Genomic DNA, 111998 nt, shown 5'->3' with positions numbered 1-111998 from the left:
CCACCTCATTCCGCTACTCCAGTGTCGAAAAGAAGATAACCCAGGCGGGCCGATTTACGCAACTGCAGTAGCGAATAAGAATCACTGCCATAACTTGTCAGTGATTGGTGGGAGCGTGGTCAAGTGCTCAGATCTCATCGGCTGCTGTTGCCGGCGGCCTTCATCACGTCTCTTGGAAACAACATTCAGTTGATCGGTGCCGCGTTGCTGCTGGTGCAGGCGCGCGGCTCGATGCTGGATGTCGGCTGGCTGTTCATCGCGGTGGCGGTGCCGCAGGCGCTGTTGTCGCCGTACTTCGGTCGGCTCGCGGACCGCTTCGACCGGCGGCGATTGTGGGTGGGGTGCGATGTGGTGAGTGCCGTCGCCGCGCTCTGCCTTCCGGTCGGGCTCGCGGTCGGCGCGCCACAGCAGACCCTGGTCTACGCCAGCAACTTCGCGCTGGCGGTCGTCGCTGCGCTGTTCGTTCCGGCGAGTGCGGCATTAGTGCGGGAGCGGGTGCCCGCACCGGAGTTGCGGCGTTTCAACGCCCACTACGAGATCTCGATGCAATGCGGCATGTTGCTCTCGGCATCGGTCGGCGGATTCGCCTTGCAGTACTTCGGTTCCACGCCGCTGTTCGTGTTCAACGCCCTCACGTTCGTTGCCTCGGCCGTGCTGGTGCTTGCGGTCGGACGCACGACCCGCAAGACCGTTCCGGTAGAGGAGTTGCGTCCGGCAAGCACGCCGAGCCGTCAGCACCTTCCTCTAGGTGCGCTCGCACTGCTCTACGGTCAAGGGCTCGTGGTGGTCACGGTGTTCAACGCCTTGTTGCCGGTGCTCATCGTCGGTGAATGGCATCGCGGTGCGGCGGTCGTCGGCATTGTCGACGCGCTGGGTGGTGCCGGGTTCCTGCTGGCCGCGGTGGTCTATCGGCGTACCGCCGTACGGTTCGGAGATTTGCGAGTGGCGCTGGTCGGGTTCGTTGCCTGCAATGCGTTGCTGATGCTGCAGCCGTTGTTCGGGGTCAGCGTGTTGATGGGGCTCGTCCTGGTCGGCGCGTTCGTCTTCGGGCAGGCACGGATCGCGACGCGGTCGTTGCTGATGACGTCGGTCGAGGAGTCTCGGGTCGGCCATGCGTTCGGGGTCGCCAACGGGTACGGGCTCGCGGCCACGGTCGTGGTGATGCTGATCGCGTCGGTCGTCACCGGTCGCACCGACACCCGCTACGGCTTCGCGACTCTCGTCGCCATCAGCATCAGCGCCGCCGTCCTGGCTGCCATCTGGATCCGCCGGTCAACCTTTCACCGCCGTACTGAGTCTCACGAGCATGAAGCGGGCACAGTCGTTCGATCATCTGGCCGAGCAGTACGACCGGCTGGGGGAGTTGACTGACGACGCGGTCGCCGACTGGCTGCCGACCGTCCTGCCGGAACGCCGGCGCCGCGCCATCGATCTCGGCTGCGGCGCCGGCCGGCATGCGGTGATCCTGGCCGACTACTTCGACCAGGTCGACGCGATCGACCTCTCCGGCCCGATGATCCGGCTGGCTCGCCGCAAACGCCCGCGCTCGAATGTCAGCTATCTCGAGTCCGACATCCTCGACGTCGCCGGGCAGTACGACTTCGTCACCAGTTCGGCGACCCTGCATCACGTCACGGACCTGCCCGCCGTACTGCGGCACATTCGTAGCCTGGTCTCCGTCGGTGGTCGCGCGGCTCTGGCCGACACGGTGTCCCCGCGGCCGGCCAATCCGCGCTGGTGGCTGTACGGCGGTGAGGTCCGCAAGCTGGCCCGGAATCTGGCCCGGCGGAGAGCCAACGCCTGGGAGATCTTCCGATTGTCGACAGGTGAGTGGCTCGACCACCGGGTCAGCGACCGCTACCTGAGCCGCGCCGGGTTCGAGCAGGTCTACGGGCCGGCCTTCCCGGGTGGGCGGTTCATCCGGGTCGGCAGCCAGCACTGCGTGCTCTGGGATCGGCCCAGTCTGACAGGACTTATATAAGTGCTGTTATGATGCGGTCATGGACGATCCGACCGAACAGAGTCAGTGGCGGGCCCTGCATCAGTTGCTGGCGCGGATGGATGCGGAGATCGCGCAGATCTACACCGAGCGTCAGGTCAAGGGGCTCAAGCCGAGCTATGTGATGGAGCTGCTCCGGCTGCATGCGAAAGGCCCGATGACGATCACCGAGCTGGCCGAGTCGGTGGGCCGGACCCATTCGGCTCTCAGCCAGAAGGTCTCGGCGATGCGCACGGCCGGGCTGGTCCGGACCGTGCCGGGGACCGATGCCCGCAGCAAGAAGGTCGCCCTGACCGCCAAGGCCAAGGGCATCGTCGAGCTGCTGGCGGCCGAGTGGCGATCCACCGAGGCGGCGATCACCGAACTCGAGGCCGAGCTCCCGTATCCGATGACCCAGGTGGTCCGCGACGTCGAGGAGGCCCTGGCCCGTAAGAGCTTCCACGACCGCATCGCCGAGAAGCTCGAACAGAAATGAGTGCCAGGCACGCGTTCATCGACCTGGAACCGTTGCGGGCTTCGCGGGTGTTCCGGCGGCTGTGGGTCGGTCAGGTGTTGTCGACGTTCGGTGGGCAGCTCGCGTTCGTCGCGGTGATGTTCCAGGTGTGGGACCAGACGTCGAGTGCGGCGTGGACCGGGGCGGTCGGGCTGTCGCAGGCGTTGCCGCTGATCCTGCTCGGCCTCTTCGCGGGTGCGGCGGTGGATCGGGTCGAGCGGCGGCGGTTCTACTTGATGACGATCAGCGGGCAGATCGTCGTCTCCGCGCTGATGGCGAGCCAGCTGGTGATCGGGCCGGTGCCGGTCGGCGTACTGCTCGGCCTCGTCGCCGCGCAGGCTGCATTCGGGGCCGCGGGTGGGCCGGTGGCGCGGACAGTTCTTCCCCAGTTGCTCCCGCGCGAGTTGCTCGCCGGCGGGATCGCGCTCAACCGGATCTCGTTCCAGGGCGCGATGCTGATCGGGCCCGCGCTCGGCGGACTGATCGTGAATGCGTGGGGCGTCGGCGTCTGCTACCTGATCGACTGCCTGAGCTTCCTTGCCGCCTTGTACGGCGTGCTCGGGCTGCCGAAGATGCGGGTCGAAGCCGTCACCCGGCCGGGGCTTCGTGGGGTGCGGGACGGGCTGGCGTTCGTGGTGTCGACGCCGGTGATCCGGGGAGCGCTGATCACGGATCTCGCGGTCACGGTGTTGTCGATGCCGGTCAGCCTGTTCCCGGTGATCAACGCCGAGCGGTTCGGCAACGATCCACGGACGCTGGGATTGTTCCTGACCGCGATCGCAGTCGGCGGAGTGGCAGCGTCGGTCCTGTCCGGTTCGTTCACCCGGTTGCCGCGACCCGGCGTCGTGATGCTGGTCGGCTCGGCCGGTTGGGGGATTGCCCTTGCCTTCTTCGCCTTCTCGCCCACACCCTGGGTCGCCTTGGCCTTCCTCGCGCTGGCCGGCGCGGCCGACACCGTTTCGGTCGTCTCCCGCAGCACGATCGTCCAGCTGCACACGCCCAACGAACTCCTCGGCCGCGTCAGCGCCGCCGAACAGATCGTCGGTCAGGCCGGCCCCGACCTCGGCAACCTCCGCGGCGGCCTCGTCGCCCAGGTCTCGTCACCCTTCATCGCACTGACCTCAGGCGCCCTCCTGTGCATCACCGCCGTCGCCGCCGTGGCCGCTACCACCCCCGGGCTCCGCACAACCACGACCCGCGTACCGACGAACGGGTAGTAGTCGGTCTGCTCGGGCATGCCCGGGGGCGTTCAGGCGGGGGCAAGTCGGATCGACCCGACCACTACCCGTTGGTCGGTACGGTCAGATTGGCGCGGGCAAGGACACGGTGCGGAAGCCGGCGTTGCCCATCGAGGACTCCGGGGTGTTCGACGAGCGGGCGGCGTTGCGGTAGCGGTTGCAGTACGAGTCGTGGCACAGGTACGAGCCGCCGCGCATCACCCGGGCCGCGCCGAGGGATGGGCCGCGCGGGTCCTCGTCCGGGGAGAACTTGTAGTACCGCGGGCCGAACCAGTCCGCGCACCACTCCCACACGTTGCCGACCGTCTGCCACAGTCCGTAGCCATTCGGCTCGAAGGTCCGCACCGGCGCCGTGGTGAGGAAGCCGTCCTCGAGGTCGTTGCGCTCCGGGAAGACGCCCTGCCAGATATTGCAGCGCCACTCGCCGTCGTCGCCGATCAACTCGTCGCCCCACGGATACCGCGCGCCCTCGAGACCACCCCGGGATGCGTACTCCCACTCGGCCTCCGTCGGCAAGCGCCGGCCGGCCCACGAGCAGTACGCGACCGCGTCGTTCCAGCTCACGTGTACGACGGGATGGTCGTCGAGCCCGTCGAGATCGGACCGCCCGCCACCCGGATGCCGCCAGTCCGCACCGCGTACGCCGGCCCACCACGGCACCCCGGACGCAGGCCCCATCAGGTCACCCGGATCCGCTTGCAGGGCCAGGTGGAAGACAGCCGAGAACCCGAAGATCTCCGCCTCGGTCCGATACCCGGTGTCGTCGACGAACCGTGCGAAGTCGCTGTTGGTCACCGACGTCGCGTCGATGCTGAACGGCTGGATCCGCACCTGGTGGATCGGCACCTCGCCATCACCAGGATTGCCGTCCCCGTAGCCGTCACCCATCGCGAACACGCCACCGTCCAGCACGATCTGCTCGACCCCGTGCGCCCCGGTCGAGGCGGCCGGAGCCGGCGGCGGCGTGGAACCGATCCCGACCACGGGCCGAGACGGCGCGCAGCAGGACGGCTGTTCGTCGTTCATGCCCTCAGCATCTCAAGCCGTCGGATCGGAAGACCGGCAGGGCTCAGATGCTGGGCGGGCCCTGTTCGATGCGGCGGAGGACGGGGTCGAGGCGGTAGAAGTCCGTGCCCCGGAGGAGCTGGCGTTCGTCCCACCAGGTCGCGCCGGCCTCGGCCAGCGGCTCGATCACGCCGCGGTAGTCGGCCGGGTCACTGATCCCGCCGACGATGACGTCGTACGGCGTGTCAGCGGCCTCGTCGCCGCGGAGTCCGCGCAGGTAGCCCATCAGCTCGCGGAGCTCCTCGACCGGCGGGGCGACGCCGTGGTTCGCGTCCAGGAACAGCGGTACGGCGCCGTCCCAGCGCGCGGCCCGTCGCATCGGGGTCTTGCGCGGCCAGTAGCCGGCGATCCAGACCGGCGGCCGCGGCCGCTGCACAGTTGCCGGCAGCAACGTCACGTCATCGACGCGGTAGTGGCGGCCGTCGTGGTTGACGGTGTCCCCGGACCAGTACTGCGCCAGGAGCTCGAGCCCCTCGTCGAGCTTCTCGGCCAGCACCTTCGGATCGGTTTCGTCGCCGAAACTGCCGAACTCGTCGTCGATCGGACCACCCAGCCCCGCACCGAAGATGACCCGGCCGCCGCTCATCGAGTCCAGCGTCGCGACCTGCCGCGCGAGCTGCTCCGGCCGCCGCCGCGCCACCGGCGTCACCAGCGGACCGAGCATGATCCGCGAGGTCGCCAGCGCGGCCGCCGTCAGCAGCATCCAGGGATCGCCGAACGGCTGACCCTGCCGCTGTTTCTTGCTGTGGACCACATGGTCCCAGATGAACAGCCCGTCCCACCCCGCCTCCTCAGCCGTCTGCGCCACCCGCGCAACGGTCCGGGCATCCGCGAAGTCACCGAAGTTGGGAATGTTGATCGAGAAGCGCACCCCCGCATCCTCCCCTCTCCCACCCCGCCCGGCAATCCGGTTATCCGGGCAGCGGCTCTAGGCGCAGCTCGATGAAGGGGATGGTGTCGCCCGGGAGTAGGTAGGTCTCGACCTCGGTGAAGCCGTGGGACTTGGCGAACTGCAGGCCGTCCTCGTTGGTCGCGAGGATGTGCGTCTCGATGCCTTCGCGGCTGAGTTCGCGACCGCGGGCGAGGCTGCGCTCGTAGATCGCCGAGCCGTAGCCCTGCCGCCGGTGTTCCGGCAGCACCCGGGCGATCACGGTCGCCGCCGTGGTCTCGTCCGATGGCGGCCGCACGGTCGAGCAGCCGACCAGGACCCCACCGGCGTACGCGACCTCGAGCACGTGGTGCTTGGCCCGCTCCCGGATCTCGTCGACGGACAACGGTGCGGTCGGGATGATCTCGTTGTGCACCCGCTGCCAGTCCAGCATGGTCGCGTCATCGCTCACCGGCACGATCCGAAGCTCATTCACGGCCGAAGTCTAGTAGCGTCCGTGGGGTGCGGATTCTGTTTGTGGGGAACAGCTTTACGGCCCGGAACAACCTGCCCGGGCTGCTCACCGGGCTGGCCGGGGCGCGCGGGATCGACCTCGAGCACAAGCTGATCCAGGCCGGCGGTGCGTCACTGCGGCAGCACCTCAACGCGGGGAAGGCGCTCGACGCGATCGCGACCGGTGCCTTCGAGGTCGTCGTACTGCAGGAGCAGAGCACGTTGCCGATCAAGAGTCCGGAGCGGTTCCGGGAGAGCGCGCGCGACTTCGACGCCGCGATCAAGGAAGCCGGTGCGCGGACCGCGCTCTACCTGACCTGGGCCCGGCGGAACGCCCCCGAGTCCCAGCAGGCATTGACTTCCGCGTACGGCGGTAGTGCTGCCGAGTTAGGTGCGACGCTCGTCCCGGTGGGCATGGTCTGGGAACAGTTCCTGCGCCTGCACGACCAGCCGGTGCTGCACGACAAGGACAACAGCCACCCGGCCTTGGCGGGCAGCTATCTGGCCGCGTGCGTGTTCCTCATCGCGCTGCTGGAGCAGGATCCGGTCGGGATCGACGTACCGGTGAAGGGCCTCGATGCGGACACCGCGGCCTTTCTCCGTCAGTCCGCCTGGGACATCTGCGAGTCGTTAGCGGCCGCCGAGTAGCCCGCCGAGGACGCCTGCGACGCCGCCTTCCTGGCCGGCCTGGTTACCGCTACCCGTACCGCTGACGAAGCCGCCCGGCGGCTCCTCGGACGGCTGCACGACGACGAACCCCTGACCGGCGAAGCTCATCGTGAACGCCTCACCCGTCGTCCGCCCGATCAGGGTGCCGAGGCCGAGCTGGTCGGCCCGCTGGTACCCGGTCTGCAGACTCGTCGACCAGCAGACGGCCGCCTGCGGGTCCGCGAACGTGGGCTGGTCCACCGACAGTACGACGGGCGTGCCCTTGCAGGTGATCGCGATCCGGCCCTGCCCGTTGAACATGCAGTTGAACAGGCCGGCGTTCGACATCATCCCGACGCCCTGCACCCGCTGGATGTCCCAGCTGAGCGTCGGCTCGAACGCGAGGACGTTGGCGCCGTTGATGCTGAGCCCGTCGTGCGGACCCTCCAGGTCGATCAGGTAGATGTCCGACGCCCTGTCGGCGAGGAACACGTCACCCTGGCCCCGCATCTTCATCAGCGGGATGCCTTCACCGGTCAGCTTGCTCTTCAGGAACTTCCCGATCCCGCCGGCACCCTGGGCCTCGAACTGCACGTTCCCCTGGTACGCGACCATCGCGCCCTGGCGCGCGAACACCTCGCCTCGCAACTCCACTTTCAGCAGCTTCGAGTTCTGCAACCGCAACCCCGGCTGCGCCGACTCCTGCTCCTGATTCGCCGACGCGAACAGTTCACTCCGCACTGATTTCCCCCTCCATAGAGAACAACCCCGAGCCTCAACTCCGACGCACCCCACGCCTGCCCGGCTCCCCCCACTATGCCCGAAATCCGCCCCCGCTGATTACTTTGCGTCGTGGAAGACGAGGCCGAGGGTGTGGCGGTGGCCGGTGCGGATGGGGGAGACGCCGTGGCGGACCGGCGAGGCGGACCAGCCTCGGGCTGACTTCACCGGGCGGTCGCGGGTGGTGAAGACCAGGCCGTGGCCGTGCGGGATCAGGGTCGCCGTGCCGCGGGACTGTGCCCTCGGACGTTGTTCGACCAGGAGGAACTCGCCGCCGGTGTGGTCCACGCCGGGCTCGTTGAGGTTGATGACGACCTGGAGTGGGAAGACCTTGTCGCCGTACAGGTCCCGATGCAGGGCGTTCCAGTCACCCGGCCCATACCGCAACAGGATCGGGGTCGGGCGGGTCTGGCCGGCGCGGTGGCAGATCTCGAGCCACTCGTCGAGCGTGTCCGGCCATTCGGCTTCGCGGCCGAGCTTCCCGTACCAATCCCGTGCTATCGGCAACAATCTCGGATAGAGCGCCTGCCGCAGCGACTCCACCGCGTCCGGGAAGGGCCGATCGAAGTACCGGTACTCGCCCTCACCGAACCGGTGCCTGGCCATGTTGACCGTCGCCCGGAACCGCTCGACGTCGTCGTACAGCCCGGCGATGCGACCGGCCTCGGCCGGCGTCAGCAGCTGCGGCAGCAACGCACACCCGAGATCGTTCACCCCGGTCGCCACCTGGTCCCAGTCCGCGTTGGCTACTCGTCGCGCAAATCTGTCCATACGTATGGAACGGTTCAGGCCGCCGACGTGTGAGTCCGGTCTTGACGGCGGGTCGGGTGCGGAGTGACGGTTGGAAGAGATGTGGGGTGGGCACCTGATGGGTATGCCGGAGAGCGGTTGGGGATCGTATCGACACGGCTGGCGAACGGCCGTGGTGATACTGGTGGCGCTTGGTCTTGTGACGGCGCTCGTGTTCGTCGGGTGGTCGACGAACGTGGTCGCGTTCCTGATGGGCGGGACGCTGGTGGCCTCGGTACATCTGAGTGTCGGGTTGGCACAGGAGAGACAGACGCCCGAGCTGATTCGGGACGTCCTGCGGTGGGCCACTCGGGCGGGCCTCTGCGTGGTGGCGATCGTCGGGTACGGCGCCGCGATCGGTGCGGGCACGATCTGGCTGCTCCTGCTCGTCGGTCTCAGCTCACCGCCCGTCGTCGGCTGGCTGTGGCCACAAGCAGCAGAAGCCGTACGGCGACCTGACGTCGCACCGGATCCTCTACCTGAGCCGAAGCCACAGGCCGAGCCGAAGACGGAACGGAAGCGCACCCGCAAGCCTCGTGCGGAGCGGAAAGCGGCGAAACATCCGACGCCCGAGCCTCCGCCCCCGGAGCCGGTCGTACCCAAGATGCCCGAGCCGCTGAACCTGACCGACCTCAGCGACGAGGACCTCTGCCTGGCCTGGCGGCGCAGCTTCACCGAACTCCAGAGCTGTACGACGGACGAGCAACGCCTCGCCGTGGTCGCCGCCCGCAACGCCTACCTCGACGAGCTCGAACGCCGCGCCCCGGACGCCTTCGGCCAGTGGCTCGACTCCGGCCCCCGCGCCGCCGGCAACCCGGCCAAGTTCTTCAGCCCGCGCACCAACCACGGCGAGCCGGACTGACGCCTACTTCACGACCTGTAGATGGAAGTTCATGCCTTCGGCGCGGAGCAGTGTGAACTCGGTCCGCTTGGCGCCCGGGCTCGCGTAGAAGGGGATGCCCTCGCCGAGCAGGATCGGCAGGATGTGCAGGACGATCTCGTCGAGCAGGCCGGCGTCGGTGCACAGGCGAGGAACGGTGCCGCCGGTGACCACGAGGTTCTTGTCGCCGGCCGCGGCCAAGGCGGTGGCGACCGCCTCGCGGATGTCGCCGGACACGTACGTCATCGAGGGGTCCGGTGCGGTGGCCGGATCCTTGTGGGTGTAGACGAAGATCGGTCCGGTCCAGGCACCGCCGTACGGCTTCATCGTCTCGAAGTCGTAGTCCTCGGTGATCAGCCGCCCGCCGCACATGAAGGCGCCGGTGGTCCGGATGACCTGGTCGGCCAGCTCGGACGGGCCGGTGTCGGCCGAATACCAGTCCAGGTCGTCGTCCGGTCCGGCGATGAAACCGTCGAGTGACATGGTCATGTGCCAGACAACTTTGCCGGTCATATCCGTGCTCCTTTCGTCACCAGCAGCCTGCCGTCCCGGTTTGTATGTGTCTAATGCCAATCCGGGCGCGAAAGCATAGATACGATCGATCCATGCTCGATCTTGTCCGGCTTCGCGTGCTCGCCGCGGTCGCCGCGCACGGGTCGGTGACCGGCGCGGCGCAGGCGTTGCACTACACCCAGCCCACGGTGAGTCATCACCTCGCGCGGTTGGAGGCGGAGACCGGTGCGCGGCTGGTTCAGAAGGTGGGCCGCGGCATCCGGCTCACCCCCGAAGGCCAGGTGCTTGCGCGCCGCGCGGCCGAGATCATCGGCCGGGTCGACGCGGCGGACGCCGAGCTGGCCTCGCTGATCGGGCTGGAGGTCGGCCGGGTCCGCCTCGGCGCGTTCACCTCGGCACTGACTGTCCTCGTTCCACCGGCCGCGGCCGAGCTCCGCCGGCAGCATCCCAACCTCGAGCTGGAGCTGACCGATGTCCACCCGATCATCGCGCAGCAGCAGCTCCGCGACGGGACTCTCGATCTGGCGATCATCTTCCGGTACGACGACGAGCCGCCGAACGATGGCATCCGGTACACGTACCTGCTCGACGACCCGGTCTACCTGCTCAGCCGCCGTACCGGAGAGACGCTCACCGACCACCGGGATTCGGCCTGGATCGCGGGCTGCGTGCACTGCCGGCAGGAGTTCGTCGACCTGTGCGCGGAGGCCGGTTTCACGCCACGGATCGCGTACACAAGTGACGACATCATGGTGAAACAGGCCTTCGTGGCGCACGGGCTCGGCGTCACCACGACGCCGGGGCTGGCCCTGCGCTCGCACCGGGCCGAGGGCATCAAGGCGACCAAGCTGGCCACCGCACGCCGCATCTACCTCGCGGCGTACGGCGAACCACCCGACCCGCCCGCTACCGCCGCCTTCGTCGAAGCACTCAAGCAGTCGGCCACGGAGAAGCCAGGTCGGAAGCGATCAGATCGATCGCGTGCCGCGCCGCGGACAGCACCGCCGGGAAGTTGAGGAACGCGTGCATGGTGTCGGCGTACTCGACCAGCCGCACCGGTACGTCGTCCTCCTCCAGCCGAGCCGCGTAGCTGCGGGCATCGTCGCGCAGCGGATCGCGCCCCGCGGCGAGGATCAGCGCCGGCGGAAGCCCCTCGAGCGTCTCGGCTCGCAGCGGTACGGCGGTCGCCGGGAGCTCGCCGGCCGGGAAGTACTGCGCCGAGGACCAACGACCGGGTGCGATGCTGAGGAACGTGCCGTCGAAGAGGCGATACGACTCGGTGTCCTGGTCCAGGTCGAGGCTGGGATAGCAGAGGATCTGGCGGTCGGGGAGCGGGCGTCCCTCGTCCCGCGCGAGCAGGCACGCGCCTGCGGCCAGCGCGGCGCCCGCGCTCTGACCGCCGACCGCGATCCAGCCGTCGCCGTTGAGCTCAGCCTGGTGATCACGGATCCACTCGAGGGCGTCGCGTACGTCATGAAGCCCTGCCGGATAAGGGTTTTCCGGCGCCAGCCGATAGTTGAGCGAGACAACGATGACGTTGCCTGCGGCAGCGATCCCGGATGTCGCGCACTCGATGTCCCGCAGATCCCCGCCGATGAACCCACCGCCGTGCAACCACAACACCACCGGTCTCGGCTCGTCGGTCGCGGGGTGGTAGATCCGTGCTTGGAGTCCGCCGATCGTCACGTCCTTGGGCCGGGTGTTCGGGTCACAGAAGCCCGCGAGCTCCGGGTCGGGGAGTTCCTCCCGGTCGAGGAGGAGCGCCTGGTAGGGATCGAGCTCCGGCCCGGCGGGCTGGGCGGCGAACCGGGCGAGCAAGGCGTCGGTCTCCGCCTTGAAGGCCGGCAGGTCGATGATGGTCATGCCGCCGGCTCCAGGTGGCGGGCCGCGTGACCGAACAGTGCGCCATCGGGCGGCGTCGCGGCGTATTCGGCCAGCGCCCCGATCCCGCCGTCGTACCCACCGCCGGTCGACGGGTCGTTCCAGGACGTCTCGTCGTACTGCTGGAGCTCTGCGACGAGTGCGTCGGCGACGCTGTGGAAGCGGTGCACGAGCAGCCCGGACGGGATGTGCCGGCCCGCCTCGACGCCGCCGACGTTGAGCGCATTGCCCGCGTTCGCTGTCTCCCAACGCGGGTCCAGGCTCCAGTGCGACCGCCCGGCGGCGGCGTCACGCAGTACGGCGAGGGTGATCTCGTCCCACATCAGGAGGTGCGCGGTCAGGTCGTGCAACGAGTCGCAGAAGTGCCCGAGCGGCCCGGAGATCACCCGGTACGGCGCTCGCAGTTCGGACTCATCCAATCCGTCGATCCGATCCAGCAGCAACTGGTGATCCGCCCGCAGAAGCTGAGCTGCCTCGGCCGGAGAAGTAGTCGGTTTACGCATGCCCCGAGCCAACCAGCGAGCGCGCTACCCCTGCCCTGAATTGACGGAACTCTTCAATCCATCGCGGTAATGACTCATCTTCGCGCGGGCACCACAGGTGTTCATCGAGCACCAGCGCCGGCGCCCGGCCCGGCTCTCGTCGACGAAGAGCAATGAGCAGTCGTCGGCCGCACAGGTGTGGATCCGGTCGCGAAGCGGACCGGCGAGCACCTCGACGGCGTCGCGTGCGAGGAGGGTCAGCAGACCGTTGGCATCGGTCTCTGGGCGCTCGAGGGTGAGCTCGGAAGTCAGTCGTGGACCGGGCAGTGGGCGGCTGCTCCACCGATTGACGAGGTCCACGTCGCGCGCCGTACCGGTGAGCAGGCGGTAGAGGGCTTCGCGCAGGTCGATGGCCTGGTTGTAGGTGCGTGGGGAGACGTCGACGAGGTCGTCGGTCAGGCCGGCGTCGCGGAACCAGCGGGACAGGTCCGCCGGCGTCGGGATGCGCTCGAAGGGGTCCTGCAGGCGCTTGCCGAGCGTCGCGGTGAAGTTCACCGACGGGCGGCCGCCGACCCAGGTAAAGCTCATCATGCGCCTAGGCTACCATCGCTGTTACCAGTTAAACCGGTAACGATGGGGTGAGGCAGATGACGACGATCGCGGTAGTCGGAGCGGGCGGGGTCGGCGGGTACTTCGGCGGGCGGCTGGCCGCGGCCGGACAGGACGTGAGCTTCGTTGCGCGCGGCAAGCACCTCGAGGCGCTGCGGGCCGACGGGCTGGCGGTGCGGAGCGTGGCCGGCGACTTCGATCTCTCGCCGGTGCGCGTGACCGGAGACGCGGCCGAGCTAGGGCCGGTCGACTACGTCCTCGTGTGTGTGAAGACCTGGCAGCTTGCCGACGCGATCACTGCGATCGAGCCGTTGGTCGGCAGCCAGACCGCGATCGTGACCGTGCAGAACGGCGTCGAGGCGCCAGACCAGGTGGCGGAGGTCTACGGCCGCGCCGCCGTGCTGCCCGGTGCGGCCGAGGTGATCGCGTACGTCGAAAGTCCGGGAACCATCCGGCACCTCGGCGGACCGGGCCGATTGACATTCGCCGAGTGGGACAACCAGTCCACGCCGCGGGCCGAGTGGTTGCGCACAGCCTTCGTCGACGCGGGTCTGCAGGCCGTGATCTCGGCCGACATCTGGGCCGGCCTCTGGACCAAGTTCCTGTCCGTCATCCCCAGTGGCGGCCTGGGTACGGCGACCGGCACCGGGTACGGCGTACTCCGCTCCCGGCCGGGCACTCGCCGACTCCTCATCGACGCGACCACCGAGATCCGCGAGGTGGCCTTGGCGCTCGGCATCCGGCTGTCGGAGAACGTCGTACCCGAGACTCTGGCCTGGATCGACAACCTGCCCGCCGACGGGACCACGTCGCTCCAACGAGACATCCTCGCCGGCCGCCCGAACGAGCTGGAGGCGTGGACCGGCGCGGTCGTCCGCTTGGGCGACCGCGCCGCTGTCCCCACCCCTGTCAACAGCTTCCTCTACGAGATCGCGGCCGCCCGCGCGGCTGACTAGTGGTCGATCCTGGCGCGCAGGCGAGCCGTGGTCTCGGCCGGTGCTTCGGTCCGCAGGGTGTAGACGGCCCAGTAGAGGATGCAGAGGCTGAGGCCGTAGATCGCGACGCCTGCCGCCAGAGCACCGGTGACGCTGATGCCGATCAAGACCAAGGACCACAGGCCGGCGCCGAGCGAGGCGTAGCGGCGCCAGCCGTACCATCCGCCTGAACGCAGTACCGAGATGCCGGCGACGATCAGCCCGACCGCGGTGAGTACGACGCCCAGGCCGAAGGCGCCGCCGACGATCTGCGGGCCGGTCTCGTCCATCCGCTGATCGGCGAACGGGATCGTGGCGAGTTCCGCCAGGAAGAAGACGAACGTCCCCGCCAAGGCGAGTGCGCTACCGACCCGTGCGCCCCGGCTGCTGACGGTGCGGGCGAACGCGACCATGCCGATGAACACCAGCAGGTGGAAGGCGGCGAACAGCACGGAGACCGGGACCAGCGCGTCGCTGCTCCACGGGTAGCTCCACATCTCGTCGGACACGTCCGACGCCGGCTGGATCACCACCGCGACGAAGGTGCCGGACAAGGCCGTCAACGCGCCCCCAACGACTCCGACCGCGGCAAGCTTGCGAATGTCGTTCATGATTCCCCACCTCTCGAAGATTTCTTCGACGGTAAGAATCGGCCGCCACCCGGCGCATCGGCGTCAACGCGGCAACGCAGTGAGCAATCCAGCGCGGCCCGGCGTAAGTACCAGCACTGTTGGCGGGACCGCTGGGCGCTGCCACGATGGTGGCGTGGGTGGGAGGAGCCGGCGGCCGGTCCCGGCCGTGCTGTTCGGAGCGACGGTGATCGCGGAGATCGCCGCGGTCGCCCTGTCCTGGCGCCTCGAACCCGTCTACGAGACCTTCGTGTACGGCGTCTTCGCCGTCGCCAGCGTCGGCGCCGGGGCACTGATCGCGTACCGGCGCCCGGAGAACCCGATCGGCTGGCTGTTCTGCGGTTTCGGCGTGCTCAACGCGTTCTCGGCCGACCTCGCCGAAGGCTGGGGACTCCGGGCCGCCGCCGAGGGGTGGCCGGGCGGCCCGATGGCCGAGTGGATCGCCTCGGTGAGCTGGTTGCCGAGCGGCTACGGCTGGGCGCTCACGTTTCTGCTCTTCCCGACCGGTCGGCTCCCTGGCCCGCGGTGGCGACCGGTGCCGTGGATCGGCGCGGCCGGCCTCGTGCTGGCGATGGTCGGTTGGTCACTGAACCCGGATCGCGGCCGGGAGTTTGCCGGTGGCCGCAACCCGGTGGCAGCTGAATCGCTGCCGACCGGCGCACTGTTCGCCACTGGGATGCCCTTGTTCCTCGGTGCACTGATTGCCGGTGCGCTGTCGCTCATCGTTCGGTTCCGCCGTTCGAGTGATCTGGAACGACAGCAGCTGAAATGGTTCGCGTTCGCGGCATCCGTCGCCGGCGTGGGTCTGCCGCTGAGCTTCGCGCTCTGGTACGTCACACCGCTCGCTGATCTCATCGCCGCCCTTGCGCTGGTGGGCCTCCCGCTCGCCGCGGCTGCGGCGATCCTGCGCTACCGGCTCTACGACATCGACCTGTTCATCAGCCGCACAGTCGCGTATGCCACGCTCACCGTGTTGCTCGGTGCGGCGTACGTCGTTCTGATCATTGCTCTCGGCACCTTGTTCGGGCAGGGTTCGGCCTGGGCCACGGCCGCGGCGACGGTGGTGTGCGCGATCCTGTTCCGCCCCTTGCGCAGCCGGGTCCAGGACGCGGTCGACCGCCGGTTCAACCGGTCGCGGTACGACGCCCTGCACCGGATGTCCGCCTTCCTCGACGACGTCCGATCCGGCCGGCGCGCACCCGAGGACGTGCAGACCGTCCTCCGCGAGATCTTCGCCGATCCCGGTCTCGAGCTACTCGTCTATCTGCCGGAGAGCCGGCGGTACGTCGACCTCGTGGGCAACACCCGGTCCGGCGACGATCGGCACCGGATCGCGATCGAACGCGGTGACCAGCCGATCGGCGTCGTACTGCACGACAGCACCGCCGAGCTCAGCCCGGAGCTGCTCCGGCGCGTGGTCGAGGACGGCGGACTGGCCGTCGAGATCGCCCGGCTGCGCGCGGAACTGCGGTTGCAGCTGAGCGAAGTGAAGGCGTCCAGGGCGCGGATCGTTGCCGCCGGCCACGCCGAGCGCCGGCGGATCGAGCGCGACCTGCACGACGGCGCCCAGCAGCGGCTGGTGTCGATCGGCCTGGCACTTCGGCACGCCCAGCACCAGTTGGGTTCCGCACCCGCGGCCGCCGGTGCGACACTCGACGGAGCGGTGGCCGAGGTGAGCGTCGCGATCGGCGAACTGCGGGAGCTGGCCCGCGGCCTCCCGCCGACCCAACTGGATGCGGGTCTCGCACCGGCCTTCCATGATCTGGCTCGCCGGGCTCCGTTGCCGGTATCGGTCGACGTCCCCGAGGAGCGATTCGACTCGGGTATCGAGGCGGCGGCGTACTTCATCTGCTGTGAAGGGCTCACCAACGCGGTCAAGCATGCGAACGCGACACGCGTCGATCTCACCGCCCGCCGTGAACATCAGAGCCTGTTGGTGACAGTGGCGGACGATGGCGTCGGCGGTGCGTCGGTCGGATACAGCACTGGCCTCACCGGTCTGGCCGATCGGGTCGCTGCGCTCGGCGGGATCTTCCGCATCGACAGCGAACCAGGTCACGGGACGACTCTCACCGCGGAGCTGCCATGCGGATCGTGATCGCGGAAGACCAGGTGCTGCTGCGCGAAGGGCTGAAGATGCTCTTCGTCGACGGTGGGCACGAGGTGGTCGCGACCTTCGGCGACGCGGACGGGCTGCTTGCGGCCGTGGCGTCGTACCAGCCGGATCTCGTGGTGGCGGACATCCGGATGCCGCCGACGTTCAGCGACGAAGGGGCGCGGGCGGCGGAGGCGGTGAAGAGTGCGCATCCGGACGTCGGCGTACTCCTGCTCTCTCAGCACATCGAGACCACACAGGTGGTGGGGCTCGTGTCGCTGGGCGGATTCGGTTACCTGCTGAAGGATCGGGTGCTCGATGTCGGCGAGTTCCTGGCGGCGGCGGAGCGGGTCGCCCGGGGTGGGTCAGCCTTGGATCCGCAGGTCGTGGCCGGGCTGGTGGCGCAGCGTGGGGACAACGATCCGTTGGCCGTACTGACCGAGCGCGAACGGCACGTGCTCGAGCTGATGGCCGAAGGACTCACGAACAGCGGGATCGCGAGGCGCCTGTTCCTCAGTGAACGTACGGTCGAAGCACACGTCAGGCACGTGTTCACCAAGCTCGCGCTCCCCGAGTCCGAAGACGGCCACCGCCGCGTCCTCGCCGTACTGACCCACCTCAGCGCAGCTCGATAGGGCTCAACTCAGACGCGAGCGCTTGCGCCGGATCTGGTCGACCACGATCAGGATGGTGCCGAGCGCGCCGAACAGGACGAATGAGCCGAGGACGGCGAAGGCCGGGCCGAGGAAGGTCGCGGCGGTGTGGCGACGGCCGGCGAAGTAGGTCGCGCTCTGGTTGGTGCAGCTCACCTCGACGGTCTGCGCGGGCACCTTCTCGACCGAGTGAGCGACCACGTAGTAGACGTCGCCGCCGTCGTCGAACTTCTCCGACCGTGACGGTTCCTTCAGTGCGATCGCCGTACCGCTCGCGTCCTTGGCCGTACAGGTCTGACCGGCGCCGCGTTCCGACGCGAAGATCGTCAGCCCGACCCCATCGAGCCGGACCGGTCCGTCGCCGATCGGTGTCGGCGCGCCGGGAATGTTTCCGGCCAGTCGGACGCCGAAGAACCCGCTCACGACGAACGCGAGGACGAAGCACCCGACGCCGATCCAACCTAGTTTCCGCATCCGCGCAGGGTAGTGGATTGAGCAGGGCATGCCCGGGGAACTGGTGGGGCGGATGAGGAGGTTGTGATGTCGAATCCGGTGACGGAGCGGCATCCGGCGCACATGCCGTCGGATGTGAAGGGCAACTTGAGTCTGTTCGACCGGTTCGCCGGGGTCGCGTCGCGGTTGTTCTCGCGCGCCGGGTTCTTCACGTTCTGTGTCCTGCTGGTGCTGCTCTGGGCGCCGTCGTACTTCCTGATCCGGTCGCTCGACACCTGGCAGCTGATCATCAACACCGCGACGACGATCATCACCTTCCTGATGGTCGCGCTGTTGCAGAACTCCGAGACCCGCGCGGACGCCGCCGTCCAGGACAAGCTGAACGCGATTGCCGCGGCGCTGGCCGAGCTGATGGAAAGCCACGACCCCGAGCTCGCCGATGCCACCCGCGAGCTTCGCGACGCCGTCGGCCTGGAGCAGCGCGAGGGCTCGGCCTAGTCGTCCTGCCGGATTCGGCCTCCCGGCCGGGAGACAATGGGTGGATGAGTAGTCCAGCCGGTGGTTCGCAGACCGATGTGGTCGTCCAGGGCATCAAGCAGATGATCGTGGACGGCGCGCTGAAGGCCGGCGACAAACTGCCGATCGAGAAGGTCCTCGGCGAGTCGCTCGGCGTCTCCCGCGGGCCGCTGCGCGAGGGCGTCCGGGCCTTGTCGATCATGGGTGTGCTGGAGCCCCGGCAGGGTGACGGAACGTATGTCACCACCCTCGATCCCTCGTTGCTGCTGGCCCCGATGGGGTTCGTCGTCGACCTGCAGAACCACAGTGGCGCTCACCATCTGCACGCCGTACGACGGATGCTCGAGACGGAGGCGGCTGCGCTGGCGGCCAGCCGGATCACCCCGGAGGCGCTGCGGGCGGCCGATGAGACGCTCGCCCGGGCCGAGGCCGAGCTGGCCGGTGACGGCGAACCGGATCACGAGGCGATCATCGACAGTGACATCGCCTTCCACCGGCTGATCGCCCAAGCGGCCGGCAACCCGGTCCTCGAGGCACTGATCGAGGCCCTCAGCGGCCGGACCATCCGCGGCCGGCTGTGGCGCTCGATCAGCCAGACCGGCGCCGACGAAGCCACCTGCGCCGAACATCGCGCGATTCTGGTCGCCCTGTCGGAGCGCGATCCCGACCGGGCCCGGGCCCGGATGGCCGCTCACCTCTTCGCCGTCGAGGACTACCTGCGCGACCGCCCGCCCACGCCGTAGCGAGGTCACGGTTTGGGATTCTGGCGGCCGAGGTCTTGCCAGTGGTTATTCCAATGGTTAGTTTAACCGCCACCCAAACCCTCAGGGTTCAACACAAATCCCCAGGGTTCAACACGCACGGAAGGTCAGCGCGATGGCGATGGACAGGGCGCAGGTTTCGCGTCGGGGTTTTCTCGGGATGGGTCTGGCCGCGGGTGTCATCACGCTCACCGCCTGCGGATCCGACAGTGACGACAAGGGTGCTACGTCGGGTAACGCCACCGCCGCCAACCTGGTGATGACGGTGTGGGGCGGGGAGAACGACAAGACGACGTACCAGAAGCGGATCGACCTGCTGGTCAAGAAGTTCCCCGAACTCAAGGTGACGCTGCAGCTGATCCCGAACGACGGGTACGCGCAGAAGGTCCAGACGATGATCGCCGGCGGCAAGGGCCCGGACATCATGCAGGTGGCCGAGAGCGTCAACGTCTACTCGAGCAAGAACCAGATCCAGCCGCTGGACGAGCTGGCCGCGAAGGCCGGGATCGACCTGGAGAAGCGGTTCGGCTCGATCGGCAAGCTGTACTCGTACCAGGACAAGGTCTACGCGATCCCGGACCGCTCCGGCGCGATGATCGTCTTCTACAACAAGGCGTTGTTCGAGGCCAAGGGCATCAAGGCGCCGTCGGCGGACTGGACCTGGGACGACGCACTCAGCGCCTTCAAGGAGCTGACCGTTCCGGGCAAGCAGTGGGGTTACGCCGGCTCCGGCTGGTGGGCCCAGTGGTGGAGCTTCGTGTACCAGAACGGCGGCAAGATCATCGACGACAGCGGCAAGCCCGCGGTCGCCAGCGACGAGGTGATCGAGGCGCTGCAGTGGGCCGGTGACCTGATCTTCAAGCACGGCGTGGTCCCGACCCAGAAGCAGTACGCCGACATGGGCGCCGACGTCGGCGGCGACGCGGCGTTCGCGAACGGCAAGGTCGCGGTCAACACCACCGGCTTCTGGGGGATCAGCGGCCTGACCAAGTCGAAGATCGAGTGGGACATCGCGCCGCTGTGGAAGGGCAAGCAGCAGGCGGTGACCGCGTTCGGCAGCGGCCTGGCGGTCTCCCGGACGGCGAAGAACCCCGAGGCGGCCCTCAAGGCGATCGACTTCCTGACCTCGCCCGAGGCGCAGCAGCAGATCATCGCCACCGGGCAGGACGTGCCGGCCAACATCGAGGTGCAGAAGAGCGAGGCGTTCCTGAAGCCGGCCTGGATGACCAAGCCGGTGAACATGAACGTGTTCGGCGAGTCCAGCGACTTCGTCTACCGGGCGCCGTTCATCCCGGCCTGGAACGAGATGCAGAAGGCGTTCGACGACGGGCTGGCCGACTTCTGGCTGGGCAAGCAGGACGCGCGCACCGCGCTGACCGCCATCCAGAAGCGCCTCGAGACCATCGTCAAGCCAAGCTGATGTCGAAGCTTCGCCGCCGCGAGGCGCTGTGGTTCTACCTGTTCGCGTCGCCGTGGATCATCGGTTTCGTCGTGTTCCTGCTCGGACCGATGATCGCCTCGATCTACTTCTCGCTGACCGACTGGGATTCGTTCACCCCGCCGAAGTTCGTCGGGCTGGAGAACTACACCCGGCTGCTGACCGAGGATCCGGTGTTCTGGAAGGCGTTGTGGAACACGTTCTACTACGCCGCGATCTCGGTCCCGCTCGGGCTCGGGATCGGCCTGTGGCTGGCGAACCTGCTGAACAAGCAGGTTCGCGCCCGCAAGGTGTTCCGGACCCTGATCTACCTGCCGACGCTGGTGCCGCTGGTCGCGACGGCGATGATCTTCAAGATGGTGCTGGCTCCGTCCGGCCCGCTCAACGACGTGCTCGGGGTGTTCAGCATCCCGGGCCCGTCGTGGCTGCTGGAAGCGATCTGGGTGAAGCCCGCACTGATCCTGCTCTCCGTCTGGGGTGCCGGCGGCGCGACCGTCTTGTTGCTGGCGGCAATGAAGGGTATCCCACGGGAGCTCTACGAGGCGGCCGAGGTGGACGGTGCGGGTCCGTTCCGGCAGTTCTGGAGCATCACCTTCCCGCAGCTGACCCCGATCATCTTCTTCAACCTGATCATGGGGCTGATCGGGGCGTTCCAGGTGTTCTCCCAGGTCTACATCCTGACCAAGGGCGGGCCGAACAACGCCAGCCAGATGATGGTCCCGATGCTGTTCGACGAGGCCTTCTCCTTCTACCACATGGGCTACGCGTCCGCGCTGTCGTGGCTGCTGTTCGCGGTCATCCTGGTGTTCACGCTGCTCGCCTTCCGCACCGCCCGGCGCTGGGTGTTCTACGAGACCGAGGTGAAGTGATGGCCACCATCATCTCCGCTGCCGCACCACCGCAGCAGGAGCCGCAGCCGGGACCGGAGCGGACCCCGAGCCGCGATCGGGTCATGGGCGTGTTCCGGGCGACCCCGTTCACCTATGCCACGTTGATCATCGTGTCGGCGGTGCTGTGCGTGCCGCTGGTGTTCGTGGTGTCGATCGCGCTGTCCAGCGACACGACGGTGAACGCGAACACCTTCACGATCCTCCCGCGCGAGTTCCACTGGGAGAACTTCACCCGGGTGTTCAGCACCGACCTGCCGATGCAGCGGTTCCTGCTGAACTCGGTCATCATCTCGACCGGTGCGGTGATCGGGCAGATGCTGTCCAGCGGGCTGGTCGGCTACGCGTTCGCGCGGTTGCGGGCGCCGGGCAAGAACACGCTGTTCATCATCGTGCTGGCCACCATGATGATCCCGGCGCAGATCACGATGATCCCGCAGTTCATCCTGTTCAAGGAGCTCGGCTGGGTGAACACGTACCTGCCGCTGATCGTGCCGAACTTCTTCTCCAACGCCTTCAACGTGTTCCTGGTCCGGCAGTTCGTGTCCCGGCTGCCGAGTGAGATCGACGAGGCCGCGATGGTGGACGGGCTCGGCTTCTTCGGCATCTACCGCCGGATCATGCTGCCGATGCTCAGCCCGGTGCTGATCGCGATCGGCATCTTCACCCTGACCGCGACCTGGGGTGACTTCATGGGCCCCTTGATCTACCTCAACGACGAGACCAAGATGCCGCTCGCGCTGGGCGTGCAGTACATCACGAGTACGTCGGCCGCACTGCAGGCGCCACCGTGGAACCTGGTGATGGTCGGGTCGATCCTGCTCACGCTGCCGATGATCCTGGTCTACTACCTGGGGCAGAAGTACCTGTACGAGATGGACATCAGCGGCGGCAGCGCGGGGGTCAAGTGAACGCAGTGACATTCGATGCCCAGGGCATCCGGATCGACGGTGAACCGCAGGTCGTGCTGTGTGCGTCGTTGTTCTACTTCCGGTTGCCCCGGGAGCAGTGGCGGGCCCGGCTCGAGCAGGTCAAGGCGTCCGGCTACACCTGTGTGGACGTGTACCTGCCGTGGAACTTCCATGAACTCGCGCCCGGCCGTTGGTCGTTCGACGGCCGGCGTGACGTCGCGGCGTTCCTGGATCTCGCGCACGAGGTGGGGCTGCACGTCATCGCCCGGCCGGGTCCGTACATCTGCTCGGAGTGGGACGGCGGAGCGCTGCCGGCCTGGCTCGGCCTCGATCCGTCGTTGCAGGTGCGCCAGAACGAGCCCCGCTTCCTTGCCTGGGTGTCGGAGTGGTTCGACCAGGTGCTGCCGATCCTCGCCGCCCGTCAGTACGGGGCCGGTGGCGCGGTCATCATGGTCCAGTTGGAGAACGAGCTCGACTTCTTCGACTGCGAGGACCGGACCGGCTACATCACTGCGTTGCGCGATCAGGCCGTTGCCCATGGCATCACGGTGCCGTTGATCGCGTGCGCCGGTCAGGGTGACCTGTTCGGTGCCACCGGCAACGTCCAGGACGTCGTACCGGCGTGCAATTTCTACCCGAATGACGACTCGCCGGAGATCGAGGCAGAGGTACGGCGGTATGCCGGGCTGCTCGCGGACCGAGGGTTGCCGCTGCTGATCACCGAGACGAACCGGCGGCACCGGACCCTGCGCCGGTTGCTGGCCAGTGGCGCGTCGCTGATCGCGCCGTACCTGCAGGCATCCGGTTGGAACTTCGGCTACACGCCGTCGAGCGGTAACTGGGGTCAGCCCGGGAACTTCATGAGTCACGGGTACGACTTCGGTGGTTATGTGTCGTCGACGGGGATCGAGCGGCCGGAGTACGCCGAGGCGCAGGTGCTCGCGCGTGTCCGCGACGCGTTGGGATCGCGGTTGGCGCTGGCGACCTCGGGAGGGTCCGTCGAGGTGGTGGCGGACTTCCCGACCAGCTCGTCTCCGTCGGTGCTCGATCTTGATGGTGGCGGGCAGTTGGTCGCCGTACCGAACCTCGGTACGACAGACGGCCGGGCGGTCGTCAACGGTGTGTCGGTCGCGGTCGGGGCGGACTCGTGTCCGCTGATGCCGGTCGACCTGCCGCTGGGGGACAGGACGCTGACGCTGGCCTCCGCTGATCTGGTCGAGTTGTCGGACGACGGGCTGACGTTCTCGTCCAGGGTTCCGGTGACGGTGGTCATCGGCAGCACGCCGGTGGAGATCGCGGTCGGCGCCAGTCTGATTGTCGACAATGTTTTTGTCAGCGTGCAGGCGCCGGCGGACGTCGTACGCCCGGAGAAGGCTGAGCCGCTGGTTGTGAGGGGTGTGCGGCGGCGGGAGGGCGAGGCTCCGAGCAAGCCGGCCGGGACGCATGAGCTGCCGCCGACGCTGGAGTCGCTCGGGGTCTATCGCGGCCGCGGGACCTACACGACGACCGCCGATCTGACCGACGTCGACGAGCTGCTGCTGGTCGGTGCTTCGGACATCGTGGACCTGTCGGTCGGCGGGCGAGTTCAAACGCTCGCTGGTTTTGGTGCGACCGAGCGGATCGACGTCCGTGAGCTCACCGGGGACATTCACGCCACTGTGGAGATCTGGGGGCATGCGAACTTCGACGACGCGCGGTTGCCGTCGCTGAAGCTCGGCGCTCTACGGGGTCTCGGCACGCTGTGGACGATTGTCGACACCGAAGACTTCTCCGCGCTGTGGACGGTCGAGGGGCACTGGGCGGGTGAGCCGGCGCCGCTGCGCAGCCTCACCGGCTGGAGCAGCACCCGCGTCGGTACGCCGATCACGTACACGCGACGCGTCGACTCTGTCAGCACCACGGCTCTGCATCTGGAAGGTGTCCATGAGCCCGTCAGCGTGACCGTTGGCGACGGCCAGCCGATCACGGTCCACACCGAGAACCCGTGGGTGCTGATGCCCGCCGGGACCAAGCAGGTCTCGGTGACCGTGCCGCACCACCCGAGTGGCGGCGGGCTCCGCGCCGAGCTGCTCAGCTTGCAACCGGTGACCGACTGGACGTGCGCCGTACAGGATGACGAACTGCTGACCGCCTTCGCGCTGCAGGACGGGTCAGCGACGGAGATCGAGTTGCCGCTGTCGCTGGAGCCCGGCGAGGAGGCCTGGCTCGACGTGGAGCTTCCAACGTTGCAGAATGGATCGGTTGTCCGTCCGGTGGGCACGCAGGTGCGGGTCACCGGCTGGGCTTCCGGCGAGTGCATCGGGCGGGTCTGGACCGGCCAGCGTCCGGCGTTCTCCGGCGGCGATCCCGACGTACTGTGGATTCCGCCGGGGTGGTCCGGGCTGACGCTGCTGGTCAGGGGCGTCGAGGGTCCGGGCACGCCGGAGCTACAGACCTTGAGGATCGAGTCACCAAGCGACTGAGGGGGAAGATTGCCGAGGCAGACGTCTCGTGATCTGCGCAACGAGAGCCGGTTCGAGGTTCTGCACGCGTTGTTCTCGCTCGGTCCGTCGACCCGGCAGGAGATCGCGAGGCACACGGGCCTGAGTACGGCGACGGTCGCGACGCTGGTGACCCAGTTCCTGGCCGAGGGCGTACTGCGGATCGCGACAGTCGAGCAGAACACCGTCGGCCGCCCGTACGAGCGGCTCAGCATCGACCCCGATCGCGGCCGGATCCTCGGCATCGACGTGGCCGAGACGTACGTCGACGCCACCGTCTACGACGTCACCCTCGGCCCGCTCGGCCAGTGCGACGTCGCCCTGGACGAGCACGAGAACGACCCCGCGTACGTCGTCGACGGCATCGTCCGTGCGATCACGGCCGCGGTCGAGGCCAGCGGCACCCAGCGCGACACCATCATCGGCGCAGGCGTGAGCATGCCCGGCCAGGTCCGCCCGGACGCCGGCGTGTCGGTGTTCGCGCCGAACTGGGACTGGCACGACGTCAAGATCGAGGAGCTGCTCGAGGAACGCCTCGGCATGCCCGTGTACGTCGACAATCCGCTGAAGGCGGTCGCGCTGTCGGAGATGTGGTTCGGGGTCGGCCGGGAGACAAAGACCATGGCCGTGGTCAACCTCGGCACCGGGGTCGGCGCCGGGATCGCGATCGACGGTTCGCTGCTGCGCGGCGCGGCCAACAACGCGGGCGAGTGGGGGCACACGCTGCTGCAACTGGATGGTCGGCCGTGCCGGTGTGGCCGGCGTGGTTGTGTCGAGGCCTACCTCGGGGTGCATGGGTTGGAGATGTCGCTGGCCGAGATCGATCCGGATCACCCGGCGCTACGGCAGCCATTGCAGCGTGGGTTCGTCGACGCGGTGGCCGAAGGGCTGGCCGAAGACGATCCGGCGTTGCTGGAGCTTGCGCGTCGTACGTCGCACTACCTGGCCGCGTCGCTGGGTGACCTGATCAATCTGCTGAACATCTCGCACGTCACGCTGACCGGGTGGACGACCAAGGCGTTGGCTCAGTGGCTCCTTCCCGCCGTACGGGATGAGCTGCCTGAGCATGTGTTGCCGGGTTCGCAGCCGGGGCTGACCGTCGAGGCGTCGCGTGTCCCGGGCAACGCGGTGGCGCTCGGGATGGCGACGTTCACGTTGGAGCAGTTCCTCGGCGCGCTGGGGCTGGCGAGTCCGGCGAGCGCGCCCGGCACTCGTCGCCGGCTGCGCTCACCGGCCAAAGCCAAGGCTTAGGCCGCCTTCTCGAACTGGGTGGTGTAGAGCTCGGCGTACAGGCCGCCGGCCGCGAGCAGTTCGTGGTGGGTGCCGCGTTCGCGGATCCGGCCGTCGTCCAGCACGAGGATCGTGTCCGCGTTGCGGATTGTCGACAATCGGTGCGCGATGACCAGCGACGTACGCCCGGCGAGTGCGTTCGCGAGTGCGGCCTGGACGGCGGCCTCCGACTCCGAGTCGAGGTGAGCGGTGGCCTCGTCGAGGATCACGATCGACGGCGCCTTGAGCAGCAGCCGGGCGATCGCGAGCCGTTGCCGTTCACCACCGGACAGCCGGTATCCGCGGTCGCCGACCACTGTGTCGAGACCGTCGGGCAGGCTGTTGATCAGGGTCGCGATCTGGGCCGCTTCGAGAGCTGCCTGAAGGTCGGCCTCGGTCGCATCCGGGCGGGCCAGCAACAGGTTGGCGCGGATCGTGTCGTGGTACATGTGCGAGTCCTGCGTCACCACGCCGATCACCGATCGCAGTGACCGCTGGGTGACCTCGCGGACGTCCCGGCCGCCGACCAGCAGGGCTCCGTCGGTGACGTCGTACATCCGGGAGACCAGCGACGAGAGGGTCGTCTTGCCGGCGCCGGACGGGCCGACGACCGCGACCATCTGGCCGGGCTCGACGGTGAAGCTGACGTCCTTGAGGACTTCTTCGCCGGTCTCGGCCGACAGAGTCGCGACCGACTCGAGCGAGGCGAGCGACACCTCCTCGGCGGACGGGTAGTGGAACGACACGTGCCTGAACTCGATCGACGGCTCGACCGATGCCGGGAGCTCTCTCGCGTCCTTGCGGTCGGCAACCATCGGCGGGAGATCGAGCACCTCGAGCACACGCTCGAAGCTGACCAGCGTCGTCATCACGTCGACCTGGACGTTCGACAGTGCGGTGAGCGGTCCGTAGAGCCGGTTGAGGTACGCGGTCAGCGCGACGACGGTCCCGATGCCGAGGGCTCCTTGGACCGCGAAGACACCGCCCACGCCGTACACGAGAGCCACCGCGAGCGCTGCGACCAAGGTGAGCGAGACGCGGAAGATGCCGGCGTACATCGCGGTGGTGACGCCGATGTCGCGAACCCGCGCGGCCTTGCCGGCGAAGTCCTTCGACGACTCCTCGGTCCGTCCGAACACCTTCGCCAGTACGGCGCCGGCGACGTTGAAGCGCTCGGTCATCGTCTGGGCCATCGTCGCATTCAGGCGGTACGTCTCGGCGGTTGCCTCGCGCAACCGGCCGGCGATCAGCCGGGCGGGCAGGATGAAGAGCGGCAGCAGGACCAGTGCGAGCAGGGTGATCTGCCACGACATCACGAACATCGCGGCGAGGACCAGGACGACGCTGAGCAGATTGCTGACCACGTTCGACAGGGTCGAGGTGAAGGCTTGCTGTGCGCCGAGGACGTCGCCGTTCAGGCGCTGGATCAGCGCACCGGTCTGGGTCCGGCTGAAGAACGCGACCGGCATCCGCTGGACGTGGTCGAACACCGCGGTGCGCAGGTCGTAGACGAGACCTTCGCCGATCCGGGCCGAGAACCACCGCTCGGCCAGCGTGATCGTGCTGGCGAACACCGCGAGCACTGCGACGACGAGGGACAGCCAAACCACCACCTGGGTGTGGCCGGGGACGATGCCGCGGTCGATGATCGCGCGGAACAGCAGCGGAGTGACGGCACCGGTGGCCGCGTCGATCGCGACCAGGAACAAGAAGGCGGTCAAATAACCGCGGTAGGGGACGGCGAACTTGAGAATCCGCCGGACGGTGCCGGCGGACAGTTTGTGATGGCGTACCGAGGAGTCTTTGAGCAGGGATCGCATCGCGCGACCACCGCCGCCTCCTCCGCCCGGGAGTCCGGAGAGCTGTGACATAGGCGCCTTTCGCAGGACGGCAGATATACTGAGGTTAACTCACTATGAGCTAAGCTCACAACATCCTCACCCACTAGGCTCTGCTCGTGCCCGCACCGGAAGACACCGCTGAACAGATCGCCGCGCTCCTCGACGGCCTCGTCCGTCGCCAGCGCCGCGCGTCGAAGGCGGACCTCGACGTGACGCACGGCCAGCTGCGCCTCCTGCGCACCCTCGACCACTCCGACCGCCCCCTCCGGCTCAGCGAACTCGCCAACCAGCTCGGCATCGTCCCGCGCTCGGCGACCACGGTCGTCGACGACCTCGAAGCCGCCGGCCTGGTCGCCCGCAAACCCGACCCCGACGACCGCCGCGCCACCCTCGTCAACCTCACCCCCGCCGGCACAAAAGTCCTCGCCACCATCCGCCGCCACCGCCGCGACGCCATGGTCTCCCTGGTAGAACGCCTAGACGAATCCGAACAGTCCAACCTCCTCCACCTCCTAACCCGCCTCTCCGCCGACTAGCCGGGCACCACCCACCCCCGGTCCCCACGCCTAGCGCCCCATCGATCCCGGGGTTGCCCCCTCGGGTTGGGGGTTGCCCCGTCAGAATCTCGGTGGGCAACCCCTCATCTCAGGGGATATCCGTGAATCGCAGCCGGCCGGAGAGGCTGCGGGCACGTTGCGCGGGGCGGACTGTTCGACGACCGAGGTCTATCGGGTGCGATGTGCGAGGCGTCGGGCTGATGCGCGTAGTGGTGGGGCGAGGTCGATGCCGGACGACAGGAGCTGTTCGGCGTGCTCCGGCGTACGGCGAGCTGACCAGGCGGCGATGGTGATTCCGTGACCTGGCTTGTGGATGACGGTGATCGGGTCGGCCGCGGTCACCGTGCCGGTGTGGATGACGCTCAAGTAGGCGCCGACCCGGCCGCTGGCGCGGAACTGGCGATGGAAGCCGGGGATGCCCAGGCGCAGCGAGAGGTTGTCACACGGCGTGCGTGGCTGCCGGACCTCGACGACGACGTCCGATCCGATCCGCCAGCGCTCACCGATCTCTGCCTCGGACACGTCCAGCGCTTCCACGGTGAGGTTCTCGCCGAACAGCCCCGGCGCGACATCGCGGTCCAGCTCTTCGGCCCACCAGGCCGCGTCCTCGGTCGAGTAGGCGTACAGCGCCTTGTCCGGTCCGCCGTGGTACCGGGTGTCGCACTGGACGTCGCCGGCGAGACCGAGTTCGCCGACCTCGACGGGACCGTCGACCGGGCGCTTGTCGATCGCCGTGGTGCGGCCGGCTCCCTGCCTGAGCACGAAGAGCACGTTCACCGCCGCGAGCCGCGCCTCATTCATGTCGGCTCAGCCATCGGATCGGGTCGCCGCTGTCGAGGTCGGTGAATCCCTCGTCGGCCAAGGCCCCGGCGACCAAGGTACGGCGATGCGCGGCAAACGTCAGCACATGCGCGATCACCGCGCCGAACGTGTAGATCTCGACCGACTCACCCGGGCAGACGATCAGTTCGTCGAGCCGCCCTTCCGCGCAGACCGTGCGTACCTGTTCCAGAAACTCAGGCCCGGCCACGGCCAGCCGGTTGCGCAGCTCGGTGATGGATGGCTGTTCCTCGGAGCCGAACTCGTACGGCCGGCTCCAGCCCCGCGTCGTCCAGCACCCCGGCCAGCACCCCGAGAAACTCATCGAACGCGTCACTCCCCATCACCCCATCGTGCCGTGGCACGGGCCATCCCGCTTGATCGGTTTTGCTCTCCCGACCGGTTCAGACAACTGCATCGGCCCACTCCGCATCCGCACTGGCTGCGAGGGTTGGCGGGGCTAGAGCCGGCGGGGTGGGTGGTAGGTGGGGGGTTGGTTGGTGCGCCAGTCGTCGGTGGGGTCTAGGGAGGCGCGGACTATGCGGCCGGCGAAGGCGGGGAGTTCGGAGTCGGAGAGGCGGTCGTCGGTGATGACGAGGTCGAGTTCGGAGGCTTCGGCGATGAAGCCGACGCAGCGGGCGCCGAAGGCTTGGGAGCGGGCCAGGCCGACGCGGCGGTCGCCGGCCGCGAGCAGGGCGCGGGCGGTGGAGACGTGCCAGGGGTGAGATGTGGTCACGCCGGCGAACGGGTGGATGCCGTCGATCTCGAGGAAGACCCAGTCGGCCTGCTGGGCGGCGAGGAAGTCGGCGGTCGACGAGCCGGAGACGACGGTCGAGCCGGGGGCGTCGCGCAGTTCGCCGCCGGCGATGACGACGCGGATCTGCGGCTGCCGGCCGAGTCGCTCGGCCGAGCGCAGGTCGGTGGTGATGACGGTCAGGTCCTCGACGTCGAAGAGGGTGTTGACCAGGTGGTCGATGCAGATCCCGGCGCCGAGGGCGATCCGGTCGCCGTTGCGGATCATCCGGCGGGCGGTCGACGCGATCGCGTCCACCCCGGCCTCCGGTGGTGGGGCCGACGGCGCCGGCGGGGAGTAGTCCGAGGTACGACGTCGTACGCCGCCATGCAGCCGCTCGACCAGGTCGTCGGCGACGAGGGCTTGCAGGTCACGGCGGATCGTCGACACGTCGACGTCGAGGCGGTGCGCCAGGTCCTTGACCTCGACGTACTCGCGTCCCTCGACCTCGCGGAGGATCGCCCGCTGCCGCGCATTCAGTCGTAACCGCATCCGCCCCTCCTGTCCCGGACCGACTGTAATGCAATCTGCCCGAAATCGGGCGGTCACGCACCGTTGACAAATCCGGCTGACAGCCTCCAGAGTGAGGCGCACTGCACGAATTCGTGCAGACGATCGTGCAGAAACGCGCGAACTCAAACGAATGAATGCCTGCTGCGCTGAGAGGGAGTTTCGCATGCTCCGGACGTCACGGGTAGTGGTCACCGCCGTACTGCTGGCCACGATTGCGGCCTGCGGCACGGTCAACGAGGGCAGTACGACGCCGGCCGGCAGCCAATCGTCGTCGTCCGCGAGTGCGAGCGGCGCCTACATCAACGTGGTCAAGCTGACCGGGATCGCCTGGTTCGACCGGATGAACCAGGGCGTGAAGCAGTTCGGCACCGACAACAAGGTGACCGCCAGCCAGACCGGGCCGTCGACGAACAGCCCGGAGCAGCAGGTGAGCCTGATCCAGGGCCTGATCGCGCAGAAGCCCGCGGCGCTGGCGATCGTCCCGTCGGACCCGAGTTCGGTCACCGCGGTGATCAAGCAGGCTCGCGCGGCCGGGATCAAGGTGGTCACGCACGAGGCGCCCGCGCTCACCGATGTCGACGCGGACATCGAGGCTTTCGACAATGCGAAGTACGGGCAGAAGATCATGGCGGACATGGCTGCCTGTATGAAGGGCAGCGGTGAGTACGTCCAGTTCGTCGGCACGCTGACGGCGGCGACGCACATGGCCTGGACGACCGCGGCGTACGAGCTGCAGCAGTCGAAGTTCCCGCAGCTGAAGCGGGTCAGCGCGCCGGTCGAGTCGAACAACAACGGTGATCAGGCCTATCGCAAGGCGAAGGAACTCCTGCAGGCGCATCCGAACCTGGCCGGCTTCCAGGGCGCGTCGTCGGAGGACGTGCCGGGGATCGCGCGGGCGATCAAGGAGGCCGGGCTGCAGAACGACACCTGCGTGTTCGGTACCGGCGTACCGTCACAGACCAAGGCGTTCGTGGCCGACGGCTCGATCGACGCGATCTACCTGTGGGATCCGGAGCTGGCCGGCGAGGCGATGCTCGCAGCCGCCAAGATGATTGTCGACGGCAAGCAACTCGCGGCCGGCACGGATCTCGGCGTGAAGGGTTACGAGAAGCTCGCGGTCTCGCCACAGAACCCCAAGGTGTTCCTCGGCGACGCCATGCTGGTGCTGACCAAGGCCGAGATCGGCCAGTACGACTTCTGACAGGCATCATCAGATGACATCTCCGATTGTCGAAACGATCGGCGTCTCCAAACGGTTCGGCGGCGTCAAGGCACTCACCGACGTCCATGTCGCGTTCCGGCCCGGCGAAGTCCACTGCATCGCGGGGGAGAACGGCTGCGGCAAGTCGACGCTGCTGAAGGTGATCAGCGGCGCGCACCGGCCCACTTCCGGCCAGGTGGTCGTCGACGGTGTCGCGCACGACCACCTCACCCCGCGGCAGGCCTTGTCGGCCGGCATCGAGGTGATCTACCAGGACTTCAGCCTGATGCCGAACCTCACCGCCACCGAGAACATCGCCCTTCCTGGGTACGCCGCCGGCGGTCGGCGCCTCTATTCCCGTACGGCGGCCCGTTCTCTGGCGGAGCGGGCCGTCGTACGGCTCGGAGTGGAGATCGAGCTGGACACTCCGGTCGGCGAACTGACCGTGGCTGAGCGGCAGTTGACCGCGATCGCGCGGGCGCTGGCCCACGACGCCCGGTTCATCGCGATGGACGAGCCGACCACGGCGCTCACCTGGAAGGAGGTGGACGCGCTGTTCGAGGCGGTCGGCCGGCTGAAGGATGCCGGGGTCGCGCTCGCGTTCATCTCGCACAAGATGCAGGAGATCTTCTCGATCGCCGAACGGGTCACGGTGATGCGGAACGGGTCGGTGGTGACGAGTGGAACGCCGGACGAGTTCACCCACGCGTCGCTGGCCGAGACGATGACCGGCCGCGGCAGTCAGAGCTTCGACCGGGTCTCGCCGCGGCGGAAGGATCGGGCGCCGGCCTTGGCAGTCAAAGGGCTCGGCCGGGATCCGCTGTTCGCCGATGTCGACCTCGAGGTCGGGCAGGGCGAGATCGTCGGCCTGGCTGGGCTGCTGGGGTCGGGGCGGACCGAGATCGCGGAGGCGATCTGCGGCGTGCGGCCGGCGCAGACCGGGTCGATCGAGGTGCTCGGCAAGCGGGTCCGGGTGCGGTCGTTGAGTGACGCGATCGAGGCCGGGATCGGGTACGTTCCGGAGGATCGCCTGACGCAGGGACTCTTCCTGGACCAGCCGATCGGCGACAACATCGTGGCCACGCACCTGCGGTCGCGACGAGGCTTCCTGCGCAGCGCCGCCCTGGAACGCGCGAAGAACTCCGTGGTCCGGGACCTGCGGATCAGGTTCGGGAAGCTGACCGATCCGGTCCGGTCGCTGTCCGGTGGCAACGCCCAGCGAGTACTGCTCGGCAAGTGGCTGGTCGGCGAGCCGAAGGTCCTCATCCTCAACGGGCCGACCGTCGGTGTCGATGTCGGGTCGAAGTTCGACATCCTCGGCGTCCTGAATGCGCAGTCCCTGCAGGGCATGGGGGTGCTGATCATCAGTGACGACGTACCGGAGCTGATCTCGATGTGCCACCGGGTGCTGGTGGTGCGCAGCGGCCGGATCGTCCGTGAGCTCGCAGGCGGCCAACTCCGCGAGGACACGATCGTCGAGGCGGTCACGGCATGAAGACCAAGCAACTGGTGGCGAACCAGGAGTTGCTGCTGGTCGGGTTGATGGCGATCCTGGTGCTCGCGGTCAGCCTGAAGATCCCGGACTTCTTCGGCCTGCAGACGTTGTTCAACGTGCTGACCGCGTCGATGGTCGGCATCCTGTTCGCGGTCGGCGTCATGCTGGTCATCGTCAGCGGCGGCATCGATGTCTCGTTCCTTGCCGTCGGCATCCTTTCGGCCTACGTCACGGTGAAGTACGGTCCGCAAGGTGGCGGTACGCCGCTCCCGTCGTTCCTGATCAGTACGACGATCGGCCTCGGACTCGGCCTGGTCAATGCGGCCGTCGTACTGGTGGCACGGACCTCCGTGCTGATCGCGACCCTGGCGACCAGTTCGATCTTCATGGGAGTGCTGTTCGCGTTCGTCGGCGGTGGTGTCATCTCGACCCTGCCGGAGCCGTTGCAGGAGCTGGGCAGCACGCATCTGATCACGGCGAAAGGCGAGGTCCGCGGTACGACGAGTCTCAACGTGCTGATCCTGGTCGTCATCGCGGTGTGCCTGCTGGTGTGGGCGTTCCTGCGGTTCACCGTCGCCGGCCGAAGTGTGTTCGCGGTCGGCGGTGATGCCGAGGCGGCGTCGCGGGCGGCGATCTCGGTGCCGCGGACGCGGGTGCTGGTCTTCGCGATCGCCGGTGCGGTCGCTGGGCTCGCGGGGATCGTCTCAGTGACCTTGAGTGGCCGGGCCGATCCGACCACCTTCATGGGTCGCGAGCTGGACACCTTGGCAGCGGTGGTGCTGGGCGGTGTGGCGATTGCCGGTGGCAAGGGTACGGTCCGCGGTGCTGTCCTCGGCGTACTGCTGATCTCGCTGGTGACGGCTTCGCTGGTGCCGCTGGGGATTCCGACGATCTGGCAGCGCGCGGCGGTCGGTGCGTTGCTGATCGCCGGCATCCTGCTGCAGACCGCGATCAGCCGCCGCCAGCGGGTCCGGCCGATCCTCGACGCCCCGGCGCCGGAGGTGACGCATGCCTGACCGGTTCCGGGCGTTGCTGCTCGCGATGGGCAGCCGGGCCAGCTTCGTCCGCTTGCTGGTGGTCGCGGTGGCGATCGTCGTACTGTTCGGGATTCTCAATCCCTCGGTCTTCCTCAGCGGCCAGAACCTGCAGTACGTCGAACTCGCCTCACCCGAGGTGGCGATCCTGAGTCTGGCGATGGCGCTGACCATGCTGACCGCGGGGATCGACCTTTCGGTCGTGGCGATCGCGAACCTGTCCGGTGTGGTGGCCGCGCTGATCATGACCAACGGCAGCGGTTCCACCGGGCTTGCGGTGTTGGCAGCGATCGGCACCGCGTTGGTGTGTGGTGCGGTCAACGGGTTGCTCGTCGGGTTCAAGCATGTGCCGCCGATCCTGGCGACGTTGGCCACTGGACAGTTGTTCTCCGGCCTAGCGCTGGTCGCGTCCAACGGCACTGTTGTGAAGGGCCTGCCGGAGGACTTCACCGAGGTCGCATTGGTGACGGTGGCCGGGGTTCCGTTGATCTTCTGGATCATGCTGATCGTCGCCGTGGTGATCGGACTCGTGGTCGCGAAAACGCCGCTGGGCTTCCGGATGCGGCTGGTCGGTGCGAATCCGACGGCCGCCGATTTCAGTGGTATCCGTCGTGCGCGCGTGCTGCTGGCGACGTACGTGATGAGTGGTGCACTGGGCGGGATCGCTGGGCTGATCATCTCCGCGCGGGCCGGTGGGGCGAACTCGGACTACGGTGCCTCCTACGTCCTGCTCGCGGTCGTCATCGCCGTACTCGCCGGAGTGGATCCGGATGGCGGCTACCTGACCGTCGCGGGTGTGGTGATCGCGGCGATCGCTATGCAGTTGCTGGGTGCCGGGCTGCTGTCGCTCAACGTCAGCTCGCACGTGGTGAGCATCTGCCAGGGCCTGCTGCTGGTCACAATGGTTCTGCTGAACACCTGGGGCACCGCCCTGTCCGCACTGTTGCCCGGACGGAGGCTGCCTGCATGAACTACGTCATCGGCGTTGACATCGGTACGGCGAGTACCAAGGCCGTCCTGACCACACTCGACGGGACGGTGAAGGCCGTCGCTCGGCGGGATCACGCACCCACGTATCCGCAACCCGGTTGGGCCGAGATGGACGCCGAGCGGGACTGGTGGGGCGATGTCGCCGACGTACTGAAGGAACTGACCTCGACGGGTGACCGGATCCTGGCCGTCTGCGTCTCAGGTCTCGGTCCGTGCGTCGTACAGACCGATGAAGACCTACGGCCCAGGCGACCGGCCATCTTGTACGGCGTCGACGCGCGGGCGACCCGGGAGATCACCGAGATCACCCAGCGACTCGGCGCCGATGCGATCCTCGAGCGGTGTGGGAAAGACCTGTCCAGCCAGGCGATCGGGCCCAAGCTGGCGTGGTTGAGCCGCGAGGCCGGACGGGCGTGGCGACCGCAAGATCGGTGGTTCAGCGCGCACACGTACGTCGTCGCGCGGCTGACCGGTGAGTGGGTGCTGGACCACCACACGGCCAGTCAGTGCGACCCGTTCTACGACATCCGCAAGCAGGACTGGGCGACGGACTGGATCGAAGAGGTGCTCCCCGGTCTGGCTCTGCCACGGCTGGTGTGGCCTTCACAGCAGGTCGGCGTCGTGCACGGCGCGGCAGCCGCAGCGACCGGTCTCGCTGAAGGTACGCCGGTCGTCGCAGGGACTGTCGACGCGTGGGCCGAGGCATTCAGCGTCGGCGTACGACGTCCTGGCGATCTGATGCTGATGTACGGCTCCACCATGTTCTTCGTGCAGGTGCTGACCGCACCGACGAGTGTGCGCGGACTGTGGACCACGTCGGGCGTCGAGCCGTCGTCACACACATTGGCTGCCGGTATGGCGACATCCGGCACGATCACCACCTGGCTGCAGGACCTGACCGGTGGTGTGCCGTTCGAGACGCTCGTCGCTGAGGCGGCTGCTGTCCCCGCCGGCAGCGAAGGTCTGGTGATGCTGCCGTACTTCAGCGGGGAGCGGACGCCCATCTACGATCCGCTGGCGCGTGGCGTGATCGCCGGACTGACTCTGCGGCACGGACGTGGCCATCTACTGCGAGCGGCGTACGAAGGAATCGCCTGTGGGGTAAGGCAGATCGTCGGTGCGTTCGAGGAGGCGGCCGGGCAGCCGGCGCGGATCGTCGCAGTCGGCGGCGGTACGCAGGGCGGGTTGTGGACGCAGATCGTGAGTGACGTGTGCGGGCTCGAGCAGCAGGTGCCGGCGCAGACGATCGGAGCGTCGTACGGCGATGCCTTGCTCGCGGCGATCGGGGTCGGTCTGGTCCCGGCGGACACGGATTGGGCCCGGCTGGATCACACGGTCAGGCCGGATCCGTCGACGGCGACCGCCTACTCGACACTGTTCCGAACCTTCACCGAGTTGTACCCGGCGACGCGTCGTCAGGTGCACCGGCTGGCCCGCGCGGTGCGAGTAACGCCATGATCGGCCGGCCGATGCCTCTCGCCCTGGGCTACGTGCACAGGGAATGCTCGCTGCGCGAGAGCGAGAACGGCCGGGTGCAACAGTTGCTGGCGGAGGCCGCCCGGCTGCAGGGGTACACCCTCGGCACGGTCCACGCCGATGATGCGTTGACCGATCCGGCCGGTTTCGACGTACTGCTGGAAACCGCACGCGGTCTCGGCGTCGGGGCGGTCATCGTGCCGACGCTCGCCGTACTCGGACCGCGTGACGATCCGCAGTCGAAGCTGAGCCTGCTCTGCGAGGCAGGCCTCCGTGTCCTGGCGGCCGACCGCCCCGCTTTGTCCGTCGACCTCCCCGGCCTCACCAGTGAGGTCCAGGTACCGATCTTGCAAGGAGCCCCGACCCGTCGTCGTCGCCGACAGGTCAGCTGAGGTCTTTGACGTGCAGGACGGAGCCGTTGGGGACGTGGCGGTCGAGCAGCGACCAGATCGTCCGGGCGACGTCTTCAGGCTTCGCCAGACCGCCGCGCGCGTCCAGTTCCCGGAACCGGTAGGCCTCGGGGAACACCTCGTCACTGCACGCCCGGAGCTCGGCCTGCATCGCGGTGTCGATCGGACCCGGTGCGACCGAGATGACCCGGCATCCCCGTTGTCGGCGTTGCTGTTCCAGGCCTACCGCGCGAACCCACTGGTCGATCGCGGCCTTGCCGGCGCAGTAGCTCGACTCGCCTTCGTGCGGTGTGTGGCCGGCGCCCGACGACAGCATGATGAGGTGCTTCTCGACGTCGCGGTCGCCGACCGCGCGCAGGAACGCATGACCGAGGATCTGCGCCGCGGCCGAATTGAGCAGCACGTTCCGCGTGTACTCGGCAGTGTCGGTCGTGCCAGCCGGACCCAACGGCGTCAGGGTGGCGGCGTTGTGGATGAAGACCACCGTGTCGCCGTCGAATTCGGCCAGCCGGCGGTTGAAGTCCAGCTCGACGACCGGCCAGGAGGCCGGGTCGGCGAGGTCGACTGCCACGTGGTGTGTTCCCGGCGTTCCGCCGCGCCGGGACAGGTCGACGATCTCGGCTTCGCCGGCCAGGGTCGCCGCGAGCGCGGCCCCGAGACCGGCCGACGCACCCGAGATCCAGACCAGCATGCGCCGAAGCGCCCTCATGGCCGGTTCTCCGGATCAGACCGGTTACTCGGCGGCACACAGACGTCACTCATGTGCAGTTCCCCCTGCAAATACGTGCAATTCCCCACGAGCCCCACTTGCAGCTTACGTCCGCCGCCCCGAGGAATGGTGAGGTGATCCGGAATGGATGAACCGAAGGTCGACCAGCGGATCTCTTGGTTGCCGAGGGCTCACTCTTTGTCATGGGTCACGCTCGCGGTGACTTGACTCGTGCCCTGTCGATGTACTGCTTCACCCCCCATCGCGTCGGCTCTTCGGCGGGGGAAAATGGCAAGCGCTGGGCTGTGGAAGGTGCCAGGATGCCGGCATGGTTGCGCGCGCGTTGAGCTTCGGGGCGGTGGCGGAGGCGTACGAACGGTTCCGGCCTGGGTATCCCGTGGAACTGCTCGAGCTGGTCATCGCGTACGCCGGTGGGCCGATCCGGACCGCCCTCGAGATCGGCGCCGGGACAGGCAAGGCAACGCGTCTGTTCGCGCAGGCAGGGATCGCGATCACGGCGACCGAGCCTGACGCGGCCATGCTCGCGGAGATGCGCAAACACCTGCCGGCCAACGTCACAACCGTGCAAGCCGCCTTCGAGGACTTGACGCTGGATTCGTCGTACGAGCTGGTGTATTCGGCTGCCGCGCTCCATTGGACCAACCCTGAAGGCCGGTGGGCCCGGATGGCCGGCCTCGTCCAGCCGGGTGGCGTGTTCGCCTCGTTCGGTGCACCGATCCAGCTGGCCGACCCGGCCCTCGAGGAGGCCGTGCGCGCGGCACGTGCGCCGTACCTGGAGAACGACGGCGTCCCGTCGCCGGACGGCACACCCGCGGACCGCCCGATGCAATGGCCCGGCACGGAGCTCCAGCAGTCCGAGTGGTTCACCGATGTCCGGCAGGTGGTGATCGAACGGCGCCTGACGATGAGCGCCCACGAGTACATCGGACAACTCTCGACGGTCTCGGCGTACCTGATGCTGCAGTCCGCCGACCGAGACCAGGTCTTCCGCCGAATCCTCCAGGTCCTGCCCGAGACCGTGGAACTCAACGCCGAGATCCATGCCCACCTCGCTCGCCGCCACGGCCAACTGCGGGTAAGCCGGAAAGGAGGAGGCGCTTGATGAGTGAAGAGTTCTACTCGCACGCGAGGCTGTACGACTTGATGTTCCCGGGCGGCGGGGCCGCAGTCGACTTCTACCGGGCCGAGGTCAAGCGGCAAGGCGGGCGGGTATTGGAACTCGGGTGCGGCACCGGGCACAAGCTGATCCCCATCGCGTCCGACGGACATCCGTGCGTCGGCCTGGATGTCTCGTCAGACATGCTGGCTGAGGCTCAGCGTAAGGCGAGTAAGCGCGGTGTAGCGGTGGAATGGATGCAGGGCGACATGCGGGCCTTCGATCTGGGCCGCACCTTCGACTTCGTGTTCATCACAGCCAATTCCCTCCTGCATCTGCAGGAGGCGGAGGATCTGGTGAGCTGCTTCCGGTCGGTTCGACGACACCTGGCACCTGGAGCACGGTTCGTCTTCGATGTCTTCAACCCGAGCGTGCGCCTCCTTGCCGATGCCGATGGCGTGCGGCACACCCGGGAGTCGTTGTCGTTCATGGATCCTGACCGTGGCAACGTCAGCGTCGATGTCGCTGAGATCTACGATGCGCCCGCGCAAGTCACCCGCGGGACGTGGCACCTCTCGACAGACTCCGAGCCCGACTTCGTCGTCGCACCGCTCGAAATCAGGAGCATCTTCCCGCAGGAGCTGCCGCTGCTCCTCTCGCTCGGCGGCCTCCGGCTCGTCGACCGCTTCGGCGACTGGTCCGGTCGACCATTTGCCATGGATGCGCCGCTCCAGCTCTGCATCTGCGAGTCCACGTAAGTCGATCCACACGCCCTGATCTGCTTTGCTAGGTTGGTGTTCCTGTCCCCGGACGACGGAGACCGTTCGTGTACACGCCCACCGCGGAAGTGATAGCCGCCGCGTTTGATCTCGGGGAGCCGGCCGGGGAGCTGGTGCTCGTGCGCCGCGGTGATACCGACACGTGGCGGCTCGAGACGGGTTCGGGCAGCTACTTCGTGAAAGGCTACTGGCCGTCGACCGGTGGTCAGTTCGCGCCCGGTGGTCTGCTTGATCAGCTCGCGGTGGCGATGCCTTTCGAGCAGCGTGCGTTGTCGGCCGGGATCGACCTGGCGGAGCCGGTGCCGCCGCTCGACCCGATCATCGGCTGGGTGACGCGGATCGAGGACCGGCTGTTCCGGGTGAATCGGTGGATCGAGAGTCGCGCGCTGCGGCCCGACGACGACATCACCGAATGGCTCGGCCGGACGATGGCTCGCGTCCACCAGTTGCAGCCGCTGGACCAGGTCGGTCTCCCGGATTGGTGGCGTACGGCGCTCAAGCCGCGATCCGACTGGGAGGAGTGGTTCACCGAGGCGTGGCGGCGGGGTGAGCTGTGGTCGGAGCAGGCATGGGAACGGTTGCCGCGGATCCTCGAGCTGACCGCACGGATCGAGGAGGTCTGCGAGACCGCACCGGACCTGGTGATGACACATGGCGACTTCAAGTCGCACAACCTGCTGATGACGTCGGGCGGTCCGATACTGATCGACTGGGACAGCGTGCGCTCCGACAGCGCCGCTCTCGAGGCCGGACGCATCGCCCACATGTTCGGCCCAAAGACACTCGATTCGTACGTCGTTGCCGGCGGCGACATCACCTGGACCGGAGACGACCTCTACCTCGGCGTCGCCCGCTACGAGCTGCACCGCATCTACGAACGCGTCCTGGTCCTCCTCGAGCACATCCCAGCCCCCCGATGGATGAGCGACCGCGCCGAGATCACCCACCAACTCACGGAGTCCTTCGACCACCTCACCTGAGCGGTAGCCCGGAAGGCTTCGGCGGGGTCCGGAGTGAGAGATCTGGCGAGGCCGGTGCACAGCGCGGTGAGTCCGCGCAGACAGCTGCAACTCAGATGACACTTTTTTGTGTCATCACAGTCGTCTGTGCTAACTTGCTGCTATGCCGACCGATGAGCAGATGACTTTCGCCGATCATGTGGGGCGTTTCTACGTGCGGGAGACAAACGCTCCGCCGGTCGCCGGTCGCCTGCTGGGCTATCTGGGCGTTTGCCAGCCGGCCGCACAGTCAGTGAACGAGTTGGCGGATGCGCTGTTGGCCAGCCGCAGCGCGATCACTCAGGCGGTCGTGCTCCTGGAGGGCCGCGGGTTGGTGGAACGTTCCCGTGCGCGGGGTGATCGCGTCGATCGAGTCTCCGCGCGGTTGGATCGCTTGATCGCCGGGCAGGACTACGACCCAGCGAGCTACCTCGAGACAGCGGCGCTCCTCCGCCGCGGCGTCGCTCTGTTGCCCGACGACGACGGCTCCGGACGTCGCGAGGCGCTCGAGGAGTTCGCGTCGCTGTATGACTTCCTTGCCGAGCGGATGCCGAGGCTGAAGGAGGAGTGGCTGGCCTACCGCGCGGGCTTGCACGCGTCCTCCTCAGAGGAGGTGCCGGGCACCTGATTCCGGAGAGCACCCGATAGCGCCCTTCCCCGCCAGATAGCCCGGCGGGACGCGAGCGCCACTTTCACACCGCGCACCCGAACAAGCGCGATGCCAGGGTCGAGCACGCCCTGAAACAGTCCTGGTGACGTCGATGCGATGCCGCACGCCCAAAACACTCCGCGCGGTTCTCAGTAGCGCGGCTTTTCACCTCTACTCCACCTTCATTCGCGAGGAGCCCCCATGCCCGAAAGTCATACCCCGGCGGTCGAGATCGCCGGGCTTCACAAGTCGTTCAAGGACAAGCACGTCCTGCGCGGCATCGATCTGGACATCCCGTCCGGGATCGTGTTCGCCCTGCTCGGCGCGAACGGCGCCGGCAAGACGACCGCGATCAACATCCTCACCACCCTGCTCACCCCAGACGCCGGGATCGTGCGCGTCGCGGGTCACGATGTGGTCACCGCCTCCCATGCGGTGCGCGCGTCCATCGGTGTCACCGGGCAGTTCGCGGCTGTCGACGGGATGCTCACCGGTGAGGAGAACCTGCGGATGATGGCCAGCCTCGCGCACCTCGACACCAAGCGTGCCAAGGCTCGCAGCGCGGAACTCATCGAGCAGTTCGACCTCGGCGAGTCGGCGAAGACGGTGACGGCTCTCTACTCCGGCGGGATGCGTCGCCGCCTTGACCTGGCCATGTCCCTGATGCTGGACCCGGCCATCGTGTTCCTCGACGAGCCGACCACCGGCGTCGACCCGCGCGGACGCGCCGTCATGTGGGACATCGTGCGCGGCCTCGCCGCACAGGGCACGACGATCTTCCTCACCACCCAATACCTCGAAGAAGCCGACGAGCTCGCCGCCCGAGTCGCCGTCCTCAACGAGGGTCGCATCGTCGCCGACGGCACCCCCGCCGAGCTGAAGAGCCGGGTCGGCGAGGGCCACATCGTGGTCGATGTCGCCACCCCGGAAGCGTTCGACACCGCCGCGCGGCTCTTCCCCGCGGCAACGGTGGATCGTGACGCGCTGAGCCTGCGCGTCAGCGAGGGCACGGACGCGAATGCGGTCCGAGACCTCCTCGTCCGCCTCGACTCCTCCCGGGTCTCTGTCACAAACCTGCGAATCGTCACCCCAGACCTCGACGACGTCTTCTTCGCCCTCACTGGCACTGCCACCACCGACAGCACCCAGACCCCCACGACCTGGGCCAAGGAGGCCGCACGATGAGCACCGCACGACTCCACGGAACCGCGCGCCCGCAGCCGTTCAGCGACACCATGACGATGCTGCACCGCAACATCCTGCACCACCTCCGCGCCCCCAGCGGAACCCTCATGATCATCGCGGTTCCGCTGATCATGCTGCTGCTGTTCGTCTATGTCCTCGGCGCAACCCTCGGTGCCGGCATCGCCGCCGGTGGTACCCGCGACCAGTACCTCGGGTACATCACACCCGGGATTCTCCTGACGACCGCGGCCTCGGCGATGCAGATGATCGCCGTCTGGGTCTCGATGGACATGACCACAGGCATCATCGCTCGCTTCCGCACCATGGCCATCTCCCGCGGCTCCGTCCTCGCCGGCCACGTCGCGGGAGGCACGATCCTGATCGCCTTCGCCATCGCCGTGCTGCTGGCGCTCACAGTCTTGCTCGGCTACCGACCCCAGGCCGAGCCGCTGCACTGGCTCGGGTTCGCAGGACTCGTCCTCCTCGTCGGCTTCACCCTCTCCTGGTTGGCCGTCGCGTTCGGGCTCTTCGCCAAACGACCCGACACCGCCAGCAACCTGCCCTTGGTGCTGATGCTCCTTCCCTTGCTCAGCGGCGGATTCGTTCCCACCGATTCCCTCCCCGGCTGGCTGCGGGGATTCGCCGAACACCAACCCTTCACCCCCATCATCAACACCATCCGCGGCCTCCTCGCCGGCACGCCCGAGACCACCGCCGCGGCGTGGGCCACCGGATGGTGCATCGCCATCGCCATCGCCGGCTATGTCTGGTCGCTGTGGCTCTACCGCCGCCACGCCGCACCCTCAGTAAGCAGCGCGACAGGTGCATGAGCGAATCCAGTCCGCTCCGCATCCAGCCAGCCTCGTGACCACCTGCATTCAACTCGCGAGCACCGCGAGCGCAAAAGGGTGAGGGCTGCAGGCGTCGCACGCGACGAAAGGAGCGCGCGGAGCTCGCTGCGAGGGCTTCAGACGAGGGTGAAGAGCTCACCGTAGTTGGTGGGTCTTGCAGCCGTGCCGGCCGCCTGCAGGAGACCCCACAGGAGGGCGGAGTTGGCGGTGAGGACCGGCCGACCGAGGTCCTGTTCCAGGGCGGAGATGATGCCGACGCTGCGGAAGCCGTTGCCGCCGATGAAGACGGCTTCTGCCTCGTCGGGTGTGTGTTTGATGATCCAGGCGTGCAGCTCGGGCGGGTTGATGCTCCGCTGGTTGCTCGGCAGCCCACACGCCCCGTGGGCGACCACATCGAGCCCCTGAGACCGGAAGTACTCAGCGCCAAGGCGGTTGAGTTCGGCATCGAACCACGGCGGATCGAAGACCGCGATCCTCTGCGCATTCATCCTCTGGAACCCAGCCACCGCCGACGCGCAGGTCGCCACGACCGGGATCCCCGCGCTGTGTTGCATGAGCCGATCAAGCACCTTCTGCTCGCCGGAAGCCCCCACGACGTACGCCGAACTCGTGAACCCGATCCCGATCGCACCCAGTGGCGCCGCCGCCAGCAGCGACACGGCCTCGTCGATGTATGGCGGCTCGACGAACGCCTTCACCGGTGCCAGCGGGATCGTCGGATCCATCACCCCGCCGCTCCTGATCCCGCCGAACGGAACCCGCGTCGCATGCACCCGAACACCGTCCGGAGCCATCGCCTGCAGTTCCGACTCAGGCCCGACATCTCCATGCGGCGTCAGCACCCCGAGCCGCACCCGCGCATCCCACCCATCCGGCTCCCACATGACGGCTCCTTCCCCCTCTTTCGATTGTGCGTCGGCAACCTCGGCAGGTGAAGACCGGATAGCCTGAGGTGTGCATCGTGGGGAGTTGATCGCGGGACGTTACGAACTGGTCGAGCGGCTCGGCCGGGGTGGTATGGGTGAGGTCTGGACCTGCCGGGACCGCGAGCTCCGCCGGGACGTGGCCGTCAAGTTCCTGGCCCTGGACGACGCAGTCTCACCCGACCTCGCACAGCGCTTCGACCGTGAGGCCGTCGCCGCCGCGCAGATCAACCACCCGAACGTGGTCGCCCTGCACGACCGCGGCCTCGACAAGGACCACCTCTACCTGGTGATGGAGCGAGTCGAGGGTACGACGCTCGCCGCGTACACCCGTGTGAACGGCCCGCTGCCGCCCGGCCGCGCGCTGGAGATCGCACAGGAGATCTGTGCCGCGCTGGTCGCCGCCCACAAGGCGCACGTCATCCATTACGACATCAAGCCGCTCAACGTGATGCTCACCGCGGACGATCGGGTGAAGGTCGTCGACTTCGGCATCGCCGGGTTCGTGCAGACCACCTTCACGGTCGCGCGTTCGGCCGACCTCCCGACCGCGGGCACCCCGGAGTACGGCGCTCCCGAGCAATTCGGCACCGAGCGCGGTGACGAGCGCTCCGACCTCTACGCGTTGGGTGGTGTGCTGTTCACCTTGCTCACCGCCCAGCCACCGTTCACCGGAAACAACGGCTTCGCGGTCGTCCAACGCAAGATGACCGAGCAGGCTCCGTCGGTGTCCTCCCTCCGCTCCGACCTCCCGCCGGCGGTGGTGCAGTTGGTCGACGAACTCTTGCAACGCGACCCGGACCAACGTCCGCAGAAGGCAGCTGAGGTCCACGACCGCATCGCCCGCCTGCGCGCGGCTCTCGACGTCCTGGACCTCTCCAACGCCCCGACTGTTGTTGCCAAAGGCCCCGACTTCCAGCCGCCGACAGTCCGGTTGCCGCAGAACGACAGCTCGTTCGAGATCGCGTGGGGCGACCAGGCGCGGTCCGGCCGCCGCTCACCGTGGTGGACCGTGGCGGTCTGGTTCTGCTGGCTGCTCTTTGCGTTCTTCGTCGTCCTGTCGTACGTCATGCCGTCGATCTACGGGAGCGTCGACTGGCAACTGGACGGCTGGATCCGCTTCCTGCTGTACGCCGACGCACCCGGGAGAACGGCCTCCATCATCGGCATTCCAGCCACCCTGATCCTCGCCCTGGCGGTCACCAGAGCTGGTCGCCGGCCGCAGGCGACCGAGCCGTGGTCGCTCCGGATCGGCCCCGAAGGGATCACGACGGCCGATGCGCGTGGTGCGACCGCGTCGACCGGGCCGTCCGGTCGTCGTACGTTCGGCTGGAACCACATCAAGATGGTCACGCTGGAGGAGATCCGGGCGAAGATGCTCAACCGGGAATCCGGTCTGCACATCCGGCTCACGAACGACGCGCCGTACACGGGCCGCTTCCGCCCGGCCGGCTGGATCCACTCCCAGTCCACCGCTGTCCGCGAGGACGGCAGCATCCCGCTCTGCGTCCTCGGCCCACTGACCGAGCAGCAGCACGCCGACCTCGTCGCCGCCCTCAACCGGCACGCCGGCCAACGCTGGCACCCAGAGATCGGCTACCTCGACGGCGCCAACTAGGGCTTGAGGGCCGCGACCTGTTCGAGGATGCGCCAGTCCTCTTCGGCGGTACGGCGTACGTCCGGGCTGATGTAGGTGTCCAGTACGACGTACTCCGCGCCGAGCTCCGCGAGGCCGGCCAGGTCCGCGCGGATCTGGTCGAGCGAACCCTCGCCGAGTACCCGGTCGTCGTCGGCCAACTGCGTCGTCGGATGCGCCCGGATCCGTGGACAAAGCGCCGGTACGGCGACACCCGCGTCGGCTGCCGCGGCCTGGAGCATCGGCATGCCTCGGGATCGCAGCCAGTGTGGATGCGGGTTGATCGGGTGCCAGGCGTCACCGTGCCGGATCGCCCGCCGGATCGCGGCCCGGCCTGCCCCGCCGACCCACACCGGCGGGCATCGGTCCGGCCGTGGTCCGGTGTGGATTTCGTCGTACGGCGCATGCGGTCCGGGAGACGAGGCGATGTCGTTGCTCCAGGCATCGACGATTGCGGCCAGGTACTCGTCGGTGATGGCGCCGCGGCGCTCGAACGGTACGCCAAGGGCGGCGTACTCCTGCTCGGACCAGCCCGACCCGACGCCGAGCACGAACCGGCCGCTGCTGAACTGGGCGAGGTTCGCGCCGACGCGGGCGGTCTGCAACGGATGCCGGTAGGGGAGGACCGTGACCGACGTACCGAGTTCGAGTCGCGTGGTGTGCGCGGCGAGCCAGGTGATCGTGGTGAACGGGTCGTAGAACGGGGCCGGGTACAACGCCTGCACCTCGGGAGCGAGGGCGATGTGGTCGGAGATCATCACCAGCGCGAACCCGGACTCCTCGGCGAACCGTGCCCAGCCGAGCAACGATTCCGGCGTGGTGCCCGGGCCGTAGTTGAGCAGGTTCAGCCCGAACTTCACCGCTTGGCCTCCAAGAAGACGGCGAACGGCTCCCGGGCCTCGGGCAACGAGATCTGCTCGATCCGGCCGGGATCGAGCCGGCGGGCGGCCGCCTGGATGTCGATCAGCACGGGTGCGAACGGCGTACCGAGATCCGGCACCCACTCCTTCGGGGCCGCGTAGACGATCCGGTCGACCTCGGCCGCGATCGCGACCGTGTGGCAGATCGGACACGGCTCACAGCTCGAGTAGAGCGTCGTACCGGCCAGGCTGATAGTCCCGAGCTCCCGGCAGGCAGCCCGTACGGCGACCACCTCGCCATGTGCCGTGGGGTCGTTGTCCGCCAGGGCCGTGTTTACTCCGGTCGCGACGACGTCGCCACCGTTCGCGATCACCGCACCGAACGGCAACTGCCCCTCGGCGCCATTCACCCGCGCCAACTCGACTGCCTGCCGCAAGAAGGGAAGATCCATGGGCCGACGCTACATGGCTCGACCTCGGGGTGGGGTGCTCGATCCGTAGCCTGACCCGTGGCTGTCACCCGTTGGCGATGGTCACGACGAGATCGGCAGCGCGGTTGGTCAGCTCGCGGCGGCCGGTCGCGCCGGCGTGGATCTGCATCGCGACGCCATCCAGGACGGACGTGATCAGCCGGGCCCGGGCGGCGATCTCCGCCTCTCGCAACCCGGGGGAGACCCGGCGGAGCAGGACGCTCAGCTCGCGGTAGAAGGTCTCGTAGATCTCGCGGTTGAGCTCGCGGAATCGTTCGTGGTGGTAGGCGAGCAGGGACATCGTGCCGAACACGCTGCCCGCGCCGGTCGTCCAGTTCCGGACGAGGGCGCGAGCGGCCGTCTTCAGGCCCTCCGCCGACTCGACCGTCGTCGCCAGCCGCACGGCCTCGAGGTCGCGGTCGAACTCGGCCCGGATCACCGCTTCGAGCAGGTCGTCGCGGGTGGCGAAGTAGTACTGCAGGTTCCCGAGCTTCATCTCCGCCTTGGCCGCGACCCGGCGCAGGACGAACTGATCGAACCCCTCCTCGACCAGCAGCTCACGCGCCGTCGCCAGCAACGCGTCGCGCCGGACCTGGCCGCGGTTGCTCAGCGAAGTGCCCATGGACAGGCAGTCTACCCCGCTAGGTCAGTGACCTATTATGGGTCACTGACCTAGAAATGAACCCGATGAAGGGAACTCCTATGCCAGACCGCATGACCGTCGCCGAGCGCGAAGCATTCCTGTCCGAGGTCCGGGTCGGCGTCCTCAGCGTCGCGTCGGACCGGCCCGACCGGGCACCGGTCAGCGCGCCCGTGTGGTACGACTACCGCCCCGGCGCCGGCGTCACGATCATGATGAACGCGAAGTCCCGCAAAGGCGTGGCCCTCGAGGCCGCACAGCGTTTCGTCCTCGTCGTCCAGTCCGAAGCTCTCCCGTACCGCTACGTGACCGTCGAGGGCCCGCTCTCCGAGGTACGGCGTCCCGACACCGAGAAGGATCTGCTCCCGCTGGCCGTTCGCTACCTCGGCGACGAAGGCGGCCGGGCCTACGCCAAGGAATGGGAGGAGGCCGGTGCCGCGGACACCGACCTCGTCTACGTCATGAAGCCCACCCACTGGAACACGGCCGACTTCACCAACGACCTCGCCTGAGCGCCTGTCCGCGGAGTGAAAGGGGATTGAAAGCGGGTCCTCCTAGTGTCGTTGGAGTAGGGCAGGGCGGCCATCGGGGCGGCCCTGCAAACCAACGGATCGGGGGATCCTCATGCGTGTTCTCACGACGGCAATGACCAGTGCCGCGATCGTTGCGCTGTCCACCGTGGCGGCGCCGGCATTTGCTGCCGAAAAGCACGACTCGGCCGCACCGCAGGCGGCCGGCTGTATCGGTGCCAACTTCAACGAACGGCGCTCGTTGAACTCGGGCGAGGCGATCTGCAAGGGCAACTATCTCGTTCGGATGCAGCCGAACGGCGATCTCGTCCTGCGGGTGATCTCGACCGGCCGCGCCTGCTGGCACTCGGGCACCTACACCGCCGGGGCCAGCGCGACGTTCCATGCCGGTCGGCCGGGCAACCCGCCTGCCCGCCCGTACGTCCAGATCGCCGGCACCCGCCTGGAGGGAGCCAACAACCTCGGCGACCTGGGGACCAACGCCAACGTCAACTCCAACGGCGAATTCTGGATCGGCTACGCCAAGCGCGGCGCCTGCTGACCCAGTGCCGTAGGCCCCGCTCAGCCGTGCTTGTCCTTGTAGCGCTGGCGGGCGGTGTTGACGAGGTCCAGATAGCGTTTCGACCCCTTGGCCTCGAGCTCCTGCTGGAAGGCATCCCATTCCGTCAGGGGCTTGCGGCCGAGGATGAACTCGAGGGTACGGCGGTCGACGGTGTCCTTGAGTGGGGTCGTGAGCAGGGTGACCTGTTCACGTTCGGCGTCCGAGAGTGGAGCGGGGGGACTCTCGGGCACCGGCTTGCGGGTGGTGAGAGTGGCCTTCTGGAACGCCACTTCCTCGTCCGATTGCATCGAGCGTTCCAGATCGGTCGTCAGGCCGTCCTGCAGGATGTTCAGAGCGAACCCGTAGTCGCGCTCCAGGTCCTTCTTCGCGCCGGGGTTGAGGCTCAGGTAGCTGATGCCGTCGGCAAGCTTTCGCTTGCCTGCGGCATCCTTCGTGTAGGTGACGCCCTCGACGCCCCACTTGACGAACTCCTTCGCGGACTTGTCGTAGCAGAGCCAGTCGATGAACTGCAGCATGGCGACGAAGTTCGGATTCTTGCGGGCCGCGGCGCTGATCATGAAGCCGTGCCACAGCCGCCCGCCGCCCATCAACGCACCCGCGGGGCCGGCCGGCTGCACGATCTTGGCGATCTTGTACTTGCCGGGGCCGAGCAACTGATCCATTTGGCGCCGCCAGAGCGGGATATTGCCGGAGTTCCCGTTCGTGACCAGCGACTTGCCGGTGACGAACTTCCGCTCGGCCAGCTCGGTCGCCTGCGTGTAGGACTCCGGATCCATCAGGCCTTCGGCGATCAAGCTGTTGAAGTACGTGACCAGGTCCTTGTGCTGTGACGTCGACGGGCCGTAGACGAACTTGTCCGCGGCCGGGTCGTAGACCATGCCGTTGCCGAATCCCCAGCCCGCCCGCGTCCCGAACGACACCGCCGCGAAGTTCAGCGTGGAGTTGCCCTGGTAGTTGTCCGAGAACGGATGCACACCGGGGAACTTCTCCTTCAGTCCCCGCAGCGCCGTCCGGACCTCGTCCCAGGTCTGCGGTACGGCGATCCCCGCCTGCTCGAACTTGTCGGCCCTGATCGTCAGTGTGAAGTCCGGGTTGCGATCCTGGAACATCCCCGGCAGCAGGTAGTAGCGGCCGTCCTCCTGCCGCATCCGGTCGAGATCGGCCTGCAGCCCGTACTCCTCGACCCGGGCCCGGAAGTTGGGCATCAGGTGCACGTAGTCGCTCACCGGCAGGATGGCACCCGACGAGGTGAGTGAGCTCTCTTCGCCGACGTACGTGAGCGGGATCAGCATCGGTGCGTCGCCGGCGCTGATCTGCAGGCTGCGCTTGCTGATGTAGTCGCTCAGCGGTACGACGGTCGCCTGCAGTTTCACCCGGGTGCGCTTGGTGAGCTCCTGCCACACCATCCAGTCCTTGCGGTACGGCACTTCCGGCCACTCGGGGAAGTACGTCGTGAAGGTGAGGTCCTCGGTGGCGGTGAACGGCTGACCGGCCTTGAAGTCGGTCATGGCTCCCTTCGACACGTCGGCCAGATCGCCGGCGTCTCCGGCCGATCCGCTCCCGTCGCAGCCCGCCGCGCCGACGGCGGCGGCTGCTGTGGCCAGGCCGGCTTTGAGCAGGGTCCGGCGGGCAAGGCCGGTGCGTGAGTCGGTCATGATTCCTCCGAAGCGGGCGAAACTATCGGGATCAGGTCGACATTTGCGTCGATCTACGCGCATAACATTCGCGTTTCCGGCAAGGTATAGCCTTCGGTCACCGCTGTGAAGACCGGAGAGGATTTCCGATAGTTTCGACGCTCAGTGCGTCGGCTTTCCCGTCGTACTCTCGCGGATCGCGAGGTCGTAGTCGGCCGGGAGCTCGGCGGGTGGGGACTGGTCGCCGTCGAGGCGGTTGAGCAGGAGCTGGACGGCGTGCTTCGCGATCTGCGTCTTGTCCGGGCGGATCGTGGTCAGACTCGGGGTGCTGTAGCGGCCGTCCTCGATGTCGTCGAACCCGACGAGGGCGATGTCCTCGGGGACGCGGAGGCCGCGGCTGAGGATTGTGCGCAAGGCGCCCAGCGCAAGCAGGTCGTTGTAGCAGAACACGGCGTCCGGCGGTTCGGGCAAGGCGAGCAGGTCGGCCATCGCTGCAGCGCCGTCGGCCCGGTGGAAGAACTCGGTCGGGCGGATCAGCTCCGGGACAATCTCCAGACCGGCTGCGCGCAAGGCGTTCTGATAGCCCTCGGTTCGCAGTCGGCCAGTACGGCGGCTCTCGTCGGACTGATCGCCGATCGCGGCGATCCGCTGCCGGCCGAGCTCGATCAGGTGCCGGGTGGCGAGCTCCGCCGCACCGACGTTGTCGACCATGATGTGGTCGAGCCCGCCCTGGACCACGCGCTCGCCGAGCAGCACCACGGGAGTGGACGACGGTCGGTCGCGCAGGTCGGCGTCGCCGAGTGCGAGTGGGTTGAAGATCAGCCCGTCGAACATCGCCGCCCGACTGCCGCGCATCACCAGTTCGCGTTCGCGCACCGGGTCGCCGTCGGTCTGGTCCACCACCACCGTGTAGCCGGCGGCCGCGGCCTGCTCGATGACGGCCCGGGTCAGCTCGGCGAAGTACGGCACGTCGAGCTCTGGGAGGACCAGGGCGATCAGGCCGGACCGCCCGCGTCGCAGCGTGCGGGCGACCGCGTTCGGCTGGTACCCGAGCTCGTCGAGCGCCCGTTGCACCTTGGCCCGCGTCTCCGGCGCGACCTGAGGGAAGTCGTTGACGACATTCGACACGGTCCGGACCGAGACGCCGGCGCGTTCGGCGACTTCACGCAGTGTGGCGGGCACTGGGTACCTCTTCCCGGTCGGCGAACTCTTGACACTTGCAACGTTGCAAGCTTAGCGTTCCCAGCATCGATTGCAACGTTGCAAGCCACGGCAAAAGTCATGAGGACGCGACATGGCCCATCCCTTTTCAGCCCCTGTCTCCCGCCGTACCGTGCTCCGGGGCGCTGGTGCCGCCCTGGTGGCCGGCGGTCTCGGCGCCTGCGCACCGGGCAACACCACCGGCAGCACCCCGCTGCCCACCACCAGTGCGACCACGCCGCCGTCCGGTGAGATCACCATCTGGGACCGCACCGGCGACCTGTACAAGGTGTTCGACAAGGCGATCGCGACGTTCACCGCGAAGTACCCGCAGGTGAAGGTCAACCACGTCGCCGTCGACATCAACGCCAAACTCCCGGCCACGCTGATCAGCGGCGCCGGTGTCCCCGACGGCGCCTTCTACGACGACGCCCTGCTGACCGGTGTCGCGCCGCACCTGCACGACCTGAGTCAGCTGATCGAGCAGTACAAGCCGGACATCGCGCCGTACAAGCTGGGCGTGGTCACCGTCGACAGCAAGGTCGTCGCGGTCCCGTGGGACCTCGACCCCGGTCTGCTGTTCTACCGCGAGGACATCGTCACCCAGGCCGGCGTCGACCCTGCAAGTCTCACGACGTACGACGCTCTGCTCGGTGCGGCCAGGACGGTCCGGGAGAAGTTCCCGAAGGCCCGGCCGATCCATCTGGAGAACGACCAGTTCCTGGCTCAGTTGTGGATCGACATGTTCGCCAACCAGCAGGGCGGCGCGATGGTCGATGCCCAGGGCAAACTCGCGATCGATTCCGATCCGTACCGCAAGACGCTGACCTGGCTGGACACGGTCCGCTCCGAAGGGCTGGGGACGCTGGCGAAGTACACCCAGCCGACCGATCTGCAGACCCAGGACAACGGCACCCAGGTGTTCGTGCCGTGGGCGCAGTGGTTCGTGTTCGCGCCGCAGCAGTTGCTGAAGGCAAGCAAAGGCAAGTGGCGGGCGATGGCGCTGCCCGCCTGGCAGGCGGGTGGTCCGCGGGCTGGTGTGATGGGCGGTTCGTCGTTCGTCATTCCGGCCAAGTCGAAGAACCCGGAGCTGGCCTGGCGGCTGTACGAGCATCTCGTCTTCAGCAAGGAGGGATACACGGCGGTCTACGGGCCGAACGACGTGTACCCGGGTGGGCTGAACACGTCGATCCCGTCGTACCTGCCGGCGCTGGATCCGAACACTCCGCTGTTCAAGTCGATCGACGCGCTCGGCGGCCAGGATTTGTGGAAGGTGGCGGTCGAGGCCGGTAAGCAGGTCCCCGGCGGGTACACGATCCCGACCTGGTGGGGCAAGGCCGTCGACTACTTCGGGGTCAACGTGCAGAAGTTGCTCGCCGGGCAGCTGAGCCCGGACGAGGTGCTCAAGACGTCCGCGACCCAGATCCAGAAGAACCTGATGGGGCCCAGTTGATGGTGACCGTCACCGAAGCGGCCCAGACTCGGCGGGAGGCGTCTCCGGTACGACGTCGCCGCCGGGTCAAGGCCGCACCGTACCTGTTCGTCGCACCGTTCGTCCTCGTCTTCGCGGCGTTCAGCGCCTATCCGATCTTCTTCGCGCTCCAGTTGAGTTTCACCAACTGGCACGGCGCCGGGGTGCTGGAGTTCATCGGGTTCGCGAACTACCGGTTCCTGCTGGCGAGTCCGGACTTCTGGCAGTCGATGGCCACGTCGGGTGCCCTGTGGCTGCTCGTCGTACCGGCGCAGGTTCTGCTGGCGTTGACGATTGCGGTCGCGTTGCGCAAGGCAAGGTTTCGCGGGCTGTTCAGCGCCGCGCTGATCGCGCCGTTCGTGACGCCGCTGGTGGCGATGGCGCAGGTCTGGATCATCTTGTTCGACAAGGACTTCGGCGCGGTCAACCACGGCCTGACCTCACTCGGATTGCCTGCGATCGGATGGTTGACAACCTCGGTGTGGGCGAAGGTGACCGTTGCGCTGTTGGTGCTGTGGCGGACGACCGGGTACGCCGTCATATTGTTGATGGCAGGATTGTCGACAATCCCCTCGGAGGTCTACGAGGCCGCGCGGATCGACGGCGCCGGCGCGTGGCATCAGTTCTGGTCGATCACGGTTCCGCTGGTCACCCGGACGTTGAGCTTCGTCGTGGTGATCGGGACGCTGACCGTGTTCCAGTTGTTCGCCGAACCGTACGTCGTGACGGGTGGCGGACCCTTCAACGGCACCCGGACCGCCGGGCTCTATCTGTACAAGCACATCACCAACTCCGATCTCGGACTCGGTGCGGCGAACTCGATGCTGCTCGTGGTGATGGTGCTGGCGCTGTCCCTCGCCTCCATCCGGCTACTGCGTTCGAAGGAGGACGGATGAAGCTCGGCGTTGTTGGGCGCTACGGACTGCTCACCATTGCCGGTGTCGTCAGCTTGGCGCCGCTGCTGTGGATGATGGTGTCGTCGCTCAAGCCCGGTGGGGACATCATCGCGCGGCCGTTCAGCTTCGATCCGGGGCAGCTGACGTTGCACAACTTCCGGGCGATGCTGGACACGATCCCGATCGAGACCGGCTTCCGGAACACCGCGATCGTCGTCTTGATCAAGGGCGCGCTGACGATGGTCTTCTGCCCGATGGCCGGGTTCGCGTTCGCGAAGTACGACTTCCCCGGTAAGCGGCTGCTGTTCGGGACCGTGCTGACCACGCTGATGCTGCCGACTCTCGTGCTGCTCATCCCGCTGCTGCTGGAGATGAGTCAGCTCGGCTGGGTCAGCACGTTCCAGGCGCTCATCCTGCCCGGCGCGATCGATGCCTTCGGGGTGTTCTGGATGCGCCAGGTGATCATGTCCATCCCGGACGAACTGCTCGACGCCGGCCGGGTCGACGGTGCCGGTGAGCTGCGGATCTTCGCGAGCATCGTGCTGCCGGTGATCCGGCCGGGCCTAGCGGCACTCGGCGTACTGACCTTCATCAACATCTACAACGACTTCGTCTGGCCCGTCGTGGCGGTGAACGACGAGCAGCACCAGACCCTGCAGGTGATGCTGTCGGCGCTGGCGCAGAACATCCGCTCGGGTCAGCTCGGCGCCGACTGGACCAGCGTCTGGGGCCAACTGCTTGCCGCCAGCACCATTGCCGCGATCCCGGTGCTGATCGTCTTCATCGTCCTGCAACGTCACCTGATCAAGGGCGTCATGGCCGGCAGCCTCAAGGGCTGAGAGACCCCCCTCGCTCCGCTCGGGGTGGGGAAGAACCTGGAGAGAACAACCGTGAACACACCACGTCCCGAATACCCTCGTCCGCACTTCGACCGCTCGGCGAAGTGGCTGAACCTCAACGGCGAGTGGGACTTCGCCCCCGATATGGAGGACGAGGGACGCACCGCCAGTTGGCAGGCGGCCGACGGTTGGCCGTCCGGCGACGGTTCGACGGGCGATGCCGGCCCGGCGACCATCGTCGTCCCGTTCCCGTGGGAACACCCCGCCTCCGGCGTGACCAGGCATTGGCTGCCCACCGCCTGGTACCGCCGGCGGATCGAGCGTCCGGCGGAGTGGGCCGGCCAAAGGACGATCCTGCACTTCGGTGCCGTGCACCATCACGCCACCGTGTGGGTCAACGGTCAGCTGGCGACCGAGCATGAAGGTGGTTACCTGCCCTTCGAGGCCGACATCACCGACCTGCTCGACTCCGATGGCACCGGGACGCTCGTCGTCCGCGTGCAGGCGCCGGTGGACAAGCGGTTCATCCCGCACGGCAAGCAGCGGAGTATGCCGGCCGACGACTACGACGGCTGCGCGTTCACCCCGTCGAGCGGGATCTGGCAGACCGTCTGGCTCGAGCCGCGTCCGGCGTCGTACATCTCCCACCTGTCCCTCCGCCCGACACCCGAGCTCGACGGCATCGAGGTCGCCGTGACGGGCCCTTCGCCGATCCGGATCGAGATCCCGGGCGTCGTCGTACGCGAGTACGACGAGCTGTCCGGCCCGGTCACGCTGTCGATCCCGGAGCCGCGGCTGTGGAGCCCGGAGGATCCGCACTTGTACGACGTCGTGGTCACCGCCGGCGAGGACACGGTCCGTGGGTACACCGGGCTGCGCCGGATCGAGTGGCAGGGCAACAACCTGTTGCTTAACGGCGTACCGACGTACGTGCGTGGTGTCCTGGACCAGGGCTTCTGGCCGACCGGTGGTCACACCGCACCGACCGACGACGCGCTGAAGCGGGACATCGTGCTGGCGCGCGAGGCCGGGTTCAACCTGGTCCGGAAGCACCTGAAGCTCGAGGATCCGCGCTGGCTGTACTGGGCCGACCAGCTCGGCATGCTGGTCTGGGCCGAGCCTCCGTCGACCGGTCGCTTCACCGACGAGGCCGTTGCCGCCTTCGAAGAGGTGACGGCCGGGATGGTCGGGCGCGACGGCAACCATCCGAGCATCGTGATCTGGGGTGCGTACAACGAGGAGTGGGGACTCGACTGGGACGTCCCCGGTGATCCGGCGAAACAGGACGCCGTACGACGTGCGTATCGGATCGTCCGTGATGCGGACCCGACGCGGCCGGTCGTGGACAACTCGGGCTGGGCGCACGTCGAGACCGATCTGGTCGACTGGCACTACTACGACGATGACGTGGCGTCGTGGGCCGCGGTCGTCGACCGGCTGGTGAACACTGCGGACGGCAGTTTCCCGGTGCGGCTGGGCCCGGACTTCGTTGCGGACAAGGCGATTGCGGCCCCTGGGTTCGATGGTTCGGAGCTGATCCAACTCAACGGTGAGTACGGCGGTGGGTCGACCAGCGTGGAGCGTGGCTGGCATCTGCGCTGGCAGACGCAGGAGCTGCGCCGGCACGCCCGGAACGCGGGCTACATCTACACCGAGCTGTACGACATCGAGCACGAGACGGTCGGCATCTACACGTACGACCGGCGTACCAAAGACCTCGGTGGCACGCGGCCGTCCGACGTCCACGCTGAGACCACGCTGGTCATCGACATCACGCCGGAGGCGCCTGGCCGCGATCTGGTCGGCGCTGCGACTGTGCCGGTCCGCATCTCCCATCACGGCCGCGGTCCGTTGATCGGCACGTTGCACTGGGCAACGGGATCCACGCCGATCGAAGCCAAGCCTTTTGCCGTCACCGATCCGGTCCAGATCGCGGTGACGACACTGGGCCGGCTCCAGCTCTGGGTCACCGACCCGGATGGCGCTGTCGTCGCGAGGAGTTTTGTCGACATCGCCTGAGTTCACGGGGACACCTTCGCTCGATCCGCCTATCAGAGGAGGTTTCATGTCCGTCCGTAGGTTGTTGCTTGCCGTGGGCATCATCGCCGCGAGTCTCGTGGCCTTGCCCGCGACCGCGGCGCCGCCGGGGCAGGTGCTCTACAGCCCCAACCTGTCCACCTATCCGAACGCCGACGCCAGCTATCCGCGGGCGATCCGGCTCGACCACGACGGGAGCGGCGGCGGGACCGTGCTGGCGACGTTTGCCCGCCGCAACGAATCCGGCCCGAGTACGTTCCCGATCTTCCGCAGTACCAACGGCGGAGCCAGCTTCGGCGCGACGCCGATCAGCACGATCAGCTCCAACACACCCGGCTGGGATCTCGGCGCGCCGGTCATCTACGAGGTGCCGCGGACCGCGAACGGGCTGAACCAGGGCGACCTGCTCGCCGCCGGTACGGCGTGGGACGAGGGCAACTTCACCGCGCAGAAGATCGAGGTATTCAAGAGCACCGACCACGGCGCGAGCTGGCAGTACCTGTCGAACTGCACGCAGACGAGCGGGTTGCCGAACACCATCGGTCACGGCATCTGGGAACCGTGGTTCCTACTCGCGCCGAACAACACGCTGGCGTGCTTCATCTCCGACGAACGGCCGGCCGGGTCGCCGACCAACAACCAGATCATCGGGCACTACACCTCGACCAACGGCGGCGTGAGCTGGAGCGGCACCATCACTCCGGACGTCGCGTTCCCGAGCGACAATCTGGCCCGGCCAGGTATGTCGATCATCACCACGCTGCCGAACGGGCAGTTCATGATGACGTACGAGATGTGCCGCGACGCGACCAACGCGGACCATGCCTGCGAGGTATACATCAAGACCAGTCCCGACGGTCTCAACTGGGCACCGACCAACAGTCCCGGCACGCTGGCCCAGACGAGCGATGGTCGCCATCTACTCCATACGCCGTACATCGCCTGGGTGCCTGGTGGTGGACCCAACGGCACGCTGTTGCTCTCCGGGCAGCGCGTCGTCACCGGACCGACAGGCAACAAGGCGGTGATGGCGGAGTCGGGATCGGTCGTGTTCGCGAACAAGTCGCTGGGCAGCGGTAGCTGGACCGAGCTCGAGGCGCCCGTCAACGTCAACCCCACCGGCAGCTACGGCCCTGGTGCCCCTGGCTGCCCGGGGTACAGCTCGCCGATCATCCCGTCCGCGAACGGTACGTCGTTCCTCTACCTTGCGGCGACGTGGCTCGGCACCGGCAACCAGTGCCAGGTGCGGTTCGGCACTGGTGTCATCGGTGGAGCGACCGGCGCGATCACCGGACCGGCAGCGGCCGGGAAGTGCGTCGACGTGGACACCAACACCGCGGTCAACGGCAATCTCGTCCAGTTGTGGACGTGTAGCGGCGTACCAGGACAGCAGTGGACGCGGATGCCCGACGGCAGGATCCAGTCGTTCGGCAAGTGCCTGGACATCGTCGGCAACGGTACGGCGAACTTCAGCAAGGTCCAGCTGTGGGACTGCGGACCCGCCGGCGGCCAGATCTGGCAGCCGCAACCGAACGGATCGTTGCTGAATCCTCAGTCAGGACGCTGCCTGGACAGCCCCGGTGGCGCGACGGCGGACGGGACCGATCTGCAGATCTACGACTGCAACGGTCTCGACCCGCAGAAGTGGAACGTCCCGGCGTAAAACGAACGAGCGGCCGCCGGCGTGATGCCTGCGGCCGCTCGGCGTCGTCGGCTCGAGGGTCGGCTACTGGATGTCGTCGTCCTGACCGTCGAGGTTGTCGAGCTGGTCCTTGGCGAAGTCGGTGCCCTGGTCGATCTTCTCGCCGTACTGGCCGCCGGTCTTCTCGTCGGCGAACTCACCGGCCTTGTCCAGGCCCTCGCTCACCTTGTCACCGTGCTCGTCGACAAGGCCGCTCGCCTTGTCCTTCATGTCGTCGAACATACCCATCGTCTTTCCCCGTTCTGTCGATGGTTGCTTGGACTACCTAACCGTTCCTACCCGATCGCACCGAGCCGGCACAAGGACTCCGCACGTCTGTTGTCCGGCGGTTCACTCACAGTGATGCAACGTTGTGTTGACATCAGCGAAATCTGCCAGGTGCGCGGGGGTGACATAAAAAGGGCTGACGGGTTGCCGCCACGACCGGGAGGGTGTTGTGAGTCTGAGTCAGCCGACGGACGCCGAACTGGATGTGATGATCCGGGCGCGTCTGGCCTCGATCGGTATCGATCTCGATCAGTTGCCTGCGGGGACCGCTCCGGATCCGGACACGGGGAGTCCGGGCCGGGATTCGGTACTCGCGAGTCTCCGAGGGTTCATGCGTACGACGGTCCTTCCGCTGAGCGCCTATTCGTTCGCGGCAGGTGGTGAGGCCGCGCTCGGTCAGCAGGTCGCGCCGCCGCAGTTGTACCCGTCGATCGACGTCGTCCGGGAGGCGCGATGAGCGCGCCGCTGGACGGTCAGGTCGACCGGCGGTCGTTCCTGTATCGCGCGAGTGCGCTGGCTGCCGCGACGACGGTCGGTTCGGTCGCGTTGCCGTCGATCGCTCATGCGGCTCCAGCGACAACGGGTACGGCGACGTTGGTCGACGTACCGGTTCGAACGGTTGAGGTCAGCGAGCTGACCGTGGCCGAGGCCGCGACGCTGATCCGGAAGGGCCGGTTGACGCCGGAGCAGTTGCTCGAGGCGTACCTGGAGCGGATCACTGCTTTCGACGCGACGTATCAGGCGTTCAACCTGGTGCTCGCGGACGAGGCGCTCGCGCGGGCCCGGGCACTCGGCCGGTCCCGCGGTGGGGCGCTGCACGGGATCCCGCTGGCGATCAAGGACAACTACTACACGAAGGGTGTGACCACGACCGCGAACTCGTACCTGTTCGCGGACTTCGTGCCACCGTTCGATGCGACCGCCGTACGACGGTTGACCGCGGCCGGCGGCATCGTCCTGGGCAAGACGCAGATGGGGCCGTTGGCAACCACCCGGGCAACCACGCCGGACGGGCGGATCACCACGGTGAACGCCTGGACGCCGGCCAACCCGGCCACCGATCCCGGTGGTTCGTCGTCCGGATCGGCGACCGCGGTGGCGGCCCGGATGGCGGCCTCGAGTGTGGGGACGCAGACCGGTGGTTCGATCACGGCGCCCTCGAACGCGCAGAACCTGACCGGACTGAAGCCGACCATGGGCCGGGTCTCGCTGTACGGCATCGTGCCGTTGAGCTACACCCGCGATCACCCGGGGCCGCTGGCGCGGGACGCGATGGACGCCGCGATCATGCTGACCGCGATGGCGGGGGAGGACCCGGAAGACCCAAGGACGCAAGGGCTTCCGCCGGTCCCGGACCTGGTGACCGCGGCGACGCCCGTGGTCCAGGGCCGCCGGGTCCGGGCGCGCTGGCGCACCCGGATCGGCGTCATCCCGGGCTTCACCAGCGGGACCTCGGAGACCGCGGTGGCCCGCAAGACAGCGCTCGACGTAATGGCCGGGATCGAGGGTCTGTCGGTGGTCGACGTGACGATGCCGGACGAGTGGGACGTGCTGACCAGCGCGGCCTTCAACAACGTGCGGCTGCCCGAGCGCAGCGAACCGTTCCTGCCGATGTTGCGGTCCGATCTGCGCGGCTTCGGTGTGTCGGTGACCGGCTGGCTGCAGGGGGCACTCCTCGGGGCGAACGAGTTCCTGATCGGTCAACGGGCCAAGATGCTGCTGCTCCAGCGAGTCCTCGACGACCTCTTCGAGCAGTGCGATGTCGTCGTACAGACCTCTCCGACGCCGTTCGACGCACTCGGTCTCCCCGAACTCGCGCTGCCGATCGGCTTCACCACCCAGGGCCTTCCGATCGGAACGATCCTGGGTGGCAAACCCTTCGGCGAAGACCGCCTCCTCGCGGTCGCCGCGGCCTACCAAGCCACCACCGACTGGCACCACCGCCGCCCCGCCGACCCCGCCGCACCAGCAGCCGCGGCCCGAACAACCACGACTGCCGACCGCGGCCGCATCCTCGCCGAGGAGGTCCCAGACCTCATGCAGTAGTCGTCAGCTGGTCTGAGCGTTGCGATCGCCCGGCCCGGATTCTGGTCAGGAGGGCCAGCACACCACCGACGATGCTGACGGCTGCCGCGGTCCACAGCGCCGCGCGCAGGCCGTCGGCCACGGTGGTCGCCGATGCGGCGATCGCGACGAGGACGGCGAGACCGAGGGCGCCGCCGATCTGCTGGGCGGTGGTGGCCATCGCCGAGGCCGTGCCTTGTTCGCCGGCGGCCACACCGCTCGCGGCCGCGGCGAACATCGCCGGGAAGGTGAGTCCGCCGCCGACGCCCCACACGATCAGGCCGGGCAGGACGGTCCAGATGGAGCCGTCGGTGAGCATGCCGGCCGCGAGGACGGCCAGGCCGGCGCCGTTGACGGTCATCCCGACCAGCAGTGTGCGGGGGATTCCCCAGCGCGCGATGAGTGGCGCCGTACCGCGGAGCGATGCAGTCGCGGAGATCACGGTCAGTGGGAGGAAGGCCAGGCCCGCGGCGAGTGGGCTGTAGCCGATGACGGTCTGCAGGTAGGTGGTGAAGATGTAGTACGCACCACCGAGCGAGGTTTGGAAGAAGAGGATCACCAGCATCGCGACCACCAGACTCCGCGACCGCCAGAGCCGCGGCGGAACGAGCGGGCTCGCGGTCCGCTGCTCGATGAACCCGAAGAGTCCCAGCAGTACTGCGCCGGCCACCAGCGACCCACCGCCAGGGATCGAGATCCAACCCGCTTCCGGGCCGTTGACCAGCCCCAGGACGACAAGTGACGAGCCGGCGGTGACCACGATCGCACCGAGTACGTCGAACCCGCCTGTTCGCGGCGTACGTCGTCCGGCGGGAACCACCCGAAGTGTGGCGGTGGCGACGGCCAGGCCGATCGGGACCATGACATAGAAGACCCAGCGCCAGCCCCACGCGTCGGTGAGGACTCCACCGAGGAGGGCGCCGGCGGCGAGACCGCCACTGCCCGCACTGCCCCAGACGGCCAGGGCTTTGTTGCGGGCGGCCCCTTCGTCGAACGTCGTGCTGATCAGGGCCAGCGAGGCCGGGCTGAGCAACGCCCCGCCGAGACCCTGGGCGGCCCGGCTGGCGATCAGGACCCCTTCGTTCGGGGCGAGTCCGGCGCCGAGCGAGGCGAGGCTGAACAGGGTCAGGCCGAGCGCGAACATGCGGCGGGCGCCGAGCAGGTCGGCCGCCCGGCCGCCGAAGAGCAGGAACCCACCGAAGCCGACGGCGTACGCCGTGACCACCCACTGCAGGTTCTGCGGACTGAACTCGAGCGCGTGGCCGATGTCCGGCAACGCGACGTAGACGATGTTGTAGTCGAGAGCGACCAGGAACTGGCCGAGCGCGAGCACGGCCAGCTGGAGCGCGGGAGATTTTCGCACGATCATTCCTCAGCTGTGAGCTTTGGCTACACGCCGCGCAAACATTGAACGGTGTGTAGAAATTGCACGCAGCTTAAAACATGATCGGTGTAGAGTGTCAACTGTGAGCGAGGCGACGACCAGCAGACGGGCTCGGTTGCGGGCGGAGACGGCGGCCGAGATCAAGGCGATCGCGGTCCGGGCGCTGACCGAGAACGGTCCGGCCGGGATCTCGCTGCGGGCGATCGCCCGGGACATGGGGATGACCGCCGGGGCGATCTACAGCTACTTCGAGACCCGCGACGCGCTGATCACCGCGCTGATGATCGACATCCACAATGCGCTCGCCGATGCCGAACTGGCGGCCTGGTCGTCGGCTCCGGCCGACGATCCGGGCGCGCAGTTGCGGGCGATCGCCGCCGCGTACCGGGACTGGGCCGTCGCGAACACAGCCGAGTTCCAGCTGATCTACGGCGACCCGATCCCCGGCTATCAGATGCCGGCCGACGGTCCCGCCCGGGAGGCGGCCCACCGTGCCTGCGCGCTGCTGACGAACATCGTCGCCATGGGCTGGCAGGCCGCCGCCGCCACCGAGCCGTCAGGCACAGTCACCTGGGCCGACTTCGACCCGGCCCTCGCCGGCGAGGTACAACGCGACCACCCCGGCCTTCCCCCGGAAGCCCTCTCCCTCGCGATTCGCCTCTGGTCCCGTATCCACGGCCTGGTGACGCTGGAGATCTACGGCCATCTGACCAACCTCACGCCGGTGCCGGCAACCGTCTTCGCCGCGGACATGACCGCGCTGACGACGTCGCTCGACTGGTAGGAACCTCAATGGGTGAAGGGGTTGTGGCCTGATGCGAGGGTCGGGAGGAGAGTGGTGGCGAGGTGGGTGTAGAGGTGGCGCTGGAGCATGGGGCCGAAGGTGATGCGGGCGGTGCCCAGGGTGGCGAGGTCGGTGAGGGTGTTCTTGCCGATGCCGTAGCTGACGTTGACCGGGCCGGGGATTTCCTTGGTCAGGGTGCGGAGGGTTTCGGGGTCGTCGGTGGCGATGGGGTAGACGCAGTCGGCGCCGGCGGTGAGGTAGCGGGTGGCGCGGTCGATCGCGGACTCGAGTTGTTCCTCGGGTGAGCCGGCGCGGCGGATGAAGGTGTCGATGCGGGCGTTGATCACCAGGTCCGGGTCGGCGGCCCGGATCGCGGCCAGGAAGTCTGCCTGCTCGTTGGGGTCGATCATCGCGCCGGTGGCGGGGTCGGAGTCCTCGAGGTTCAGGCCGACGGCGCCGGTGGCTGCGAATCGCTCGACGAGTTCGGTCGGCGCGAGCCGGTAGCCCCGCTCGAAGTCGATCGTCACCGGTACGGAGACCGCTCGCGCGATCCGGGCGGCCGCGGCGAGTACATCGTCGACCGGTGCCGCTTCGCCGTCGTCGTACCCGAGGATCGTCGCGGTCGCGAAGCTGCTCGTTGCGACGGCCGCGAAGCCTGCTTCTTCGACCATCCGGGCCGAGGCCGCGTCCCAGGCGTTGGGCAACACAACGGGGGTGCCGGGGACGTGCAGGGCTCGGAGGGTGCTTGCGAGTGTCATGGTGTCTCCTTCGATGGCCGGCTGAGCGGCAAGCCGAACGCCGGGAAGAGTGCAGGGTGGTGGAACGCCATCACTGCGGCGATTCCGGAGGTCGTCAGGGTCAGGACCTTGATCGAGTGCGCGTGGTACAGCCCGTCACCACCGCGGTTGTAGAGCGCGAACGCGGGCTGTCCGTTCGCGGAGGTCGCGAACAGGAAGCCGCGGCCGGGATCGAGCTTCGCGTCGAGCAGACGCAGTACGTCGCTCCGCCCGCTGAACCAGGTCGGGATCGGCGGCATCTCCCATCGGGTGTCCGCGGTCAGCAGACCTTCGAGCGCCACCAGGTCCTTGCTCTCGAAAGCGGCGGCGAACTGATCGAGCAGCGCACGCCGTACAGGCTCGTCCGGCTCGCTCAGGTCCTCCTCGACCGGGTGAAGCCTGGCCAGCTCGGCCCGGGCACGCTGCAGCGCACTGTTGACCCCGGCAGTGGTGGTGTCGAGTACGACGGCGACCTCAGCCGCCGACCACGCCAGCACCTCGCGCAGGATGAGTACGGCGCGTTGCCGGGGCGGGAGGTGTTGCAGCGCAGCGACCATCGCCAGTCGGAGGCTCTGCCGGTTTCCCACCACGGCGGCCGGGTCGGCGTTGAGCATCAGGTCGGGGAAGGGCTCCAGCCACGTCACCTCGAACGCTTCAGGCTGTAGCTCGTCCGGGTCATGGCCGGGAGCGCCGAGCGCGGACGGTACGACGCGACGACTGCTGTGCTGCAGCGAGTTGAGGCACACATTGGTCGCGATCCGGTAGAGCCAGGTCTTCACCGACGAGCGCTGCTCGAAGTCCGTCTGCCCGCGCCAGGCGCGCAGGTACGTCTCCTGTACGGCGTCCTCGGCGTCGTGCAGCGAACCGAGCATCCGGTAACAGTGCGCGACCAGCTCTGCCCGGTGTTGCGCGAACTCCGCCTCGAGGTCCATCACACCTGTATAGACCGACCCCACCGACAGAACTCATCGCTCCGATGACCACAAACTTCAGGACCGCTCGATGCCGCGGTCACCCTAGCCGGTTGGCGAGGTGGTGGCGGGAGGGGACGTTGAGTTTGCGGAGGGTGCTGGTGATGTGGTCTTCGACGGTGCTGACCGAGAGGGCGAGGGTGGATGCGATCTGGGCGTTGGTGTGGCCCTGGGCGGCGAGTTGGGCGACCTGGAGTTCGCGTGGGGAGAGGGTGTTGCCGTAGGAACGGCGGCCGCGTTTGCGGGTGACGGGGAGGCCGGCCGTCTGTAAGGCCTCGCGGCAGCGGCGGGCGTCGCCGCGGGCTCCCATGGACTCGTAGGCGGCTGCGACCTCGGTCAGCGGTTGTGGGTTGCCTTGGGCAAGGAGCACGAGCCCGTGTTCCTCGAGTGCCAGGCGCTCGTAGTAGTGCCAGCTCAGAGCCTGGTACTGCGCGGCCGCCTGTTTGCACAGGTCGGGGGATTGGTTGACGAGGCCGTCGACCAAGGTGGCTGTGTGGGCTCCGGAGAACTCGCCTGCCAGTCGACGTGCATCGTCGAAGCGGCCGTCACGGAGCAACGAGCGGCAGGCGACCAGGGCCAGGTCGCCCGCGGTCGCCCAGGCGGACTTACGTCGTACGACAGACAGACACTGCTCGAGGTCGGCGCCGGGGCAGGCCGCGACGGCGGCGGCGTGGACGGGAAGCGGTCCGAACTCGGTGCGGGCGATCACCTCCTGGAGCAAGTCTTTGCCAGCAGCGACATCACCGCGGGCCAGTCGCAGTCTTCCGTCGATGAGCATGATCTCGGCCCGGACCAGCGGCAGATCTGTGCCGGCGACTCGGGCCAGGCGCTCCCGGAGCAGCGTCCAGTCACCTTCGGCGAAGGCAAGTCGTAGACGGGTGGCCGCGATGACCGCCAGCGTGTAGGGGTCGTCGTTCTCGGCAGCCCGGTCGAGGAGTGCCGAACTCCGCCGGACCTTGCCGAGCCAGGCCAGCGCTGCCGCGACGTCGGCGCCCGCGGCCTCGTCGACCTCACCGAGCGCGAGCCGGAAACGTGCCTGATTCGTCCGTACGGCGAGCTGCGCATCGGTATCCGGGGTGTCGCCGATGAGGGACAACGCCCGCTGCATCCAGGCCCGATGCTCGAACATCGGCTCGGTGCCGTACGACGGGACGGCCAGTGCAGACAGCGCCCACGCCGCCGACTCCGGATCTTGACCCAACTCCTCGGCGGCAGCGGCCAACTCGCGGCGCCCAGCCTGCACCTCGCCAGCCCGATCATGCAGCAGCAGACCGAGAGCGAGCCGGAGCCGCCCACGCGCCATACTCCGGACTCCAGACTCCGCGAGGACCGACTGCAGAGTGGTGATCGCCTCGGCCCAGGGTCCACCCATGGCGATCCGTCCGAGCTTGGTCGCGAGCCGGGCCCGATCCGCCCACGGCAACGCCTCGACTTCCAGCATCGCGGTGAACTGCTCGGCCGCGCTCTCGACATCGGCACCCGAACGGTCCGCCGCCAGTTCGGCATGAGTCAGCCAGGTTCTGATCTTCCCGCCCAGCCGGGCGTGCTCCGCGACCCGCGCGTGCGGTGGTGGATCGATAGACGTAAGTGCGGCCGCAGCCTGCCGGTGCAACCGCCGGAGCTCGTTCGGCGGGATCATCGCCACGATCGCCCGCCGTGCGAGCGTGTGCTTGACGTCGTACAAGCCTGGCCGTGGTTCGTGCAGCAGCCCGGTAGCGAGAGCGTCGTCGATCGCAGTGGTCAACGTCGCCGCGGTGACCTCGGAGACCGCGCCGAGCAGCGCCTCCGACGCGGCCGTGGTCAGCACCGCAGCGGCACACACAACACGCCGGCAGCCCACCGATGCGTCCTGCATCGTCTGCGCCATCGACGCCCGTAAGGCGACCGGCGGTCGAGTCTCGGCGAGCGCACGCCGTACCTGCTCCTCGACCAGCGCACCTTGCCGCACCGGGATGTCGCGCAGAAACTCCTCCACCGCGAACGGGAGTCCACCGCTGTGCCGGAGGAGTTCGTCGGTCACGGCTGACGGCACGAGATCCAGGCCGAGCAACTGAGCGGCCAGATCCCGTACGGCGTGCGCGTCGAGCGGCTCCACTCGTATTTCGGTCGTCCGCGACGGACCCGTACCGGCGAGCGAGACGAGGTCGCCTCGGCTGGTCAGCACGATCTGCACCTTCGGAGGTATGCGGCTCGTCAGAAACCTCAGCAAATCAAGGGTTTCCGGAGCCGCCCAGTGCAGGTCCTCGATCAGCAGTACGACGGGCCCGGCCGTCGACAACGCGGTCAACACATCCTGGTTGCTGTCCGAGCTGATGCCGAGAGCCTCCGCCACCGGGCTCGAGTCCTGCGGCCGGCACTGCCCGACGAGCCAGCGCGTCGAGCGTCGAGCCGACACCTCCGCCAGGAGCCGGGTCTTGCCGACACCGGCTTCACCGGTCACCAGGATCACGCCGGGCGATCGGCTCAAGGCGGCGTCCAGCAGCCGGAGTTCGCGCTCTCGCCCGATCAGTGGGGAAGGGCCGGACGAGGCCGACCGTTCTGCCGCTCTCACCGGCGCCGCATCCGTCGCTGAGCCGCCGCGGCGGCGCCACCGAACAGGACCATCAGCAACGTCGCCAGCGACCACCGCCGCAGGACCTGCACGTCCCGATCCTCCGGCGCGGGCACGGCGGCCACCTGCGGCGCGATGTCGAACTCGGCCGGCGCACTCGGCGGGACTGTCCGCGGCGGTCGGGGCGTCGCCGGGGTGCCATCACGTGGTGGCGGAGTCGGGGTCGGGGTCGGTCGCGGTGAGCTGGGCCGAGGCGGGGGAGGCACCACGGCCGTCTGCGTCGGCACGGGCGCTGACATCCGGGGCGGTCGAGGCGTCGGTCGTGGCGTCACCGTCGGGCTCGCAGTCGGCGGTCGCACAGTCGGCGTCGGTGTGGGAGTTGGTGTCGGGGTGGGTGGCGGCGGCGGAGGCTGAGCGGCCCGGCTGAGACACCCGGCCGCATCGCTACTCGCCAACGGCTTCCAGGACGACAGCTCTCGCGCAGAGCCGTCGAAGCCGATCCGGAACAGCCGGCTCCGCCGTCCGTACCCGGTATGGACGGCATACAACTCCCGCGACCCGATCACGACGGAGCTGTACGAGTCCTGCCAAGGCGCTCCCGGGACCGCGGCGACCACGCGCACCGCCCCGCTGACCGGATTCAGGCTGACCACCCTTGCCGTGTGCCCAAAGGTGGAGAGCCCATACAGCAACCCGGTCGCGGGATCCGCCGCGAAGTCGTCCACCTCCACCGCCAGGTACACCGGCGACAGCCGCACCACCCGCACGACACTCTTGTACGACGGACTCCGCGGATCGATGTCGATCGTGTAGAGCCGATGCAGGTCCCGCAGATACAACCGCGACCCGGCGACTGCGCCGGCCGTTGGAACCGCCACGCCACCGACTCCGTGCCGGATCGGACCAAGATCCTTGGCCGTCCCGTGGCGGTTGATCGTGACGAGTCGCGGGCGACGGAGCAACGAACCGCCGGCGATCCCGTAGACGAGGTCCTGCTCCTTCGAGTACCCGGCTGCCTGGATCTGGTAGCCCAGTTGGCCCAGGTCGGTCGTCGAACCAGAGGGAAGATCGACCCGGACCAGGCGGGACAGCGACGAGTATCGCGCCGATTGGAAGTCGAGGATCGAGCACTCCACCGCTGCCGCCGCCTCACCGGGTACGAACACGACGGCAGCGCAGGTGAGGACGAAGGCCGCCACCGCTCGCCGTACGTCAGCCACTGTCGCTCAGCCGGGCGAGGGCCGATACGAAGGCGTCCGGGCCGACGTCGGCGCCGCCGCTGAACGGGTTCTGCAGTTGGTAGATCGCGAACAGGAGCAGGCCGATCGCGCCGGCCAGCATCGACACGATGAAGGCGTACGAGTACAGGCTCGGCCCGCCGAACATGAACATCAGCGCCACCGACATCACACTGCCGATCAGGATCGCGAACCAGACCACCCCGCTGACGCCGCTGCCGCTCGAGTTCAGCCGGAGCTGGCGAGCCTGGTACACGTTCCAGATCTGGTTCGCCGCCTCGACCCGGCTGTCCTCCTGCCGCTCGGTCGTCGTCTTCGCGGTCTCCACTGTCGTCTTCAGGTTGGCCAGCAGCGTCCAGCCTTCGCTGCCGACCTCCCGACCTGACCGCATCGCCGGCCATTCCCGATCCGACACCACGGTCGCGTAGGACCGAGTCAGTGTCCGGACCTTCGACTTGGCCGGCTCGGGGAGCGAGTTGCCCGCCCACTGCACCGCAACGAGCGCGTTCGCCTCGTCGTACGTCGTCTCATTCGCCGTGTCCATGCCGTCGAACAAGGAGATGAGCACGAACGCGGCGATCACCACGTTGACCCCGCCGACCACGGTGAAGACCTGTCCGGCGACCTCGTTGTTGCCTTCCCGTCCTTCCCGCTGACGAGCCTTCCGCAACGCCACGGCCAGGACCGCCGTCACCACCATCAGCCCGCCGACCCACAGGAGACCAGTCATGAACAGGCTCATGGCTGCCTCACCGCCGCCGGTAGCGTGAAGCGGACGGTCTCCTCGGCGACCGCCCGCTCGACCACCTCGACGGGGCCGAGCGATGCGATCCACTCGATCACCTCGTCGACCAGCACCGGGGGAGCGGATGCCCCGGCTGTCAGGCCGACTACTTGTACTCCGGCCAGCCAGTCCATGCGTACGTCGTCCACGCCGTCGACGAGGTAGGCCGGCGTACCGTTGCGCAAGGCAAGCTCGACCAGTCGGCGGGAGTTCGACGAGTTGCGCAAGCCGACGACCAGGACCAGGTCGGCCTGCTCGGCGATGGCGGCCAGCGCGACCTGCCGGTTGGTGGTCGCGTAGCAGATGTCGGCCGAGTCCGGCCCGCGAAGCTCCGGGAACTTGTTGCGCAAAGCATCGACCACCGCACTGGTCTCGTCGACGGCCAGCGTGGTCTGGGTCAGATACGACACTCGCGAGGGATCGGCCACCGACAGCTCGGCGACATCCTCGACCGTCTCGACCAGCAGAGTCTGTTCAGGTGCTTCTCCCAGTGTCCCCTCGACTTCCTCGTGACCGTCATGGCCGATCAGTACGACGGTGTCGCCGCGCGCGGCGTACCGACGTGCCTCGACGTGCACCTTGGTGACCAGCGGACAGGTCGCGTCGACCACGGTGAGCCCGCGACCTGCTGCCTCCCGACGGACCGCCGGCGCGACGCCGTGGGCGGAGAAGACCACCGTGGCGCCGTCCGGGATCTCGTCGAGTTCGTCGACGAAGACCGCGCCACGGCTCCGCAGGTCCTCGACCACGTGCGTATTGTGGACAATCTGCTTGCGGACAAAGACCGGTCCGGGCCGGGCAGCGAGCAGGCGTTCGACGATCTCGATCGCTCGCTCGACACCGGCACAGAACGACCGTGGCGACGCGAGCAGGATGGTTCGTGTCGTCAATTTGATCCCCCCTCAGTGATCGCGGCGTGTGGCCAGCCGGGCCAACCTCTCCAGCTCGGTGACCGCGGGAGCAAGCGCACCCGCCGCCGTCAGTTCCCCCAACGCAGCCGACAACAGCGCGTCGGCCTGCGCCTGACTGCCCTCCCGTGCACCGGCCGCCTCGATCAGCCCGGCCGCATGCACCAACTCCGCGTCGGACAGCTCGTCCTCACGCCGGTACAACGCCGCCAGCTCGCGACCGGCCGCCGTACTCGAGGACAGCGCGGAGACCACCGGGAGAGACTTCTTCCGTCGGCGCAGATCGGAGTACACCGGTTTGCCTGTGACCGGTGGCTGTCCCCAGATGCCGAGTAGGTCGTCGACGTACTGGTACGCGAGCCCGAGGTCCTCGCCGTACAGCCTGAGGTGGTCGATCTGCTCCGGCCGTCCGCCGCCGAGGAGCGCACCGAGGGCGGTGCAGCAGCCGAGCAGCGCGCCGGTCTTGAGTTGCGCCATCCGCACACACTCGGCCGGTACGACGTCATCCCGCTGCTCGAAGTGCGCGTCGGCCAACTGTCCGTCGACCAACTCCTGTACGGCGGCTCCGAGCATCCGAGCCGCATCACCCCGACTCGGATGACCACTGCCCACGAGCACGTCGAAGGCGAGCCCGAGTAACGCGTCACCGGCCAGGATCGCCGGTCCGAGCCCGAACACGGTCCAGGCGGTGGCGCGATGTCTGCGGGCGGTGTCGCAGTCCATTACATCGTCGTGCAGCAAGGAGAAGTTGTGTACGAGTTCCACCGCGACCGCGGCCGGCAACGCGGCTTCCGTCGTACCTCCGACTGCTTGGGCGGTCAGCAGGACCAGCGCCGGACGGATGGCTTTGCCGCCGTCGGCATGAGCCGGGTTGCCGTCCTCGTCGGCCCAGCCGAAGTGGTAGTCGGCGATCCTTCTGGTTGCCGGTGGCAAGCTTCCGACCGCGGCCCGGAGCGCGGGCTCGACTTGGGCCCGGCTCCAGCCGAGGACGTCGGCAGCGGATCGTTCCTGAAGAGTTGACATCGCATGCTCCTCATCCACCGAGTTCGACGTTCTCCAGGACACCGAGCGCGTCCGGGACGAGCACTGCCACCGAGTAGTACGTGCTGACCAGGTAGGAGATCACGGCCTTCTCGTTGATCCCCATGAACCGAGCATTGAGGCCCGGCTCCACCTCGTCGGGCAGCCCGGTCTGCCGCAGTCCGACGACACCTTCGTCGTCGAGACCGGTCCGCAGTACGAGCACCGAGGTCGTGTTGGTGCCGGAGATCGGGATCTTGTCGCACGGCAGCAGCGGTACGCCGCGCCACGCGTGCACCGTCCGTCCTTCGACCGTCACGGTCTCGGGGTAGACGCGACGCTTGGTGCACTCCCGTCCGAACGCCGCGATCGCGCGCGGATGCGCCAGCAGCAGCCGCGGTTTGCGACGCCTGGTGAGCAGTTCGTCGAAGTCGTCCGGAGTCGGCGGACCGGTCCGGGTGTAGAGGCATTGCTTGTAGTCCGCGTTGTGCAGCAGGCCGAAGTCGCGGTTGTTGAGCAGCTCCCACTCCTGTCGCTCTCGCAGCGCCTCGATGGTCAACCGGAGCTGTTGCTCGGTCTGGTCCATCGGGTCGTTGTAGAGGTCGGCCACCCGCGTCTGCACGCGCAGGATGGTCTGCGCGACGCTGAGCTCGTACTCGCGCGGTGCCGGGTCGTAGTCGACGTACGTCCCGGGCAGGTCGTCCTCACCGGCATGCCCGGACGCGACATCGATCTCGGCCTCGCCCGCCTTGTTCTGCGCCGGTTTCGGCCGTTGCCGTACGTCGTCCAGGTGTTCGCGCAACGATTCGGACCGATCCAGCAGGTCGTTGAAGTCCTGCCTGCTGAGTTTCAGCACGATGCAGTGCGTCAGCGCCTTGGCGGTGTACTCCCACAGGTTCTCCGGCGGCTCGACCATCAACTGCTCGCCGAGATAGTCGCCATCGGCAATCGTGCCGAGATCCGTCCCGGCCCCGTACTGCCCGACGCCGGTCTTCCCGACCTTGCCATGGGCAATCAGTACGACGTCGTCCACCCGGCTGCCGAACTCGGCGATCACTTGGCCGGGCTCCAGCTCCTCACGCCGGAACCGATCGGCGAGCGCGGACAGTACATCGTCGTCGGTGAAGTCCCGTAACGGCGGAAGCTCGGTGAGTTCGACCGGGATCACCCGGACGTCGGAGCCGGTGACTGAGAAGCTCAGCCGGCCGTCGCCGAGAGCAAACGTGGTACGCCGGTTCACCCGGTACGTGCCGCCCGTGGTCTCCACCCAAGGGAGCATCCGGAGCAGCCAGCGCGGTGAGATGCCCTGCGTTTGCGGCACAGACTTGGTCGTGGTGGCCAGTTGCCTGGCCGCCGCGGTGCCAAGGCTGAGCTGCGGATTCTCGTGCTCGACTGCGGTCACAGTGCACCACCTACCAGTTGATGAACTCGGCTGCCGAAGTGCCCAGTCCGGTCGGACCGCCCAGCCGGCGAGGCAGTGAGGGCTTCCGATGGGGCAATGAGGCTTGGTCATAGCGGTGGCAACCCTTGTGCCAGACGAGAATCCCGGACATCCAGTCCTGCAGCTCCTCCGCGTACCCCAACACCGTCCGCCGGACCTCGTCGTCCAGGCCGAAGTCGCTGATGAGCGTGGGCAGATCGACAGCGACCACCTGTTCGAACTGCTTCATCCGAGCCGTCATCAGATCGTTGACGACGGCCACGGCACGATCCTTGTCACAGGCAAGGAAGTTCTGAACGACCAGGATCCCGTTGTGGAAGTCACCGTCGTACTGGATCTCCTTGTGGTACGAGAAGACGTCGTTCAGCAGGCAGGCGTAGTCGGCGGCCGCGTTCTCCATCGCCTGCACCGGCCGGGACCGGTAGACGTCGTCGGGGATCCGCCGGCCGTGCCCGATCCGGCACAGCGTCATGGTGAGCTCGGAGCCGAAGGTGCGCCGGCGCATCTCGATGTAGTCGACCGGGTCGGGGATCCGGTTCTGGGTCAGGTTCGTCAACTCCCATAGCCAGCTGTCCGTCATCGTGTCCACCGCGTTCCGGAACGCGCGCCGCTCCTGCGTCGTCATCCCGGCCGCGGTGCGCGACCACAGATCGGCGAGACTCCGCTCGAGGGCGATCGTCGGCTCAGGTGTCACCTGACTGTCGATCGGCATGAGCTGGGACAGCCGAGCCGTGGTCGCTTTGGCGCCGGCCAGGTCGCGCCGCGGGCCGAAGACCGCCGGATAGTAGTCGTCCGCGTAGGTACCCCACGCCAGCCACTGACTGGCGAGATCGAGCTCCTCCGCGGAGGCATGCGGATGCAGTCCGGACGCGCACAGCGGAAGGTCGAATGCCTCCAGCATCCGGGCGTCCCAGATCGTCCCGTCCGTGATTCCTACGCGGTCGCCCCACTCGAGGATCGCGAACCGCGCGTCGGCCAGATGCGGACTGCGCTTCGCCGTGTACGGCATGTAGAAGTCCGGAAGCGTGGTCGGCCCGACCACCTGGTGTGGGACGAAACTGTGGCTTCGGATCCGGTACGGCGCGGTGGCCACGAGCGAGGAGAGGATGCGGACGGCCGACGTACCGAGGCCAGTCGGACCACCCAGCGCAGCCTTGCCGCCCTTGTTCATATAGCGGCTCGATCGCAGGTGCCACTCGTGCCCACCGGATTGCCAGTCCTGCAGACCCTTCACATAGTTGAGCACCGCCAGCCGGCCTTCCGGATCGACCTGATGCTCCTCGACCAGTGGCGGGATCTCGGTGATGACCGTGTTCTCGAACTGGTGCAGGCGTGACGTCAGGATGTCGTTCACCAGTTCGACGGCCTGCTGTACGCCGCAGTCCAGGAAGCGCTCCACCACCAGCACACCGTTGTTCAGCTCGCCTTCCTGCTCCACCTCGCGCTGGTAGGAGAACAGGTCGTTGCGCAGGTGGACCGCATCGGAGAAGGTGTCGCTCAGCACCTGCATCGGCCGGGTCCCGGCGATCTCCACCGGCACTTCCGCGTTGGCGGCGTACTCGACCAGGTTCGCCGACCAGGGCGCACCGCCGACCTTCCGGCGCATCTCGACGTACTCGATCGGGTTCGGCAGCCGGCCCGTGCTGATGTTCGACAGCTCCCACAGGGACTCGGCGAGTAGAGCCTCAGTGGTCTGCCGGAATCGCCGCCGCCAACCGGGTGACATGCTCGGGACCGTCCGGGTCCAGAGGTCGGCAAGACCACGTTCGACCGGGTTCTCCGGTGACTCGGTGATCTCGCCCTCGACCGGCATGAAAGCCGGCAGCCGGTCCAGGTACGCCTTCGCGGCCGGGATGTCGCGGGTCTTCTTGTACAGCTCGAGGAAATGGTCGTCGAAGTAGAAGACCCACACGTACCAGTCGGTGACCAGGTCGAGGGCCGGACCGGTCGCGTCCGGGTGCGTGTACGCGCAGAGCAACGCGTAGTCGTGCGAGTCGAAGTCGTGCTCGTCCCAGATGTGGTAGCCGTTCTGGGGTACGTCGATCATGTCGAACTCGTAGGCCCAGGACTTGCTGTGCGCCCGGGCACCGTCCAGGTTCGGGTTGATCCTGGCCGGGTAGGGCACGTAGAAGTCGGGCAGCTCATAGGGCTGCGCCATAGATCAGCCTTCCCGGCCGATCTCCACGCCTTCCAGGATGCCGAGCGCGTCCGGCACCAGTACGGCGGCCGAGTAGTAGGCGCTGACCAGGTAGTTGATGATCGCCTTCTCGCTGATGTTCATGAACCGCACCGACAGGCCGGGCTCGTACTCGTCCGGCAGCCCGGTCTGGTGCAGGCCGATCACACCCTGGCTGTCCTCGCCGGTCCGCATCAGCATGATCGAACTGGTCCGCGTGTCGCTGATGCCGAGCTTGTTGCACGGGAAGATCGGTACGCCGCGCCAGGCCGGCAACCGGTGGCCGCCGACATCGATCGCGTCGGGGTAGATCCCGGCCTTGGTGCACTCCCGGCCGAACGCGGCGATCGAGCGCGGATGGGCAAGGAAGAACGCCGGCTCCTTCCAGACCAGGCTGAGCAGTTCGTCCAGGTCACCCGGGGTCGGCGGGCCGCTGCGGGTCGGGATCCGCATGCTCAGGTCCGCGTTGTGCAGCAGGCCGAAGTCGCGGTTGTTGATCATCTCGTGTTCCTGCCGCTCACGCAGGGCCTCGATGGTCAGCCGGAGTTGCTGCTCGGTCTGGTCCATCGGGTGGTTGTAGAGATCCGCGACCCGGGTGTGCACGCGCAGGACGGTCTGGGCGACGCTGAGTTCGTACTCGCGGGGCGTCGTCTCGTAGTCGACGTACGTGCCGGGCAGGTCGGACTCGCCCTCGTGGCCGGCTGCGAGTTCGATGGCGGCCTCGCCGTACTCGTCCTTCGGCCGGTCGGGGCTGTTGCGGAACTGCTCGATGTGTGCGCGCAGGCTGTCGGACTGCGAGATCAGTTCCTCGAAGGATGCCTGGGACAACGTCAGCAGGGTGCCCGGCGTGATCGCCTTGACGGTGTACTCCCAGAAGTCGTCGGACTCCAGGATCGCCTGGTAGGTGAAGTGATCGCCGTCGACCAGCGTCTCCAGCACCGACTCGTCGCCGTACTTGCCGACGCCGATCTTGTTCACCTTGCCGTGGGCAATCAGGCAGATCTGGTCGGCCGGGCGGCCGCGTTCGACGATCACGTCACCGGCCTGGAACTCCTGCTGGACAAAGCGATCGGCGAGGGCGGTCAGCACCTCGACGTCGTCGAAACTGCGCAACAGCGAGAGTTCGCAGAGTTCTTGCGGGATCACCCGGATCTCGGCCCCGGTGGTGGTGAACGTGACCCGGCCGTCGCCGACCGCGTAGCTCAGCCGGCGGTTGACCCGGTAGGCGCCGCCCTTGGCCTCCACCCACGGCAGCAGTTTCAGCAGCCACCGCGAGGTGATGCCCTGCATCTGCGGCTCGGACTTGGTCGTGGTGGCGAGGTTGCGGGCGGCCGCCGTCCCCAGGCTCAGTTGCGGCTGCTGTCCTACTGCGTCGATGTCCGGTTCGGTCAGCGTCATATGAATCACCCATTCGGTCGAATTTTGGGCGCGCGACAGCACCAACTGTCTGTGAGTTGGAGCCCCCCAAGCAGCGCCGATCGGCAGCAGGAGAAGGGATACAGACAGCATCGGCGCCCCAGTACGCCCTGTATCCAACCCGCCGGTCGCTACATCACAAACAGTAACCGGGCAGTGACGGCCCCCGTCAAGACGTTTCCGTTGGCAACTTGTTCCGGGTGATGGCGAACCCCGAAACAATTCCGCCCGGACCCCGAAAGAATGTGGTGCCGACCCCGATGAGTTACCAGAGCGAGACGAGAACCTTGCCGGAGGTGTCGGAGTCCTTGGCGACGGCGAAGGCCTCGACGGCCTGGTCGGCGGGGAACTCGTGGGTGATGACCTGCTCGAGCAGCGGGTTGGTGTCCAGCAGGTCGACGGCCTGGTCGATCTCGTCGTTGAAGCGCATCGTGCCGCGGAGCTGGAGCTCCCGGGAGACGAGCGGCGAGAGATTCACCGGTCGAGCCTCGTTGAGCGGGATCCCCACGAGTACGACGATGCCCGCGCGCCGGGCGGCGTCGAGCGCACCCGTGATCGCGGCGGGGATGCCGGTGCACTCCAGTACGACGTCGAAGTGCGCGGACGGGACGTCCTGCGTGCCGATCTGGACCGTGTCGTGGACACCGAGCTCCCGGGCTCGCCGGAGCGGACCCGGGAGAACGTCGGTCGACACGACTTCGGTGGCGCCGAGGGCGAGTGCGGCCGCGGCGGTCAGCAGGCCGATGGCGCCGGAGCCGGACACCAGCACCCGCTTGCCCTTGACCCCGCCGGCGATGGTGATGCCGTGCAATCCGACGGCGAGCGGCTCGGCCAGGGCCGCTCGGCGGAGCGGCAACGTGGTGGGCAGGAGTCGAAGCATGTCCTTGCGGACGATCAGGAACTCACTCATCCCGCCCTGAGTATGCGGCCAGGTGGAGGCGCTGCCGAGGTAGGCGCCGTTCGGCCACAGGTGCGGCCGGTCCTCGATCCCCGGCTCGGGCGTGCCGAAGGTGGCCGGGTGGATGGTCACCGGCGTCCCGGGCGCGAGCTCGCCGGACGGGTCGAGGTCGACCGTGCCGGAGAGCTCGTGCCCGGGAACGAGCGGTTCACGGACGACGAACTCACCGTTCGCGCCCTCGTTGTAGTAGTGCAGGTCGGAGCCACAGATGCCGCCGTACGCCATCCGGAGACGCACCTGGCCGGGCTGCGGGTCCGGAGTGGGGAGCTCGGTCTCGACGAGCTCGAGCTTGCCCTGGATGACGATGGCCTTCATTTCTCTCCCTGGATCAGGCGGCGGTTGGTGCCAGTGTGCGATCGGTCGCGTTCTCCGGTGCGAGCAGGTCCCGGTCCCGGGTCTCCGGCGCCATCAGCGCGGCGCCGAACGTCACCACCATCGCGACCGACATGTAGATGGCGACCGGCACCCACGAGTCAAAGGCACCCAGCAACGCGACCGCGATCAGCGGTGCGAAGCCACCGCCGAGGACGGCGGCGAACTCACGGCCGAGAGTGACACCGGCGTACCGGTAGCGACTGCCGAACAGCTCGGGGAAGTAGCTCATCGTCACCGCCACCCCGCCCTGGCAGGCGAAGACGAAGCCGATGATCATGGCCAGGTAGATGACCGTGAGATTTCCGGTGCTCAGGGCAACGAATGTCGGGAAGGGCAGCACGACCAGCAACCCGGCGATGCCGAGGAACACCGTCCGCCGGCCGAACAGGTCGGACAGGTACCCGAGCACGATCGCGCCGAGACCGCCGAAGATCGCGCCGACCACCAGGATCTCCGGCACGGTTTGGGCGTCGATCTTCACCGTGCCCTTGAGGTACGACGCCATGAACACCTGGTACGTGTACGACTGCACGCTCAGCCCGACCGTCATCAGGGTCACCAGGGCGACCGCCTTCTTGCCGTTGCGGAACACCTCCCGCACCGGCGCGGCCGCGGCTGCGCGCTCGGCCTTGATCTCCGTGAACACCGGCGTCTCCTTCAGCTTCCGCCGCAGGATGTACGCGGCCACCGTGACGAACGCGCTGCTCAGGAAGACGAGTCGCCAACCCCAGGACATCAACTGCTCGTCGGGCAGGAGTTGGACGAGAGCCCACGCACCTGCACCGAGGGCAGTGCCCGCAGCAGCGCCGGTCATGATCAGCGCCGCCAGCCGGCCGCGACGGCCAACGGCCGCGGTCTCGGTCAGCAGGGTGGCACCACCGGACTGCTCGGCGCCGGCGCCGAAGCCCTGCAGGAACCGGCTGAGCACCAGCAGGATCGGCGCCCAGACACCGACGCTCTCGTACGTCGGCAGGACGCCGATCGCCATGGTCGAGATGCCCATCAGGGTCAAGGTGGCCACCAGGATCCACTTGCGCCCGAGGCGATCGCCGTACCGCGAGAAGAAGAAGCCGCCGAGTGGACGGGCGCAGAAGCCGACCGCGTAGGCGCTGAAGCTGGCCAGCAGGCCGGCCGTCGGCGAGATGTTCGGGAAGAACAGGGTGCTGAAGACCAGCGCCGATGCGGTGCCGTAGATGACGAAGTCGTACTGTTCGAGAGCGGTGCCGATCAGTCCGGCGAGGGCGGCTCGGCGGACTTCCTGGCGCGGCGGGTCCTGGGCCTTCGTGGCCGGGGTCGTGACTGGTTGCATGGCGGATCCTCTGGATACGTCAGGCCGCGGGGGACGCCTGCGGCTGGTGAGGGGTGCGGGAGCGCGCGGCCTCGCGGGCGGCGGCTCGGACGCCGTCGGTCGTGATGACGGCGACGTACTCGGCGATGCGCTGGACGAACTGGTTGCTCTGGGCAAGTTCAGTGGGGAAGACCTGGGCGCAGGCTGCCCGGACGAGTTCCTCGCGTGACCCGGCCTTTGTCGCGAGCTCACCGAGCCGCTCGCGGGCGGGATCCACCATGGCGTGCGCGTGCGGGCCGGGATCGAAGCCCGGCATCGGCAGGACGCAGCACAGCCAGGCGGCGATCGTCAGGGCGAGGTGTTCGGGCATGACGCCTCGGTCCAGCAGCTGCAGCGCCGGCAGCGGGACTCGTTGCGGCAGCTTCACCGACCCGTCGGTGCCGACCTGCTGAGTACGGTGGCCGAGGGCACCGTTCGACCACCGTTGGAAGAGTGATTCGACGTACGCCTCGACGTCGAAACCGTGCGGCAGCGAGATGCTCGGCAGGTATTCGTCCTCGAGTACGGCGCGAGCGGCGTACTCGATGAAGTCCTGAGCCCTCGACTCGGGGATCGTCGCGCGGCCGTCGAGTGCCCCGAGGTATGCGATCAGTGAGTGGGTGCCGTTGAGCAGTCGCAGCTTGATCAGCTCGTACGCCTCGACCTCGTCGGAGAAGACCGCGCCGGCCCGCTCCCAGGCGGGACGCCCGGCGGCGAAGCGGTCCTCCATCACCCACATCGTGAACGGCTCGGCCGGGACCGGGCTGCGGTCGCCGACCCCGAGGAGTTCGTACGCCGTCGCGCGGTAGGCGTCGGTGGTCGCGGGGACGATGCGGTCGACCATCGAGTTCGGGAACGTGACGTGCTCGGCGACCCAGTCGGTGGCCCGGCTGTTCGCGGCCTGGAGGAACTCGAGGATCAGGCGGCGGGTCTGCGTCCCGTTCGACTGCATGTTGTCGCAGCTCAGCACGGTGATCGGGCGGCGGTGCGTGGCGGCCCGGTGTTCGAGAGCGCGCGCGATCTGGCCGATCGCGGTGTGCGGCGTGCTGCCGCTGAGGTCTGCTCTGATGCCCGGGTGGTCGAGGGCGAGTCGGTGGGTGCTCGGGTCCATGCAGTAGCCGTGCTCGGTCACGGTCAGGGACACGATACGGGTGTCCTCGGCTGCGATGGCAGCGACGACGGCTGCGGGATCGTGTGCGGCGACGATGGCGCCGGTGTGGACTCCGGGAACGCTGATGGCCGAGCCTTCGGGTGACAACTCCAGGACGGAGTAGAGGCCGTCCTGAGCGTTGAGGGCATCGGCGACCGATGCCGAGCGGCTCGCGACGCCGAGGATTCCCCAGTCGCCTGCTTTCGCGGTGTAGACCGCCTGGTGTGCGCGGTGGAAGTTGCCGAGTCCGAGGTGGACGATCCCGGTGGTGGACGGCCTCTGGTCGGGGGTGAGTAGGTGCCGGGGAACGGAACGGCGGCTCAGGGTCGGAGACAAGTCGTTCACCAGTCCGTCACGGCGCCGTCGATACTGCGCGCAACGGGTAGGTAGGCGGGCTCGTAGGGGAACTTCGCGGCCAGGTCCTCGTCGACCTCGACACCGAGGCCTGGAGCTTCACCCGGGTGGAGATAGCCGTCGGCGAAGGACCACGAGTGGGGGAACACCTCGTGTGCCAGCGGGTCGTAGCCCATGTACTCCTGGATGGCGAAGTTGTGCGTCGACAGACCGAGGTGGACGCTCGCACCGAGCGACACGGGCGAGACGTCGGAAGGTCCGTGCGGTGCGGCCCGGACCTGGTACACGTCGGCGAGCGCGAAGATCTTGCGCAGGTGACTGATGCCGCCCGCGTGCGCGGCCGCGACGCGGATGAAGTCGATCAGTTGCTCGGTGATCAGGTCCTTGCAGTCGTAGATCGAGTTGAAGACCTCGCCGATCGCCAGCGGGGTGGTCGTGTGCTGACGGACGAGGCGCAAGGCCTCCTGGTTCTCCGCCGGAGTCACGTCCTCGAGCCAGAACAGGTCAGCCGGCTCGAGTTCCTTCCCGAGCCGTGCCGCCTGCTGCGGGGTCAGCCGGTGATGGGCGTCGTGCAGCAGTTTGAGCCCAGGGCCGACGTGCTCGCGGACTGCGGTCAGGACGGACGGGGCGTGACGCAGATACGCGGCGGTGTCCCACAACTCCACGACCGGAGCTGCGCCGCGGGTGGCCGGCTCATAACCATGGGCGTCCCGATGTACGCCGTACACGGTCTCCAGACCTGGTACGCCGGACTGCGCTCGGACCGCCCGGAATCCGTCCTGGCGGCGGGCATCCACGGCGTCGAGGAGCTCGGGGAGTTCCCAGGCCGAGGCGTGGGTGTAGGCGAGGACGCGGTCGCGCACCGCACCGCCGAGCAGTTGGTACACCGGCATGCCGGCTGCCTTGCCCTTGATGTCCCACAAAGCGAGGTCGACGGCACTGATGGCGGCCATCGTGATCGGCCCGCGGCGCCAGTACGCCCCGCGATACAGGTACTGCCAGGTGTCCTCGATCCGCGCCGGGTCGGTGCCGATGAGCAACGGGTTGACGTGGTCGCGCAGGTACGACGCGACGGCGAGCTCACGGCCGTTGACGGTGGCGTCGCCGTACCCGACGAGACCGTCGGCGGTCTGCAGTTTGAGCGTGACGTAGTTGCGGCCCGGGCTGGTGACGATGACCTCGGCGGCGATGATGCGATCAGTCATAGGAGTGCCTTCAGAGTTGTACGACGTTGCGCAGTTCGTTGCCGTGGGCAAGAGCCGTGATGTTGGCCGCGATGTTTTGGATGCGGCCGAGGAAGGTCTGCCGGGTGATGCCGGACAGGTGTGGGGTCAGCAGGACGTTGTCGAGATCGCCGAAAGGTAAGTCGGCGGGTTTGCCGTGACCGTCGGGACCTGGGTATGAGTACCAGACGTCGAGGGCGGCGCCGTGGATGGTCTTGTCGCGGAGGGCTTCGTACAGGGCCTGCTCCTGGACGAGCGGGCCGCGGGCGACGTTGACGAGTACGCCGTTGCTGCCGAGTGCCTTGAGTTCGGCGGCTCCGATGAGGCCGCGGGTCGCTTCGGTCAGTGGGGCGGAGACGACGAGGGTGTCGGATTCGTCCAGCAGGCGGTGGAGTTGGGAGGTGTCGCCGGCCCAGTTGAGGCCTTCGGCATCGGCTCGGCCTGAACCAGTGACCGCTTGACCTTGGGCGCCGAAGGCACGCAGTACGCGCCAGGTGGCTCGGCCGATGTGGCCGAGACCGACGAAGCCGATCCTCGCGCTGCTGAGGCTCTCGGGTTGGGGGAGGGCGGCGTCGTACACCGGAGAGAGCCAGCGGCCTTGGCGGAGTGCGGCGTCGGCCTGCGGGAGTTCGCGGCGGAGCGCGATCAGGGCCCAGACGATGTACTCGGCGATGGAGTCCTCGTGGTTGTAGGTGTTCGCGAGGATGGTTGTCTTGGTGAGAGCGCTGGGGTTGATGCGATCTGTGCCGGCGCCCGCCACCTGCACGAGCCTGAGGCCAGGCGCGGCGTCCGCCATCTCCTGGGTGTACGTCGGACCGACGAGGACGTCGGCGTTGTTCAGGGCGTCGAGGACTGTTTCCGGTGTTGACCAGACTGTTTCGGTGCCTGTGGGTAGTAATTCCTCGAGTTCATTGCTGAGCGGCCGGAGGTTCGGGTCGGTGATGACAACTCTCATGCCTGGCTCCGTCCACGTCGGGCTGGGGTCCAGCCTGAGACTGGGCCGGTACTTTGGCGGACCACGAGCTGGGTGGGCAGCGTGACTGATCGTGGGGCGACCGGTGCTTCGGCGATGAGGTTCTGGTGCAGCATGTCGACGCTCATGACGGCGGCGCGCGACATCGGGGTCTGGATGCTCGTCAGTGTTGGCCGGCTCACCTCGGCCAGCGGGGTGTCGTCGATGCCGACGACGCTGAGATCGGTGGGAACCTCCACACCGAGCGCTGCGGCGCCGGTCATGATGCCGAGTGCCATCAGGTCGTTGTGGGCGATCACCGCGGTGGCTCCGGACGCGACGACACTGGCTGCCGCGGCCTGACCGCCGGCCATCGTCTCGGCCTGCCAGCCGAGAAGTTCGAGGTCGATGTCAGCTTCTTCCGCGAGTCGCCGGAGGGCTTCGACCCGGTTCTGGTTCGACCAGGACAGTGGCGAACCCTGGGCGTAGGCGACGTGCTCATGACCGAGGACGCGCAGGTACTCGAGCGCTTGCCGCAGCCCGTCAGCCGCATCGGGTACGACGCTGTTCGTCTCGTCCGAGGTGCGGTTGACCAGGACGAGTGGGGTGTCACCGCACAGCTCGACGATGTCGTGGGCGGGCAGGCGGGGCGAGCAGACGATGAACCCGTCGACCCGCTCGTGCAGCTCGCCGAGGATCTCGCGCTCCCGGTCCGGACTGCCATCGGTGTCGGTCAGCACGATCGTCTGCCGACGGTTCCACCCGTGTGCCTGGGCGGCCTTGACGAAGCTCGCGAACACCGGGTTGCCGATGTCCGGCACGATCATCGCCACCGTCGCCGAACGGGTCGGCAGACTCGCGGACCGTGATCGGCGGCCGGCCGAGGCGACGTACCCGATCTCCTCCGCGGCCGTGATGATCCGGCGCAGCGTGTCCCGCCCGATCCGGTCGGGGTCGCTGAACGCGCGCGACGCAGTCGACAACGAAACACCCGCCCGCTGCGCGACATCGGTCAGAGTTGGGTTCACGAAACGGGCTCCCGCCTGGTCTCCAAGGTTTCCGCAACCTTGCGGCAAGTTGCACAAACATGTCAAGACCTTGTCCCAAGAGCCTCGCGTGGCCTCCGCCCGGCTTCGGTGCGCCTTCCGGTGGCCGGAATCGGCGTTGGTGTGGCGGTGGGGGTGTTGGTGGTCGAGAATTTCTATTCATGGGTGACCAGATCGGGCAGGCGTAGGTTCTTCGTCACTGCGACCGCCGCCGGGGCCGCGGTGGTGGGCGGTCCGACGCTGGCCCAGACGGCTTCAGGGGGTGCCCCGACTGCGGCGGCTGGTGCTGGTGGGTGGGCCGACTGGTTTGCGCGACCTGGGGCGGCGGTGCGGCCGAAGGTTCGGTGGTGGTGGCCGGACGGGCTGGTCGATCCGGCGGAGATCCGGCGCGAGGTGGATCAGCTGGCCGACGCCAGGTTCGGGGGTGCGGAGATCGCGGCCGTGCACCATTCGATCGAGGACAAGTCGGTGCTGGATCCGATCGGGCATGGTTGGGGTTCAGCGCCCTGGATCGCCGGGGTCGAGGCCGCGCTCGACCAGGCCGGGCGACGCGGGATCTCGAACCGTCGTCGACCTTGACACCACGAAAGCCCACCTCGACCTGGGTGAGGTCTTCGATACCGCCGAAGTCACGGTGAACGGCCATCGCCTGCCCCCGGTCAACCTCATCAACCCGGTCGTCGACCTCGCCGGCCACCTACGCCGCGGCCGCAAACACCATCCAGGTCGAGGTAGCCACCACCCTCTTCAACCACCTCCGAGTAGCGCAACCCACCGTCTTCACGGGCAACAGACAGAACTACGGCCTCCTCGGCCCCGTCCGGCTCACGCCCACTGTGTGAGGCGAGACGCCGGGTCAGACGCGGATCGTGCGACCGGCGAGTACTGCGAGGGCCAGTGAGACGACGGTGCCGATCAGTGCGACTGCGGTCAGGCCGGCGGTGAGGTCGTGGGTGCGTTCGACCAGGAGGCCGATGCTGCCGAGAACTGCGACACCGAGGGCGAGGCCGAGTTCGACGCTGGTCTCGGAGAGGGCGGACGCGGCGCCGGATCGTTCGGGCGGGGCTGCGTTGACGACCAGTTCGGTGCCCAGCGCCATGATCGGTCCTTGGCCGAGGTAGACGACGACCAGGCCGATGGCGGCGAGCAGGGCGTTGTCCACCTGGGTGAGTACGGCGAACCCGGCAGCCGAGACCACGAGCGACAGAGCGATCAGCCGGCCGGCGGCGATCCGCCGTGCCAGCGTCGGAGTCAGCACCGACGTGACGACCATCGCGAGCGCCGAGGGGACGAGCCACAGACCGGCCCGCAGTGGCGACAGACCGAGTTCCCCCTGGAGGTAGAGGGCCACGAAGAAGTAGCCGCCGGCAACGATCGCGAGGGCGCCGAAGAGGACCAGCAAGGCGCCGCGGAAGCCCCGGTCGGCGAACATCCGGACGTCGACCAGCGGTGCGGCCAGCCGCCGCTGCCGCCGGACGAAGAGTCCTGCCAGCAGCAGTCCGGCGGCGATCGCGAGCACGTCGATCAGTGGCTGTTCACCCTCGGCCAGCCGCTTCACGCCGTACACGATCGGGAGTACGGCGCCCAGCGACAACGCGACGCTGGCCGGGTCGAGCCGGCCGGCTTCGGGGTCCCGGTGCTCGGGCAGCAGCAAGGGGCCGGTGACGAGGAGGAGTGCCATCACGGGGACGGCGAGGAGGAAGGCCGAGCCCCACCAGAACCACTCCAGCAGGACACCGCCGGCGATCGGGCCGAGCGCGATGCCGGCTGACAGACCGGCGGCCCAGATCCCGATCGCCATGCCGCGCTGACGCCGGTCGGCGAACATGTTGCTGATCAGCGCGAGCGTGGACGGCATCAGCGTTGCGCCGGCGATGCCCAGCAGGGCGCGAGCCAGGATCAGCGTCTCGGCTGACGGCGCGTAGGCCGCCCCGACGGAGGTGGCCAGGAAGACGGCCGCACCGATCAGAAGCAGGCGGCGCCGGCCGATCCGGTCGCCGAGCGTGCCCATCGTGACCAGGAACCCGGCGACGAGGAATCCGTAGGCGTCGGTGATCCAGAGCAACTCGCTCGGCGTCGGTCGCAGGTCGATGGCGAGGCTGGGCAGGGCCAGGTAGAGGACTGTGGCGTCCATCGAGAGCAAGAGAGTGGGCAGTACCAGGACAGCCAGGCCGAGCCACTCCTGGCGCCCGGCCGTGACAGCAACGGTTCGTGACGACATGCCGACGACGGTAAACTTTCACATCAATGTGAAGGTCAAGCCGAATCGGGGGAGTGTGAATGCGCATCGGTGAACTGGCCGAGCGGACCGGCGTCAGCCAGCGGCTGCTGCGGTACTACGAAGAGCAGGGCTTGCTGGAGCCGGTGCGGCTGCCGAGTGGCTACCGGGACTATGCCGAGTCCGACGTGCGGAAGATCGGTCACATTCGCAACCTGCTGGCGGCGGGATTGTCGACGGCAACGATCGCGGACGTGCTGCCGTGTATGGGCTCGGACGGCGGTCAGCTGATCGCCGACTGTCCCGAGCTCCTGCTCGACCTCTACCGGGAGCGCGACCGTCTGACCGCCTCGATCACCGAACTGGCGACCGCTCTCGACACCCTCCAACAGGTCATCGCCACAGCTCCCCCAGGCACGGAAGAAGCAGCCCTGGCCCTGCTCGCGGGGTGAGACGCAAATCTCTAGTCGCGCCTCGGCTTCCGCTAGTCGATAACCGCGAAGGCGTCGACCTCGATGAGGTAGCCGGGAGCCGCGAGTGTCTCCACACCGAGCAGGGTGTCGGTCGGCTTGTGGTCGCCGAACAGTTCGCGGCGGGCAGCCTCGATGATCGGCAGGTATTCGCGCCGGTGCCCGACGACGTAGATGCCGATCCTCGCCACCTGATCCGGTCGTGCCCCGGCAGCCGCGAGGGCGTGCCCGAGGTTGGTGAACACCTGCCTCGCCTGCGCTGCGAGATCGCCGACATGGATCAGGTTGCCGTCCGCGTCGTCGGACATCTGCCCGGCGACGAACACCAGCCTGCCCCCGGTCGCAACCACCACATGGCTGTACGTCTCCGGCCGATCCAGGCCGTCCGGCTGAACGATCTCCAAAGTCATGCGGGCACGGTATCGGCAAGGGGAGATGTCGGCAGGTGAGATTGGCTTTCCCTCTGGCTGCCTATATCGCGTTTCGCTGGCACGCTGGATGTGACGTTTCCCTTTGTGGATAAGGGGTTTCCGGGCTCGCCGGCGTTTGCCTGGGTGATCAATCGAACATATGATCGGTTGCATGTTCGAAGGCGATCTTGATGAGCTCGGCACCGCGGACCTCCTCGCCGCGGCGTCAGAGTTCGACCTGGTCGAGGAACGCGCTGCGGTCCGCAAACTCGAGGCCGCGCTCGCCTATGCCGATCGCAACGCGGTGGTGTACGACGGTGAGCCGTTGCCCGGTGCGGAGCAGATCAAGGTGTACGGCGGTGACGGGTGCCCGGGGGTGGCTGAGTTTGCCCCGATCGAGTTCGGCGCGGTGATGCGGATGTCGACCGGGGCTGCAGCGTCGTTCATGGGGGAGGCATTGGCGTTGCGGCATCGGCTGCCGCGGATCTGGGCCGCTGTTCTGGCCGGGAATGCCGTGCCCTGGCGGGCTCGCAAGGTCGCCCGGGCCTGCCTGTCGGTGTCGCTGGAGGCGGCTGCGATCGTTGACCGCCGCGTGGTCGGGATCGTCAACACCGTCACCCCGTCGAAGCTCGCGACCATCGTGAAGGCCGCGGTGTGGGAGGCGGACCCCGAGCTGGCCAAGGTCCAGGCCGAGGCCGCCGCAAAGGAACGAGGCGTGTACGTCGGGCCGTCGGATGACCATGGCACGAAGCGGTTCTGGGTACGTGCCGCGGCCGGTGACGTGATTCGCTTCGACGCCACCATCGACGACCTGGCCCGGGCGTTGAAGACTCTGGGCGACACCGACTCCCTCGATGCGCGGCGCGCGAAGGCCGTGGGTTGGATCGCCGACCCCGCGGCAGCCCACCACCTCCTCGAAGTCGCCCGCCACCTCGCCCGCATGCTCCCCGACATCACCACACACGACGGCAGCTCCACCGCGCCCGCCCCCACCATGCCCGTTGTGGGTGGCGATGGCAGCGACCGAGACGACATCGCCCAGCCTTCGGGGCCGTCGGACGGCTCGACGGGCGCCAGTGCGAGCGATCGGTCCGGTACGGCTACGCGCTACCTGGACGAGCGGGACGTTGAGCCCGGTTTGGCGGCTCCTGACGACTGTCCCATGGCGGATCGGGACGGCGGTGAGGCGGGCGGGGGTGTCTTGGAGGTTGGGGAGGATATGCTCACGCGGCGGATGTTGGCCGGGTCACTTCCGGCGCGGCTTGCCGCGATCAAGCAGTATGCCTACGGCAACGGCATCGGGGCGGGCAGCGGCCGGGGCAGCCGGCACACGTTGTACGTGCATCTCACCGACAAGGCGCTTGCCACCGGCAACGGTGTGCTGCGGGTCGAGGAGGTCGGGCCGCTGCTCCTCGGTCAGCTGAGCGAGTTGCTCGGTCACGACCGGATCGTGGTCAAGCCCGTCATCGATCTGCACGATCAGGTCAGCGTTCACAGCTACGAGATCCCGGACCGGATCCGCGAACGCGTCCGCCTGCGCCACCCGGTGGACATGTTCCCCTACAGTGCCGCCGAGGCCACCATCCGGATGGACCAAGACCATATCGCGCCCTACGACCGCGCCGGTCCACCCGGGCAGACGAGTACGGACAACCTCATACCGCAAGGCCGACTCCACCACCGCGCGAAAACCTTCGGCGGCTGGAAGAACCGACGCCTGCCCACCGGTGGAATCGAATGGACCAGCCCACACGGCTTCCGCTTCCACGTCGATCACACCGGCACCCATCCACTGCCGCCGATCAGGTCATCGAGAGCGTCGCGGCGGCGGGGGTGGTGGGCTTGGGGGAACCGCCGGTGGGTTCGATGGTGAGGCCGAAGGCGATCATGCCGGTGGGGCCGTTGATGACCGTGGTGAGGTCGCCGGAGGCCAGGCCGACGGAGTGGGCGGTTCGGTTCGGGTCGATGAGCCAGAGCTGCCACTGGTGGTCGGCGGGGAGCTTCGGGAGGTCCTTCAGTACGACGACTGCAGCGTCGGCGCGGGCGGACATGACGACTGTGGCCTGGCCGCCGCCGTTGACGGGACCGTGGAAGCTCCGGGCATCAGGCTGGGTGAGTACGGCGGCCATGCGTTCGTTGGCCTGGATCGCTTCTCGTTTGTCGCGGTACTGGTCGATCGCGACGCCACCGGTGCCCGCGATGGCGAGAGCTGCGGCGGCGAGCGTGAGGACGGAGCGACGGCTGAAGCGGCGGCGGGAGACCTCGTCCGTGGTGCCGGGGACCAGCGGGGGGACCTGGCGGATCTGGTCGATCGCGGACATCACGTTGGCTTTGAGAGCCGGCGGTGGTGGGGTCGATACCTGGGTGGCGAGTTTGATGGCGGCCTCGCGGAGTTCGGCGACCTCGGTGGTGCAGAAGGAGCACTCGGCGAGGTGCTGTTCGAAGCGGGCTCGTTCGTCCTCGGGCAGCGCGTCGAGGACGTAGGGGCCGGTCAGGGTGTGCACGTCGGGTTCGGTCATGACGTTGCCCCCTTGCTGGTTCCGAGGCAGTCGCGGAGCCGGATCAGGCCGTCGCGCATTCTCGCCTTGATGGTCGGCAGTTTCGCATCGAGCCGCTGGGCCACCTCCGGGTAGGTGTACCCCTCGTAGTAGGCCAGTGTGATCGACTCCCGTTGCAATTCGGTCAGTGTGCCGAGACAACGCCGTACCTGCTCGACCTCGAGGCGGGTGGTGACGGTGTCGGAGACCTGGTCGAAGTCGATCTCGGTGGAGCGGGCGCCGACGAGGTCGGTGCGATCCGCGGCCGCCTGTTCGGACCGGACCCGGTCGACTGCCCGGCGGTGGGCGATGGTGAGGATCCACGCGTGCGCCGAGCCGCGGGTGGCGTCGTACCGGGTCGCGGTCCGCCAGACGTCGAGCATGACTTCCTGGGTCACCTCTTCCGACTGGGCCGGGTTGCGCAGGATCCGTCGTACCAGGCCGAAGACCGCCGGCGTCACCCGGTCGTACAGGGTGCTGAACGCGGCCTTGTCGCCGCGGGCGGTCCGGATCAGGAGGTCGCCTTCACTGACCCCACCCGACCGGGCGTGGAACCCGGCGGGCCAGGGCAGTGGGGTGGGTTCGGGCATGATCAGGCAGCCGGCGGCATCAGGACCGAGTCGATCAGGTACACGGTGGCGTTGGCTGTCTTCACGCCACCGCAGATGACGGCGGCGTCGTTGACCTTGAGGCTGTCGCCTGAGCCGGTGACGGTGACCTCCTGCTTCTCCACGGTTACATGCTTGCCCACAACAGTCGCTGGGTCGAGCTGTCCGGGGACCACGTGGTACGTGAGGATCTTGGTGAGCAGCGCGTCGTTCGTCTTGAGGGTGTTGACGGTGGCCGCGGGGATCTTCGCGAACGCCGAGTCGACCGGCGCGAAGACGGTGAACTCACCGCCGTTCAGCGTGGACACCAGGTCCACCTTCGGGTTCAGCTTGCCCGACACGGCTGAGACGAGCGTCGTCAGCAGCGGGTTGCCGGAGGCGGCGGTGGCCAACGGGGCTGCGGCCATGCCGTCGATCGAACCGGCGCCGGAGGGGTTGGCTTTCGCGTAGTCGGCGCAGCCGGGGCCGACGAGTCCGGCGGCGCTGTCCATCGACGGCGTACTGCTCGGCGTCTGGGCAGCCGGCGTGCTGGCGCCGGAGTCGTCGTCGTTGCCGCAGGCGGTGGTTGCGAAGGCGAGGGCCAGGGCGGACAGTGCGATACCGATGTGCTTACGCATGACGGTTTCTCTTTCTCAATGGGGTTGCTGACATGAGTACTTCGGCACGGCCGCACCGCCGGATGGGTCTGACTAGTCGACCATCACGACCGTGTTGTGCAGGCCGGTGGAGCCGTTCGGCCGGGGTGGAGTGGAGCGGGTGGTCTGGACGTTGCCGTCGGCATCGGTGGCGCGGACGGTGAGCTTGTGCGTGCCAGGGGTAGCGGTCCACCGGAACCTCCATTGGCGCCAGGTGTCGATCGTGTCTTCGGCCGCCAGTACGGCGGGTTGCCAGGGACCATCGTCGACCTGGACCTCGACCCTGGCGATACCCCGGTTCTGGGCCCAGGCGACGCCGGCCGCGATCGCCGGCCCGGCCTTGATCATCGCGAACCCTTTGGGTACGTCGATCCGCGACGCAGTCTTGATCGGTGCCTCGACGGCCCAGCCGCGGTCGGTCCAGTACGCGCTGAAGTCCTGGAACCGAGTCACCTCGAAGTCGACGATCCACTTCGTCGCCGACACGTAGCCGTAGAGACCGGGCACCACCATCCGGACCGGAAAGCCGTGCTCGAACGGCAGCGGCTCTCCGTTCATCGCGACCGCGAAGATCGCGTCCCGGCCGTCGGTGAGTGCACTCAGCGGGGTGCCGATGGTGAGTCCGTCGATGCTGGTCGACTTCACCGCGTCCGCGCCAGGGCGTACGCCGGCCTCCGCGAGGACATCGGCGATCGGTACGCCGATCCAGCGGGCATTGCCGACGTACGGACCACCCACCTCGTTCGACACGCAGGTCAAGGTGATGTCCCGCTCGATCAGCCGCCGGTCCAGCAGCTCCGGGAGCGACAGCCGGAGCTCTTTGCCGACCATGCCGTGGACACGCAACTCCCAGTCCGCCGGGTCGATCCGTGGTACCTCCAGCAACGTGTCGACCCGATAGAACTTGGCATTCGGCGTGACGAACCGGCTCACTCCAGGTACGTCGACCTGCACGCCGGCGGGGAGTGGTCGCGCCGGCTCGCTCGGCCGTGGCACCCGGACCTTGGCGCGCACCGCGTCACCGGGTCCGAAGGTTGCCACGCGGGTCGTGGCGAAGGCGCCGGTCCCGACGACGGCCAGGGCAGAAACGGTGAGCAGAAAGCGGCGGCGGTCGAATCCGTCAGGCTGCGTCGCTTGAGGGACGCGCGGTGTGCGCACGACGAGACTCATCGCGAGAACAGCTGTGATCAGCGTGACGATTGCCGGCAGCAACCGTTCGGCGACCCCCGTAGCCGCCGAACGGCTGAAGACGGCGAACACGAGCCCAACCAGCCCGAGTGCCGCCGCGATACCGACAGCGACCAACTGTCGCCTACCCGAAGCGCCCGTCACGCCGATCCCACCGGCGACCGCGGCCACGATCGCGAGCACCACGCAGATGCCCACCCGGAGCAGTGGCCGGTCCGCCGTACCCAACTCGCGTACGGCGAAGTCCTTGACGGGACCCGGCGCCCAGTCGATCACCTGGACCCCGACCGCATCGACCGGCCACGGTCCACCGGTCACCGCCGCGACCAGGTAGCCGACTGCCAGCGCCGTACCCGCCGCGACGATGCCACCGACCGCTCCGCTCCATGTGTTGCGCATGGAAGGGGTTCGGCGGCCGCCGAGGAACGGATGGGTCAGTGCGGAGGGTGATCGCCCAGGTTGGCTCGGCAGTGGTTGAGGGAGTGGCGGAGGTCGCGGATCTGGGCGGTGGTCAGGCCGGCGACCATCTGGGCTTCGAGTTTGCGGACGGGTTCGTCGTACTCGGCGATCAGGTCACGGCCCTGGTCGGTGAGGCTGATCAGGATGCGGCGGCTGTCGGCGGGGTCGCGGCGGCGGTTGATCAGGCCGGCCTTCTCCAGCGCGGTGACGATATCGGCCATCGACTGGGTCTTGACGAAGGAGTTGCGAGCCAACTGGGCGGACGTGAGTCCGTCACGGCGGTGCAGCACGGTGAGCGCCGTGTACTGGACCGCGGTGACGCCTGATCCCTTGAGGAGATCGTCCAGGTGCGAGCGAACCGCGAGCTCGACCTGCTTGATCGCGTAGAGCAGCGAAGGTTCCAACGAAGTCACGCCCCAGCTATTGACAGGAAACCTGATGGTGATCAGGGTATCAACAACAGGAAACCTGATGATTATTCGGGACGTGAACATGAGCATCGACGACAAGATCGAGCGCGACCTCCACATCGGCGGGCAGTGGACGCCGGCCGCGTCGGGCGCCCGCACCGACGTGGTCGACCCGTCCACCGGCACGGTGATCGGGACCGTGGCTGAGGGCGACGCGTCCGACATCGACCGAGCGGTGTCCGCGGCGCGTACGGCGTTCGACGACGGACCGTGGCCGCGGATGAGCGGCCGGGAGCGGGCTCGCGTACTCAACCGGGTCGCCGCCCTGCTGCGGGACAACGCCCAGGAGCTCGCCGAATTGGAGAGCCTCGACGTCGGCAAGCCGATCGGCCTGTGCCTGCCGGTCGACGTGATGACGACGGTCGAGCAGTACGAGTACTACGCCGCCCTCGCGCAGACCCTCGACGGGTCCACTCGTGAGACGCCGCTGAACACGTTCGCCTACACCCGCCGCGAACCGTTGGGTGTCGTCGGTGCGATCACCCCGTTCAACTTCCCGCTGATCCTGTCGAACTCCAAGCTCGCGCCCGCACTGGCCGCCGGCAACACGATCGTCCACAAGCCCGCCGACGACACACCTCTGACCGCGCTGCGGATGGCCGAACTGCTCGCCGAGGCAGGCGTGCCGGACGGTGTGGTCAACGTCGTCACCGGTCGCGGCGCCGTCGCCGGCGACGCACTGCTCCGGCACCCGGGCGTGGACAAGATCGCCTTCACCGGGTCGACCGCGATCGGTCGCCGCGCGGCCAGTGCGGCCGCGGAGTCGCTGGTTCCGCTCACCATGGAGCTCGGCGGCAACGCGGCCAACCTCGTCTTCGAGGACGCCGACGTGGACAAGGCGGTCGGCGCCGCGATCAAGGGATTCGTCTTCAACACCGGCCAGTTCTGCATGGCCGGCCCGCGTCTGCTGGTGGCCCGGCCCCTGTACGACGTCTTCCTCGGCATCCTCGCCGACGCCGTACCGACCGTGCCGATCGGCAATCCGCGCGAGCCGCAGACCGTGATCGGCCCGATGGCGTCGAACCGGCACGTCGAGAAGGTCGAGGGTTTCGTGGCCGCGGCGATCGCGGACGGCGGCCGGGTGCTGTGCGGCGGTGAGCGGCTCGACCTGGACGGCGGCTACTACTACAAGCCGACGGTGATCGCGGATCTGCCGAACGACTCCAAGGTCGTCCAGGAGGAGGTCTTCGGCCCGGTCCTGACCGTGCAGCCGTTCGACGACGAGGCCGAGGCGATCGCGCTGGCGAACAGTACGGCGTACGGGCTGGCGGCCGGGATCCAGACGTCGAACCTGGCCCGGGCGCATCGGGTCGCGGCCCGGCTGGAGGCCGGCATCGTGTTCGTCAACGACTGGGCGATGCTCGATCCGGCCGTCCCGTTCGGCGGGGTGAAGTCGTCCGGCTACGGCCGCGAGTACGGCCCGGAGGCGCTCGACGCCTACACCCGCACCAAGTCCGTGATCGTCTCGCTCGACTGATTCGAAAAGGTAGCCATGAGCAACTACACCACCAAGGCCGCGGTCGTCGAGGCCGGCGGCAGCCCGTTCACGCTGAGCTCGATCGAGCTCGACGAGCCGCGCGCCGACGAGGTGCTGGTCCGGATGATCGCGGCCGGTCTCTGCCACACCGACCTCGGCGTCGCCTCCGGCGGCCTGCCGTTCCCGTTGCCCGGTGTGCTCGGACATGAGGGGGCCGGCGTGGTCGAGGCTGTCGGAAGCGCGGTCACCCGCGTCGCGCCCGGTGACAGCGTGCTGCTCTCGTTCACGTCATGCGGTGAGTGTGCGAACTGTCGCGACGGGCATCCGGCGTACTGCGCTACTTGGCTGCCGCTCAACCTCCTCGGTGGTGCTCGGGCCGATGGCAGTCCGACGATCACGCGGGACGGTTCGCAGCTGGGTGGGCACTTCTTCGGGCAGTCGTCGTTCTCCGAGCTTGCCCTGGTCGACGAGCGCAGTGTGGTCAAGCTGGCCGCCGACGCACCGTTGGAGAAGCTGGCTCCGCTCGGCTGTGGTGTGCAGACCGGAGTCGGTGCGGTGTGGAACGTGCTCCAACCACGTCCCGGCGACTCGGTCGTCGTACTCGGTGCTGGTGCGGTTGGCCTCTCGGCGGTGATGGCGGCAGCGTTGACGCCGGCGACGACGATCGTTGCCGTTGACAAGGTCTCGTCGCGGCTGGAGCTGGCCCGTGAGCTCGGTGCGACCCACGTGATCGAGGCCGGTGACGATCTGACCGCCCGGATCCAGGAAGCGACCGGTGGTGGCGCGTCCGGTCTCGTGGAGACGACCGGCAACGTCGGCGTCCTCCGGGCCGGAGTCGACGCGTTGGCCTCTCGCGGTACGGCGGTCATCGTGGGCGCACCGCCGTTCGGTACCGAGGTGGCGTTGGACGTCAATGGCATGCTCGGAGGTAAGCGGGTGGTCGGGCTGACGCTGGGCGACAGCGAGACCCAGCGCCTCATCCCGGTTCTCGCCGAGCTCGTCGCTCAAGGGCGGCTCCCGGTCGAGCGACTCATCACCGAGTACCCGTTCGCGGATATCGAGAAGGCGGTCGAGGACATGACCGGCGGTACAACGATCAAGCCGGTGCTGAGGTTCTGACCAATGAACGAGCGAAGCGAGTTCATCATCAAGCACAGTGCTTCTCGTGCCTCATCCGCGCCCGGAGCGAAGCGAGGACGTGGATGAGATTTGGTAATCAAGGTCTCGGAACTTGGCCCCGACGGCGGGCCCGGATCTCGCCTGCCGCCGTGGCGCTCACCCAGGGCGCCCGACGGCTGACGTACGAGCAGTTGGCGGATCGTGTCGCTCGGTGGGCCTCGGCGCTGCAGGGGCTTGGTATCAAGCGAGGAGACCGGGTCGCCTGGTTGGGCGCCAACGACATCGCGACCTTCGAGGTGTTCTTCGCCACCGGTCTGCTCGGCGCGATCTTCGTGCCGCTCAACACCCGACTCGCCGCGGTCGAGCTCCAGTACATGCTCGAGGACTGCGGTGCCTCGGTGCTGATCACCGGCGATGGCGTCGTACAAGAGGTGGGGGAGCAGGTGCCGGTCGGCTCCATCGAGCTCGGGGAACCGCTGGCCGACGAGCCGGACGTGGATCTGGATGAGCCCGCGTTGATCCTCTACACGTCGGGCACCACCGGAAAGCCGAAGGGTGCGGTGCTCACGCATGGCAACCTGACCTGGAACACGTTCAACCAGCTCGTGCACTTCGACCTGACCGACTCGGAGCAGTCGCTGTGTATCGCGCCGCTGTTCCACGCCGTCGGGCTGGGCCAGATCACCCTGCCGACCTTGTTGAAGGGCGGCCGGGTCGAGGTCGTCACGAAGTTCGACGCCGGCGCGATCCTGAAGCTGATCGACGAGCAACGCATCACGAGCTTCTCGTGTGTCCCGACCATGCTGCAGTTGATGACCGAACACCCGGACTGGGCCGACGCGGACCTGTCCTCGTTGCGTCACGTCATCTACGGCGGATCGACGATCAACGAGGGCGTGGCGAAGGAGTGGCTCAACCGCGGCGTCCGCATCCTCCAGGGCTACGGCATGACCGAGGCGAGCCCTGGCGTCTACATGGCGATTCACGAAGGTGCTGCCGAGCACCGGACCTCGATGGGACTGCCGCACTTCTTCACCGACGTCGCCCACCTCGCGGACGACGGTCAAGCGGTCGACATCGAGCCTGGTGGTCCCGGACGTGAGCTCCTGATCCGGGGACCGAACGTGTTCGCCGGCTACTGGAGTCACCCCCGCGTGGACGACGGCTGGTTCCGCACCGGCGACGTCGTACGCACCGGCGATGACGGTTGGTCGTACGTCGTCGATCGGGTGAAGGACGTGATCATCTCCGGCGGCGAGAACATCTATCCGGCCGAGGTGGAAGCCGTACTCGTCGCGTTCGACGGCGTCCGGTCCGCGGCCGTGGTGGCCGCACCGGACGACCGCTGGGGTGAGGTCGGCGTCGCGTTCGTCGAGCTCCACCCGGGTACGACGATCGATCCGGTGGCGCTACGGCAACACCTCGAGGCCAACCTCGCCCGGTTCAAGCTGCCGCGCGACATCCACCTGGTCGACGAGCTGCCGCGGAACGCCACCGGCAAGGTGCTCCGAGCCCGACTCCGCGACGAACTCCATCGAGAGGCCGAATGATGCTCCCTGACTCCCTCCAAGTGGAGCGTCACGGCGACGTGGCCGTTGTCCGCCTGTGCCGCGAGGCCAAGCGCAACGCACTCGACGACGCAACCGTGCTCGGGCTCGAGCAGTTCTTCTCGTCGCCACCCGACTGGGCGCGCGCGGCCGTGCTCGACTCCGCGGGCGCGCACTTCTCGGCCGGACTCGATCTGTCCGAGCTGACAGAGCGCAGTACGTTCGAGGGCCTCGAGCACTCGCGGATGTGGCATCGGGCCTTCGCCCGCATCGAGCAGGGCACGCTGCCAGTGGTGACGGTACTGCGCGGTGCGGTGATCGGAGGCGGTCTCGAACTGGCGTGCGCGACGCACCTGCGAGTCGCCGAGACCTCGGCGTTCTATGCGTTGCCCGAAGGACAGCACGGGTTGTTCGTCGGGGGTGGCGGTTCGGTCCGGGTGCCGCGGCTGATCGGCGTCCACCGGATGGCGGACATGATGCTGACCGGGCGGGTCGTCGACGCGGCCGAAGGCCAGGCGATCGGGCTGTCGCACTACCTCGTCGACGACGGCGAAGGGTTGCCGAAGGCACTCGAGTTGGCCGAGCGGATCGCCCGCAACGCACCGATCACCAACTTCGCCGTCCTGCAGGCACTCCCGCAGATCGCCGAGTCGGGCCCGGCGCAGGGATACTTGCTCGAGGCACTCATGGCATCCGTTGCCTCTGGCAGCGATGAAGCCAAGGAACGGATGACCGCCTTCCTCAACGGCCGCGCGGGGAAGGTGACGCGCGAATGAATCCGCTCTGGACACCGGCCGCGGACTGGCGGGAACGCGCCCGGATCGGGCATTTCGTCCAGTTCGCCGAGCAGCGCACCGGGCGGACGTTTCCCGACTACGACGAGCTCTGGCGCTGGTCGGTCCGCGAACCGGAGGAGTTCTGGGCCGGGATCTGGGACGCGTTCGGCGTACGGAGTGACACCGGGTACGACGCGGTGCTCGGCGACGCCACGATGCCGGGAGCCCGGTGGTTCCCGGGCGCGCGGATCAACTACGCGCGGCAGCTCCTCGATTTCCGGGGCGTGACCGCCGACGACACCGCGGTGATCGGCGTCTCCCAGACCCGCCCGCAGCTCTCGCTGACCTTCGCCGATCTCGTCGAGCAGGTCGCGCGAGCCCGCAATGCCCTGGTGGAGTTGGGCGTACGACGTGGCGACCGCGTCGTCGCGTACCTGCCGAACATCCCCGAGACGCTGGTCGCGTTCCTCGCCACCGCCAGCCTCGGAGCAGTGTGGGCGAGCTGCGCGCCGGAGTTCGGCGCCCGCAGTGTGCTCGACCGGTTCCGCCAACTCGAGCCGACGGTGCTGTTGACCGTGTCCGGCTACGTCTACGGCTCGAAGCTGGTCGACCGACGGGCCGAGGTCGCGGCCATCCGGGAAGGCCTTCCGTCACTCTGGCACGTGGTCGAGGTCGACTACGGTCCCGAACGGCTGCCTGGTGTGCACGCGTGGGGCGACCTGCTCGACGCGTCCGATCCGGGCGGCCTCGATTTCGAGCCGGTCCCGTTCGACCATCCGCTGTTCGTGCTCTTCTCCTCGGGTACGACGGGACAGCCCAAAGCGATCGTGCACGGCCATGGCGGCATCCTCCTCGAACACCTCAAGAACCACGCACTCAGCTGGGACCTCGGCCCGGGCGACCGGCTGCTGTGGTTCTCGACCACGGCCTGGATGATGTGGAACGCGCTGGTGTCCGCGCTGCTGCTGGACACCAGCATCGTCATGATCGACGGCAACCCGATGCATCCCGGGCTGGATTTCCAGTGGCGCCTGGCGGAGGAGACCGGAGCGACCTTCCTGGGTGCGAGTCCAGGCTTTCTGATGGCGACTCGCAAGGCCGGTCTTCAGCCGGCCAAGGAGTTCGACCTGTCCCGCATCCGGCAGATCGGCGCGGCCGGGAGTCCGCTGCCGGCTGAAGGGTACGAGTGGGTGCACGAGCAGTTCGGACCGGACGTGTTGCTGAACGTGGGCTCCGGCGGGACCGACGTCTGCAGCGGCATCGTGCAGGGCAGCCCGCTCCAGCCTGTGGTTGCGGGCGAGATCTCCGGACCGTGTCTCGGGTTCGATGCGCAGGCCTGGGACGACGATGGTCGATCGGTCGTCGGTGAGTTGGGGGAGTTGGTGATCGCCAAGCCGGTTCCGTCGATGCCGGTCGGATTCTGGGGTGACAAGACTGGTGAGCGTTATCGGTCGACGTACTTCGACCGATGGCCGGGCGTGTGGCGGCATGGTGACTGGATCCGGTTCTCCGAGACGGGCAGTTGTGTGATCGCGGGACGGTCCGACGCCACGTTGAACCGTGGTGGGGTTCGTCTTGGTACGGCGGAGTTCTACCGGGTGCTCGAGGAGATGCCGGGCGTTGACGACTCACTCGTCGTACATCTGGAGGATCCTCAGGGTGGTAACGGTGAGCTGCTGTTGTTCGTCGTACTCGCTGAAGGTGCGGAGTTTGACGAGCGTGAGGCGGCGCGGGCGTTGCGGGAGGCGTTGTCGCCTCGGCATGTGCCGGACACGGTTGTCGTGGTGCCGGCGATCCCCCGGAACCGGACCGGGAAGAAGCTCGAGCTGCCGGTGAAGCGCATCCTGCAAGGGCGACCGCTTGACGAGGTCGCGAGTCGGGACGTGCTGGCTGCTCCGGACTCGATGGATGCGTTCGTGGAGTTTGCCCGGAGTCGCGGGATATGAGAGTCGCGGTGGTGGGTGCGGGCGTGATCGGCGCGGGCTGGGTCGTGCAGCTGCTGGGTCGTGGTCATACGGTGGCCGTCTTCGATCCGTCGGTGACCGATCTCGCGCGGCAGGTGGAGGCGGCCGCGGGTGCTGTGACGGCCCTGGGTGGCGATCTGGACGGCTGGGAACAGCGGTTGTCGATGGTAACGACCTTGGCGGAGGCGATCGAGGGTGCCGCGTTCGTCCAGGAGAACGGACCCGAGTCGATCTTCCGGAAATCGGCTCTGCTGTCCGAACTGGATGCACTGACTCCCGCAGGGGTCGTGATCGCGAGCAGTACGTCGACCATGCCGCCGAGCCGGCTGGCGTCGATGTGCCCGCGGCATCCGGAGCGGGTGATCGTCGGTCATCCGTTCAACCCGGTGTATCTGATTCCGCTGGTGGAGGTCGTCGGGGGACCGCAGACCGATCCGGTGCTGGTCGACCAGGCGATGTCGTTCTACACCGAGATCGGCAAGAAGCCGGTCCGCCTCCGAGCCGAGCTTCCCGGTCATCTGGCCAACCGGCTCCAGGCGGCACTTTGGCGTGAGGCGTACTCCTTGGTCGAGCGTGGCGTCGCCACCGTCGCCGACATCGACGCGGCGATCGCTCACGGACCGGGTTTGCGGTGGGCGTTGCTGGGTCCGCTCGTCAACCAGCACCTCTCCGGCGGTCCCGGTGGTCTGGCGCACGTCCTCGAACACCTGGGGCCGATGACGCAGCTTCTGATGGATGACCTTGGTGAGCCGACGCTCACGCCAGAGCTCGCGGACCGGCTAGTGCATGGGGTCGACGAGGAACTCGCCGCCCATGACCAGGCTCTCCTGGCCCGGCAGCGGGACGAGTTGCTCGTGCAGTTGCTCATTGCCAAGGCCCGGGCCGATGCTTTGCCGTAAAGGGGTGCTGGATGCGTTACGAACCTGCGATCGACCTTGACGCGATCGACGCCATCGACCTGCATACCCACGTCGAGGCGGACGATCATGGACACTTCTCGCTCGACCAGGAGTTGATGGACGCGTCGGCGGCGTACTTCAAATCGGGACAGCCGCGGACGCCGACCATCGACGACATCGCCGAGTACTACCGGTCTCGGCGGATGGCGGCGGTCGTCTTCACGGTGGACGCGACCACCGCGACCGGGCACCCGGCGATCCTGAGTGAGGAGATCGCGCTCGGGGCCGCGCGCCACAACGACGTACTGATCCCGTTCGGGTCGGTCGATCCGCGGTCGTCCGATGCCGTCGACCGGGCTCGGCGGTTGATCGAGGAGTACGGCGTACGCGGGTTGAAGTTCCACCCGAGTCTGCAGGGGTTCCGGCCGAGTGATGAGCGGTTCTACCCGCTGTACGACGTGATCAGTGAGCTCGGTGCGGTTGCGCTGTTCCACACCGGGCAGACCGGGATCGGGGCGGGGTTGCCGGGTGGGCGGGGGATCAAGCTGCGGTTGTCGGATCCGATGCTGCTCGACGACGTGGCCGCGGACTTCCCGGAGTTGCGGATCGTGATGGCGCATCCCGGGGTGCCGTGGACCGATGCGGCGATCTCGGTGGCGACGCACAAGGCGAACGTGTTCATGGATCTGTCCGGCTGGTTGCCGAAGTACTTCCCGGAGCAGCTCGTGCGGCAACTGAGCACGCTGCTGCGGACCAAGGTGCTGTTCGGCTCGGACTTCCCGGTCATCACGCCGGATCGCTGGATGGAGTCGTTCGCCAGTCTGCCGGTCAAGGACGAGGTGAAACCACTGATCTACAAGGAGAACGCTGTTCTCCTGCTCGGTCTCACGGGCGGTCGATGACGAGCTCCGGTGCGACCGGGCCGTCCGAGGCGACGCGGGAGACGCAGAGGCAGATGCGTTCGCCGGTGGCCTTCTGACCGTCGCTCAGGAACACATCGCGGTGGTCGATCCGGCCGGCGTGGCGGTGGACGCGCACTGTGCACAGGCCGCACTCGCCCTTCTTGCAGTCCCACATCACCTCGACGCCGGCCTGTTCGAGTGCCTCGAGCATCGACAGGTTCTTCGGCACCGTGATTGTGCGGGCGTCGCCCGGGATGGAGATCGTGAACTGCTCGGCCGCCCAGGCGCCGCTGTTCCCGAAGGTCTCGAAGCGAAGGTTCGCCGGTGGGAGGCCGCGCTGCCCCCAGGCGCGTCGTACGGCGTCCATCAGCCGGATCGGACCGCACATGTACAGCTCGGTCTCCGCGCCAAGGTTTGCGATCAAGGTCTCGACGTCGAGAGCAGTGTTCTCGTCGTCGACATGTGTTCTCAAGCGTGAACCGTGTTCTGCTTCGAGATCGGGTAACCACGCCATCGCGCGGCGGGAGCGGCCGACGTACACGAAGGTGTAGTCCTCACCGCGGCGCTTGAGGGTGGTGCCCATCGCCTTGAGTGCTGTGATGCCGATCCCGCCGGCGAGCAGGACGTAGCGAGTGGCGCCGACGCCTAGTGGGAAGTTCTGGAGCGGGTTCGAGATGCGTAGGCGATCACCGGGCGAGAGCGCATGCATGGCTTGTGAGCCGCCGCGGGAGGCGGTGGCGAGGTGGACGCTCAAGGTCCAGTGCCCGTTCTCGGATCGCACCACTGAGTAGGAGCGTCGGAGTCCGGCGATCTCGACATCCACATGGCTCCCCGGTGGAGCAACCACGGGTCGGTCGGGCCGGATGACCAGGCGGCGGATCCGCTCGGCGGCGTCGGCCGCCTCGACGATCTCGCCGCTCTGCCACGACAGCGTCGCCTGCGAAGCCATCAACCGACCTGCCTGTTGACGGCGTTCGAGGAGCGGCCTTCGGCCTGGAGCATGCGGTCCAGGATGCGGCGGACCCACATGCCGCCGGCGTCGATGTTGAGGCTGTAGAACTCGTAGTCCGGGTTGGCGTCGATCGCCCGCTGCTGCGCGATCAGCATGTCCTCGTCCTCGCCGAACACCCCGTGCACGGCGTTCCGGAGTTGGGTGGTGATCGTCTGACTCTCCAGCCGGTAGTTCCGCATGAAGGCCCAGAAGTAGTGCGAGGTCCGGTCGCTCTCCGGCGTGATCGTGTTCATGACATAGCCGTTGACGCCTTGCGAACGATCGCCTTCGGGCGCACCGGTGCCCGCCCGGGCCACCCCGACATCGATACAGATCGTCGACGGCGCCTCGTACCGGATGATCTGCCAGCGATCGACCTTCCCGTCGAAATCAGGGAACTTGTCCAGCATGTTCTTCCGCCAGAACGGCGGCGCGTCGATCCCGAGCATCCACCGGCTCACCGTCACCGTCCGCTCGTCGTGCGTCACCTCGAACTCGGCCTCTGACAGCTCCGCCTGACCGATGCTCGACGAGTGCACGAACTCCTCGTGGGTGAGATCCATCAGGTTGTCCAGCACGAGTTGGTAGTTACACCCGGCATGGATCGTCTCGCCGTCACCGGCCCACTCGGGCGAGTCCATTTGATGCATGTCCGGCACCAGCGAGGGATCAGCCAGATCGGCATCACCCAGCCACACCCACACGTAGCGGTAGCGCTCGACGATCGGGTACGACGGAACCGTCGCGCTCGGGTTGATGGTCTCCTGCGCGGGCATCGCCGTACAGCGGCCGGCTCGGTTGTAGCGCAGACCGTGGTACGGGCATTGCAGTTCGTCGCCGATGATCGCGCCCTTGGACAGTGGCGCGAGGCGATGCCAGCAGGCGTCCGCCAGCGCGGACACGCGGCCGTCGGTCCCGCGCCACAGCGCCAGCGGCCGGCCCGCCACGGTGCGCGCGAGCGGCTTCTTGTTGGTGACCTCGTGGTCCCAGGCGGCGACGTACCAGGCGTTCAGCGGGAACGCGAAGATCTTGCTGGTGACGGATGCCGGGGCCAGGTTGACGACCATCGGAACTCCCTATGTCCATAGGTAGTGGCGTGCGCTCACAATACCTATCGCGATAGGTATTGGCTAGACTCCGGACCATGTCGTTGCGGTACGCCCTGCTGGCCTTGCTGACGTCGCGGCCGATGACGGGCTACGACCTGTCCAAGCACTTCAGTCAGTCGGTCGCGCACGTCTGGTACGCACCGGACTCGCAGATCTACCCCGAGCTGAACCGGATGGAGCGCGACGGGCTGATCGAGAGCGAGACGGTGCCGTGGGGGCCGAAGGGGACCAAGAAGGAGTACCGGATCACCGACGCGGGCACCGCGGCGTTCCGGGAGTGGATCAACGAGCCGCTGGTGATCCGGCGGCAGCGCGATCCGGCGTACCTCAAGTCGGCGTACCTCGAATGGGCCGATCCGGACGCGGCCCGGGACCAGCTGCGGCGGCACCTCGAGTACTGGTCACAGCATCTGCAGATGCTGAAGGAGACGCGGCAGTCGCTGATCGACCACACCCACCCGACGCTGCAGTACCGGTTGAAGAAGTTCCCCGAGGAGGAGCACGACCGGATCGTCCGCTACAAGGTCTTCGCGTACGACGGCCTGATCGACAGCGCCACCGCGGAGGTCCGCTGGGCCCGCAAAGGCCTGGCGCTCATCGACGAACTGGAAGGCGACTCAGCCTAGGCTCCGGCCGATGCCGTTCGCGGCGACCTTGAGCGCGGCGACGAGCCGGCCCTTGTCCCGCCTGAGGTTCGGTACGACGATCCCGAGCGCGGCAACCACCTCGTCGCCTTGGTGAATCGGCACGGCCACCGAGCACGCACCCAGACTCATCTCCTCGACCGTGGCGGCGTACCCGTCGACGAGGATGCGTTCGAGCTGGTCACGCAACCGCGACGGCTGAGTGATCGTGTACGGCGTGACCCGCTTCAACGGCGACGCGAGCGCTTTGGCACGGACGTCTTCAGGCGCGTGAGCCATCAGGACCTTGCCCACCCCGGTCGCGTGCCACGGCAGGCGGGACCCGATCTTGCTGACCACGGGCACCGATCGCTGACCGGAGATGCGGTCGATGTAGAGCACCCGCGTTCCATCGCGTACGGCGAGGTGGACGGTCGCGAGTGTGGCGGCGTACAGGTCGTGGAGGAACGGCGATGCCACCTCGCGTACGTCGGTCTGCACCGGCGCGAGGATGCCGACGTCCCACATCCGCGGGCCGACAACGTATTCGCCGGTGGACGTGCGGGCCAGAGCGCCGAGCCGGGTGAGCTCGGCGATCAGTCGGTGGGCGGTGGACAGCGGGAGATCGGCGCGGCGGGCCAGCTCGGTGAGGGTGAGATGTGGATGGGCCTCGTCGAACGCGCTGAGCAGGGCGACCGTCCGCGACACCACGGTGGCGCCAGGTTGCGAGGTTCTGCCGGCCATGAAGGTCCTTCCGTCCAGTGGAAGTCTACGGTCTCCGGCGGCGGGTGTGGCTCGTAGCCTGAACGCGTGACAGCCCAACCGGACGCTCTGATCAGCCAGCAGGCCATCAGCGAAGAGATCGAGAAGATCCACGCCGACCTACGGGCCGGCGACGAGCAGCCGCGGCTCGACTTCCCGCCGTACCGGAGCACGGCGCTGCGGCATCCGACCAAGGAACTGCGGCATGCCGACCCGGAGGGAGCGGAGCTGGTCGCGCCGGTGTTCGGGCACTCGGATGTCGGCGCGCTGGAGTCCGATCTGACCATCCAGCGCGGTGGTGAACCGATCGGCGAACGCATCCTGGTGCGCGGCCGGGTCGTCGACGGCGACGGTCGGGCGGTACGGCGTCAACTGGTCGAGATCTGGCAGGCCAACGCGGCCGGACGGTACATCCACAAGGGTGATCAGCACCCGGCGCCGGTGGACCCTCATTTCACCGGGGTCGGGCGTTGTCTGACTGATGACGACGGGTGGTACTCGTTCACGACGATCAAGCCCGGGCCCTACCCGTGGCGCAACCACCGGAACGCCTGGCGGCCGGCACACATCCACTTCTCGCTGTTCGGCACGGACTTCACCCAGCGCATGGTCACCCAGATGTACTTCCCGAGCGATCCATTGTTCGCATTGGATCCGATCCTCCAGTCGATCCCCGATCAGAGCGCTCGCGACCGACTCGTCGCGACGTATCAGCACGATCTGTCCCAGCACGAATGGCTGATGGGCTACCGCTGGGACATCGTGTTGACCGGCAGCCACACCACGCCGATGGAGCAGGAGGACGACAATGTCTGACCTCGTCGCGACCCCTGGTCAGACCGTCGGTCCGTTCTTCCACTACGCCCTGCCCTACCCCGGAGATCGGGAGTTGGTACGGCGGGGGAGTCCGGGCTCGGTGTGGTTGCACGGCCATGTGTACGACGGCGACGGCAATGGAATGCCCGACGCGCTGCTCGAGATCCGTCAGGCCGACGCGTCCGGTGTGGTTCCTGAAGTCGAGGGCTCGATGCGTCGGGACGGCGCGCGCTTCACCGGCTGGGGCCGCAGCAACACGGACCCGAACGGTCACTACTGGTTCAGCACGGTCGAGCCGGGGCCGACACGACCGGGTGCGCCTGCTTTCTTCGCGGTCACGGTTTTCGCTCGTGGTCTGTTGAATCGGCTGTTCACGCGGATCTACCTGCCCGGCGATCTCACCGGCGATCCGTTGCTGTCGGGGCTGGACGAGGCGGATCGTACGACGCTGGTCGCCGTCCGCGAGGACGACGGGAGCCTGCGGTTCGACATCCGGCTGCAAGGGCCGGGCGAGACGGTCTTCCTGACCTATCCGGGGCATTCCTGATGGCCTCGCTGCTCGAACCTGGATCGCATCGGGCGGCCGGTGTGGTCGACGACGACGCGCTGGTGGCGGCGATGGTTCGGGTCGAGGAGGCGTGGCTGCGGGTCCGCGGTCTGTCCGGTTCTGTGGAGAAGCCTGTTGTGCTGGATCTGGCTGAGGCGGAGTCGGGTGGGAATCCGGTGCTGCCGTTGGTGCAGGCGCTTCGGGCTGACTTGGGGGTGGAGGTTCATCGCGGGCTGACCAGTCAGGACGTGCTCGACACGGCGTTGATGTTGCTGGCTCGGGATGCGGTGGCGCGGATTGTCGACAATCTGACGAGGGTCGCGGATTCCCTTGCGGGGTTGGCTTCTGAGCATCGCGGGTCGGTGATGGTCGGTCGGACGTTGACGCAGTACGCGGTGCCGGTGACGTTCGGGCTCAAGGCTGCGCAGTGGTTGACCGGGGTGCTGGATGCGCGTGCTGCGGCGGGTGCTGTGGTTCTTCCGGTGCAGTGCGGTGGTGCGGCTGGGACGTTGGCGCTGGCGGGGGAGTTGGTGGCTGATCCGGTGGAGGCCGCGCGCGCGTTTGCTGACGAGTTGGGGTTGGCTGCACCTTCGTTGAGTTGGCACACGCGGCGTACGCCGGTGACGCGGCTCGGTGATGCGTTGGTGGAGACGTGTGATGCGCTCGGGCATATCGCGGGTGATGTGTTGGCGCTCGGACGGCCGGAGGTTGCGGAGGTGCGGGAGGGCGCGGCTGGTGGGCGCGGTGGGTCGTCGACGATGCCGCACAAGCAGAACCCGGTGCTCAGTGTGCTGGTCCGGAGTGCTGCCTTGCAGGCGCCGCAGTTGGGTGCGCAGTTGCATGTGTGTGCGGCTGAGAGTCAGGACGAGCGGTCGCCGGGCGCTTGGCATGCCGAGTGGCCGGCGTTGCGCCGGTTGCTTGAGTTGACGATGACGGCATCGAGCCAGGCAGCCGAGCTGGTCGCCGGCCTCGAGGTGGACACGGCCGCGATGCGCCGCCGCGCCGAGTCCGCGGCGCGCGACCTGCTGAGTGAGCGGGGATCCGGGGACGCGGCCTCGGATGACCCGGCGTCGTACCTCGGCGCGTCCGATGTGCTTATTGATGCCGCACTTGCCCGTTGGACGTCTCGTGGTTGAGGTCGCGGCGACGCGGCTCGCGGGTGAGCCTGGTGTCGGTGACCTGCTCATCGTCGGGCCCTCGCTCGGTACCTCGGTCGAGGCACTGTGGGGCCAATGCGCGAAGCTGCTTGGCGACTTTGAAGTGATCGGGTGGGACCTGCCGGGACACGGCCGGAGCCGTCCTGCGTCGGAACCCTTCACGCTTGCTGACCTGGCATCCGCCGTACGCGGACTGCCGGATCGGGACGCCTGGTACGCAGGCATCTCGGTCGGCGGAGCCGTGGGTTTGCAGCTCGCAATTGATCCCGGCCCTTTCGAAGCGGTCGCCGCGCTGGCCACGGCGCCCAAGATCGGCGACGCGCAGGCGTGGCGGGAACGGGCCGAGCTGGTACGGCGTGCCGGAACCGGAGTCATGGTGTCCGGTTCGGCCGAACGCTGGTTCGCGCCGGGCTTCACGGACCGCCGGCCCGACATCACCAGCGCGCTGCTCAACTCGTTGCTCGACGCCGACCCGGGCTCCTACGCACTCGTGTGTGAGGCGCTGGCCGAGTTCGATCTGCGGGACCACGAGGCCAAGCTCCCGCTGCTGGTCGCGGTAGGCGAACACGACCCGGTCGTGAGTGTCGAAGGCGTGATGCTGGCCGGCTGTGGGCACCTGCCCGCGGCCGAGGATCCGCAGGCGGTCGCGACGTTGCTGCGAGCGTTCTTCACAACCCAACGAGGTGCGCGATGACGTACGACGAGGGCATGGCGGTACGACGGGAAGTCCTCGGCGACCCACATGTCGACCGAGCCGAGGCGGCCAAGACCGAACTCACCAAGGACTTCCAGGATTTCATCACCCGCTATGCCTGGGGTGAGATCTGGACCCGGCCAGGGCTCGAGCGACGCGACCGCAGCATCATCACGCTCACCGCATTGATTGCCCACGGCCACTGGTCCGAGCTGGAACTCCATCTCCGCGCCGCGCTCCGCAACGGCCTGACCCGCGACGAGATCGCCGAGGTCATCCTGCAGACCGCCGTGTACTGCGGGGTCCCCGCCGCCAACCACGCCTTCGCGGTCGCGAACGCCGTACTCGAGGAGGACGCATGAAGCACGGCCGTACGTCGGTGGGCATCGTCGGTGGCGGCCCGGCCGGGCTGATGTTGTCCCACCTGCTGCACCTGTCCGGGATCGACTCGGTGGTGATCGAGACGCGCAGCCGGGTCGAGATCGAGCACACCCACCGCGCCGGCATCCTGGAACGCGACAGCGTCCGGCTGCTCGTGGAGTCAGGTGTGTCCGACCGGGTACTGCGCGACGGCCACGAGCACCGCGGGATCGACCTGCGCTTCGGCGGAGTCAGTCACCGGATCGACTTCCAGGGACTGGTCGGCGCATCAACCTGGCTCTATCCCCAGACCGACGTCTTCATCGACCTCGCGAACGCCCGCGAGCGCGACGGCGGCGACGTACGGTACGGCGTCACCGACACGGCCGTCGTGGATCTGACCAGCGATCAGCCGGGCATGCTGTTCACCGATGTCGACGGTGTCGAGCACGAGGTGCGATGCGACGTACTGGTTGGTGCGGACGGCTCGCGGAGTATGACGCGGTCGGCGGTGGAGAACCGTCAGGAGTACTTCCGGCAGTACCCGTTCGCGTGGTTCGGCATCCTGTGCGAGGCGCCGCCGAGCGCGCCCGAGTTGATCTACACACGGTCCGATCGCGGCTTCGCGCTGATCAGTCAGCGGACGGATTCGGTGCAGCGGATGTACTTCCAGTGTTCTCCCGAAGAGTCGGTCGACGACTGGTCCGAGGACCGGATCTGGGCCGAGTTGCAGGCACGGTTGGCCGGTGAGGACGGCTTCAGGTTGAAGGAGGGCCACATCTTCAGCAAGACCGTGCTGCCCTTCCGCTCCTACGTGTGTGAGCCGATCCGGCACGGCAACCTGCTGCTGGCCGGCGACGCCGCACACACCGTCCCACCGACTGGCGCGAAGGGGCTCAACCTCGCCCTCGCCGACGTACGCGTCCTGGCCGAGGTGCTGGAGCGCGCCGTACTCAAGAACGACAAGGCAGCCCTCGACGCCTACACGCCACGCGCGCTGTCGCGGGTGTGGAAGGCGCAGTACTTCTCGGCCTGGATGACGACTCTGCTGCACGCGGTGCCCGACGCGACGGAGTTCGACGTACGACGCCAACTCGGCGAACTGTCCGCCGTCGTCGACTCCGACCACGGCCGCAGCTTCCTCGCCGAGTCCTACACCGGCTGGCCGAGCTAGCGCTCCGGCCGCTTGTCCACGCAGATCAACGTCTGCTGGCCGGACGCGACCAGCGACCGCTCGGCACCCTGGACCCCGAAGACTTCCAACCGGCACACGGTCAGAGTGCGGCCCGACTTCAGCACAGTCCCGATGGCTTCGAGGTGATCGCCTTCGGCGGGGGCCAGCAGGTTGATCTTGTACTCGACCGTGAGCACCGAACTGTCCTCGGGGAACAGCGTGTACGCCGCATAGCCACCAGCGCTGTCCGCGATCGCGCTGGTGGCACCGGCGTGGAAGTATCCGTGCTGCTGGGTCACCTCGGGCCGGCTGGGGAGAACGATGTGCACCCGGCCGGGCGCGATCTCCGACAGCCTGGCACCGAGATGATGCATCAGCCCCTGGCGCTCGAAACTGTCCCTGACCCGCGCTTGTACCTCAGCTGTCGCAGCCTCCATGTCACGCGACTCTACTCACCACGAGCTCACATACTGGTCGATGGTTTTGCGCATGTACGTCGCCGAGTCGCGGGCGCGGTCCTCCCAGGCGAACACGCACGAGGTCATGATGGTGTCGTCGCGATCACCGAAGCCGAGTTTGCCCAGCGTGGTGAAGAACGTGTCCCAGTCGACTTCGCCCTGGCCGATGTCGAGGTGCTGGTGGATCCGGGCGGTGGAGCCGGGTGGGTTGACGATGTAGCGCAGCCCGGACGAGGCGCGGTGGTCGAAGGAGTCGGCCAGGTGCAACTGGGTGAGCAGTGGGCCGGCGTATTCCAGGATCTCGACCATGTTGCCGCCCATGTGGAAGGTGTGTGGGGCGCAGTACAGGAACGACACCAGTGGTGAGTTGATGCCGCGGATCATGTCGATCGCGACCAGGCCGTCTTCGACGAAGTCGTCGGGGTGCGGCTCCAGGCGCAGCTCGACGGCCTCGCGTTCGAAGACCGGCAACAGTTCTTCCAGCGACTTCCAGAACATGGCTTCGCTGCGGCTGGCCTGTTCGGGGCGGCCGTTGAACTCGGAGTTCATCACCCGGCAGTCGAGATCGACGGTGAGCTGGATGGCGCGTTTCCAGTACCGGACCGCGGCTTGGCGTTCGTCCTCCTCCGGTCCGGACCAGCGGTATAGCGGCAGGTGCGAGGCGATCTTCACCCCGGCCGCGTCGAGCGCCTTCTTGAACGCCTTCACCGTGCCGTCGTCGGCGCGGGGGTGCAGGAAGAACGGCGTGAAGTCGTCGCGCGGCGAGAGTTCGATGTATTCGTAGCCGAGGTCGGCGACGAGCCCGGGCAGCTCGAGTAGGGGCGTCGTACGGAACATGTACGGGTCGAGCGCGATCTTCATTCGAGCACCCCGGCCTTCTCCGCGGCAGCGATCAGGTTGTCGGCGGCGAACTTCAGACCGTCGATCTGGCCGAAGGACGCGTCCTCGTGCTCGATGTTGACCGGCAGTTGCGGGTTCACCTTGTGGAGTGCGGTGAGGAACCGGGCCCAGAAGTCCACGTCGTGGCCGCGTCCGACCGCGACGAACGACCAGCCGGGGACGGCCGGCCAACGCGTGACGGTGTAGTGACCGCCCAGGCCGAGCGGCTTCTCCTCGGCCGGGATCCATTCGAACCGGTCGTCCAGTACGCCGTTGATCGCGGCGGTCTCGTGGATGAGCGTGTCCTTGGCCGCGGCGAAGAACACCAGTTCGCCTAGGTCCTCGATCGCCCGGATCGGGTCGATGTGCTGCCAGAACAGGTGACTGGGGTCCAGCTCCGCACCGATGTGGGTCGCGTTGGTCCGCTCGACCAGCCGCTTCAAGGTCGCCGGGTTGAAGACCAGGTTGTGCGGGTGCATCTCGATCGCGACGCGTACGTCGTACTGCGAAGCGAGGGCCTCGATCTCAGTCCAGAACGGGACCGCGACCTCGTCCCACTGGTAGTCGAGGGTCTCCTTGTAGACGCTGTCCCAGGGGATGACGGTCCACGACGGCCGGGTGCCGCCGGGGTCGGCGGCGGGCAGCCCGGACATGGTGATGACGGTCTTGATCCCGAGCAGGCCGGCCAGCTTGATGCTTCGTTTGAGGTCGTCGGCGTGGGTGATCTCGGGGTCGGGGTGGAGCGGGTTGCCGTTGCAGTTGAGAGCGGTGAGTTCGATGCCGTACTTCGCGAACACGGCCAGGTACTCCTCGCGGGCAGCCGAGCTCTCCAGCAGTTGCTCGACCGGAAAGTGCGGCGTACCGATGAACCCGCCGGCGTTCACCTCGACGCTGGTCAGGCCGAGGTCGCGCAGGATCGCCAGCGCCTCGTCGAGGGTCTTGT

The 111998-nt window shown here is 67.8% G+C and carries 111 protein-coding genes (1 of these 111 cut by a window edge); 58 read left to right on the top strand and 53 right to left on the bottom strand.

The genetic code is table 11. The annotated features are described in order from the left end of the window. Window positions 1-123 precede the first annotated feature (123 nt). From V9K99_RS08435 to V9K99_RS08420, 4 genes are read left to right on the top strand one after another with little or no spacing between them, the layout of a single operon-like run. Complete coding sequence (locus tag V9K99_RS08435) at window positions 124-1371, top strand: MFS transporter (protein ID WP_337322941.1); 1248 nt, start codon at window positions 124-126, stop codon at window positions 1369-1371. Beyond that, complete coding sequence (locus V9K99_RS08430; protein WP_337322942.1) at window positions 1307-1981, top strand: class I SAM-dependent methyltransferase; 675 nt, start codon at window positions 1307-1309, stop codon at window positions 1979-1981. The genes V9K99_RS08435 and V9K99_RS08430 overlap by 65 nt, the downstream gene beginning before the upstream one ends. Window positions 1982-2000: 19 nt before the next feature. Further along, window positions 2001-2474 (top strand): MarR family winged helix-turn-helix transcriptional regulator, encoded by a 474-nt coding sequence (locus tag V9K99_RS08425; RefSeq protein ID WP_337322943.1) that lies wholly within the window; start codon window positions 2001-2003, stop codon window positions 2472-2474. Then, window positions 2471-3709 carry an MFS transporter gene (locus tag V9K99_RS08420; RefSeq protein ID WP_337322944.1) on the top strand — a complete coding sequence of 413 codons (1239 nt, stop codon included), beginning with the start codon at window positions 2471-2473 and terminating at the stop codon, window positions 3707-3709. The genes V9K99_RS08425 and V9K99_RS08420 overlap by 4 nt, the downstream gene beginning before the upstream one ends. An 84-nt stretch (window positions 3710-3793) precedes the next feature. On the opposite strand, the gene V9K99_RS08415 is transcribed toward V9K99_RS08420, so the two are convergent. The 3 genes from V9K99_RS08415 to V9K99_RS08405 are packed head-to-tail and all read right to left on the bottom strand — an operon-like array spanning window position 3794 to window position 6159. Further along, window positions 3794-4756 carry a formylglycine-generating enzyme family protein gene (locus tag V9K99_RS08415; protein WP_337322945.1) on the bottom strand — a complete coding sequence of 321 codons (963 nt, stop codon included), beginning with the start codon at window positions 4754-4756 and terminating at the stop codon, window positions 3794-3796. A gap of 43 nt (window positions 4757-4799) precedes the next feature. Next, complete coding sequence (locus V9K99_RS08410; protein WP_337322946.1) at window positions 4800-5666, bottom strand: LLM class flavin-dependent oxidoreductase; 867 nt, start codon at window positions 5664-5666, stop codon at window positions 4800-4802. A gap of 40 nt (window positions 5667-5706) precedes the next feature. Continuing rightward, window positions 5707-6159, bottom strand: coding sequence for a GNAT family N-acetyltransferase (locus V9K99_RS08405; protein ID WP_337322947.1), 453 nt, complete (start codon window positions 6157-6159; stop codon window positions 5707-5709). A 26-nt stretch (window positions 6160-6185) separates the two neighbouring features. Between V9K99_RS08405 and V9K99_RS08400 the strand changes: the two genes are divergently transcribed. Continuing rightward, a complete protein-coding gene (locus tag V9K99_RS08400) occupies window positions 6186-6824 on the top strand; it encodes a hypothetical protein (RefSeq protein ID WP_337322948.1) in 639 nt (212 codons plus the stop codon). On the opposite strand, the gene V9K99_RS08395 is transcribed toward V9K99_RS08400, so the two are convergent. Together V9K99_RS08395 and V9K99_RS08390 are read right to left on the bottom strand one after the other, a co-directional pair. Then, window positions 6807-7565, bottom strand: a complete 759-nt coding sequence (locus tag V9K99_RS08395; protein WP_337322949.1) for an AIM24 family protein — start codon at window positions 7563-7565, stop codon at window positions 6807-6809. The two genes, V9K99_RS08400 and V9K99_RS08395, sit on opposite strands and share 18 nt — an antisense overlap. Window positions 7566-7664: 99 nt before the next feature. Continuing rightward, entirely contained in the window at window positions 7665-8375 is a 711-nt protein-coding gene (locus V9K99_RS08390) for a 2OG-Fe(II) oxygenase (RefSeq protein WP_337322950.1), read from the bottom strand. 163 nt (window positions 8376-8538) lie between these two features. On the opposite strand from V9K99_RS08390, the gene V9K99_RS08385 reads away from it, so the two are divergent. After that, a complete protein-coding gene (locus tag V9K99_RS08385) occupies window positions 8539-9255 on the top strand; it encodes a hypothetical protein (RefSeq protein WP_337322951.1) in 717 nt (238 codons plus the stop codon). 3 nt (window positions 9256-9258) lie between these two features. On the opposite strand, the gene V9K99_RS08380 is transcribed toward V9K99_RS08385, so the two are convergent. Beyond that, the gene (locus tag V9K99_RS08380) at window positions 9259-9786 is read right to left on the bottom strand and encodes a dihydrofolate reductase family protein (protein ID WP_337322952.1); all 528 of its coding nucleotides are present in this window, start codon (window positions 9784-9786) and stop codon (window positions 9259-9261) included. Between the two features lie 92 nt (window positions 9787-9878). Between V9K99_RS08380 and V9K99_RS08375 the strand changes: the two genes are divergently transcribed. Continuing rightward, window positions 9879-10802, top strand: coding sequence for a LysR family transcriptional regulator (locus tag V9K99_RS08375; protein WP_337322953.1), 924 nt, complete (start codon window positions 9879-9881; stop codon window positions 10800-10802). On the opposite strand, the gene V9K99_RS08370 is transcribed toward V9K99_RS08375, so the two are convergent. From V9K99_RS08370 to V9K99_RS08360, 3 genes are read right to left on the bottom strand one after another with little or no spacing between them, the layout of a single operon-like run. Further along, window positions 10717-11649: an alpha/beta hydrolase gene (locus V9K99_RS08370; protein ID WP_337322954.1), complete on the bottom strand. Its 933-nt coding sequence runs from the start codon at window positions 11647-11649 to the stop codon at window positions 10717-10719. The genes V9K99_RS08375 and V9K99_RS08370 overlap by 86 nt on opposite strands. Continuing rightward, complete coding sequence (locus V9K99_RS08365; protein WP_337322955.1) at window positions 11646-12170, bottom strand: maleylpyruvate isomerase N-terminal domain-containing protein; 525 nt, start codon at window positions 12168-12170, stop codon at window positions 11646-11648. The genes V9K99_RS08370 and V9K99_RS08365 overlap by 4 nt, the downstream gene beginning before the upstream one ends. A gap of 24 nt (window positions 12171-12194) precedes the next feature. Then, entirely contained in the window at window positions 12195-12740 is a 546-nt protein-coding gene (locus V9K99_RS08360; protein WP_337322956.1) for a CGNR zinc finger domain-containing protein, read from the bottom strand. Window positions 12741-12796: 56 nt separating this feature from the next. Between V9K99_RS08360 and V9K99_RS08355 the strand changes: the two genes are divergently transcribed. Further along, window positions 12797-13714, top strand: a complete 918-nt coding sequence (locus V9K99_RS08355; RefSeq protein ID WP_337322957.1) for a 2-dehydropantoate 2-reductase — start codon at window positions 12797-12799, stop codon at window positions 13712-13714. Here V9K99_RS08355 and V9K99_RS08350 read toward each other — a convergent pair. Next, on the bottom strand, window positions 13711-14343 hold the full coding sequence (locus V9K99_RS08350) for a hypothetical protein (protein ID WP_337322958.1): 633 nt from the start codon (window positions 14341-14343) through the stop codon (window positions 13711-13713). The genes V9K99_RS08355 and V9K99_RS08350 overlap by 4 nt on opposite strands. A 154-nt stretch (window positions 14344-14497) precedes the next feature. Here V9K99_RS08350 and V9K99_RS08345 point away from each other — a divergent pair, with 154 nt between their 5' ends. Then, window positions 14498-16459 (top strand): sensor histidine kinase, encoded by a 1962-nt coding sequence (locus V9K99_RS08345; RefSeq protein ID WP_337322959.1) that lies wholly within the window; start codon window positions 14498-14500, stop codon window positions 16457-16459. Continuing rightward, window positions 16447-17091 carry a response regulator transcription factor gene (locus tag V9K99_RS08340; protein ID WP_337322960.1) on the top strand — a complete coding sequence of 215 codons (645 nt, stop codon included), beginning with the start codon at window positions 16447-16449 and terminating at the stop codon, window positions 17089-17091. Before V9K99_RS08345 ends, V9K99_RS08340 begins: the two co-directional genes overlap by 13 nt. 3 nt (window positions 17092-17094) lie before the next feature. Here V9K99_RS08340 and V9K99_RS08335 read toward each other — a convergent pair whose 3' ends face one another. After that, window positions 17095-17583 (bottom strand): hypothetical protein, encoded by a 489-nt coding sequence (locus tag V9K99_RS08335; RefSeq protein WP_337322961.1) that lies wholly within the window; start codon window positions 17581-17583, stop codon window positions 17095-17097. A gap of 66 nt (window positions 17584-17649) precedes the next feature. On the opposite strand from V9K99_RS08335, the gene V9K99_RS08330 reads away from it, so the two are divergent. The 7 genes from V9K99_RS08330 to V9K99_RS08300 all read left to right on the top strand — a co-directional run bounded on the left by V9K99_RS08330 (window position 17650) and on the right by V9K99_RS08300 (window position 25806). Next, complete coding sequence (locus V9K99_RS08330; protein WP_337322962.1) at window positions 17650-18060, top strand: low affinity iron permease family protein; 411 nt, start codon at window positions 17650-17652, stop codon at window positions 18058-18060. A gap of 44 nt (window positions 18061-18104) precedes the next feature. Further along, window positions 18105-18821: a FadR/GntR family transcriptional regulator gene (locus V9K99_RS08325; protein WP_337322963.1), complete on the top strand. Its 717-nt coding sequence runs from the start codon at window positions 18105-18107 to the stop codon at window positions 18819-18821. Between the two features lie 133 nt (window positions 18822-18954). Further along, a complete protein-coding gene (locus tag V9K99_RS08320) occupies window positions 18955-20259 on the top strand; it encodes an ABC transporter substrate-binding protein (RefSeq protein ID WP_337322964.1) in 1305 nt (434 codons plus the stop codon). Then, a complete protein-coding gene (locus V9K99_RS08315) occupies window positions 20259-21146 on the top strand; it encodes a carbohydrate ABC transporter permease (protein ID WP_337322965.1) in 888 nt (295 codons plus the stop codon). The genes V9K99_RS08320 and V9K99_RS08315 overlap by 1 nt, the downstream gene beginning before the upstream one ends. Beyond that, window positions 21146-22075, top strand: a complete 930-nt coding sequence (locus V9K99_RS08310; RefSeq protein WP_337322966.1) for a carbohydrate ABC transporter permease — start codon at window positions 21146-21148, stop codon at window positions 22073-22075. The genes V9K99_RS08315 and V9K99_RS08310 overlap by 1 nt, the downstream gene beginning before the upstream one ends. A gap of 5 nt (window positions 22076-22080) precedes the next feature. Continuing rightward, entirely contained in the window at window positions 22081-24537 is a 2457-nt protein-coding gene (locus V9K99_RS08305; RefSeq protein ID WP_337322967.1) for a beta-galactosidase, read from the top strand. Between the two features lie 9 nt (window positions 24538-24546). Next, complete coding sequence (locus tag V9K99_RS08300; RefSeq protein WP_337322968.1) at window positions 24547-25806, top strand: ROK family transcriptional regulator; 1260 nt, start codon at window positions 24547-24549, stop codon at window positions 25804-25806. Here V9K99_RS08300 and V9K99_RS08295 read toward each other — a convergent pair. After that, window positions 25803-27644 carry an ABC transporter ATP-binding protein gene (locus tag V9K99_RS08295; protein WP_337322969.1) on the bottom strand — a complete coding sequence of 614 codons (1842 nt, stop codon included), beginning with the start codon at window positions 27642-27644 and terminating at the stop codon, window positions 25803-25805. The two genes, V9K99_RS08300 and V9K99_RS08295, sit on opposite strands and share 4 nt — an antisense overlap. Before the next feature lie 137 nt (window positions 27645-27781). Between V9K99_RS08295 and V9K99_RS08290 the strand changes: the two genes are divergently transcribed. Then, window positions 27782-28201, top strand: coding sequence for a MarR family winged helix-turn-helix transcriptional regulator (locus V9K99_RS08290; protein ID WP_337322970.1), 420 nt, complete (start codon window positions 27782-27784; stop codon window positions 28199-28201). A gap of 189 nt (window positions 28202-28390) precedes the next feature. Here V9K99_RS08290 and V9K99_RS08285 read toward each other — a convergent pair whose 3' ends face one another. The 3 genes from V9K99_RS08285 to V9K99_RS08275 all read right to left on the bottom strand — a co-directional run bounded on the left by V9K99_RS08285 (window position 28391) and on the right by V9K99_RS08275 (window position 30326). Continuing rightward, on the bottom strand, window positions 28391-29023 hold the full coding sequence (locus V9K99_RS08285; RefSeq protein ID WP_337322971.1) for an MOSC domain-containing protein: 633 nt from the start codon (window positions 29021-29023) through the stop codon (window positions 28391-28393). Beyond that, window positions 29016-29366: a hypothetical protein gene (locus V9K99_RS08280; protein ID WP_337322972.1), complete on the bottom strand. Its 351-nt coding sequence runs from the start codon at window positions 29364-29366 to the stop codon at window positions 29016-29018. Before V9K99_RS08280 ends, V9K99_RS08285 begins: the two co-directional genes overlap by 8 nt. A gap of 135 nt (window positions 29367-29501) precedes the next feature. Beyond that, window positions 29502-30326 carry a DeoR/GlpR family DNA-binding transcription regulator gene (locus V9K99_RS08275; RefSeq protein WP_337322973.1) on the bottom strand — a complete coding sequence of 275 codons (825 nt, stop codon included), beginning with the start codon at window positions 30324-30326 and terminating at the stop codon, window positions 29502-29504. Window positions 30327-30510: 184 nt separating this feature from the next. Here V9K99_RS08275 and V9K99_RS08270 point away from each other — a divergent pair, with 184 nt between their 5' ends. Genes V9K99_RS08270 through V9K99_RS08245 form a run of 6 tightly spaced genes read left to right on the top strand, consistent with a single transcriptional unit; the run spans window position 30511 to window position 36935 of the window. Then, a complete protein-coding gene (locus tag V9K99_RS08270) occupies window positions 30511-31548 on the top strand; it encodes an autoinducer 2 ABC transporter substrate-binding protein (RefSeq protein WP_337322974.1) in 1038 nt (345 codons plus the stop codon). Window positions 31549-31561: 13 nt separating this feature from the next. After that, window positions 31562-33043, top strand: a complete 1482-nt coding sequence (locus V9K99_RS08265; RefSeq protein WP_337322975.1) for a sugar ABC transporter ATP-binding protein — start codon at window positions 31562-31564, stop codon at window positions 33041-33043. After that, window positions 33040-34059, top strand: coding sequence for an ABC transporter permease (locus tag V9K99_RS08260; protein ID WP_337322976.1), 1020 nt, complete (start codon window positions 33040-33042; stop codon window positions 34057-34059). The genes V9K99_RS08265 and V9K99_RS08260 overlap by 4 nt, the downstream gene beginning before the upstream one ends. Next, window positions 34052-35047 carry an ABC transporter permease gene (locus V9K99_RS08255; protein ID WP_337322977.1) on the top strand — a complete coding sequence of 332 codons (996 nt, stop codon included), beginning with the start codon at window positions 34052-34054 and terminating at the stop codon, window positions 35045-35047. Before V9K99_RS08260 ends, V9K99_RS08255 begins: the two co-directional genes overlap by 8 nt. Beyond that, window positions 35044-36525 (top strand): FGGY-family carbohydrate kinase, encoded by a 1482-nt coding sequence (locus V9K99_RS08250; protein ID WP_337322978.1) that lies wholly within the window; start codon window positions 35044-35046, stop codon window positions 36523-36525. The genes V9K99_RS08255 and V9K99_RS08250 overlap by 4 nt, the downstream gene beginning before the upstream one ends. An 11-nt stretch (window positions 36526-36536) precedes the next feature. Then, entirely contained in the window at window positions 36537-36935 is a 399-nt protein-coding gene (locus tag V9K99_RS08245; protein WP_337322979.1) for a hypothetical protein, read from the top strand. Here V9K99_RS08245 and V9K99_RS08240 read toward each other — a convergent pair. Beyond that, the gene (locus V9K99_RS08240) at window positions 36928-37662 is read right to left on the bottom strand and encodes an SDR family NAD(P)-dependent oxidoreductase (RefSeq protein ID WP_337322980.1); all 735 of its coding nucleotides are present in this window, start codon (window positions 37660-37662) and stop codon (window positions 36928-36930) included. The genes V9K99_RS08245 and V9K99_RS08240 overlap by 8 nt on opposite strands. A gap of 328 nt (window positions 37663-37990) precedes the next feature. Between V9K99_RS08240 and V9K99_RS08235 the strand changes: the two genes are divergently transcribed. From V9K99_RS08235 to V9K99_RS08210, 6 genes are all read left to right on the top strand, one after another. Next, window positions 37991-38785: a class I SAM-dependent methyltransferase gene (locus V9K99_RS08235; protein WP_337322981.1), complete on the top strand. Its 795-nt coding sequence runs from the start codon at window positions 37991-37993 to the stop codon at window positions 38783-38785. Next, window positions 38785-39537 carry a class I SAM-dependent methyltransferase gene (locus V9K99_RS08230; RefSeq protein WP_337322982.1) on the top strand — a complete coding sequence of 251 codons (753 nt, stop codon included), beginning with the start codon at window positions 38785-38787 and terminating at the stop codon, window positions 39535-39537. The genes V9K99_RS08235 and V9K99_RS08230 overlap by 1 nt, the downstream gene beginning before the upstream one ends. Window positions 39538-39605: 68 nt before the next feature. Continuing rightward, window positions 39606-40538: an aminoglycoside phosphotransferase family protein gene (locus V9K99_RS08225; protein WP_337322983.1), complete on the top strand. Its 933-nt coding sequence runs from the start codon at window positions 39606-39608 to the stop codon at window positions 40536-40538. Between the two features lie 142 nt (window positions 40539-40680). Further along, a complete protein-coding gene (locus V9K99_RS08220; protein WP_337322984.1) occupies window positions 40681-41184 on the top strand; it encodes a GbsR/MarR family transcriptional regulator in 504 nt (167 codons plus the stop codon). A 222-nt stretch (window positions 41185-41406) separates the two neighbouring features. Beyond that, window positions 41407-42390 carry an ATP-binding cassette domain-containing protein gene (locus V9K99_RS08215; protein WP_337322985.1) on the top strand — a complete coding sequence of 328 codons (984 nt, stop codon included), beginning with the start codon at window positions 41407-41409 and terminating at the stop codon, window positions 42388-42390. After that, entirely contained in the window at window positions 42387-43220 is an 834-nt protein-coding gene (locus V9K99_RS08210) for an ABC transporter permease (protein WP_337322986.1), read from the top strand. The genes V9K99_RS08215 and V9K99_RS08210 overlap by 4 nt, the downstream gene beginning before the upstream one ends. Before the next feature lie 137 nt (window positions 43221-43357). Here the strand turns inward: V9K99_RS08210 and V9K99_RS08205 are convergent, their stop codons facing one another. Further along, a complete protein-coding gene (locus V9K99_RS08205; RefSeq protein ID WP_337322987.1) occupies window positions 43358-44125 on the bottom strand; it encodes a maleate cis-trans isomerase family protein in 768 nt (255 codons plus the stop codon). Window positions 44126-44210: 85 nt separating this feature from the next. Between V9K99_RS08205 and V9K99_RS08200 the strand changes: the two genes are divergently transcribed. Next, the gene (locus V9K99_RS08200; RefSeq protein ID WP_337322988.1) at window positions 44211-45782 is read left to right on the top strand and encodes a serine/threonine-protein kinase; all 1572 of its coding nucleotides are present in this window, start codon (window positions 44211-44213) and stop codon (window positions 45780-45782) included. On the opposite strand, the gene V9K99_RS08195 is transcribed toward V9K99_RS08200, so the two are convergent. From V9K99_RS08195 to V9K99_RS08185, 3 genes are all read right to left on the bottom strand, one after another. Continuing rightward, window positions 45779-46660, bottom strand: coding sequence for a TIGR03619 family F420-dependent LLM class oxidoreductase (locus V9K99_RS08195; RefSeq protein WP_337322989.1), 882 nt, complete (start codon window positions 46658-46660; stop codon window positions 45779-45781). The genes V9K99_RS08200 and V9K99_RS08195 overlap by 4 nt on opposite strands. Then, complete coding sequence (locus V9K99_RS08190) at window positions 46657-47112, bottom strand: nucleoside deaminase (RefSeq protein WP_337322990.1); 456 nt, start codon at window positions 47110-47112, stop codon at window positions 46657-46659. Before V9K99_RS08190 ends, V9K99_RS08195 begins: the two co-directional genes overlap by 4 nt. Before the next feature lie 64 nt (window positions 47113-47176). Continuing rightward, window positions 47177-47752 (bottom strand): TetR/AcrR family transcriptional regulator, encoded by a 576-nt coding sequence (locus V9K99_RS08185; protein ID WP_337322991.1) that lies wholly within the window; start codon window positions 47750-47752, stop codon window positions 47177-47179. A gap of 80 nt (window positions 47753-47832) precedes the next feature. Here V9K99_RS08185 and V9K99_RS08180 point away from each other — a divergent pair, with 80 nt between their 5' ends. Further along, on the top strand, window positions 47833-48282 hold the full coding sequence (locus tag V9K99_RS08180; protein WP_337322992.1) for a pyridoxamine 5'-phosphate oxidase family protein: 450 nt from the start codon (window positions 47833-47835) through the stop codon (window positions 48280-48282). Window positions 48283-48394: 112 nt separating this feature from the next. Further along, window positions 48395-48841 carry a hypothetical protein gene (locus V9K99_RS08175; RefSeq protein ID WP_337322993.1) on the top strand — a complete coding sequence of 149 codons (447 nt, stop codon included), beginning with the start codon at window positions 48395-48397 and terminating at the stop codon, window positions 48839-48841. A 20-nt stretch (window positions 48842-48861) separates the two neighbouring features. Here V9K99_RS08175 and V9K99_RS08170 read toward each other — a convergent pair whose 3' ends face one another. Together V9K99_RS08170 and V9K99_RS08165 are read right to left on the bottom strand one after the other, a co-directional pair. Then, window positions 48862-50517 carry an ABC transporter substrate-binding protein gene (locus tag V9K99_RS08170; protein WP_337322994.1) on the bottom strand — a complete coding sequence of 552 codons (1656 nt, stop codon included), beginning with the start codon at window positions 50515-50517 and terminating at the stop codon, window positions 48862-48864. 141 nt (window positions 50518-50658) lie between these two features. Further along, entirely contained in the window at window positions 50659-51678 is a 1020-nt protein-coding gene (locus tag V9K99_RS08165; RefSeq protein WP_337322995.1) for a LacI family DNA-binding transcriptional regulator, read from the bottom strand. 112 nt (window positions 51679-51790) lie between these two features. On the opposite strand from V9K99_RS08165, the gene V9K99_RS08160 reads away from it, so the two are divergent. From V9K99_RS08160 to V9K99_RS08140, 5 genes are read left to right on the top strand one after another with little or no spacing between them, the layout of a single operon-like run. Then, entirely contained in the window at window positions 51791-53149 is a 1359-nt protein-coding gene (locus V9K99_RS08160; RefSeq protein WP_337322996.1) for an ABC transporter substrate-binding protein, read from the top strand. Next, a complete protein-coding gene (locus V9K99_RS08155) occupies window positions 53149-54063 on the top strand; it encodes a carbohydrate ABC transporter permease (protein ID WP_337322997.1) in 915 nt (304 codons plus the stop codon). Before V9K99_RS08160 ends, V9K99_RS08155 begins: the two co-directional genes overlap by 1 nt. Beyond that, window positions 54060-54902 carry a carbohydrate ABC transporter permease gene (locus tag V9K99_RS08150; RefSeq protein WP_337322998.1) on the top strand — a complete coding sequence of 281 codons (843 nt, stop codon included), beginning with the start codon at window positions 54060-54062 and terminating at the stop codon, window positions 54900-54902. The genes V9K99_RS08155 and V9K99_RS08150 overlap by 4 nt, the downstream gene beginning before the upstream one ends. Before the next feature lie 51 nt (window positions 54903-54953). Further along, window positions 54954-56921 (top strand): glycoside hydrolase family 2 protein, encoded by a 1968-nt coding sequence (locus tag V9K99_RS08145; protein ID WP_337322999.1) that lies wholly within the window; start codon window positions 54954-54956, stop codon window positions 56919-56921. Window positions 56922-56967: 46 nt separating this feature from the next. Beyond that, a complete protein-coding gene (locus tag V9K99_RS08140) occupies window positions 56968-58602 on the top strand; it encodes a ricin-type beta-trefoil lectin domain protein (RefSeq protein ID WP_337323000.1) in 1635 nt (544 codons plus the stop codon). Window positions 58603-58665: 63 nt separating this feature from the next. Here V9K99_RS08140 and V9K99_RS08135 read toward each other — a convergent pair whose 3' ends face one another. Continuing rightward, window positions 58666-58869, bottom strand: coding sequence for an antitoxin (locus V9K99_RS08135; RefSeq protein ID WP_337323001.1), 204 nt, complete (start codon window positions 58867-58869; stop codon window positions 58666-58668). Between the two features lie 208 nt (window positions 58870-59077). Here V9K99_RS08135 and V9K99_RS08130 point away from each other — a divergent pair, with 208 nt between their 5' ends. Together V9K99_RS08130 and V9K99_RS08125 are read left to right on the top strand one after the other, a co-directional pair. Then, window positions 59078-59365, top strand: coding sequence for a hypothetical protein (locus V9K99_RS08130; protein ID WP_337323002.1), 288 nt, complete (start codon window positions 59078-59080; stop codon window positions 59363-59365). Then, entirely contained in the window at window positions 59362-60954 is a 1593-nt protein-coding gene (locus tag V9K99_RS08125; protein ID WP_337323003.1) for an amidase, read from the top strand. Before V9K99_RS08130 ends, V9K99_RS08125 begins: the two co-directional genes overlap by 4 nt. On the opposite strand, the gene V9K99_RS08120 is transcribed toward V9K99_RS08125, so the two are convergent. Beyond that, window positions 60944-62335, bottom strand: coding sequence for an MFS transporter (locus V9K99_RS08120; RefSeq protein WP_337323004.1), 1392 nt, complete (start codon window positions 62333-62335; stop codon window positions 60944-60946). The two genes, V9K99_RS08125 and V9K99_RS08120, sit on opposite strands and share 11 nt — an antisense overlap. Before the next feature lie 103 nt (window positions 62336-62438). Between V9K99_RS08120 and V9K99_RS08115 the strand changes: the two genes are divergently transcribed. Next, window positions 62439-63140 (top strand): TetR/AcrR family transcriptional regulator, encoded by a 702-nt coding sequence (locus tag V9K99_RS08115; protein WP_337323005.1) that lies wholly within the window; start codon window positions 62439-62441, stop codon window positions 63138-63140. 5 nt (window positions 63141-63145) lie between these two features. Here V9K99_RS08115 and V9K99_RS08110 read toward each other — a convergent pair whose 3' ends face one another. From V9K99_RS08110 to V9K99_RS08035, 16 genes are all read right to left on the bottom strand, one after another. Further along, window positions 63146-63898, bottom strand: a complete 753-nt coding sequence (locus tag V9K99_RS08110) for an isocitrate lyase/PEP mutase family protein (protein WP_337323006.1) — start codon at window positions 63896-63898, stop codon at window positions 63146-63148. Continuing rightward, window positions 63895-64848, bottom strand: a complete 954-nt coding sequence (locus V9K99_RS08105) for a sigma-70 family RNA polymerase sigma factor (RefSeq protein ID WP_337323007.1) — start codon at window positions 64846-64848, stop codon at window positions 63895-63897. Before V9K99_RS08105 ends, V9K99_RS08110 begins: the two co-directional genes overlap by 4 nt. Before the next feature lie 79 nt (window positions 64849-64927). Further along, the gene (locus tag V9K99_RS08100; RefSeq protein ID WP_337323008.1) at window positions 64928-67438 is read right to left on the bottom strand and encodes a LuxR C-terminal-related transcriptional regulator; all 2511 of its coding nucleotides are present in this window, start codon (window positions 67436-67438) and stop codon (window positions 64928-64930) included. Continuing rightward, window positions 67435-68658, bottom strand: coding sequence for a DUF6923 family protein (locus tag V9K99_RS08095; RefSeq protein ID WP_337323009.1), 1224 nt, complete (start codon window positions 68656-68658; stop codon window positions 67435-67437). The genes V9K99_RS08100 and V9K99_RS08095 overlap by 4 nt, the downstream gene beginning before the upstream one ends. Continuing rightward, on the bottom strand, window positions 68651-69406 hold the full coding sequence (locus V9K99_RS08090; RefSeq protein ID WP_337323010.1) for a bestrophin-like domain: 756 nt from the start codon (window positions 69404-69406) through the stop codon (window positions 68651-68653). Before V9K99_RS08090 ends, V9K99_RS08095 begins: the two co-directional genes overlap by 8 nt. A gap of 8 nt (window positions 69407-69414) precedes the next feature. Further along, window positions 69415-70350 (bottom strand): 4-hydroxy-3-methylbut-2-enyl diphosphate reductase, encoded by a 936-nt coding sequence (gene ispH / locus V9K99_RS08085; RefSeq protein WP_337323011.1) that lies wholly within the window; start codon window positions 70348-70350, stop codon window positions 69415-69417. Between the two features lie 12 nt (window positions 70351-70362). Beyond that, on the bottom strand, window positions 70363-71391 hold the full coding sequence (locus tag V9K99_RS08080) for a family 2 encapsulin nanocompartment cargo protein polyprenyl transferase (RefSeq protein ID WP_337323012.1): 1029 nt from the start codon (window positions 71389-71391) through the stop codon (window positions 70363-70365). Between the two features lie 10 nt (window positions 71392-71401). Beyond that, window positions 71402-72790: a family 2B encapsulin nanocompartment shell protein gene (locus V9K99_RS08075; RefSeq protein ID WP_337323013.1), complete on the bottom strand. Its 1389-nt coding sequence runs from the start codon at window positions 72788-72790 to the stop codon at window positions 71402-71404. Window positions 72791-72800: 10 nt separating this feature from the next. Then, a complete protein-coding gene (locus tag V9K99_RS08070) occupies window positions 72801-74987 on the bottom strand; it encodes a terpene synthase family protein (protein WP_337323014.1) in 2187 nt (728 codons plus the stop codon). A gap of 3 nt (window positions 74988-74990) precedes the next feature. After that, window positions 74991-76403, bottom strand: coding sequence for a family 2B encapsulin nanocompartment shell protein (locus tag V9K99_RS08065; protein WP_337323015.1), 1413 nt, complete (start codon window positions 76401-76403; stop codon window positions 74991-74993). Between the two features lie 283 nt (window positions 76404-76686). Next, on the bottom strand, window positions 76687-77694 hold the full coding sequence (locus V9K99_RS08060; RefSeq protein WP_337323016.1) for a zinc-binding dehydrogenase: 1008 nt from the start codon (window positions 77692-77694) through the stop codon (window positions 76687-76689). 13 nt (window positions 77695-77707) lie between these two features. Next, entirely contained in the window at window positions 77708-79063 is a 1356-nt protein-coding gene (locus tag V9K99_RS08055; RefSeq protein WP_337323017.1) for an MFS transporter, read from the bottom strand. 19 nt (window positions 79064-79082) lie between these two features. Beyond that, window positions 79083-80576 carry a mannitol dehydrogenase family protein gene (locus V9K99_RS08050; protein WP_337323018.1) on the bottom strand — a complete coding sequence of 498 codons (1494 nt, stop codon included), beginning with the start codon at window positions 80574-80576 and terminating at the stop codon, window positions 79083-79085. Then, window positions 80573-81790 carry a D-mannonate dehydratase ManD gene (manD, locus tag V9K99_RS08045; protein ID WP_337323019.1) on the bottom strand — a complete coding sequence of 406 codons (1218 nt, stop codon included), beginning with the start codon at window positions 81788-81790 and terminating at the stop codon, window positions 80573-80575. The genes V9K99_RS08050 and manD overlap by 4 nt, the downstream gene beginning before the upstream one ends. 10 nt (window positions 81791-81800) lie before the next feature. Beyond that, window positions 81801-82763 carry a 2-hydroxyacid dehydrogenase gene (locus V9K99_RS08040; RefSeq protein WP_337323020.1) on the bottom strand — a complete coding sequence of 321 codons (963 nt, stop codon included), beginning with the start codon at window positions 82761-82763 and terminating at the stop codon, window positions 81801-81803. Further along, entirely contained in the window at window positions 82760-83788 is a 1029-nt protein-coding gene (locus V9K99_RS08035) for a LacI family DNA-binding transcriptional regulator (RefSeq protein WP_337323021.1), read from the bottom strand. Before V9K99_RS08035 ends, V9K99_RS08040 begins: the two co-directional genes overlap by 4 nt. 183 nt (window positions 83789-83971) lie before the next feature. Between V9K99_RS08035 and V9K99_RS08030 the strand changes: the two genes are divergently transcribed. Continuing rightward, a complete protein-coding gene (locus tag V9K99_RS08030) occupies window positions 83972-84385 on the top strand; it encodes a hypothetical protein (protein ID WP_337323022.1) in 414 nt (137 codons plus the stop codon). Window positions 84386-84662: 277 nt separating this feature from the next. Here the strand turns inward: V9K99_RS08030 and V9K99_RS08025 are convergent, their stop codons facing one another. Then, on the bottom strand, window positions 84663-86027 hold the full coding sequence (locus V9K99_RS08025) for an MFS transporter (RefSeq protein WP_337323023.1): 1365 nt from the start codon (window positions 86025-86027) through the stop codon (window positions 84663-84665). 59 nt (window positions 86028-86086) lie between these two features. On the opposite strand from V9K99_RS08025, the gene V9K99_RS08020 reads away from it, so the two are divergent. After that, a complete protein-coding gene (locus V9K99_RS08020; RefSeq protein WP_337323024.1) occupies window positions 86087-86476 on the top strand; it encodes a MerR family transcriptional regulator in 390 nt (129 codons plus the stop codon). Window positions 86477-86508: 32 nt separating this feature from the next. Here the strand turns inward: V9K99_RS08020 and V9K99_RS08015 are convergent, their stop codons facing one another. Further along, window positions 86509-86904, bottom strand: coding sequence for a RidA family protein (locus V9K99_RS08015; RefSeq protein ID WP_337323025.1), 396 nt, complete (start codon window positions 86902-86904; stop codon window positions 86509-86511). Between the two features lie 172 nt (window positions 86905-87076). On the opposite strand from V9K99_RS08015, the gene V9K99_RS08010 reads away from it, so the two are divergent. Then, on the top strand, window positions 87077-88777 hold the full coding sequence (locus tag V9K99_RS08010) for a DUF222 domain-containing protein (RefSeq protein WP_337323026.1): 1701 nt from the start codon (window positions 87077-87079) through the stop codon (window positions 88775-88777). Here V9K99_RS08010 and V9K99_RS08005 read toward each other — a convergent pair. From V9K99_RS08005 to V9K99_RS07985, 5 genes are all read right to left on the bottom strand, one after another. After that, window positions 88707-89423 (bottom strand): anti-sigma factor, encoded by a 717-nt coding sequence (locus tag V9K99_RS08005; protein WP_337323027.1) that lies wholly within the window; start codon window positions 89421-89423, stop codon window positions 88707-88709. The two genes, V9K99_RS08010 and V9K99_RS08005, sit on opposite strands and share 71 nt — an antisense overlap. Continuing rightward, a complete protein-coding gene (sigK, locus tag V9K99_RS08000) occupies window positions 89420-90031 on the bottom strand; it encodes an ECF RNA polymerase sigma factor SigK (protein WP_337323028.1) in 612 nt (203 codons plus the stop codon). The genes V9K99_RS08005 and sigK overlap by 4 nt, the downstream gene beginning before the upstream one ends. A gap of 2 nt (window positions 90032-90033) precedes the next feature. After that, on the bottom strand, window positions 90034-90666 hold the full coding sequence (locus V9K99_RS07995; RefSeq protein WP_337323029.1) for a fasciclin domain-containing protein: 633 nt from the start codon (window positions 90664-90666) through the stop codon (window positions 90034-90036). A gap of 72 nt (window positions 90667-90738) precedes the next feature. Continuing rightward, window positions 90739-92271 (bottom strand): molybdopterin-dependent oxidoreductase, encoded by a 1533-nt coding sequence (locus V9K99_RS07990; protein ID WP_337323030.1) that lies wholly within the window; start codon window positions 92269-92271, stop codon window positions 90739-90741. Between the two features lie 35 nt (window positions 92272-92306). Further along, window positions 92307-92744 (bottom strand): MarR family winged helix-turn-helix transcriptional regulator, encoded by a 438-nt coding sequence (locus tag V9K99_RS07985; RefSeq protein ID WP_337323031.1) that lies wholly within the window; start codon window positions 92742-92744, stop codon window positions 92307-92309. A 58-nt stretch (window positions 92745-92802) separates the two neighbouring features. Between V9K99_RS07985 and V9K99_RS07980 the strand changes: the two genes are divergently transcribed. From V9K99_RS07980 to V9K99_RS07950, 7 genes are all read left to right on the top strand, one after another. Beyond that, a complete protein-coding gene (locus V9K99_RS07980) occupies window positions 92803-94278 on the top strand; it encodes an aldehyde dehydrogenase family protein (protein WP_337323032.1) in 1476 nt (491 codons plus the stop codon). A 15-nt stretch (window positions 94279-94293) separates the two neighbouring features. After that, window positions 94294-95397, top strand: coding sequence for an NAD(P)-dependent alcohol dehydrogenase (locus V9K99_RS07975; RefSeq protein ID WP_337323033.1), 1104 nt, complete (start codon window positions 94294-94296; stop codon window positions 95395-95397). An 83-nt stretch (window positions 95398-95480) separates the two neighbouring features. Then, on the top strand, window positions 95481-96947 hold the full coding sequence (locus V9K99_RS07970; RefSeq protein WP_337323034.1) for an acyl-CoA synthetase: 1467 nt from the start codon (window positions 95481-95483) through the stop codon (window positions 96945-96947). Next, window positions 96944-97720, top strand: a complete 777-nt coding sequence (locus V9K99_RS07965) for a crotonase/enoyl-CoA hydratase family protein (protein ID WP_337323035.1) — start codon at window positions 96944-96946, stop codon at window positions 97718-97720. The genes V9K99_RS07970 and V9K99_RS07965 overlap by 4 nt, the downstream gene beginning before the upstream one ends. Continuing rightward, a complete protein-coding gene (locus tag V9K99_RS07960; protein ID WP_337323036.1) occupies window positions 97717-99666 on the top strand; it encodes an acetoacetate--CoA ligase in 1950 nt (649 codons plus the stop codon). The genes V9K99_RS07965 and V9K99_RS07960 overlap by 4 nt, the downstream gene beginning before the upstream one ends. Next, on the top strand, window positions 99663-100583 hold the full coding sequence (locus V9K99_RS07955) for a 3-hydroxyacyl-CoA dehydrogenase NAD-binding domain-containing protein (RefSeq protein ID WP_337323037.1): 921 nt from the start codon (window positions 99663-99665) through the stop codon (window positions 100581-100583). Before V9K99_RS07960 ends, V9K99_RS07955 begins: the two co-directional genes overlap by 4 nt. A gap of 11 nt (window positions 100584-100594) precedes the next feature. Next, window positions 100595-101485, top strand: a complete 891-nt coding sequence (locus V9K99_RS07950) for an amidohydrolase family protein (RefSeq protein WP_443137097.1) — start codon at window positions 100595-100597, stop codon at window positions 101483-101485. On the opposite strand, the gene V9K99_RS07945 is transcribed toward V9K99_RS07950, so the two are convergent. Beyond that, window positions 101469-102434: a PDR/VanB family oxidoreductase gene (locus tag V9K99_RS07945; RefSeq protein ID WP_337323038.1), complete on the bottom strand. Its 966-nt coding sequence runs from the start codon at window positions 102432-102434 to the stop codon at window positions 101469-101471. The two genes, V9K99_RS07950 and V9K99_RS07945, sit on opposite strands and share 17 nt — an antisense overlap. Beyond that, on the bottom strand, window positions 102434-103543 hold the full coding sequence (locus tag V9K99_RS07940) for an aromatic ring-hydroxylating dioxygenase subunit alpha (RefSeq protein WP_337323039.1): 1110 nt from the start codon (window positions 103541-103543) through the stop codon (window positions 102434-102436). Before V9K99_RS07940 ends, V9K99_RS07945 begins: the two co-directional genes overlap by 1 nt. 77 nt (window positions 103544-103620) lie before the next feature. On the opposite strand from V9K99_RS07940, the gene V9K99_RS07935 reads away from it, so the two are divergent. Next, window positions 103621-104211 (top strand): PadR family transcriptional regulator, encoded by a 591-nt coding sequence (locus tag V9K99_RS07935; RefSeq protein ID WP_337323040.1) that lies wholly within the window; start codon window positions 103621-103623, stop codon window positions 104209-104211. Here V9K99_RS07935 and V9K99_RS07930 read toward each other — a convergent pair. Further along, complete coding sequence (locus V9K99_RS07930; protein WP_337323041.1) at window positions 104203-104952, bottom strand: IclR family transcriptional regulator; 750 nt, start codon at window positions 104950-104952, stop codon at window positions 104203-104205. The two genes, V9K99_RS07935 and V9K99_RS07930, sit on opposite strands and share 9 nt — an antisense overlap. A gap of 66 nt (window positions 104953-105018) precedes the next feature. Between V9K99_RS07930 and pcaH the strand changes: the two genes are divergently transcribed. Genes pcaH through V9K99_RS07900 form a run of 6 tightly spaced genes read left to right on the top strand, consistent with a single transcriptional unit; the run spans window position 105019 to window position 109718 of the window. Further along, a complete protein-coding gene (pcaH, locus tag V9K99_RS07925) occupies window positions 105019-105786 on the top strand; it encodes a protocatechuate 3,4-dioxygenase subunit beta (RefSeq protein ID WP_337323042.1) in 768 nt (255 codons plus the stop codon). After that, entirely contained in the window at window positions 105779-106333 is a 555-nt protein-coding gene (pcaG, locus tag V9K99_RS07920) for a protocatechuate 3,4-dioxygenase subunit alpha (RefSeq protein ID WP_337323043.1), read from the top strand. The genes pcaH and pcaG overlap by 8 nt, the downstream gene beginning before the upstream one ends. Continuing rightward, window positions 106333-107469, top strand: a complete 1137-nt coding sequence (locus V9K99_RS07915) for a lyase family protein (protein WP_337323044.1) — start codon at window positions 106333-106335, stop codon at window positions 107467-107469. Before pcaG ends, V9K99_RS07915 begins: the two co-directional genes overlap by 1 nt. Beyond that, on the top strand, window positions 107462-108184 hold the full coding sequence (locus tag V9K99_RS07910) for an alpha/beta fold hydrolase (RefSeq protein ID WP_337323045.1): 723 nt from the start codon (window positions 107462-107464) through the stop codon (window positions 108182-108184). Before V9K99_RS07915 ends, V9K99_RS07910 begins: the two co-directional genes overlap by 8 nt. Then, window positions 108181-108546, top strand: coding sequence for a 4-carboxymuconolactone decarboxylase (gene pcaC / locus V9K99_RS07905; protein WP_337323046.1), 366 nt, complete (start codon window positions 108181-108183; stop codon window positions 108544-108546). Before V9K99_RS07910 ends, pcaC begins: the two co-directional genes overlap by 4 nt. Continuing rightward, window positions 108543-109718 carry a 4-hydroxybenzoate 3-monooxygenase gene (locus tag V9K99_RS07900; protein WP_337323047.1) on the top strand — a complete coding sequence of 392 codons (1176 nt, stop codon included), beginning with the start codon at window positions 108543-108545 and terminating at the stop codon, window positions 109716-109718. Before pcaC ends, V9K99_RS07900 begins: the two co-directional genes overlap by 4 nt. On the opposite strand, the gene V9K99_RS07895 is transcribed toward V9K99_RS07900, so the two are convergent. The 3 genes in view from V9K99_RS07895 to V9K99_RS07885 are tightly spaced (at most 15 nt apart) and all read right to left on the bottom strand, a layout consistent with a single transcriptional unit that may run on beyond the window. Further along, window positions 109715-110155, bottom strand: a complete 441-nt coding sequence (locus V9K99_RS07895) for a PaaI family thioesterase (RefSeq protein WP_337323048.1) — start codon at window positions 110153-110155, stop codon at window positions 109715-109717. The genes V9K99_RS07900 and V9K99_RS07895 overlap by 4 nt on opposite strands. Before the next feature lie 15 nt (window positions 110156-110170). Further along, window positions 110171-111037, bottom strand: a complete 867-nt coding sequence (locus V9K99_RS07890; protein ID WP_337323049.1) for a sugar phosphate isomerase/epimerase family protein — start codon at window positions 111035-111037, stop codon at window positions 110171-110173. Next, window positions 111034-111998 carry the 3' portion of a sugar phosphate isomerase/epimerase family protein gene (locus V9K99_RS07885; RefSeq protein ID WP_337323050.1) on the bottom strand. 34 nt of this gene lie beyond the right edge of the window, so only the last 965 of its 999 coding nucleotides appear in the window; the start codon falls outside the window, past its right edge; the stop codon is at window positions 111034-111036. Before V9K99_RS07885 ends, V9K99_RS07890 begins: the two co-directional genes overlap by 4 nt.

Source organism: Kribbella sp. CCNWLW201, from assembly GCF_037203805.1.
GTDB lineage: Bacteria > Actinomycetota > Actinomycetes > Propionibacteriales > Kribbellaceae > Kribbella.
Note: the sequence above shows the minus strand (reverse complement) of the source record. Positions and strands in the feature narration are given on the sequence as shown.

Bases quoted from the DNA above. Each gene is read 5' to 3' on its own strand.
- V9K99_RS08430 (WP_337322942.1), top strand. From the start codon at position 1,307: ATGAAGCGGGCACAGTCGTTCGATCATCTGGCCGAGCAGTACGACCGG.
- V9K99_RS08425 (WP_337322943.1), top strand. From the start codon at position 2,001: ATGGACGATCCGACCGAACAGAGTCAGTGGCGGGCCCTGCATCAGTTG.
- V9K99_RS08420 (WP_337322944.1), top strand. From the start codon at position 2,471: ATGAGTGCCAGGCACGCGTTCATCGACCTGGAACCGTTGCGGGCTTCG.
- V9K99_RS08415 (WP_337322945.1), bottom strand. From the start codon at position 4,756: ATGAACGACGAACAGCCGTCCTGCTGCGCGCCGTCTCGGCCCGTGGTC.
- V9K99_RS08390 (WP_337322950.1), bottom strand. From the start codon at position 8,375: ATGGACAGATTTGCGCGACGAGTAGCCAACGCGGACTGGGACCAGGTG.
- V9K99_RS08380 (WP_337322952.1), bottom strand. From the start codon at position 9,786: ATGACCGGCAAAGTTGTCTGGCACATGACCATGTCACTCGACGGTTTC.
- V9K99_RS08375 (WP_337322953.1), top strand. From the start codon at position 9,879: ATGCTCGATCTTGTCCGGCTTCGCGTGCTCGCCGCGGTCGCCGCGCAC.
- V9K99_RS08370 (WP_337322954.1), bottom strand. From the start codon at position 11,649: ATGACCATCATCGACCTGCCGGCCTTCAAGGCGGAGACCGACGCCTTG.
- V9K99_RS08365 (WP_337322955.1), bottom strand. From the start codon at position 12,170: ATGCGTAAACCGACTACTTCTCCGGCCGAGGCAGCTCAGCTTCTGCGG.
- V9K99_RS08360 (WP_337322956.1), bottom strand. From the start codon at position 12,740: ATGATGAGCTTTACCTGGGTCGGCGGCCGCCCGTCGGTGAACTTCACC.
- V9K99_RS08355 (WP_337322957.1), top strand. From the start codon at position 12,797: ATGACGACGATCGCGGTAGTCGGAGCGGGCGGGGTCGGCGGGTACTTC.
- V9K99_RS08350 (WP_337322958.1), bottom strand. From the start codon at position 14,343: ATGAACGACATTCGCAAGCTTGCCGCGGTCGGAGTCGTTGGGGGCGCG.
- V9K99_RS08340 (WP_337322960.1), top strand. From the start codon at position 16,447: ATGCGGATCGTGATCGCGGAAGACCAGGTGCTGCTGCGCGAAGGGCTG.
- V9K99_RS08335 (WP_337322961.1), bottom strand. From the start codon at position 17,583: ATGCGGAAACTAGGTTGGATCGGCGTCGGGTGCTTCGTCCTCGCGTTC.
- V9K99_RS08330 (WP_337322962.1), top strand. From the start codon at position 17,650: ATGTCGAATCCGGTGACGGAGCGGCATCCGGCGCACATGCCGTCGGAT.
- V9K99_RS08325 (WP_337322963.1), top strand. From the start codon at position 18,105: ATGAGTAGTCCAGCCGGTGGTTCGCAGACCGATGTGGTCGTCCAGGGC.
- V9K99_RS08320 (WP_337322964.1), top strand. From the start codon at position 18,955: ATGGCGATGGACAGGGCGCAGGTTTCGCGTCGGGGTTTTCTCGGGATG.
- V9K99_RS08315 (WP_337322965.1), top strand. From the start codon at position 20,259: ATGTCGAAGCTTCGCCGCCGCGAGGCGCTGTGGTTCTACCTGTTCGCG.
- V9K99_RS08310 (WP_337322966.1), top strand. From the start codon at position 21,146: ATGGCCACCATCATCTCCGCTGCCGCACCACCGCAGCAGGAGCCGCAG.
- V9K99_RS08295 (WP_337322969.1), bottom strand. From the start codon at position 27,644: ATGCGATCCCTGCTCAAAGACTCCTCGGTACGCCATCACAAACTGTCC.
- V9K99_RS08285 (WP_337322971.1), bottom strand. From the start codon at position 29,023: ATGAATGAGGCGCGGCTCGCGGCGGTGAACGTGCTCTTCGTGCTCAGG.
- V9K99_RS08280 (WP_337322972.1), bottom strand. From the start codon at position 29,366: ATGAGTTTCTCGGGGTGCTGGCCGGGGTGCTGGACGACGCGGGGCTGG.
- V9K99_RS08275 (WP_337322973.1), bottom strand. From the start codon at position 30,326: ATGCGGTTACGACTGAATGCGCGGCAGCGGGCGATCCTCCGCGAGGTC.
- V9K99_RS08270 (WP_337322974.1), top strand. From the start codon at position 30,511: ATGCTCCGGACGTCACGGGTAGTGGTCACCGCCGTACTGCTGGCCACG.
- V9K99_RS08265 (WP_337322975.1), top strand. From the start codon at position 31,562: ATGACATCTCCGATTGTCGAAACGATCGGCGTCTCCAAACGGTTCGGC.
- V9K99_RS08260 (WP_337322976.1), top strand. From the start codon at position 33,040: ATGAAGACCAAGCAACTGGTGGCGAACCAGGAGTTGCTGCTGGTCGGG.
- V9K99_RS08255 (WP_337322977.1), top strand. From the start codon at position 34,052: ATGCCTGACCGGTTCCGGGCGTTGCTGCTCGCGATGGGCAGCCGGGCC.
- V9K99_RS08250 (WP_337322978.1), top strand. From the start codon at position 35,044: ATGAACTACGTCATCGGCGTTGACATCGGTACGGCGAGTACCAAGGCC.
- V9K99_RS08245 (WP_337322979.1), top strand. From the start codon at position 36,537: ATGCCTCTCGCCCTGGGCTACGTGCACAGGGAATGCTCGCTGCGCGAG.
- V9K99_RS08240 (WP_337322980.1), bottom strand. From the start codon at position 37,662: ATGAGGGCGCTTCGGCGCATGCTGGTCTGGATCTCGGGTGCGTCGGCC.
- V9K99_RS08235 (WP_337322981.1), top strand. From the start codon at position 37,991: ATGGTTGCGCGCGCGTTGAGCTTCGGGGCGGTGGCGGAGGCGTACGAA.
- V9K99_RS08230 (WP_337322982.1), top strand. From the start codon at position 38,785: ATGAGTGAAGAGTTCTACTCGCACGCGAGGCTGTACGACTTGATGTTC.
- V9K99_RS08220 (WP_337322984.1), top strand. From the start codon at position 40,681: ATGCCGACCGATGAGCAGATGACTTTCGCCGATCATGTGGGGCGTTTC.
- V9K99_RS08215 (WP_337322985.1), top strand. From the start codon at position 41,407: ATGCCCGAAAGTCATACCCCGGCGGTCGAGATCGCCGGGCTTCACAAG.
- V9K99_RS08210 (WP_337322986.1), top strand. From the start codon at position 42,387: ATGAGCACCGCACGACTCCACGGAACCGCGCGCCCGCAGCCGTTCAGC.
- V9K99_RS08205 (WP_337322987.1), bottom strand. From the start codon at position 44,125: ATGTGGGAGCCGGATGGGTGGGATGCGCGGGTGCGGCTCGGGGTGCTG.
- V9K99_RS08190 (WP_337322990.1), bottom strand. From the start codon at position 47,112: ATGGATCTTCCCTTCTTGCGGCAGGCAGTCGAGTTGGCGCGGGTGAAT.
- V9K99_RS08185 (WP_337322991.1), bottom strand. From the start codon at position 47,752: ATGGGCACTTCGCTGAGCAACCGCGGCCAGGTCCGGCGCGACGCGTTG.
- V9K99_RS08180 (WP_337322992.1), top strand. From the start codon at position 47,833: ATGCCAGACCGCATGACCGTCGCCGAGCGCGAAGCATTCCTGTCCGAG.
- V9K99_RS08175 (WP_337322993.1), top strand. From the start codon at position 48,395: ATGCGTGTTCTCACGACGGCAATGACCAGTGCCGCGATCGTTGCGCTG.
- V9K99_RS08170 (WP_337322994.1), bottom strand. From the start codon at position 50,517: ATGACCGACTCACGCACCGGCCTTGCCCGCCGGACCCTGCTCAAAGCC.
- V9K99_RS08160 (WP_337322996.1), top strand. From the start codon at position 51,791: ATGGCCCATCCCTTTTCAGCCCCTGTCTCCCGCCGTACCGTGCTCCGG.
- V9K99_RS08155 (WP_337322997.1), top strand. From the start codon at position 53,149: ATGGTGACCGTCACCGAAGCGGCCCAGACTCGGCGGGAGGCGTCTCCG.
- V9K99_RS08150 (WP_337322998.1), top strand. From the start codon at position 54,060: ATGAAGCTCGGCGTTGTTGGGCGCTACGGACTGCTCACCATTGCCGGT.
- V9K99_RS08140 (WP_337323000.1), top strand. From the start codon at position 56,968: ATGTCCGTCCGTAGGTTGTTGCTTGCCGTGGGCATCATCGCCGCGAGT.
- V9K99_RS08135 (WP_337323001.1), bottom strand. From the start codon at position 58,869: ATGGGTATGTTCGACGACATGAAGGACAAGGCGAGCGGCCTTGTCGAC.
- V9K99_RS08125 (WP_337323003.1), top strand. From the start codon at position 59,362: ATGAGCGCGCCGCTGGACGGTCAGGTCGACCGGCGGTCGTTCCTGTAT.
- V9K99_RS08110 (WP_337323006.1), bottom strand. From the start codon at position 63,898: ATGACACTCGCAAGCACCCTCCGAGCCCTGCACGTCCCCGGCACCCCC.
- V9K99_RS08105 (WP_337323007.1), bottom strand. From the start codon at position 64,848: ATGGACCTCGAGGCGGAGTTCGCGCAACACCGGGCAGAGCTGGTCGCG.
- V9K99_RS08090 (WP_337323010.1), bottom strand. From the start codon at position 69,406: ATGACTGGTCTCCTGTGGGTCGGCGGGCTGATGGTGGTGACGGCGGTC.
- V9K99_RS08080 (WP_337323012.1), bottom strand. From the start codon at position 71,391: ATGTCAACTCTTCAGGAACGATCCGCTGCCGACGTCCTCGGCTGGAGC.
- V9K99_RS08070 (WP_337323014.1), bottom strand. From the start codon at position 74,987: ATGGCGCAGCCCTATGAGCTGCCCGACTTCTACGTGCCCTACCCGGCC.
- V9K99_RS08065 (WP_337323015.1), bottom strand. From the start codon at position 76,403: ATGACGCTGACCGAACCGGACATCGACGCAGTAGGACAGCAGCCGCAA.
- V9K99_RS08060 (WP_337323016.1), bottom strand. From the start codon at position 77,694: ATGAAGGCCATCGTCATCCAGGGCAAGCTCGAGCTCGTCGAGACCGAG.
- V9K99_RS08055 (WP_337323017.1), bottom strand. From the start codon at position 79,063: ATGCAACCAGTCACGACCCCGGCCACGAAGGCCCAGGACCCGCCGCGC.
- manD (WP_337323019.1), bottom strand. From the start codon at position 81,790: ATGACTGATCGCATCATCGCCGCCGAGGTCATCGTCACCAGCCCGGGC.
- V9K99_RS08040 (WP_337323020.1), bottom strand. From the start codon at position 82,763: ATGAGAGTTGTCATCACCGACCCGAACCTCCGGCCGCTCAGCAATGAA.
- V9K99_RS08025 (WP_337323023.1), bottom strand. From the start codon at position 86,027: ATGTCGTCACGAACCGTTGCTGTCACGGCCGGGCGCCAGGAGTGGCTC.
- V9K99_RS08020 (WP_337323024.1), top strand. From the start codon at position 86,087: ATGCGCATCGGTGAACTGGCCGAGCGGACCGGCGTCAGCCAGCGGCTG.
- V9K99_RS08015 (WP_337323025.1), bottom strand. From the start codon at position 86,904: ATGACTTTGGAGATCGTTCAGCCGGACGGCCTGGATCGGCCGGAGACG.
- V9K99_RS08010 (WP_337323026.1), top strand. From the start codon at position 87,077: ATGTTCGAAGGCGATCTTGATGAGCTCGGCACCGCGGACCTCCTCGCC.
- V9K99_RS08005 (WP_337323027.1), bottom strand. From the start codon at position 89,423: ATGACCGAACCCGACGTGCACACCCTGACCGGCCCCTACGTCCTCGAC.
- sigK (WP_337323028.1), bottom strand. From the start codon at position 90,031: ATGCCCGAACCCACCCCACTGCCCTGGCCCGCCGGGTTCCACGCCCGG.
- V9K99_RS07995 (WP_337323029.1), bottom strand. From the start codon at position 90,666: ATGCGTAAGCACATCGGTATCGCACTGTCCGCCCTGGCCCTCGCCTTC.
- V9K99_RS07990 (WP_337323030.1), bottom strand. From the start codon at position 92,271: ATGCGCAACACATGGAGCGGAGCGGTCGGTGGCATCGTCGCGGCGGGT.
- V9K99_RS07980 (WP_337323032.1), top strand. From the start codon at position 92,803: ATGATTATTCGGGACGTGAACATGAGCATCGACGACAAGATCGAGCGC.
- V9K99_RS07975 (WP_337323033.1), top strand. From the start codon at position 94,294: ATGAGCAACTACACCACCAAGGCCGCGGTCGTCGAGGCCGGCGGCAGC.
- V9K99_RS07970 (WP_337323034.1), top strand. From the start codon at position 95,481: ATGAGATTTGGTAATCAAGGTCTCGGAACTTGGCCCCGACGGCGGGCC.
- V9K99_RS07965 (WP_337323035.1), top strand. From the start codon at position 96,944: ATGATGCTCCCTGACTCCCTCCAAGTGGAGCGTCACGGCGACGTGGCC.
- V9K99_RS07960 (WP_337323036.1), top strand. From the start codon at position 97,717: ATGAATCCGCTCTGGACACCGGCCGCGGACTGGCGGGAACGCGCCCGG.
- V9K99_RS07955 (WP_337323037.1), top strand. From the start codon at position 99,663: ATGAGAGTCGCGGTGGTGGGTGCGGGCGTGATCGGCGCGGGCTGGGTC.
- V9K99_RS07950 (WP_443137097.1), top strand. From the start codon at position 100,595: ATGCGTTACGAACCTGCGATCGACCTTGACGCGATCGACGCCATCGAC.
- V9K99_RS07945 (WP_337323038.1), bottom strand. From the start codon at position 102,434: ATGGCTTCGCAGGCGACGCTGTCGTGGCAGAGCGGCGAGATCGTCGAG.
- V9K99_RS07940 (WP_337323039.1), bottom strand. From the start codon at position 103,543: ATGGTCGTCAACCTGGCCCCGGCATCCGTCACCAGCAAGATCTTCGCG.
- V9K99_RS07935 (WP_337323040.1), top strand. From the start codon at position 103,621: ATGTCGTTGCGGTACGCCCTGCTGGCCTTGCTGACGTCGCGGCCGATG.
- V9K99_RS07930 (WP_337323041.1), bottom strand. From the start codon at position 104,952: ATGGCCGGCAGAACCTCGCAACCTGGCGCCACCGTGGTGTCGCGGACG.
- pcaG (WP_337323043.1), top strand. From the start codon at position 105,779: ATGTCTGACCTCGTCGCGACCCCTGGTCAGACCGTCGGTCCGTTCTTC.
- V9K99_RS07915 (WP_337323044.1), top strand. From the start codon at position 106,333: ATGGCCTCGCTGCTCGAACCTGGATCGCATCGGGCGGCCGGTGTGGTC.
- pcaC (WP_337323046.1), top strand. From the start codon at position 108,181: ATGACGTACGACGAGGGCATGGCGGTACGACGGGAAGTCCTCGGCGAC.
- V9K99_RS07900 (WP_337323047.1), top strand. From the start codon at position 108,543: ATGAAGCACGGCCGTACGTCGGTGGGCATCGTCGGTGGCGGCCCGGCC.
- V9K99_RS07895 (WP_337323048.1), bottom strand. From the start codon at position 110,155: ATGGAGGCTGCGACAGCTGAGGTACAAGCGCGGGTCAGGGACAGTTTC.
- V9K99_RS07890 (WP_337323049.1), bottom strand. From the start codon at position 111,037: ATGAAGATCGCGCTCGACCCGTACATGTTCCGTACGACGCCCCTACTC.